This is a genomic window from Burkholderia sp. Bp9016 (assembly GCF_003857765.1).
Lineage (GTDB): Bacteria > Pseudomonadota > Gammaproteobacteria > Burkholderiales > Burkholderiaceae > Burkholderia.
In genome coordinates this window covers 1-112,024 of sequence record NZ_QTPY01000015.1, presented here as the reverse complement: position 1 = coordinate 112,024, position 112,024 = coordinate 1, and the positions used below count along the sequence as shown (strand labels likewise).

The following is a 112,024-nucleotide window of genomic DNA, read 5'->3' as shown; positions in this document are numbered from 1 at the left end:
ACCTGCTCAAGCGCCACGCGGTGCCGCTGCTGCCGAACACGGCCGGCTGCCAGACCGTCGCCGAGGCAGTGACGACCGCGCACATGGCGCGCGAGGTGTTCGACACCGACTGGATCAAGCTCGAGCTGATCGGCGACGACTACACGCTGCAGCCCGACCCGGTCGGGCTGATCGAGGCGGCCGCGCAACTGGTCAAGGACGGTTTCAAGGTGCTGCCGTACTGCACCGAGGATCTCGTGATCGGCCGGCGGCTGCTCGACGTCGGCTGTGAGGCGCTGATGCCGTGGGGCGCGCCGATAGGCACGGGTAAGGGCGTCGTGAACCCGTACGGGTTGCGCGTGCTGCGCGAGCGGCTGCCTGACGTGCCGCTGATCGTCGACGCGGGGCTCGGCGTGCCGTCGCACGCGTGCCAGGTGATGGAGTGGGGCTTCGACGGCGTACTGCTGAACACGGCCGTGTCGCAGGCCACGCACCCGGAAATCATGGCGCGCGCGTTCGCGCAGGGCGTCGAGGCCGGCCGTGCCGCTTACCTGGCCGGCCCGATGGATGCGCGCGAGACCGCGCACGCGAGCACGCCGGTCGTCGGGATGCCGTTCTGGCACCAGGACGGAGGCGGCGCATGAGCGCGCGATTCGCAGATGTCTTCTGGCCGCCGGCCGACGAGCTGGCCGAAGCGGCCGAGCGGATTCGCGCCCGGCTCGGCGAGTGGCCGAGCGCCGCGGCGCCGTGGCGGCTTTGCGTGGCCACGCCCGACGTGCCGACCGACGGCGACGTGCTGATCGTGTCGGCCGGCGACCGCGCCGCGCAGTCGCGCGCGTCGGCCGCGTCGCGCCCGGCGTCGCCGGACGCGGTCGCGATCGAATTCGATGAACACGGCGCGGCGCTGCATGCCTCGGGTGTGCGCCACGCGCTCGAAGCCGCGCATCCGCTCGCGGACGACTGGATCGCGGCGCTCGCCGCATTCCTCGATTGCGGTTTCGCGCCGATCGACGCGCTGGTGCTCGCGCTGGCGTGGCGCGACGGCGATGAGGCGCGCGGCGCGGACGCGTGGCCGGTCGACGCCGCGCGGTTTCCACGCGTCGCCGGCCTGGCTGCCGCGCCGGAGCCGGCGTTCCCGCCATGCCCGCCGCAACTCGGCCTCTATCCGGTCGTACCGGATGCAGAATGGGTCGAGCGCGTGCTCGATTGCGGCGCACGGACCGTACAACTGCGCGTGAAAGACGCGAATCCCGATGCGTTGCGCCGGGAGATCGCGCGTGCGGTCGCGGCGGGGCGCCGTTACCCCGATGCGCGCGTGTTCATCAACGATCACTGGCAGATCGCAGTAGAAGAGAGTGCGTACGGCGTACATCTGGGTCAGGAAGACCTCGAGACGGCCGACCTCGCCGCGATCGCGCGCGCCGGCCTGCGGCTCGGGCTGTCGAGCCACGGTTATTACGAAATGTTGCGGGCATTGCACGAGCGCCCGAGCTATCTCGCGCTCGGCCCGGTGTACGCGACCGCGACCAAGGCGGTCGCGGCACCGCCGCAGGGCCTGGCGCGGATTGCCCGCTATGCGCGCTTCGCGGGCGAGCGGGCGCCGCTCGTCGCAATCGGCGGCGTGGGACTCGACGCGTTGCCGGACGTACTCGCGACGGGCGTGGGCAGCGTGGCGGTGGTCAGTGCGGTGACGGGGGCTATCGATTATCGGGCGGCGATTGTTGCGTTGCAGCAATGTTTTGCCCGACAATTTGACAATCATTGACCGCGGGGCTCGGAACGGCGTCACGACATCATTCCAAGGCAGGCCCTATAATTCGGCGTTCTGCGTAAAAGGACTGTCAGCTCCGTGAGCCCCACTCCTACCGAGACACTGCTGGAACTTCGCGACGTCGACTTTGGCTACGGCGACCGCCTCGTCCTGTCGAACCTGAACATGCGCTTCGGGCGCGGCCAGGTCGTCGCTGTCATGGGCGGGTCGGGTTGCGGCAAGACGACCGTGCTGCGCCTGATCGGCGGCCTGGTGCGTGCGCGCCGCGGCCAGGTGCTGTTCGGCGGCGCCGACGTCGGCGCGCAGACCCGCGAGGGCCTGTATGCGCTGCGCCGCAAGATGGGCATGCTGTTCCAGTTCGGTGCACTGTTTACCGACATGTCGGTGTTCGAGAACGTTGCGTTCGCGCTGCGCGAACACACCGATCTTCCCGAAGACCTGATCCGCGACCTCGTGCTGATGAAGCTGAACGCGGTCGGCCTGCGCGGCGCGCGCGACCTGATGCCGTCCGAGGTGTCGGGCGGGATGGCGCGCCGCATCGCGCTCGCCCGCGCGATCGCGCTGGACCCGCAGCTCATCATGTACGACGAGCCGTTCGCCGGCCTCGACCCGATTTCGCTCGGCATCACCGCGAACCTGATCCGCACGCTGAACCAGGCGCTCGGCGCGACGTCGATCCTCGTCACGCACGACGTGCCGGAGTCGTTCGCGATCGCCGATTACGTGTACTTTCTCGCCAACGGCGGCGTGCTCGCGCAGGGCACGCCTGACGAGCTGCGCGCATCGACCGATCCGAGCGTGCGCCAGTTCATCGACGGCGCGCCGGACGGCCCGTTCAAATTTCACTACACGAGCCCGCCGCTGGCGGCGGATTTCGGGCTCGGCGGAGGGCGCGCATGATCAGCGCGATCGGACGTTACGTCATCGGCGGCCTCGAGCGTGCGGGCTACGGCACGCGCCTGTTCGTGCGCCTCGTGCTGGAATTCTTCCCGCTGCTGCGCCGGCCGCGGCTTGTCACGAAGCAGATCCACTTTCTCGGCAACTATTCGTTTGTGATCATCGCCGTGTCGGGCCTGTTCGTCGGCTTCGTGCTCGGCCTGCAGGGCTACTACACGCTGAATCGCTACGGATCCGAGCAGGCGCTCGGCCTGCTGGTCGCGCTGTCGCTCGTGCGCGAGCTCGGGCCCGTGGTCACGGCGCTGCTGTTCGCGGGGCGCGCGGGCACGTCGCTCACCGCGGAGATCGGCCTGATGAAAGCCGGCGAGCAACTCACCGCGCTCGAGATGATGGCGGTGGACCCGATCAAGACGGTGATCGCGCCGCGCATGTGGGCCGGGATCATCGCGATGCCGTTGCTCGCGGCGATCTTCAACGCGGTCGGCGTGCTCGGCGGCTATTTCGTCGGGGTCGTGCTGATCGGCGTCGATCCGGGCGCGTTCTGGTCGCAGATGCAGGGCGGGGTCCAGGTCTGGGCCGACGTCGGCAACGGCGTGCTCAAGAGCATCGTGTTCGGGTTCGCCGTGACCTTCGTTGCGCTGTATCAAGGGTATGAAGCGAAGCCCACGCCCGAAGGCGTGTCGCGCGCGACGACCAAGACGGTCGTGTTCGCGTCGCTCGCCGTACTCGGCCTCGATTTCCTGCTGACCGCGCTGATGTTCAGCTAAGCCTCAGCCAAGCCAAATTTTGGAATGACGATGAAAAAGACTGCTCTCGACTTCTGGGTCGGCCTGTTCGTGGTGGTGGGCTTCCTTGCGGTGCTGTTCCTGGCGCTGAAGGTCGGCAACATGAGCTCGCTGTCGTTTCAGCCGACCTATTCGGTGAAGATGAAATTCGACAACATCGGCGGGCTGAAGCCGCGCGCGGCCGTGAAGAGCGCGGGTGTCGTGGTCGGCCGCGTGAAGACGATCGGCTTCGACACCAATACCTATCAGGCGCTGGTGACGATCGATATCGACGGCCAGTACCCGTTCCCGAAGGATTCGTCGGCGAAGATCCTGACGTCGGGCCTGCTCGGTGAGCAGTACATCGGCCTCGAGCCGGGCGGCGACACCGAAATGCTGAAGACGGGCGATACGATCACGATGACGCAGTCTGCGATCGTGCTCGAGAACCTGATCGGCCAGTTCCTGTACAGCAAGGCAGCCGACGCGGGCGGCGCGAAGCCGGCGGCCGGTGCGCCGGCCGCGCCCGCACCGGTGGCGGTACCGGCGTCCGCGGTGTCCGCTTCGGGCGCCCAATAACCACACGAGAGAAAGACAAGAGGGTAATGACCATGCAGACGATCCGCATCAGGCACGCCGCGCTTGCGGTTGCGGCAGTCGCCGCGTTGAGCGGCTGCGCGACCGTGCAGACGCCGACCAAGGGTGATCCGCTCGAAGGCTTCAACCGGACGATGTACAAGTTCAACGATACGGTCGACACGTACGCGTTGAAGCCGGTCGCGAAGGGCTACCAATACGTGGTGCCGCAGCCGGTGCGCGAGAGCGTGACGAACTTCTTCTCGAACATCGGCGACGTCTACATTGCGGCGAACAACATCGTGCAGCTGCGGATCGCGGACGGCGTCGGCGACATCATGCGCGTCGTGATCAATACGGTGTTCGGCGTCGGCGGCCTGTTCGACGTCGCGACGATCGCGAAGCTGCCGAAGCACACGGCCGACTTCGGGATCACGATGGGCCGTTACGGCATGCCGTCGGGCCCGTATCTCGTGCTGCCGCTGCTTGGCCCGAGCACGCTGCGCGACACGGCGGGCCTCGGCGTCGACTACGTCGGCAACCCGCTTACCTACGTGAAGCCGGACGGCCTGAGCTGGGGCCTGTTCGGCGTGAACCTCGTCAACGCGCGGGCGAACCTGCTCGGTGCGGGCGATGTGCTGGATGCTGCGGCGCTCGACAAGTATTCGTTTGTGCGCAACGCGTACCTGCAGCGCCGCCAGATGCTGATCGACAACGCGCGCGGCGAGGCCGCCACGACATCGGGCAACGATGCGCTGCCGAAGTACGACCTGCCGGACGACGGCGCGGCACCGGCGCCGGCCGGCGCATCGGGCGCGGCGATTGCGGCGCCGGCTTCGGGTCCGGCCGCATCGCCGAATCCGGCCAGCGCGACGACCGTGCCGCCGATGCAGGTGGCGCCGCCGTCACCGGGCGGCCTGCATCTGCCGAACATCCGGTTCTGAGCGGATACATTCGTTACAGCCGGAAACGATTCAGTCGGTAGCGGGCGCGAACTTGCGCGTAAGCTACCGGCTCCAACCTCCGCATCGACTCATTCATGCAGGTCACTATGATGAAAAAACTGTTCCTGATCCCCGTTTTCGCGGCGCTGTTCTCGTTCGGCAGCGCAGCTCACGCGCAAGTCGACCAGTCGAACCCGCAGGCGTTGATCAAGACGGCGACGCAGCAGGTGCTCGACGAAGTCAAGCAGCAGACGATCAAGCAGGGCGATACGAACCGCATCATCACGATCGTCAACAAGGACATCCTGCCGTACACCGATTTCCGCCGCACCACGCAGCTCGCGATGGGCCGCAACTGGCGCACGGCGTCGGCCGAACAGCAGCAGCAGATTCAGGAGCAGTTCAAGCTGCTGCTGATCCGCACGTATTCGGGCGCGCTCGCGCAACTGAAGCCGGACCAGCAGATCCAGTACCCGCCGTTCCGTGCCGATCCGGCCGATACCGACGTCGTGGTCAAGACGGTTGCGATGAACAACGGCCAGCCGGTGCAGATCGACTACCGCCTGTACAAGTCGACCAACGGCTGGAAGGTCTATGACCTGAACGTGCTCGGCGCGTGGCTGATCCAGACGTACCAGCAGCAGTTCAACGAGAAGATCCAGCAAAGCGGTGTGGACGGCCTGATCAAGTTCCTGACGCAGCGCAACCAGGAACTTGCCGCCGGCAAGCAGGTGTCGTGAGCGGCTTCGCGGCCGGCTCCTCGCTGACCGTCGCGAGCGCGAAGTCCGCGCTCGCGGACGGTCTCGCGCGCATCGGCGCGGGCGCAACCGCTGTCGATTGCGCGGCGCTGACGCAGTTCGATTCGTCCGCGCTCGCCGTGCTGCTTGCATGGCAACGCGCCGCCAAAGCGCGCGGCGCGACCCTCGACATCCTCAATCTCCCCCCGAAGCTCGCCAGCCTCGCGCGCGCTTACGGCGTCGACGCGCTCATCGAAGGCACCGGGCGACATTGACCCTGTCCGACCGAAGCCTGCCGCGCCGCCCGGCGCGCAAGCTTCAGGCCGCGTGCCTCCGGCACCGGCTCCGCTAGCCGGTTTGCCCTATAATCAAGCGTTTTGCGGGGCAGCCAATCGGCGTCCGTCCCCCATTTTCTTTCGCAGCAAGCACCAGAATAGGCGTCGCGGCCATTGCGCCGCGCACAGTCATGTCAGCCATAGAAATCCGTCACGTCAAGAAGCGCTACAAATCGCTTCAGGCGCTCAAGGGCGTCAGTCTGTCGGTCGAGGAAGGCGAGTTTTTCGGTCTGCTCGGCCCGAACGGCGCAGGCAAGACCACGCTCATCAGTATCCTCGCCGGGCTCGCCCGGGCCGATGAAGGCAGCATCTCGGTGCGCGGCCACGATGTCGTCAAGGACTTCCGCGGCGCGCGCCGCGCGCTCGGCGTCGTGCCGCAGGAACTCGTCTTCGATCCGTTCTTCACCGTCCGCGAGACGCTGCGGATCCAGTCCGGCTATTTCGGACTGCGCCGCAACGACGACTGGATCGACGAAGTGATGGCCAATCTCGATCTCACCGAGAAGGCCGACGCGAACATGCGCGCGCTGTCGGGCGGGATGAAGCGCCGCGTGCTGGTCGCGCAGGCGCTCGTGCACCGGCCGCCCGTGATCGTGCTCGACGAGCCGACCGCCGGCGTCGACGTCGAACTGCGCCAGACGCTGTGGAAATTCATCTCGCGACTGAACCGCGAGGGCCACACGATCGTCCTGACCACCCATTATCTCGAGGAAGCCGAGGCGCTGTGCGACCGCATTGCGATGCTGCGTCGCGGTGAAGTCGTCGCGCTCGACCGCACCGACGCGCTGCTGCGTCGTTTCGCGGGGCTGCAGCTGTACCTGCGCCTGGCGGCGGGCGCGCTGCCCGCCGAGCTGCGCGGGCTGGAGACCGATCCGGCCGCACGCGCGCCGGGCGAGCACCTGCTGCGTCTCACGAGCTACGACGATGTCGAACGCATTCTCGCGCAGTGTCGTGCGGCGGGCTGCACGTTCGACGAGATCGAGGTCCGCAAGGCCGACCTCGAAGATGTGTTCGTCCAGGTGATGAACGGGGCCGAGGTGATCGAGGGATTGGCATGAATCAACAACCCCCACGCGAACTTCGTTCGCTGCCCCCCGAGGGGGCGCCCGCCACTCTTGGGGCGGCTCGGCGAGTAGCGGGAAGCGGTTTTCGCACGCTGTTCTACAAGGAACTCCTGCGTTTCTGGAAGGTGTCGTTCCAGACGGTGTGTGCGCCGATCGTGACGGCGCTGCTGTATCTGACGATCTTCGGTCACGCGCTGTCGGGCCGCGTCGAGGTGTATCCGGGCGTCGAGTACGTGAGCTTTCTCGTTCCCGGCCTCGTGATGATGAGCGTGCTGCAGAACGCGTTCGCGAACAGTTCGTCGTCGCTGATCCAGTCGAAGATCACCGGCAACCTCGTGTTCGTGCTCCTGCCGCCGCTGTCCTACAAGGACATCTTCGGCGCGTACGTGCTCGCGTCCGTGGTGCGCGGGCTGGCGGTCGGCACGGGCGTGTTCGTCGTGACGATCTGGTTTATCCCGATGCATTTCGCGGCGCCGTTGTTCATCATCGCGTTCGCGCTGCTCGGTTCGGCGATCCTTGGCACGCTCGGGCTGATCGCCGGGATCTGGGCCGAGAAGTTCGACCAGCTCGCCGCGTTCCAGAACTTCCTGATCATGCCGCTGACGTTCCTGTCCGGCGTGTTCTATTCGACGCACTCGCTGCCGCCCGTGTGGCGTGAGATTTCGCGTCTCAACCCGTTTTTCTACATGATCGACGGTTTCCGTTACGGGTTCTTCGGCGCGTCCGACATCAACCCGCTCGCGAGCCTCGCCATCGTCACCGGTTTCTTCGTGCTGCTCGCGATATTCGCGATGCGGCTGCTCGCGACCGGCTACAAACTGCGTCATTGATATCGACGGCAGCGGCCGCCACAGGCGGCGCGCGCCGACAGGAGCCCCTCATGTTGCCGACTCCCGAACAGGTCAAGCAATACATCGCCGGCGGTCTCGCCTGCACTCATCTGGAAGTCGAAGGCGACGGCCAGCATTTCTTCGCGACGATCGTGTCGGCGGCCTTCGAAGGCAAGCGGCCGATCCAGCGGCACCAACTCGTCTATGCGGCGCTCGGCGATCGCATGAAGCAGGAAATCCACGCGCTCAGCATGAAGACGCTGACGCCCGCCGAATGGCAGAACGCATAACCGGAACCACTGAGTGCAAGTCACCGTCAACGAGCGCGACGCCGTCCAGAGCGTCGCCACGGCACACCCGGCCGCCAACGGGGAATCGCAGGGACAGGGGATGGACAAGCTCGTGATCGAAGGCGGTCGCCGGCTGTCCGGCGAGATCGTCGTGTCCGGCGCGAAGAACGCCGCGCTGCCGATCCTGTGCGCGGGGCTGCTGAGCGCAGATCCGGTCGAGCTCGACAACGTGCCGAACCTGAAGGACGTGCGTACCACGCTGAAGGTGCTGAACCAGATGGGCGTGAAGAGCGAAACGGACGGCTGCCGCGTGCAGCTCGACGCGTCGCGCGTCGACAACCTCGTCGCACCGTACGAGCTCGTGAAGACGATGCGCGCATCGATCCTCGTGCTCGGGCCGCTGCTCGCGCGCTTCGGCGAAGCGAAGGTGTCGCTGCCGGGCGGCTGCGCGATCGGCGCGCGTCCGGTGGATCAGCACATCAAGGGCCTGCAGGCGATGGGCGCCGAGATCAGCATCGAGCACGGCTTCATCGAAGCGCGCGCGAAGCGTCTGAAGGGCGCGCGCATCGTGACCGACATGATCACGGTGACGGGCACCGAAAACCTGCTGATGGCCGCGACGCTGGCCGACGGCGAGACGGTGATCGAAAACGCGGCGCGCGAGCCGGAAGTGAGCGATCTCGCACACTTGCTGGTTGCGATGGGCGCGAAAATCGACGGCATCGGCACCGACCGCCTCGTGATCCAGGGCGTCGAGCGCCTGCATGGTGCGCACCATTCGGTGATTCCCGACCGTATCGAGGCCGGCACGTTCCTGTGCGCGGTCGCGGCGGCCGGCGGCGACGTGATGTTGACGGGCGTGCGCCCGCAGATCCTCGACGCGGTGGTCGACAAGCTGCGCGAAGCCGGCGTGTCGATCGAGGAAGGCGACAGCTGGCTGCGCGTGAAGATGGACCGCCGCCCGTCGGCGGTGACGATCCGCACGTCGGAATACCCGGCGTTCCCGACCGACATGCAGGCGCAGTTCATGGCCCTCAATTCGATCGCGACGGGCACCGCGCAGGTCGTCGAGACCATTTTCGAGAATCGCTTCATGCACGTGCAGGAGCTGAACCGGCTCGGCGCGAACATCACGGTCGACGGCAACACGGCGCTCGTGACCGGCGTCGACAAGCTGTCCGGCGCAACCGTGATGGCGACCGACCTGCGCGCGTCGGCGAGCCTCGTGATCGCCGGGCTGCGTGCCGAAGGCGAAACGCTCGTCGACCGCATCTACCATCTGGACCGCGGCTACGACCGCATGGAAGCCAAACTGACCGCTGTCGGCGCGAGCGTGCGCCGCCTTTCCGGGAGCCAAGCATGACCGCGCCGCTGACCCTCGCCCTGTCGAAGGGCCGGATTTTCGAGGAAACCCTGCCGCTGCTGGCGGCTGCCGGCGTGCAGGTGGCCGAGGATCCGGAAACGTCGCGCAAGCTGATCCTGCCGACGACCGATCCGAACCTGCGCGTGATTATCGTGCGCGCGAGCGACGTGCCGACCTATGTCGAATACGGCGCGGCCGATTTCGGCGTGGCCGGCAAGGACGTGCTGGTCGAGCACGGCGGCTCGGGCCTGTACCAGCCGATCGATCTGAACATTGCACGCTGCCGGATGTCGGTGGCCGTGCCGGCCGGTTTCGACTACGCGAACGCGGTGCGCCAGGGCGCGCGCCTGCGGGTCGCGACCAAGTACGTCGAAACGGCTCGCGAACACTTTGCCGCGAAGGGCGTGCACGTCGACCTGATCAAGCTGTACGGTTCGATGGAACTGGCGCCGCTGGTCGGGCTGGCCGACGCGATCGTCGACCTCGTTAGCTCGGGCGGCACGCTGAAGGCGAACAATCTGGTCGAGGTCGAGGAGATCATGGCGATCTCGTCGCGCCTCGTCGTGAACCAGGCTGCGCTGAAGTTGAAGCGCGCGGCGCTCAAGCCGATTCTCGACGCGTTCGAACGCGCGTCGCAGAATGGCAATTGAGCGCATCACCGTAACGGAACTCCCATGGCCATCACCATCCGCAAACTCGATTCGACGAGCGAAGGCTTCGATGCCGCGCTGCGTGCGGTGCTCGCATTCGAGGCGAGCGAGGACGAAGCGATCGAGCAATCGGTCGCGCAGATCCTCGCCGACGTGAAGTCGCGCGGCGACGCCGCGGTGCTCGAGTACACGAACCGCTTCGACCGGCTGAACGCCAACAGCGTCGCCGCGCTCGAACTGCCGCAGGACGCGCTGCAGACGGCGCTCGACGGCCTCGCGCCGAAGGCGCGCGCGGCACTGGAAGCCGCGGCTGCGCGCGTGCGTGCGTACCACGAGAAGCAGAAGATCGAGTGCGGCACCCATAGCTGGCAGTACACGGAAAGCGACGGCACGGTGCTCGGCCAGAAGGTCACGCCGCTCGACCGCGTCGGCCTGTACGTGCCGGGCGGCAAGGCGGCCTATCCGTCGTCGGTGCTGATGAACGCGATTCCCGCGCGAGTAGCGGGCGTCGGCGAGATCGTGATGGTCGTGCCGACCCCGGACGGCGTGAAGAATGACCTCGTGCTAGCCGCGGCGCTGCTCGGCGGCGTCGATCGCGTGTTCACGATCGGCGGCGCGCAGGCGGTCGGCGCGCTCGCGTACGGCACGGCCACGGTGCCGGCGGTCGACAAGATCTGCGGGCCGGGCAACGCATACGTCGCATCGGCGAAGCGCCGCGTGTTCGGCACGGTCGGCATCGACATGATCGCCGGGCCGTCGGAAATCCTCGTGCTGTGCGACGGCACGACCGATCCGAGTTGGGTCGCGATGGACCTGTTCTCGCAGGCCGAGCACGACGAGCTCGCGCAGTCGATCCTGCTGTGCCCGGACGCCGCGTTCCTCGAGCGCGTCGAGAAGGCAATCGACGAGCTGCTGCCGACGATGCCGCGCCAGGACGTGATCCGCGCATCGCTCGAAGGCCGTGGTGCGCTGATCAAGGTGCGCGACATGGCCGAAGCGTGCCGGATCGCGAACGAGATCGCGCCCGAGCACCTCGAGATTTCCGCGCTGGAGCCGCAGCAATGGGGCCAGCAGATCCGCCACGCGGGTGCGATCTTCCTCGGCCGCTACACGAGCGAGAGCCTCGGCGACTACTGCGCCGGCCCGAACCACGTGCTGCCGACGTCGCGCACCGCGCGCTTCTCGTCGCCGCTCGGCGTGTACGACTTCATCAAGCGCTCGAGCCTGATCGAAGTCAGCGCCGAAGGGGCGCATACGCTGGGCGAAATCGCCTCCGAGCTCGCGTACGGCGAGGGCCTGCAGGCGCACGCTCGCAGCGCCGAACTCCGGATGAAGGGGTGACACGCGCGCCGGAGCCGATGCCGAAGCATCGGTTCCGGTCGGTCTGGAGACCGGTGCAGGGCGGCAGCCGCCGCCTTGCCGACCATTTGACGCCGGTGCGACGCACGCCGGCTTGAGACCATGACGACGCCACAAGACATCATCCGCCGCGATGTGCTCGCGATGACGAGCTACCCGGTGCCGGACGCGAGCGGGTTCGTGAAGCTCGACGCGATGGAGAACCCGTATTCGCTGCCCGCGCCGCTCGCCGCGGCACTCGGCGAGCGCCTCGCGCAGGTCGCGCTGAACCGCTACCCGGCGCCGCGCCCGGGCGCGCTGCTCGACAAGCTGCGCCACGCGATGGGTGTGCCGGCCGCCTGCGACGTGCTGCTCGGCAACGGGTCGGACGAAATCATCAGCATGATGTCGGTGGCATGCGCGAAGCCGGGCGCGAAGGTGCTCGCGCCGGTGCCGGGCTTCGTGATGTACGAACTGTCCGCGAAATTCGCGCAGCTCGAATTCGTCGGCGTGCCGCTGAAGGCCGACCTGACGCTCGACGCCGACGCGATGATCGCGGCAATCGACGCGCACCGTCCCGCGCTCGTCTATCTCGCTTATCCGAACAACCCGACCGGCACGCTGTACGACGAAGCCGACGTCGAGCGCATCATCGCGGCCGCGCGTCACAGCCTGATCGTGATCGACGAGGCGTACCAGCCGTTCGCGGAGCGTTCGTGGCTGCCGCGCGCCGCTGAGTTCGACAACGTCGTCGTGATGCGCACGGTCTCGAAGCTCGGCCTCGCCGGCATCCGCCTCGGCTATCTCGCCGGGCAGCCCGCCTGGCTGAACGAGTTCGACAAGGTGCGCCCGCCGTACAACATCAACGTGCTGACCCAGGCGACCGCCGATTTCCTGCTCGATCACCTCGACGTGCTCGATGCGCAGGCGGCCGAACTGCGCACGGAACGCGCACGCCTCGCACAGGCCGTGGCCGCGCTGCCGGGCACGACGGTGTATCCGAGCGCCGGCAACTTCCTGCTGGTGCGCGTGCCGGACGCGGCGACCGTGTTCGATGCGCTGCTCACCGAGCGGGTGTTGATCAAAAACGTGAGTAAAATGCATCCGTTGCTGGCCGAATGCGTGCGGCTGACCGTCGGTTCTCCCGACGAAAATGCACGCTTGCTGGCTGCTTTGAAACTCGCGCTGCCCGGTTGAGCCCAGGGCGCGGTGGCGCGCGACGATCAATCCCCATTTAAATCAGACTCATTCAAGGAATTGCCATGCGTGTGGCGGAAGTCGTTCGCAATACCAGCGAAACGCAGATCCGTGTGAAGCTCGATCTCGACGGCACGGGCCAGCAGAAGCTGGCTACCGGCGTGCCGTTTCTCGACCATATGCTCGACCAGATCGCGCGACACGGTCTGGTCGACCTCGAGGTTGAAGCGCATGGCGACACGCACATCGACGATCACCATACGGTCGAGGACGTCGGCATCACGCTCGGTCAGGCCGTCGCGAAGGCGATCGGCGACAGGAAGGGCATCCGCCGTTACGGCCATTCGTACGTGCCGCTTGACGAGGCGCTGTCGCGCGTCGTGATCGACTTCTCGGGTCGCCCGGGCCTCGAATTCCACGTGCCGTTCACGCGCGCGCGGATCGGCACGTTCGACGTCGACCTGTCGATCGAATTCTTCCGCGGGTTCGTGAATCACGCGGGCGTCACGCTGCACATCGACAACCTGCGCGGGATCAATGCGCACCATCAGCTCGAAACGGTGTTCAAGGCCTTCGGCCGGGCGCTGCGCGCGGCGGTGGAGCTCGACGAGCGAGCGGCGGGGCAGATTCCGTCGACGAAGGGCAGCCTCTGATTTCGTGACGGACTGCGCCCGGGACAATCTCACGGCTTCGGCGCGCTGCGCCGGCTTGCGATGGATCTGCTCAAATCGTTCATTTCGCTGCTTGCGTTGATCAATCCGGTCGGCGCGGTGCCGTTCTTCCTGAGCCTGACGGCGCAGCAGACCGACGACGAGCGGCGCCGCACGATCCGGATCGCTTCGGTGTCGGTGTTCTGCGTGATGACGGTGACGGTGCTGCTCGGGCAGCAGATCATTAACTTCTTCGGCATTTCGGTCGGTTCGCTCGAAGTGGGCGGCGGGATCATCATGTTGCTGATGGCGATCAACATGCTGAACGCGCAGATCGGCAACACGCGATCGACGCCCGAGGAGCGCCACGAAGCCGAGATGAAGGACAACGTCGCGGTCGTGCCGCTGGCGATTCCGCTGCTTACGGGCCCCGGCTCGATCAGCACGGTGATCATCTACGCGGCGAACTCGCATCACTGGTATGAGCGAGCCGGGCTCGTCGCGATTGGCGCGGTCCTGGCTTTGCTGTGTTTTATCGCTATGCGGCTCGCCGAGCCGATCGCGAACTGGGTCGGCCGCACCGGCATCAACATCGCCACGCGGCTGATGGGTCTGATGCTGTCGGCGCTGGCGGTGGAATTCATCGTCAATGGACTGAGGGCGCTACTGCCTGCACTGAGATGAAAACTTCGATTGCGATTGTGGATTATGGGATGGGCAACCTGCGCTCGGTCGCGCAGGCGCTCAAGAAGGCCGAGCCGGCCGCCGACGTGGCGATCGTCGACACGCCGGCCGCGATTCGCGCGGCCGACCGCGTCGTGTTGCCAGGCCAGGGCGCGATGCCGGACTGCATGCGCTGCCTCGGCGAATCGGGGCTGCAGGAAGCGGTGATCGAGGCGTCGCGCACGAAGCCGCTGCTCGGCGTGTGCGTCGGCGAGCAGATGCTGTTCGACTGGAGCGCCGAAGGCGACACGAAGGGCCTCGGCCTGTTGCCCGGCAAGGTCGTGCGGTTCGAGCTCGACGGCCAGCTGCAGGACGACGGTTCGCGCTTCAAGGTGCCGCAGATGGGCTGGAACCGCGTGCATCAATCGCAGCCGCACCCGTTGTGGGACGGCGTGCCCGACGACGCCTATTTCTACTTCGTGCACAGCTATTACGTGAGCCCGGAGAACCCGGCGCACACGGTGGGCGAAACGGCGTACGGTGCGACGTTTACGTCCGCGGTCGCGCGGGACAACCTCTTCGCAACCCAATTCCACCCCGAGAAAAGCGCGGAGGTCGGGTTGCGTCTGTATCGCAACTTCGTACACTGGAAACCGTAAACGTCGCATGCGTGCCACAATTCGCGGGGCTGAAAGGCCCGTGTTGCGGCCGTCCCGCGCATGATTTGTTAGCTTGGGGAGTGTGTCTTTCCTGCTGCATTGCGGCGTCGATCGTTGCTGGTCCGGTTTGGTCAAACGGCGCTCCTCGCGCCTTGCAGTGGAACCGGAAATGCACGTTCGCGAGCCCGTTATCGGCGGGAGCAGGCCCTAAGCGCTGAAAGAGTTGTACTAAACTAGCGAGACGGCGCGGCACCGGTTTGGCCGGTGCGCGCCGGATTCTTTTCTTCTTCCACGACGACACCCGATTGCTATGTTGCTGATTCCGGCCATCGATCTCAAAGACGGTCAGTGTGTGCGCCTCAAACAGGGCGATATGGACCAGGCCACGATTTTCTCCGAGGACCCGGCGGCGATGGCCCGCAAGTGGGTCGATCTCGGCGCCCGGCGGCTGCATCTGGTCGACCTGAACGGCGCTTTTGCCGGCAAGCCGAAGAATCTCGAAGCGATCGAAGCGATCCTCGAAGAAGTCGGCGACGAAATCCCCGTGCAGCTCGGCGGTGGCATTCGCAGCCTCGAGACGATCGAGAAGTATCTCGACGCCGGCCTCTCCTACGTGATCATCGGCACCGCGGCCGTGAAGGATCCGGGCTTCCTGCAGGACGCATGCACCGCGTTCGCGGGCAACATCATCGTCGGCCTCGACGCGAAGGACGGCAAGGTCGCGACCGACGGCTGGAGCAAGCTTACCGGCCACGAAGTGATCGATCTCGCGCGCAAGTTCGAGGACTACGGCGTCGAATCGATCGTCTACACGGACATCGGCCGCGACGGGATGCTGCAGGGTATCAACATCGAGGCGACGGTGAAGCTCGCACAGGCGGTCGGCATTCCGGTCATCGCAAGCGGCGGCCTGTCGAACCTCACCGACATCGAGAACCTCTGCGAAGTGGAAGAACACGGCGTCGAAGGCGTGATCTGCGGCCGTGCGATCTACTCCGGTGATCTCGATTTCGCGGCCGCGCAAAAGCGCGCGGACGAACTGAACGGCGAACTCGACGACGCGTAAGCGCGGTCGTTCCGCTCGCCGGGGGCTGCCTGCCGGCAGCCCCGACCGGGCGCCTCGCGCGAGGCGTCCGAAACCGGCCGTCCGCAACCGGCCATCTCATCGCGGCATTTGGCGCAACATCATGGCTCTAGCTAAACGCATCATCCCCTGCCTGGACGTGACTGCCGGGCGTGTCGTCAAGGGCGTCAACTTCGTTGAATTGCGCGATGCCGGCGACCCCGTCGAAATCGCTCGCCGCTACGACGACCAGGGCGCCGACGAACTCACGTTCCTCGACATCACCGCGACCTCCGACCAGCGCGATCTGATCCTGCCGATCATCGAGGCCGTCGCATCGCAGGTCTTCATTCCGCTGACCGTCGGCGGCGGCGTGCGCGCCGTCGAAGACGTGCGGCGCCTCCTGAACGCGGGCGCGGACAAGGTCAGCATGAACTCGTCGGCGGTCGCGAACCCGCAGCTCGTGCGCGACGCGGCCGACAAGTACGGCTCGCAATGCATCGTCGTCGCGATCGACGCGAAGCGTGTGTCGGCCGACGGCGAGACGCCGCGCTGGGAAGTGTTCACGCATGGTGGCCGCAAGGGCACGGGCCTCGACGCGATCGAATGGGCGCGCAAGATGGCCGAACTCGGCGCGGGCGAGATCCTGCTCACGAGCATGGACCGCGACGGCACGAAGTCGGGCTTCGACCTCGCGCTCACGCGCGGCGTGTCGGACGCGGTGCCGGTGCCGGTGATCGCGTCGGGCGGCGTCGGTTCGCTGCAGCATCTCGCGGACGGCATCAAGGACGGCCGCGCCGACGCGGTGCTGGCCGCGAGCATCTTCCACTATGGCGAGCACACGGTCGGCGAGGCGAAACGCTTCATGTCCGACCAGGGCATCCCTGTGAGGCTGTGATGAATACGGAAACGAAATCCCTGCCAGCGTGGCTCGACAAGGTCCGCTGGGACGACAACGGCCTCGTGCCGGTGATCGCGCAGGAAGCGTCGACGAACGACGTGCTGATGTTCGCGTGGATGAACCGCGAGGCGCTGGCCAAGACGATCGAGACGCAGCGCGCGGTCTACTATTCGCGTTCGCGCAAGCGCCTGTGGTTCAAGGGCGAGGAGTCGGGCCACGTGCAGCACGTGCACGAGGTGCGGCTCGACTGCGACGAGGACGTCGTGCTGCTGAAGGTCGAGCAGGTGTCGGGCATCGCATGCCACACCGGCCGGCATTCGTGCTTCTTCCAGAAATTCGAAGGTACCGTGGACGGCGGCGACTGGGTCGCGGTCGATCCGGTGCTGAAAGATCCCGAACACATCTACAAATGACGCAATCGACCGAAGACACGCTGCTGCGCCTCGCAGCCGTGATCGATAGCCGCAAGGGCGGCGACCCCGAGCAATCGTATGTATCTCGCTTGTTCCACAAGGGCGACGACGCGGTGCTGAAGAAGATCGGCGAAGAGGCGACCGAAGTCGTGCTGGCCGCGAAGGACGTGCGCCAGGGCGGCGCTCCGACGGCACTGGTCGGCGAAGTGGCCGATCTGTGGTTCCACTGCCTCGTGATGCTGTCGCATTTCGACCTGAGTCCGGCCGACGTGATCGCCGAACTCGAGCGTCGCGAAGGGCTGTCGGGCATCGAGGAAAAGGCGCTGCGCAAGCGCCGCGAGCGCGAGGAAAACGGCGGGTGACGGCCGACGGCCTGCTGCACCGGCAACAGTGCGGTAAGCTGTAAGAATTGTCATCTTACGAGGGTAGCATCATGACCGATACGCCGAGCCAGTTTCCGACGCCGTCGGTGCAGGGCGCAGCGGAGGCCGAGCGGCTGAACGGGTTGCGCACGCTGACGCACGTGTTGTACGGCCTCTACGCGATTCATTGGCTGACGGGCGGCGTCACCGGCATCATCGCGATCATCATCAACTACGTGAAGCGCGGCGATGTGGCCGGCACGCCGTACGCCGACCATTTCGAGTGGCAGATCCGCACGTTCTGGCGCGCGCTGATCGCTTACGTGATCGGCTTCGCGCTGATGTTCGTGGTGGTCGGGTTCGTCATCATGTTTGTCACATGGATCTGGACGCTGTACCGTATCATCAAGGGTTGGCTGTACCTGAACGACAACAAGACGCTCGATCCGCAGGCCTGGTTCTGACCGGCGAGCGGGCGTTTCGCAGGAGCAACATGAGTCACGATCCGAATTGCCTGTTCTGCAAGATCGCGGCGGGCGAGATCCCGAGCACGAAGGTGCACGAGGACGACGAATTCGTCGCGTTCCGCGACATCCGCCCGGCGGCCGAGACGCATGTGCTCGTGATTCCGCGCCGGCACCTGCCGACGCTGTCGGCGGCGGGCGATGCCGATGCACCGATGCTCGGCCGGCTGATGCTGCTCGTCGCGCGTCTGGCCGAGCAGCTCGGCGTCGCGTACACGGGCGGCGAAACCGGGTTTCGCACGGTGATCAATACGGGCCCCGGTGGCGGGCAGGAGGTCTACCACCTGCACGCACACATCCTGGCCGGCCCGCGCCCGTGGCAGCGGATGGGTTGACGCAGCGGGGCGTTTCCCCGTATCGATAGTCGAAGCCGGCGCGCCGCCGGCGATTTACGCCGCGACGCGGCGCGGTTGAGGAGAGGTTTCATCATGGGTGGATTGAGCATTTGGCACTGGCTGATCGTGCTGCTGATCGTTGCGCTGGTTTTCGGTACGAAGAAGCTGCGCAACATCGGCAACGATCTCGGCAGCGCGGTGAAGGGTTTCAAGGACGGCATGAAGGAAGGCGAAACGCCGGCGGATGCGCAGCAACTGCCGCGCTCTGGCTCGGTCGACGTCGACGCGAAGGAAACGACGCGTTCCGACTCGAACAAGGCGTAAGCCGCCACGCTGACAGGCATTCGCGATGCTGGATCTCGGTCTTTCGAAGATGGCGCTGATCGGCGTCGTCGCGCTCGTGGTGCTCGGCCCCGAGCGCCTGCCGCGCGTCGCGCGTACGGCGGGTGCATTGTTCGGTCGCGCGCAGCGGTACATCAACGACGTCAAGGCCGAGGTCTCGCGTGAAATCGAGCTCGACGCGCTGCGCACGATGAAGACTGATTTCGAGGCGGCCGCACGCAATGTCGAAACGACGATTCACGACAACCTGCGCGAGCACGAGAAGGAACTGAACGACACGTGGCATTCCGCAGTCGGCGGCCTCAATGAGGGCTCGGTCGATGCCGGCGCGTACGGCTCCGACACGCCCGCAGCGCCGTCGTCGTGGCGTGGCAGCGCGGGTCCGCTCGCGCCGAAGCGTCGCAACTGGCGCGTGAAACAGGCGGCGACGCCTGTCTGGTACAAGCGCGCGACCACCCGCCGCACGCACGTGCAGTCGGGCGCCGCGCGTGTCGCGCGCCATCAGCCGGCCAGCCTGCGCCGGCCGACGCGCTTCTTCTGAGCCGAGCGCATGCTCGCTCGTCAATCCTACCGAGGGCCGGTGTGAGCGACCCCCAGCAGAACCCGGGCGACGCCCCGGAAGAAACCTTCATTTCCCATCTCGTCGAGCTTCGCGATCGCATCATTCGCGCGGGGTTGGCCGTGATCGTCGTGTTCCTGGGGCTCGTCTACTGGGCGCCCGAGATCTTCAGGCTGCTCGCGCGGCCGCTGATGGAGAACCTGCCGAAGGGCGGCAGGATGATCGTGACCGACGTCACCGGCTCGTTCTTCGTGCCCATGAAGGTCACGATGCTCGTCGCCCTCGTGATTGCGCTGCCGGTCGTGCTGTACCAGATCTGGGCGTTCGTCGCGCCAGGGCTGTATCAGCACGAGAAGAAGCTCGTTGCGCCGCTCGTCGGCAGCAGTTACTTCCTGTTCCTGTGCGGGATGGCGTTCGCGTATTTCCTCGTCTTCCCGACGATCTTCCGCGTGATGGCGCACTACAACGCGCCACTCGGTGCGGAGATGTCGACCGACATCGACAACTACCTGAGCTTCGTGCTCGGGATGTTCATCGCATTCGGGGTCACGTTCGAAGTGCCGATCATCGTCGTGCTGCTCGTGCGCATGGGCGTGCTGACGGTGAAGAAGCTGAAGGAGATCCGGCCGTACGTAATCGTCGGCGCCTTCATCGTCGCGGCAGTCGTCACACCGCCGGACGTATTCTCGCAACTGATGCTCGCGCTGCCGCTCATCGTGCTGTTCGAGGTCGGGCTGCTGGCCGCACGGTTCTTCGTGCCGAAGCCGACGGAAGAGAGCGAAGCGGAGAACGGCGCAGCGGGTTGACCAAGGCGCTTTGTGCGACGCCCCCTGGGCCATGTTTCAAAGCCGGGTGTGGCGCGGACGGTGCGCGGGCGGAGAGGTTCACCGCCGCCGGGAAAGACATGCGATGCAAAGCAACAGGGCAGCCGGATCGGCTGCCCTTTTTTCATGTCCGGCTACATCCGGCAGGCGACGCGGCCGCACCGCCCGGCGGGCGTCATTCGGAGTCGCTGTCCTGATCGTCGAGCGTCTGTTTCGGCGGCGGCGGGCGCTTGCCGATCACGACGTTCACGTCGAACTCCTTGCCCTTGCGCACGACGTGCACCTTGGTCGGCGTGCCCGGCTTGATCTGCGCGACGGTGTTCAGCAGCTTTGTCGTGTCGGTGATTTCCTCGCCGTTCACGCTGACGAGGATGTCGCCCGGCTTGATGCCGGCCTTGTCGGCCGGGCCGCCTTGCAGCACGCCCGCGACGATCGCGCCCGATTTCTGCGACAGCCCGAACGACTCGGCGATCTCCGGTGTGACGTCCTGCGGCTCGACGCCGATCCAGCCGCGCGTGACCGAGCCGCTCGTGATGATGCTTTCGAGCACGGTGCGTGCGGTCGAAACGGGGATCGCGAAGCCGATGCCGAGCGAGCCGCCTGAGCGCGAGTAGATCGCGGTGTTGATGCCGAGCAGGTTGCCGTTCACGTCGACCAGTGCGCCACCCGAGTTGCCGGGGTTGATCGGGGCATCGGTCTGGATGAAGTTCTCGAACGTGTTGATGCCGAGGTGATTGCGGCCGAGCGCGCTGATGATGCCCATCGTGACCGTCTGGCCGACGCCGAACGGGTTGCCGATCGCGAGCACGACGTCGCCGACGCGCGCCTGGTCGGAGCGGCCGAGCGTGATCGTCGGCAAGTTCGTCACGTTGATCTTCAGCACCGCGAGATCGGTTTCCGGGTCGCTGCCGATTACCTTCGCGGTGGCCGTGCGGCCGTCGGCGAGCGCGACTTCGATCTGGTCGGCGCCGTCCACGACGTGCTGGTTCGTTAGAATGTAACCTTCCGGGCTCACGATAACGCCCGAGCCGAGGTTGGCGGCCGGCTCGTCTTGCTGCTTGCGGGCATTGCGGTCGCCGAAGAAGTAGCGGAACAGCGGGTCTTTCGCGCGCGGATCGGGCGGCAAAGAGCCGTCCTTGCTGGAGAATACATTGACGACGGCCGGCATCGCCTTTTGCGCTGCCTCGGCGTACGACGTGGTCGCCGGTGCGCCGCCGATGCCCGGCGCGACCTCCCGCAGTGCAACGATCGGCGTGGCGAGCTGCTTGCCGAGCTGTCCTTGCCGTTGCAGCCATTGCGGCTTGAGCGTCACGACGATGAACATCAGCGCGAGCAGTACGGTTACCGCCTGCGCGAAGAACAGCCAGAAGCGTCTAAGCATCTGAATGGATTAGAGGTTTATATGGATCGGATCGAACTTGAATTGTACTTGAACAATACCCTTGAAACCGCGCGCTTCAAGGACTATTGCCCGAACGGCCTTCAGGTCGAGGGGCGCCGCAAGATCGAGAAGATCGCCACCGGCGTCACGGCGTCGGTCGCATTCCTCGAGGCGGCGCTCGAATGGGGAGCGGATGCGGTGCTCGTCCATCACGGCTATTTCTGGCGCAACGAGGCGCCGCAGATCACCGGCCGCAAGTACCAGCGCCTGAAGCTGCTGCTCGCGAACGACCTGAACCTGTTCGCGTACCACCTGCCGCTCGACGCGCACCCGGAATTCGGCAACAACGCGCAGCTCGGCGAGAAGCTCGGGCTGATCGGCGAGCAGCGTTTCGGCGACGGCGACCTCGGCTGGATGGCGACGCTGCCGATGCCCGTCTCGCTCGAGCACTTCGTCGCGAAAGTCGAGCACACGCTCGGTCGTACGCCGCTCGTGCTCGGCGACCGCGACATGCAGCTACGCCGGATCGCGTGGTGCACGGGTGCCGCGCAGAGCTATTTCGACGCGGCGATCGATGCCGGCGCCGATGTGTTCCTCACCGGCGAGGTATCCGAATCCATTACGCATGCGGCGGCCGAAAGCGGCGTCGCATTCGTTGCGGCAGGGCACCATGCGACCGAGCGCTACGGAATCCAGGCGCTCGGTGCGCACTTGTCCGAAGAATTCGATATCGAACACCTTTTTATCGATATTCATAATCCGGTCTGAAAGCCGGATTTGCGGCGGCGCATCGAAATTTTGCAATGTAGCGAATGCTTAAAAGTGAAATGATTTAATCGCTTCGGTAGTGGGGGAAAACCCTTGACTATCAACCACTTCGAACGGATTTTCATCTCCGGGCCTTGTAAATGGCGACTCCATTCGAGCAAACTAGCGACGGAATGGAAAGTCGTGACGGAAAATCCAACTCAGAAGTGGGGCGTGTGATGCGAGACAAGGAAGAGAAACGCGTCGACAGCGGCCGCCGTACCTGGCTGATTGCGACATCCGTAGCAGGTGGCGTAGGAGGCGTGGCCACCGTCATACCTTTCGCGGCGTCGCTGGCGCCGTCCGCAAAAGCAAAAGCGGCCGGCGCGCCGGTCGAGGTCGACATCAGCAGCCTGAAACCCGGCGAGATGGTTACCGTGCCGTGGCGCGGCAAGCCGGTCTGGATCCTGAATCGCACCGACGACATGCTGGCCGACGTGGTCAAGGCCGACAAGGAAGTGGCCGATCCGACCACGAAATCCCCGTATTCGATGCCGTTGCCCGCGTATTGCGCGAACGAATACCGTTCGCGCACCGATCGCAAGAACATTCTCGTCGTGATGGCCGTATGTACGCACCTCGGCTGCACGCCAAGCCAACGCTTCACGCCGGGTCCGCAGCCGAACCTGCCGGACGACTGGCCAGGCGGTTTCCTGTGCCCGTGTCACGGTTCGACCTACGACCTCGCCGGCCGTGTGTTCAAGAACAAGCCGGCGCCTCAGAATCTCGACATCCCGCCCTACATGTTCACGTCGGCGACGACCATCGTGATCGGCAAGGACGAGAAAGGAGAAGCGTGATGGGTGCCGACAATAAAGAAGTCTCCACGACAGGTCTCACAGGCTGGATCGACCAGCGCTTCCCGCTCACGTCTACCTGGAAAAAGCACGTTTCCGAGTACTACGCGCCGAAGAACTTCAACTTCTGGTACTTCTTCGGCTCCCTCGCACTGCTCGTGCTCGTCAACCAGATCGTCACGGGCATTTTCCTGACGATGAACTACAAGCCCGACTCGACGCTCGCGTTCTCGTCGGTCGAGTACATCATGCGTGAGGTGCCATGGGGTTGGCTGATCCGCTACATGCACTCGACCGGTGCGTCGATGTTCTTCGTCGTCGTATACTTGCACATGTTCCGCGGGCTGATGTACGGGTCGTACCGCAAGCCGCGCGAGCTCGTGTGGATCTTCGGCTGCGCGATCTTCCTTTGTCTGATGGCGGAGGCGTTCTTCGGCTACTTACTGCCGTGGGGCCAGATGTCGTTCTGGGGCGCGCAGGTGATCGTGAACCTGTTCTCGGCGATCCCGTTCGTCGGCCCGGACCTGTCGCTGTGGATTCGCGGTGACTACGTCGTGTCGGATGTCACGCTGAACCGGTTCTTCGCATTCCACGTGATCGCGATCCCGCTCGTGCTGGTCGGCCTCGTGATAGCGCATCTGGTCGCACTTCACGAAGTGGGGTCAAATAATCCGGACGGCATCGAGATCAAGGCGAAGAAGGACGAGAACGGCATTCCGCTCGACGGCATCCCGTTCCATCCGTACTACTCGGTGCACGATTTCTTCGGCGTCTGCGTGTTCCTGATGGTGTTCGCGCTGATCGTGTTCTTTGCGCCGGAGATGGGCGGCTACTTCCTGGAGTCGAACAACTTCGTGCCGGCGAACCCGCTGCAGACGCCGCCGGAGATTGCGCCGGTCTGGTATTTCACCGCGTTCTACGCGATGCTGCGCGCGACCACCGACCCGTTCAAGATCGTGCTGATGATCGTGATCGCGCTGCTCGGCGTGCTGGCGTTGATCCGTGCGCGCGGCAAATGGAAGGCCGGGCTGCCGGTGCTGGCCGCGGCGATCGTCGTGTTCATGTTCCTGACGGAGTCGAAGTTCTGGGGTGTCGTCGTGATGGGCTCGGCGGTGATCACGCTGTTCTTCCTGCCGTGGCTCGACCGCAGCCCGGTGAAGTCGATCCGCTACCGGCCGCTGTTCCACAAGGTGTTCCTCGGGATCTTCGTCGCGGCGTTCCTGACCCTCGCGTTCCTCGGCACACGGCCGCCATCGCCGGCTGCGACGCTGATTGCGCAGGGCTGCGCGCTGATCTACTTCGCGTTCTTCCTCGGCATGCCCGTCTGGACGCCGCTTGGCACGTTCAAGCAGCCGCCGGAGCGGGTGCGCTTCAAGCCCCATTAACGCGAGCGAGGAGAGAACGACATGAAGAAACTGCTTTCGACGCTCGCGCTGATCGGGGTGACGGCCGTTGCGCTGCTCGCGGCGCCGGCCGTACGCGCGGAAGGTAATTTTCCGCTCGACCGGGCGCCCGATAACACGGAAAATCTCGTTTCGCTTCAACACGGCGCGCAATTGTTTGTAAACTATTGCCTGAACTGCCACAGCGCGAACCTGATGCGCTACAACCGTCTGACGGATCTGGGCATATCCCAGAAGGAGATCGAAACGAATCTCCTGTTCACGACCGACAAGGTCGGGAACACGATGTCCGTTGCGATGCGGCCCGAAGACGCGAAGAACTGGCTCGGCACCACACCGCCCGACCTGTCGGTCGAGGAGCGGGCGCGCGGCCGCGACTGGCTGTATACGTATCTGCGCGGTTTCTACCGCGACGATACGCGGCCGACCGGCTGGAACAACGCGGTGTTCGAGAACGTCGGCATGCCCAACGTATTGTGGCAGCTGCAGGGGCAGCGGACGGCCAAATTCGAAGACAAGACGGACGAGGAGACGGGCGAGAAGGTCCACACGCTCGTCGGCTTCCAGCAGGTCACGCCGGGGACGTTGTCGCCGGCGGATTATGATGCTGCGGTTGCCGACCTGGTGGCCTATATGACATGGATGGCCGAGCCGGCACAGCAGACCCGCAAACGTCTCGGCGTGTGGGTGCTGATCTTTCTCGGTGTCCTGACTTTCCTGGCCTGGCGGCTCAATGCCGCGTACTGGAAAGATATCAAGTAAACACGCCTGACCGGCGTGGGGCCGGCGCAAGGCGAAACCCGTGAAAGGGGTTGCGCCGCGTGCCGGCCCTCGGCTTTTTTGAGGAAACGCAAATATGATGGTTCTGTATTCCGGCACAACTTGCCCGTTCTCCCAGCGTTGCCGGCTGGTGTTGTTCGAGAAGGGCATGGACTTCGAAATCCGTGACGTCGACCTGTTCAACAAGCCGGAAGACATTTCGGTGATGAACCCGTACGGTCAGGTGCCGATTCTGGTCGAGCGCGACCTGATCCTGTACGAATCGAACATCATCAACGAATACATCGACGAGCGCTTCCCGCATCCGCAGCTGATGCCGGCCGATCCGGTGCAGCGTGCGCGTGCGCGCCTGTTCCTGCTCAACTTCGAGAAGGAACTGTTCGTTCACGTCAGCACGCTCGAGAACGAGAAGGGCAAGGCTGCCGAGAAGAACCACGAGAAGGCACGCCTCGCAATCCGCGATCGCCTGACGCAGCTCGCGCCGATCTTCGTGAAGAACAAGTACATGCTCGGCGAAGAGTTCTCGATGCTCGACGTTGCGATCGCGCCGCTGCTGTGGCGTCTGGATCACTACGGTATCGAACTGTCGAAGAATGCCGCGCCGCTGATGAAGTACGCGGAACGGATCTTCAGCCGTCCGGCCTATATCGAAGCACTGACGCCGTCCGAAAAGGTCATGCGTCGTTGATGATGCAATGAGTGCATGACGGAGCGGGCGGCGCGGCGTGCCGCGTGCTCGCTCCGGGTTCGAGGATTGTGATGCAAGAGATTTCAACGAAGCCTTATCTGCTGCGCGCGCTGTACGAGTGGTGCACCGATAACGGTTACACGCCGCATATCGCGGTGAGGGTCGACAACTCGACGCGCGTGCCGCGTCAGTTCGTGCGTGACGGCGAGATCGTGCTCAACATCAGCTTCGAGGCGACGAGCCAGCTGCAGATGGGTAACGAGTGGATCGAGTTCACTGCCCGGTTCTCCGGGAAGGCGCACAAGATCGAGATTCCGGTGGCCAACGTGCTCGCGATCTATGCGCGGGAGAACGGTCAGGGGATGGCGTTCCAGGTCGATGCGGTGGCCGGCGAGGCCGAGGATTCGGGGGCATTCGAAGACGATGCCGCGCAGGCGGCCGACGATGGCGCGTCGCGCGACGCGTCTTCGTCCCCGTTGACACCCGTCGCCGACAGCGGCGCGAACGAGGAACCCTCCGAAGGCGCCGACGAACCGCCGAAATCCGATGGAGACGGGTCGAAAGGCAGCAGCAGACCTCGCCTCAAGATCGTGAAATGAGGTACAATCTTGGGCTTACGCCGGCTTAGCTCATCTGGTAGAGCAGTTGATTTGTAATCATCAGGTGGCGGGTTCGAGTCCTGCAGCCGGCACCAAATCCGAAAAGGGGTTACGCGATGTTTGCGTAACCCCTTTTTTCGTTTCTGCCCCAACTCTACGAGACGTCGAATTCGCGTTGGGTTGAAGGCAAATTGGCCGCGATGTGCGGTAAACGCTCAAGCTGGCGCGGCGAGAGCCGGAATCGACGCACGCGTTTCCCGATCTTCGGGATAGACGTCCGTCACATCTGCCTGAACAACCCCGCATACGCGCGACTGACCGGCAACATCTCCCGTTGCCCGCGCACGCGAATCCGCAGCCTTCCCAGCAAGTCGCGTTCGACGCGGTCGATCGCTGCGTATGCAACGATCACCCCGCGATGCACCTGCGCGAATCGTCCCGAATCGAGCCGCGGCATCAGTACCTTCAACGGCGTGCGAATCACGAGTCGCTCGTCGGCTGTCACCACTTCGGTGTATTTGTCCGACGCCTGAAAATACAGCACGTCGTCGACCGCAACGAGTCGCGTCGCATCCTTCACGCCCACCGTCAACCAGCGGATCGGCGCCGCGTCGCGCGATTGCGCTGCCTGCACGAGCGCATCGGCGTGTGCGGCTGCCGGCCCGCCGCGCTGCAGCTTCGCGATACAGCGCAACAGTCGCTCGTCCGTAACCGGCTTCAGCAGGTAATCGACCGCCGCACGATCGAACGCATCGACCGCATATTCTTCGTAGGCCGTGACGAACACGACATGCACGTCGGGCACCAGCGACGCAAGCTTCAACCCGTCGATGCCCGGCATCCGGATATCCAGAAACGCGATGTCCGGGCGCGGCGATGCATGCAACGCGGCAAGCGTTTCGACACCGTTGCACGGCATCGCGACGATCTCCAGTTCGGGCCAGAGTTGGCGCAGTCGCTGCGCAAGCAAGGCCAGCAGGTTCGGTTCGTCGTCGGCGATGAGGGCGGTCGGCATGTCAGTCGAGCGGAATCAGCAGGACGGCGGCGACGCCATGCGTGGCATCGGCGTTCGTTTCGATGGCTACGCGGGCGCGTTCGCCGTGCAGCGCCCTGAGGCGCGCGGCGACGTTGGCGAGTCCGACGCCGCCATGCAATTGCGACACGCCGCTCCCGAGGCCGACGCCGGTATCGAGCACGCTCAATTCGAGTTGCTCGCCGTGTCTGCGTGCGTGAATCGCGATCTCGCCGCCGGCGATCGACGGCTCGATCCCATGCAGCAACGCGTTTTCCACGAGCGGTTGCAGCAACAGCGGCGAGAACGGCAGCGCACGCAAATCCACCGGCACGTCGATGGCATACGAGAGGCGTTCGCCGAGCCGGATCGATGCGATCTTCAGCAGCGCCTCGACGAGTTCGAGTTCTTCGCCGAGCGTCGACGTCGCGTCGCGTGTGCGGCGCAGGCTCGCACGCAGGTAGCGGTTCAGGTTGTCGAGCATCGTCGACGCGCGGGCCGGGTCGCACTCGATGAGGCTCTGCACGTTCGCGAGCGTATTGAACAGGAAATGCGGTTCGATCTGCGCCTGCAGCAGCGCGAGGCGTGCAGTCGTTTCGGCCTGGCGGGCTTCGGCGGCCTGACGGCGCTCCGTTTCCAGCGTCGCGCGCATGCGCAGCGATTGCAGGAACAGCGACACGCAGACGAACAGGATTGCCGAGACGAGGAACGACGGGCCATAGTTGTCCCATGTGACGATGCGGTCCGATCCGAACACATGCGGCACCTTCCCGCCGACGATCGCGGCCGCGATCTCGAAACCGGCGAAGACGCTGACCGGTGCGATCACGATCGCCTTCAGCGCGAGCCCCGGCGTGCTCGGCAGCAACCGGTTCGCGGCGGTACTCAACAGCAGCGCACAGAACCCGATCACGTTCGAGACGACGAGATAGGGGACGACGGGTTCGTCAACGTGAATGATCCAGAAGCCCAGGCCAACTACCGAGTTGAAGCATGCAAACCCGAGCAGCGCTGCCGGATCGCGCAGCCAGCGCGGTGCGCCGACGGCTGGCATGGGCGGTATCGTCGAAGTAACCGGTCGGGTGGTTCGCATGGTGTCGAATGAAGGTGGACGCACGATACGCGCATGGCGTGACCTTACTGCCCCATGCATAGATCGAGGGCGAATTGCGACGAACGGGGCGCGGCTTCGACGAAGCGCTCCGGGTGCCGACGACTGGGCGATGGGCCGATTGCCGCCACGAGTGTAGAGGAAGGCGGGCGTAAGGGCATCATGCGTCGCGGCAATCGGCCGATGAAAGGTGCTGTCTTCGGGCATCGCTGGCTGTCGGCATCCGGAGCCGAGCGATCATCGCATCGAATCCCTGAGCAATCATCGCCGTCACGCGCGATTCGTCCGCGCATTCACGCGCCCTGTCGCAACTCCAGCCGCGCCGCGCACCCTCGCGGTACGGTGTTGCCGTGTTCAACCCGATCCGGTGATTCCGATCATGTCCACGCTCTTTCACCTGAAGCCATACGCGTACGTGCTGTTCTGCATGCTGCTCTATATCGGCATCAAGCGCTGTTTTCCGCGCGAAGTACCCGCGGCGCGACCGCTGGTCTCACCGGTTGTGTTCGGAATGGTCGGCCTCGTCAGCCTGAACGGGCTTTTTCCGTTTGCAGGAGCTGGAGCGAACGTGCTTGCGCTGGCGTCCGTCGCGGCGGGTGCCGCACTGGGCTGGCTGCATGCGATGCGCTGGCAGCTCCGGTACCGCGCGACGCAGTCGGGCTTGCGCGTGCGCCTGCCCGGTGATGCGAGCCTGCTGGTCACGCTGATGCTCACGTTTGTTGCAGAAACCTTTCTGCATTACGCGGCAGCAGTGCACGCGCCGTGGGCTGAGACGCCCTGCTTCGTGATGCTGGCGTTCGCGGTATGGGGCGTGCTCGTCGGGATGCCGCTCGGGCGCGCGGTCAACGTGGTCGTGCGCAGCATGCGCGAGGCCGGTGGGATGCATCGAAACGGCATGGCTTATCCGGTCGATTCGCGATGAGTAGGTGAGGCCGAAAATGGTCGGCGAGGGCCGCGAACAGGACGGTGTTGACGAACCAGAAACCAGGGCGGGATCGAGCAAACATGGGCGTGCAGCGCACGCCGTTGCGCCCCTGTTTTCCTGTCACGCCTGCGTCACGATGCGCCCCTAACGTTGCACGTTCCCGTCGCAGTGCCAACGCCGCGAACGGGTATGCGCTTGCCGCCCACGACGCCGTGCCCGCGTCGCGCGCGGTCCCCGGGATCTCGCTTCCGGTGACGCATCGACCATGTACCGCACCATTCCATTCGAAAACACGATCGACGTCGGTTCGAATCGAATCGCACCCGATCAGGAGACAGGGGCCATGTTGAGTCCGCATGAATTTTCGATGCTGCTGCGCATTGCGCGCTCGCCGGACGGCGTCGACCCGACGAACCCGGCCTTCGCCGTGCTCGTCGAAAAGCGGCTGGTCGACGATACGCAGGTGCGTGTGAATGCCGTCGCCGTGCGCCCGGCGCTGACGCCGATCGGACAACTGTTGCTTGCCCGCTTCGACGAAGCGGCTTGAGGGAGGGGAGCGGAACCGCAGACGAGCGTCACGCCTTCGCCGCAGCGAAGAACGTGACGCATTGAAAGCACGGGAAACCGCTTACTGCGCGACCGGCACGGTCACGTCGCTGCCGAACCAGTGCATCGAGATCTTCTTCAACGTGCCGTCCTTGCGCAGCGAATCCAGTGCATCGTTGATCGCCTTCTCGAACTTCGGATTGCCCTTGCGGAACGGGATCGCCATCTCCTGCTTGCCGCCGTTCAGTACCGCGCCAGCACGCAGCGGCAGGTTCGACGTCTTGATCATGTACGGCAGCATCAGGCGGTCGTCGAGCGTCGCCTCGATCCGGCCGGCGGCGAGGTCGCGCAGCTTTTCCGGCGCGCCCGGATACGTCTGCACCTCGATGCCCGGCACGCCGCGCGCCATCTGGTCGTAGTTGGTGCCGAGCGTCACGCCGAGCTTCTTGCCCTTGAAGTCCTCGAGCGACTTGAAGTTGCGCGTGTCGTCCTTGCGCTGGATCAACTGCGCGGCCGAGTACGTGTATGGCTCGCTGAAGTCGAGCGCTTCCTTGCGCTGCGGCGTGATCGTGACCTGGTTGACGATCACGTCGAACTTGCCGGCCTGCAGCCCGGCGATGATGCCGCTCCATTCGGTCGGGACGAACTGCGTCTTCACGCCGAGCTTGCCGGCGACCGCATTCGCGACGTCGACGTCGAAGCCCTCGAGTTGCCCCGACGTGCCGCGCGAGTTGAACGGCGGATACGTGCCTTCGAGGCCGACGCGCAGCACGCCGGCTTTCTTCACCGAGTCGAGCAAATCTTCCGCGTGTGCGGCGACGGCCGTGAAACCGAGTGCCGACGCGAGCAGCAGGCCCGACAGCAGAAGCTTCGAACGTTTCATCACAGATCTCCAGTTGTTCAGTGTGGTGTTGGGGCGCCGGGCATCAGCGTGCCCGGGCTGGGCCGGAATGCGGGCACGTAGACACTACTCGCAACCGCGCCGCGCCGGAAGTCGAATTGGCCCTGATTGCAGTCGATTCCCGGGGCGGGGGGCGGCAATGCCGTGTGACGACCCGGCCCTCGGGCAGCGAGCGATCGCTTGAACAGTCCTCCCGGCATGTTCGGAATACGCTTGAAAATACTCTCTTAAATCAGGTTGTTTTTCCGATTCGCGCAGTAATTTTTCTGTAAAAATTGCGCGAGCGAAATCGCTCAGCGCGCCATCCGAGGGCGCGTCAGAAGAAGAAAAGGCCGTTGCCATGAACATGCAGAACACTGTTGCCGCGTTGCGCGGCGGGTTGCTTCAGCAGGGCCGGCTGCTAACCTGCAGGCGTTCGCGCCGCTCTCGCCGGAAACCGTGCGCTTCTGCCGTAGCGGCGCGGCGAGTGAAGCCGATGCGTTCACGCAATGGTCGGGCTCGCGTACGTTGCAGGGCGTGACGCGGTCAACGCGAACGTTCGACTACAAGAATCCGGCGCAACCGTTGAACCCGAAGGGCAGTACGCTCCCGACGATGGGCGATCAGGGTGAATTGCCGGATCAGCTTGAAGTCTACGAGTACACTGGTGCGTACACGTATCTGGACCAGACGCGCGGCGACCATCTCACGAAAATCCGGATGGAGGAGTGGGAGTTGCAGGCGAAGCGCTTCCACGGCGCGGGCGGCGTGCGCGCGATCGATGCCGGCCGGCGCTTCACGCTCGCGGATCATCCGGAGCACGATCGCGATCCGGCCGATCAGCGCGAATTCGCCGCGATCGACATCGCATGGTGGATCGAGAACAACCTGCCCGCTGCGAGCAGTAGCGCGGATTTTCCGTACAGCCTGCGCGAAGCGTTGACGCAGGCGCAGGAAGGTTACGGTGCCGACTCCTCGTTTCGCGTGCCGCATGATGACGGTTCGGTCGGCTTCTATCTCGTCGAGGTCGAGGCGCAGTGCGTAAACGTGCCGTATCGCAGCCCGTTCGAGCATTACAAGCCGAAGATGCATCTCGAGACGGCGATCGTCGTCGGGCCTCAGGGCGAGGAAGTCTATACCGACGAGTTGAACCGGATCCGTGTGCAGTTCGTATGGGATCGGCTGAACCCGGGCAACGAGAATGCATCGTGCTGGGTGCGGGTCGCAGGGGCGGCCAACTACTAACACGAGCTCGCGGCTCATCGTATAGAAACGGCCTACCCATCCGAAGTGCTTCCCGGTGGGTGCCCCATGTCCCGGATGGTCACGCCATACGCTCAAACCACTCGGCGCGGGAACGCGAGGCACCGGCTATATCATGCCGGTTACGAACGCCATTGAGTCGCTGCACATGCAGCTTCGGAAGATCATCAAGGCGCCGCGGCCGCTTCCCGTCAGATGAGGCCGCGCTCAAGCTGATCTGGCTGGCGCTACGCAATGTGCTGGCCAAGACCGTACGGGCCGCCTTCGACTGGAAATCGGCGATGAACCAGTTTGCTATCCTGTTCGGAGACCGATTTATGCAGGCGCGTGGATAACGTGCTGCTCAACCGCCTCGCCCACAAAAATGCGGACAGGTTCTGGGGCCGTGCAAGAAAGGCCACCCCCGAGCCAACCCGCGTGCACGAAATTGGCATAATCACGGCTCGCTGACACGAGCGCTGTGACACCGGCACTTTCATGCACCTGCCATATCGCCGCTCCTGCGTATTGATTCCAGTCCAGTTAAAACCGCAATACCCATGTCGATCACCCCTGCGACCACCGCATCGCTGCAACACATTCTCGAGCACCCCGGCGACTTCTCCGGTTGGCTCTGCCTGCCGCCGATGCCATGGACGCTCGATACAGAGGGCGCATTCATCGAAGACGCCCGGCAAGCCGAAGCCGACACCGACACCGACACCCCTCCCACCACCGCCCCCCAACCCGGCTGGCGCGTCACGCTGAAAAGCGCGACGATCGAGGACATCGTGATCAACGCGCATGACCAGGTCGACGAACCGAGCGTCGCGCAACTCTTCGACGCATTCGTCTTCTACGTCGACAACGATGAGTTCATTCTGCTCTGACGCCGCGCGCCCTGAGCCACAGTAAAAAAGGACCGCCAAGCGGTCCTTTTTTCATGAAGTATCAGCAGCCCACCCCTCAAGGCAACGAAATCGTCAAATTAGCCGACTCCGGCCCGACCTTGATGATTTGCGAGTAAGGCGCCAAAGCCTGCAGCGTCTTGTCCTTCAGATACGTATTGAGCCCGAGATACCCGAGCAGTGCGACGAGCGCGAACACCGCTCCAATCGCCCAAACCGGCACCTCACGCTTCAACCGGTGCGCAATCTGATCCGGCAGCGGCCAATGCGGTGCAAACGGCGCCCGCTTGCCCTTCATATGCGCGATCTCGTCGCCCAGCCGCGCAGTGAGATAAGCCAGCTTCTCCGGCCCTTCGAGCAGATACTTGCCCTGGAACCCCAGCAGCAGGCACATATGAAACACTTCGAGCGACTGCAACCGCGCCGCGCCTTGCGCGCGACATTCCTCTAGATACTGAAAGAATTTCTCCCCGGCGAGCTGCTCGCCGAACAACACGAGTTGCAGCGGCCGGCGTTCCCAGTCGGTGCGGATCTTGAACTGCGACGACAGCACCATTTCATCGACGGCCGCGCAGTACGCGAACTTCGCGCCGTACACGTCCTCGGCGGGAATGTTCAGCTTCTTCGCCCCACGCTCGAAATCCGACAGGAATTCCTGGATCTTCGTGCTGAATTCGCTCGCGCTATCCGGCTCCCGCCCGTTCTTGAGCAGGAACAGCATGAAGAACCCGTCGTACAACAGATCGAGCAGCGAGCGAGCCTGGAACGCGGCGTCGGTCGATGCCGGGGTGTGCATGGGGGCCGGCGCATTGTCGCCGAACAGGGAAGGCGCGTAGCTCATGATGTGACCGCGATCAGTTCGAATTTCAGGTCATTGATGCCAGTCGGCGCGTAGATCATCGCGGACTGGGCCTGCAGCATGCGCTCGTACAGCGCGCCACGCGAATCGAGCGAGAAATAGCACGCGCCCGGCCGCACGGGAATCGCGGGCGGCACCTGCGGCGTGTACGACAGCCGCACGCCCGGCATCGCCGACAGCACGAGCTTATCGACGTCGTCCGGCGCGCCGACCTTGAAGCGGGCCGGCACCGCGTCGATGAGCTCGACGTTCGGCATGTCCGCGGATACCGCCAGATAGAACTCGGTCTTGTCGTCGATCTTGCCCGAATCGAGGCGCCCGAGATGGAACGACGGACGCACTTCGTCGAGCGTGATCGCGAAGTAGCGCGTGGAGATCACGGTGTCGAGCAGCTCGCGCAGCATCAGATCGAGACGTGCGAAGCCCGGGCCGGGATCGTCGTGCCGGTAGACGGGCAGATCCGCGAGCGTGTAGCCCTTCGAGAAGGTCATCAACTGGCCGGCGAGACGCAGCAGCTCCTGGAACAGGCGCTCCGGATGCAGCGCGGCGTGCTGATGCAGATGCGCGAGCGTCGCAAACGCGGCGTTCGCGGTGTGCAGCAGCCAGAACGACGCGATGTCGCCGGAGCGGAACTCGATGATGTTCTTCGACGGCTCACGATGAAAACCGTACAACGCATTGACCTTCGCCTGCAGCGCATCGACCAACTGGCGCAGCCGCTGGTGCAGGATCGGTGATGCCTCGATCGCGAGGCACGGCGGCACGAAGCTGTCGTCGATCTCGAAGCCGGATGTCGCGGTGCGGCGCACGCGCACGAGCGGCACTGACAGCAACTGGTCGCGCGGCTCGCTATGCGCGATCAGCTTGACCTGCGTCTTCAGGAACGTGATGTCGGCTTCGGCGGCGTCGGTGAAGTTGTCGGCGACGCTCGTCTGCTCGCTGACGAAGCGCGTCATGAAGCCGGCGGCCGGATCGTCGCTGTAGTTGGTGCCGTTCTCGCGCAGCGGATGCAGCGCGAGATAGAACACGAATTCGTTGATGCCGTCAGGCAGCGTGTCCAGCGCGATCGGCGGTGGCAGGTCGTCGGCCTGCGGCGCGGCATACAGCGCGCCGTCCGGGAACACGAGCGCGAGGTCGGCGACACGCAGCACGTTGCTGCCGAGCGCATCGCGGTCGATGCGCACCGAGCGCACGCCCCAGTTGTACGGCTGGATCGCCTGGATGGATTCGAACAGGCGCGCCTCATGGTAGGCGTCCTGCCGCTGAAAGTGTTGAGGCCGGAGGAACAGCCCTTCCCCCCAAAGCACCTTGGCCGAATAACTCATGTCAAATCCGGTTAATGTGGCGTTGCGATGTAATCGATTTGTTCGTGCCCGAATTAATCGCCAATTTGTTAACTCTTGTTAATTGACATTCGTGCGTCACGTTTAACCGCAGGTGACCGACGAAAGCAAATTCAGCGGTTGCGAAGGCGCACCCTGTTGCGGTGCGATGACCGAGCCGTCGGTGACCGTCATCGCGCAATTATGCAGGCCGATGATTATGCCGGATTTCTCCGACTTCGCCGGGTCGAACGTCAGTTTCCATCGCTGGAGTGCGGGATCCCGGAACAATGCGACGATGCCGAACGCCTGCGCTTCACGCGACACCTTTTCGGTTGCCGTATAGCGCTGGCCCGGAATCAGCGTGATTTCGCGCACGTTCAGCAGATCGGCGCCCAATGCGGCCTTTTCCTTGGTCGGATCGGTGAATGCGTCGAACGGCGCTTGCTGGAACGATGTCGGATCTTTCAGTGCGTAGAGTCTCACGACCAATGCTAGTGGCTTGTGGTCGTTCGCGGCGTTGAGGTTGGGCGCGGCCGCAAGCGTGAGGCCGATGTTGCGCGGGGGTTTCTGCGCGTCGGGCACGTCGGGCTTGCCGATGCCGGCCGCCTGCATGACGGCGCTCGCGGCCGAGCCGAGCAACGGAGCGGCCGCACATCCGGCCAGAAGTGCGCAGGCAATCAGTGGCAGCGCATAGCGAATCATGGACGATCTCATCGTATTTCCGGCGTGCCGCCTTTTGCTCCCTGTCAAAACTGCCGGGTATTTCCGCGTTGTTGCGAATGTCCCGCTTATCTGCCGTTCAACTATTAAGCGCGCATGCGCTGCGATGCGCTTCCGGAAAATTTTTCCGCAACCAGCTCGCGACGCCGTCAAATCAGTAAAACTTGCGCATTTCGATCGAAACGAAAGCCCGCGAGAGGCTGCTGCCACAAGCGTTTCGAGAGGGTAGCGCACGGATTTAAAAGGAATTACTCTGCACGCAGCGATTGAATTATGAAAAATTGATCGGTACTATACCCGCGCGCTTCTTGCAAAGCAAAAGAACCAGATTCTCAACGATTTTAATACTCACGCGCCGGTGGATATAACGATGAAAGACCGTCTCTTCGCAAAAATGTCTGGGGTAGTGCTGGCCTGCGGCGTGATCGCCGGTTGTGCAAGCCAGCCGCCGGCGCCGCCGACTGCCGAGGTGTTCAACAAGTCGCTGGCCGATGCGGACGCCGTTGCGAAGTCGGGGGACCAGGACAAGGCGCTCGGCCTGTACCAGCAGCTCGCGAAGTCGGATCCGACGCGCGAGGAGCCGTGGTCGCGCATCGCGCAGATCCAGTTTGCCCAGAACCACTATGGCCAGGCGATCGTCGCGGCACAGGAAGCGCTGCAGCGCGATGCGACCGACCGCCAGGCGAAGAGCGTGCTCGCCGTCGCGGGTCTGCGGATCGCGACGCAGTCGCTCGGCGAACTGCGCCAGGATTCGTCGCTGGCGGGCGACGCGAAGTCGGATGCGCAGGCGCTCGCCAAGCAGTTGCGCGACACGCTGGGCGAATCGGCGCTGTTCCCGCCGGAGCAACGGGTTGCGAAGACGCGCCCGCCGCGTCGTGTGATTCATCGTCCAAAGGCCGGTGCCGCAGCGGCAACCGAGGCAGCCGCCGCTGCAACCACCGCGCCGACGCCGCCCGTCGCACCGCAGAAGGGTGGCGCCGACCCGTTCAGCGCGCTTCGCTGATCGATTGACGCGACAAAACCACAACTAACCTGGGAGCCGTCGAGATGGCCAAGAAAGAAAGCATTCAGAAAAGCTTGCAGAAAATACGGCCGCCGCGCGTCCAGCTGACCTACGAGGTCGAGAAGGGCGACGCGATCGAGGTGAAGGAACTGCCGTTCGTCGTCGGGGTCGTCGGCGATCTGGCGGGCCAGTCGGAAGTCGAGCAGCCGAAGCTGCGCGATCGCAAGTTCGTCAACATCGACCGTGACAACTTCGACGACGTGATGAAGGCGATCGAGCCGCGCGCGGCGTTTCAGGTGGAAAACCGCCTGAGCCCGGAAGGCGGCAAGTTCGCGGTTGACCTGAAGTTCCGTTCGCTGTCGGATTTCAGCCCGGACGAAGTCGTCGAACAGGTCGAGCCGCTGCGCCGCCTGCTCGAGGCGCGCTCGAAGCTGGCCGACCTGCGCAACAAGCTCGCCGGCAACGACAAGCTCGAGGATCTGCTGTCCGAGGTGCTGAAGAACACGCAGCAGCTGCAGGAGCTCGCGAAGGGCACGGGCGGCGACAAAGACGGCGAATGACGACGGAGTGTTGAGATGAACCAGCAAACGGCTGCGGCCCAAGCGAGCGGCGCGGAATATGCCGCCGGGACTTCGCTGCTCGACGACATCGTCGAGAAGAGCAAGGTCGCGAAATCCGATTCCGAACATGCACGCGCGAAAGACCTGATCGGCGAACTCGTGCATCAGGTGCTCGACGGCACGGTGATCGTGTCGGACAACCTGTCGGCGACGATCGACGCGCGCGTCGCGGAGCTCGACCGCCTGATCTCCACGCAGCTGTCCGCGGTGATGCACGCGCCGGAATTCCAGCGCCTCGAAAGCACGTGGCGCGGGATGGACTACCTGGTCAAGGAAAGCAACACCGGCCAGACGATCAAGATCAAGGCGCTGCACGCGCCGAAGCGCGACCTCGTGCGCGACTTCAAGGGCGCAAGCGAGTTCGACCAGAGCGCGCTGTTCAAGAAGGTCTACGAAGAGGAATTCGGCACGTTCGGCGGCTCGCCGTTCGGTGCGCTGATCGGCGATTACGAGATCTCGCGCCAGCCGGAAGACATGTACTTCATCGAGCAGATGTCGCACGTCGCGGCAGCCGCGCACGCGCCGTTCATCGCGTCGGCGTCGCCGGAGCTGCTCGGCCTCGAGTCGTTCTCCGACCTCGGCAAGCCGCGCGACCTCGGCAAGGTGTTCGACACGGTCGAATACGCGAAGTGGAAGTCGTTCCGCGATTCGGAAGACTCGCGCTATGTCGGCCTCACGCTGCCGCGCTTCCTCGGTCGCCTGCCGTTCAATCCGAAGGACGGCCAGACCGCGGAGAACTTCAACTTCGTCGAGGACGTCGACGGCACCGAGCACGACAAGTACCTGTGGTGCAACGCGGCGTGGGCATTCGCGGCACGCCTGACGGCGGCGTTCGACGACTTCGGCTGGTGCGCGGCGATCCGCGGCGTCGAAGGCGGCGGCCTCGTCGAGGACCTGCCGACCCACACGTTCAAGACGGACGACGGTGAAGTCGCGCTGAAGTGCCCGACCGAAATCGCGATCACCGATCGCCGCGAGAAGGAACTGAGCGACCTCGGCTTCATCCCGCTCGTTCATTGCAAGAACTCGGATTACGCCGCGTTTTTCGCCGCGCAATCGGTGCAGAAGCCGAAGAAATACAGCACCGACAGCGCGAATGCAAATGCCGTCCTGTCCGCTCAGCTTCAGTACATCTTCTCGGTATCGCGCGTTGCGCACTACCTGAAGGCGATGATGCGGGACAAGATCGGTAGCTTCGCATCGGCGCAAAACGTGGAGACTTTCCTCAACCGGTGGATTTCGCAGTACGTCCTGCTCGACGACAACGCATCGCAGGAACAGAAGGCGCAATTCCCGCTGCGCGAGGCATCCATACAAGTGTCGGAGATTCCGGGCAAGCCGGGCTCGTATCGTTCGGTCGCGTTCCTGCGCCCGCACTTTCAGCTCGACGAACTCTCGATTTCTCTGCGACTTGTCGCTGATCTGCCCAAACCGGCAAATTCATAAGCGAGTAAATCGCCCGGGCGGGCCGCCTGGGTAGGACGTTAAAACCACCTCTTTGGGGAGTCGAAGGGCCATGTTACATATGCACTTGCAGTTTGGTAGTCCGGCGGTGAAGGGCGAATCCGCGGACAAGGACCATCAGGGCTGGATCGAACTGAAATCGTGGGATCACTCGATCGTTCAGCCGCGTTCGGCAACGGCATCGACCGCAGGCGGTCACACGATGACCCGCTGCGAGCACGGCGACATGATTTTCACGAAGGAAATCGATTCGTCGAGCCCGCTGCTGTACCAGCACGCATCGGGCGGCACCACGTTCGATGAAGTCACGGTTCATTTCTCGCGCGCGGACGGCGAGGGCAAGCGCGTCCAGTATCTGGAAGTGAAGCTCAAGTACGTGATCATCTCGAGCATCGCGCCGAGCGTTCGCGAAGAAGGTCTGCCGCTCGAGACGTTCTCGCTGAAGTACGCGGCCGTGCAGTGGAAGCAGACCCAGCAGAAGATCGGCGGCAACCAGGGCGGCAACACGCAAGGCGCCTGGAGCCTGACGAAGAACGACAAGACCTACGCGGTCTAAGGTCGGTTGCGGCAACGGGGCGCTCGGCGTCCCGTTGCCGTTTTCGCTGTGCGCACCGGCCGATGAAACGATTCGAACCTAGTTTTCTCGACAAGCTGTTCGACGACGAACCGCACCTGCCGGCCTCGGCAGCGATGCGGCAATTGTCGCTGGACGAGCTCAAGAACACGGTCGCCCGCGACGTCGAGGCGATTCTCAACACCCGTATCGCCCACACCGAAATCGAGCTGGCCGCGCTGCCGGAATGCCAGAAATCGGTGCTGACCTACGGGTTGAACGATTTCGCGGGGTTGAGCCTCGCGAGTCACTACGACCGGGCGTTCATCTGCAAGTCGATCCAGCAGGCCATCGCGCGCCACGAGCCGCGGCTGCAGCAGGTGCAGGTGACGTTCGAGCTGAACGAGCAGTCGACCAACGCGCTTTACTTCGCGATCCAGGCGCTGCTCGTCGTGCACCCGGCCGAAGAGCCGGTGAATTTCGATGCGATGCTGCAGCCATCGACGCTGCAGTATTCGGTCACACGCGCACGCGCAGCAAGAATGCAGTAAATCAAACCGCCGAGCGGGCCGGACCGCCCGGTGGTGGATCAGGGTCCGGCAGGAAATATTGAGGTTCGGGGTCGTCGATGGAAGAATTGCTGCCGTATTACGAGCGCGAATTATCGTTTTTGCGGCGCTATTCGCGAGATTTCGCCGAACGTTACCCGAAGATCGCGGCGCGGCTCGCGTTGTCCGGCGAGCATTGCGAGGATCCGCACGTCGAGCGGATGATCGAATCGTTCGCGCTGCTTGGCGCACGGATCAACAAGAAGCTCGACGACGATTACCCGGAATTCACCGAAGCGCTGCTCGAAGTGCTGTATCCGCACTACCTGCGGCCGTTCCCGTCGTGCTCGATCGCGCAGTTCACGCCGGCGTCGCCCGGCCAGCAGACCGAACCGGTCGTGATCGCACGCGGCACCGAGCTGAAGAGCCGCCCGATCCGTGGCGTGCAGTGCCGGTTCCGCACCGCGTACGACGTGACGCTCGCGCCGATCCGCATCTCGGAGGCGCGCTACACGCCGGTCGCGCTCGCGCCGAGCGCGACGGTGCTGCCTTCCAACGCGACGGGCGTGATCTCGATCACGTTCGAATCGCTCGCCGCGCAACTCGATCTCGGCGCGCTGAAGCTGCCCACGCTGCGTGCACACCTGCACGGCGAACAGTCGTTCGTCGCGGCGCTGACCGACTGCCTGTTCGTCAACGTGCTCGGCGCGTACGTCGAGCCGGAGCGGAACGGCCGCTGGACCGCGCTGCGCAAGCTGCCGATCGCGCACGCCGGCTTCGACGAGGACGACGCGCTGATCGACTACCCGGCGAAATCGCACCCGGCGTATCGGCTGCTCACCGAATACTTCGCGTTCCCCGACAAGTTCGATTTCGTCGATTTCGATCTGGCGGCGATCGCACGCGCGTCGGGCCGTTGCCAGCGCGCGACGCTGCATCTCGTGCTGCAGGACGTGCGCAGCGACTCGCACGTCGCGCGGCTGCTCGACCTGCTGACGCCAAGCCATTTCCGGCTGTTCTGCACGCCGATCGTGAACTTGTTCCGCCAGCACGGCGAGCCGATCCGCATCACGCACCGCGCGGTGTCCTATCCGGTGATCGCCGAGGCGCGGCGCGCGTTCGCGTACGAGGTGTACTCGATCGATTCGGTGAAGCTCGTCCGGCAGCAGGCGCACGATGAATCGGTGATCGAGTTCCGGCCGTTCTATTCGCTGCATCATGGCGAATCGGCGCGGATCGGCCATTACTGGTTCGCGCGCCGCAACGACTGGGTCGCGCAGAAGAGCCCCGGCTACGAGACCGAGATCTCGATCGTCGACATCGACTTCGAGCCGACGTCGCCGCAGACCGACACGCTGAGCCTCGACCTCACCTGCACGAACCGCGACCTGCCGTCGATGCTCGCGTTCGGCCTCGAAGGCGGCGACCTGTTCCAGGAAGGCGGCGCCCAGACGAGCGGGATCTCGCTGCTGCGGCGGCCGACTCAGAGCGTGCGCTTCGAGCGCGGCCGCGCCGCGCACTGGCGGCTCGTGTCGCACCTCGCGCTGAACCACGTGTCGCTGGTCGCGCACGGGCTCGCGCCGCTCAAGGAAATGCTGACGCTGTATGACCTGCGGCGCACCGCCGTGTCGATGCGCCAGATCGACGGACTGGCGGGAATCGAGCAGCGCAGTGCCGTGCAATGGCTGCCGGGCAAGCCGTTCGCGACTTTCGTGCGCGGCATCGAAGTGCGCCTGACGATCGACGAGGAGCACTTCGTCGGCGCGAGCCTCGCGTCGTTCGTGCGCGTGCTCGACAGCTTCTTCGGGCTCTACGTTCACCTCAACAGTTTTGTTCAATTGGTCGTCGTGTCGAAGCGCACCGGCGAGGAGATCATCCGATGCAAGCCCCGAACCGGCGAATCGATCCTGGCGTAGTCGACGCGCTACTCGACGAGCCGCACCGCTTCGAGTTCTTCCAGGCGGTGCGCGTGCTCGAAGGGCTGTTCGCGCGGCAGGCGTCCGATGCGCCCGGCGCGTGGCGGCACGGCGACGTCGTCGCGCAGCGCATCGAATTCCGCAACACGCTGTCGCTCGGCTTTCCGCCGAGCGAGATCGAAGGCGCGCGCTCGTTCGACCACGACGGCACGCTGCTCGATTCGGGCGACGCGCGCGGCGCGGCGCTCGCGGCCGGCGAACTCGGCCACGTCGAGCTGACGCCTGCGTTCTTCGGGCTGCTCGGCGGGCAGGGCGCGCTGCCGCTGCACTACACCGAGCAGATCGTCGCGCGCGAGCACCTGAAGCGCGACCATGCGGCACGCGCATTCTTCGACGTGTTCTCGAACCGCGCGACCGCGATGTTCTACGCGGCGTGGAAGAAATACCGGCTGCCGTTCCACTACGAACTCGATCGCGACGAGCGCTACCTGCCGCTGTTGCTCGCGATCGCGGGCGTGCCGAGCGACGAGGTGCGCGACAGCCTCGCGGCCGGCGTGGGCGGCGTGCTCGACGAGGCGGTCGCCGGCTACGCGCTTGCCGCACGGCACCGGCCGATGTCGGCCGCGTACCTGCAGCGCACGCTGTCCGACTATTTCCGCGTGCCGGTGAAGATCGACCAGTTCGTCGGCAAGTGGTACGACGTGCCGCCCGACCAGTTGAGCGTGCTGGGCGAGGTCAACGCGGTGCTCGGTGCGACGGCGCTCGTCGGCGAACGCGTGTGGCAGCGCGACATGCGCGCGCGCATCGTCGTCGGCCCGCTGTCCAAGCGCGACTACGAGGCGTTCCTGCCCGGCGGCGCGCACGCCGTCGCGCTCGAACGGATGCTGACGCTGCTTGCCGGCGTCACGCTCGAATACGAGGTCAAGCTCGTGCTCAAGCGCACCGAAGTCGGTGCAAGCGTGCTCGGCGAGGGCTCGCGACTTGGCTGGGACGCGTTCCTCTGCACGCGCGACGCGGCCGAGGACCGCTCGGATGCTCGCTACGAACTGCACGTGATTCACTGATTCCGAACGACAACAAACACGCAATCGAACCTGAGATCGACGCCATGAGCACGCCTCTGAAGACCCTCATCACGAAACTGAACCCGCTGTGCCGGCACGCGACCGAGCGCGCGGCGAGCGCGTGCCTGGCGCGCGGCCACTACGAGGTCGATCTGGAGCACCTGTTCCTCGCGCTGCTCGACGAAGCGACCGGCGACCTGCCGCTCGCGCTGCGCGCGAGCCGCGTCGATCCGCATGCGCTGCACGCCGATCTCGAGCGCGAACTCACGCGCCTGAAGACGGGCAACACGCGCACGCCGGTGTTCTCGGTGCACCTGATTGCATTGTTCGAGCAGGCCTGGCTGATCGCGTCGCTCGATTCGCAACTCGGCCGCATCCGTTCCGGCCACCTGCTGCTCGCGCTGCTGACTGCGCCCGATCTCGCGCAGTTCGCGCAGCGGATGTCGTCGCAGTTCGCCGAAATGAACGTGACGGACCTGAAGCACAAGTTCGACGAGATCATGACCGGCTCGAGCGAAGCCGAGCCGCGTCAGCCGGACGAGGACGGCAGCGACATCCCAGCAGCCGAGGGCGCCGCGCACGTGGCCGGCCCGTCGAAGACGCCCGCGCTCGACACGTACACGACCAACCTCACGCAGCGTGCGCGCGACGGCAAGATCGACCCGGTGATCGGCCGCGAAGCCGAGATTCGCCAGGCGATCGACATCCTGATGCGCCGCCGCCAGAACAACCCGATCATGACCGGCGAGGCCGGCGTCGGCAAAACGGCCGTCGTCGAAGGCCTCGCGCTGCGGATCGCCGCCGATGACGTGCCCCCGCCGCTGCGCGGGGTTGCGCTGCACGTGCTCGACATGGGGCTACTGCAGGCCGGGGCCAGTGTAAAGGGTGAGTTCGAGAACCGTCTGAAGAGCGTGATCGACGAGGTGAAGAAGAGTGCGCACCCGATCATCCTGTTCATCGACGAGGCGCACACGATCATCGGCGCGGGCGGCCAGGCCGGCCAGAACGACGCGGCGAACCTGCTGAAGCCGGCGCTCGCGCGCGGCGAGTTGCGCACGATCGCCGCGACGACGTGGAGCGAATACAAGAAGTACTTCGAGAAGGATGCGGCGCTTGCGCGGCGCTTCCAGGTCGTGAAGGTCGAGGAACCGAGCGAGCCGCTTGCGGCTGCGATGCTGCGCGGGATGTCCGGGTTGATGGAGAAGCACTTCAACGTGCGCATCCTCGACGATGCGATCACCGAGGCCGTGCGCCTGTCGCATCGCTACATCAGCGGCCGCCAGTTGCCGGACAAGGCGATCAGCGTGCTCGACACCGCGTGTGCGAAGGTTGCGCTCGCACACAGCGCGACGCCGGCGGCGATCGACGACACGAAGAAGCGCATCGAACGCATCGACGCGGAAATTGCGTCGCTGGAGCGCGAAGCGACCGGCGGCGCCTCGCACGACGAGCGGCTCGGCGTGCTGCGCGGCGTGCGCGACACAGCCCTCGAACAGCTCGCGAAGGACGAGGCGCGCTATGAAGCCGAGCGCGCGATCGTCGCCGAAATCAGCGAACTGCGCGAAGCGCTCGACAAGGCGCGCGGCCCGTCAGAAGACGGCGAGCCGGTGGACGTGCCGGCCACCCGCGAGAAGCTCGCTGAACGCGTCGCGGCGTTGCACGCGCTGCAGGGCGGCGAGCCGATGGTGCCGTTGCAGGTCGACGGCCATGTCGTCGCCGAGATCGTCGCGGCGTGGACAGGCATTCCGCTTGGCCGGATGGTGAAGGATGAGATCGGCACCGTGCTGAACCTGCAGCCGCTGCTGACCGCGCGCGTGATCGGGCAGGACCATGCGCTCGAAGCGATCGCGCAGCGCGTGCGCACCGCGACCGCGAACCTCGAGGATCCGAACAAGCCGCGCGGCGTGTTCATGTTCGTCGGGCCGTCGGGCGTCGGCAAGACCGAGACGGCGCTCGCGCTGGCCGACATCCTGTACGGCGGCGAGCGCAAGATGGTCACGATCAACATGAGCGAGTACCAGGAAGCGCACAGCGTGTCGGGCCTGAAGGGCTCGCCGCCTGGCTACGTCGGCTACGGCGAGGGCGGCGTGCTGACCGAGGCCGTGCGTCGCAATCCGTATTCCGTCGTGCTGCTCGACGAAGTCGAGAAAGCGCACCCGGACGTGCTCGAGATGTTTTTCCAGGTGTTCGACAAGGGCACGATGGACGACGCCGAAGGGCGCGAGATCGACTTCCGCAACACGCTGATCATCCTGACGTCGAACGTCGGTTCGGCTGCGGTGATGCAGGCGTGCCTGAACAAGCCGGCCGAGGAGCTGCCCGATCCGGACGCGCTCGCCGAAGCGCTGCGCCCGCAGCTGTACAAGACGTTCAAGCCGGCGTTCCTCGGCCGGATGAAGGTCGTGCCGTACTATCCGATTTCCGACGACGTGCTGGCCGAGATCATCGAGCTGAAGCTCGACCGGATCCGCCGCCGCATCGAAGCGAACCACAAGGCCGCGTTCGAGTGGGACGAATCGCTCGTCGATGCGGTGCTCGCGCGCTGCACCGAGGTCGATTCGGGCGCCCGCAACGTCGACCATATCCTGAACGGCACGCTGCTGCCGGAGATCGCGGGCCACGTGCTCGGCCGGATCGCCGACGGCGAGGCCATCGCGCGCATCGCGGTGCGCGCGGACGAGGCCGGCGAATTCGCGTACACCGTCGAATGAGCGCGGCCGCGCAACACGCATTGATGAACTGACCGAACCATGCCGATCAATCTCCCCGAGCTGCTGACGCCGATCAGCGATGCGTCGCCCAGCGGCGACGACCTGCTGTTCTCGAACGAATTCGACGCGATCCAGGATGCGCGGCGCTACGACGATCCGACGCTCGACCAGGGCGAGTGGGTGACCGAGATCAAGGAGGCCGACTGGGGCTTCGTCGTCGACCATGCGGGCGAGTTGCTGCGCACGCGCACGAAGGACCTGCGGCTCGCCGTATGGCTGACCGAGGCGCTTGCGCTGGAAGACGGCATCACCGGCCTCACCGAAGGCTATGTGCTGCTGGAAGGGCTGTGCCGCGACTACTGGGACACCGTGCATCCGCTGCCGGAGGGCGACGACGTCGAATACCGGCTCGGCAACGTCGCGTGGCTGTCCGGCCGCACGGCCGAGCTGTTGCGCGGTATTCCGGTGACGGACGGCGCGTCGAACGCATTCACCACGCTCGACTGGGACGTCGCGCAGCACGTTGCGCAGGCCGTGAAGCGCGACCCCGAGCATGCGGACGACATCGCGCGCGGCAAGCCGTCGGTCGATCAGGTCGATGCGTCGCGGCGCGTGACGCCGATCGCGTTCTACACCACGCTGCTCGCGAACCTGAAGGCGTTCGAATTCGCGCTCGATGCATTCGAGGACCGGCTCGTCGAACGCGCTGGCGATTCGGCGCCGAGCTTCCGGCAGACGCGCGACGCGTTCGAGACCGTCTACCGGCTCGCCGAGCGTTTTGCACGCGAGCAGGGCTATACGGGCAGCGCATCGCATGCGCCGTCGGCGCCACACGCGCAGCCCGAGCGCATCGAGCCGAGCTTCGGCGACCCCATTCATACCGAGGAGACCCATGTGCAGCCGCAGACCGCTCCCCGTTCTCCGGTGACGCAGATGATTGCCGGCATCCAGAACCGTGCGCAGGCTGTCGACCAACTGCGGGCGGTCGCGCGCTACTTCCGCCAGACCGAACCGCACAGCCCGGTCGCGTATCTCGCGGACAAGGCCGCCGAATGGGCCGACATGCCGCTGCACAAGTGGCTCGAGAGCGTCGTGAAGGATGACGGCTCGCTGTCGCATATTCGCGAACTGCTCGGGGTGAGGCCCGACGAGCAGTCGTGAGGACGGAATTCAGACATTGACCGGCGTTACGGGCTGGAGCGGTGCGCTGAAAAGCGTCGGCGCACGGTTGCTCGGCATCGAGCCGGGGCGGTCCGCAAGCAACTGCCGGCGTACTGGAGGGCGATTCGGACCGCGGCCTGAGTCCGGGTACGCAGTCCGTTTCGATTCGGCGTGCGTGGTTTGTCTATCGGCCGCCGTGCGGAAACGAGCACGATACGACGTGTGATCCGAAGCTGGCCTGCCGGTGCGGATCACGAAGTGTCGGCACGGTTCTGCGTGTGCCGAGCCTTTTGCCTGGCCGACTGTTTCTTCCGGTCCTCGATCCACGGCAACATCGAAATGCTTCCGGCGCTCAACATCAGGCCGCCGAGCAGCGCAAACGTGCCGAATCCCAGCTCGCTGGTCCACGCGCCGTGCACGACCGCATCATTGCGGCGTGCAATGCCCGGGAACAGCGGCGAAACGCGTAGCCCGTCGCTGGCCGCGGCCGCGCAGTAAGTGTGGGTCAGCGTGGCGATCTGCTCGCGGCTGATTGCCGGGTCCGGTCCGCGTGAATACACCGGCGACCCGGCCGGTTGCCAGGTCGTGTCGTATTCCATCGACCGGCCAGTGCCATAGCGGAATACCGCGTGGGCTTCCCATGTCACGTCGCGCTTGCCGTACCGCAGAGTGAGCTCGCACTGCTCGACCGCGACAGGGACACGGGGCCACGCCCGTGCACGCAGGAGGACGGCCGAGTTGACGATGGAGACGGCGCCCATCAGCAGGAAGAGGGCGCCGAAGAACAGGATGAAGGCCGATCGCAGGCAGCGCAGCGCGAGTGTCATGTGAGATTCCGGGACTCATCGGCGGGTATGCCCGAGCAATCCGGCTGCTGGCGGCACACGCGCAGTCCGCGTGCCGGCGCCGCCCCAGCCTGGTACTACCGGGCGCGCCGCGTCACTCGGCATTGAATCTCCGCCTACTGCCCCACCCGGAACTCGATCCGCCGATTCCTTGCCCGCCCATCCGCCGTATCGTTCGGCGCGATCGGCTGATCCGGCCCGACGCCCGTCGTCGTCATCTGCTGCGGCTGGATGTTCTTCGTGATCAGATAGCCCTTCACCGCATCCGCGCGCGCCTGACTCAGCGCGATGTTCGACGTCCGGTTCCCCGAGTTGTCGGTGTGGCCGATGATGTCGACCGTGCGGTTCGGCATCTTCGACAGCACGGCCGCCATCTGGTCGAGGATCTGCTTGCCCTGCGGCGTCAGCGTCGCGCTGCCGGTTTCGAACTCGATCGTGCGGTTCGCGAGCGTCTGGTCGAGCAGCCCCTGCTCCGACGCCGACACGCGCAGCCCGTTCTTGATCGTGTACGTCGGGTTCAGCGCGTTCGCCATGTCGCTCGCGAGCTGCTGGCGCTGCGCCTCGTTGTGCACCTCGCCCTTCATCTCGATCTGGGTGCCGTTGATCTTCAACTGCCCCTTGCTGATCTGCTTGAGCTGCGCGCCGAGCAGCTTCTGCACGTTCGCGCTCCAGTTCGGCGGCGTTGCGACGTCGCCAACCTCGATCTGGTCGACCACGTTCGCAGCGCCGTAGGTGTCGCGCAACTTCTGCAGCACGGCGGCCTTGGTCGCTTCGTCGGGCACCTTGCCGCCGACGACCACCTGGCCGGGCGTCGCGTTCGCGGGCGGCGGCACGATGGTGCCGGCCGTGCCGCGGATCACCGTGCCGGACGCCGTGGCCGGCGCGGCGCCGGCGTTCGTGTTCGCGGGCAGGGCGGCGGTTGTGACCGTGCCGTTGCCGACCGGTGTGACGGTCGCGCCGCCCGTGTTCTGTGCGTAGGCCGTGCCGCTGCCGACGAGGCCGGCGGCGACGAGGGCGGCAACGAAGGGCGAAAAGCGTGCGCGCCGGACGTGAATCGTGCGTTGCATCCCGTCAGCCTCCGATGAACGCTTCGCGAAACGCGTCGATGGCGACGCGCAGCGAGAGTTGCGGTTGGTCGAGGTAGCTGACGAGCTTGCTGATCTGGTGATCGTTTTGCGCATGGGCGTCGATCCACTCGGGATCGTCGATGTCGATGTTGTGGGCGGCGTAGGTCTGCGGATCGACGACGCTCAGCAGTGTCTTCGACGACGCGCCGTTGAAGCCGATGATCAGCCGTTCGCGCTCGGCGATCGTGCCGATGAAGATGGCGAGTTCGAAGTCGGCCTGCGCGACGAACGGTGCGATCAGCTCGAGCCAGAACGCGGCGACGAGGCTGCGATAGAACGGGTCGACGGGTAGCGGCAGCGTGAGGCCGCGTTCGATGTGCGACGAGCCGCTCTGCATCACGGGCCGCAGCAGCGAGCCGAGCGCGAGCATCGCGCCGCGCAGCCGCACGGGATGACCGCTCTCGAGCAGCATCTGTTGCAGGCCGTACAGCGACTGGTGTTCGACGAAGTCGTTGAAGGTGCCGTCATGCGACGTGCCGGGGCCGCCGACGTCGATCGGCACCTGCGTGTCGCCGAGCGCCTGCAGTGCGCCGGGCGGCTCGTCCTTCGCGAGCAGCGGCGGGATCTGCGCGGCGACGCGCGACCACAGCCGCGCGAACGCGAGCGGGCTGCGCGCGAGGAACGCGAGCGGGCGGTCGACCTCGAGCGCGGTCGCGCCGAGGAACGGGAAGCGGCGCATCGACACGTCGTGGCTCGCGACCATGTGGCCCGCGATCGCGAGCTTGCTGCGCGAGCCGAGGAACGCGAAATGCATCGGCTTCGCATCCTCGTAGACGATCTTCCAGCGCGGATCTTCCGCGAGCAGTTCGAGCGCTTGCGCGATCCAGCGGTCGAGCGTCTGCAGCAGTTGCGGATTGTGCGCGCTCTTCACGAAGTCGCCGCGCGACGGAATCTTGCCGAAGTAGGCGATTTGCGCCTGAACGGTTTGCGTCATTGCGCCCCCTGTGCATTGTTTGCGGTGGCGGCCGTGACGGCCGGTGCTGCGGCCGGCGTGCCCGTGCCGGCCTGCGTCGCGTTCTGTGCGGCGCCCGCGCTCGCATCGGCGACCGACGATGGCAGTTGCAGGCCGCGCAGGCTCTGCTGCTGCGGCTGGTCGCCTCCGCCGCTCGTCGGTTGCGACGTGCTGATGATGCGCATCGTCACCGACACGTTCACGCTGCCCTGGACCCACGTGAGGTCGAAGGTGCCGTCCGGACGCCGCTTGCGCTGCGCCGAGTTGATCAGCTTCTCGAGACCGTAGCGGCCCGGCTCGTTGACGAGCTGCACCGTGCGGCCGTCGAAGGTCGTCGCGGACAGCGTCGCGCCCGGCGAGCCCTGCGGGTTCGGCCACACGAAGTTGGTCCACTGCGGCGGCGTGTTGCGGTAGCGCAGTTGCTGGCCGTCGATCGCGATCGTGTATTCCGTCGTGCCGGTGCTCGGCTGCGGCAGGATCTGGAACACGGTCTGCGGCTCGGAGGTCGCGGCCGCGCCACCTGCGGCGCCGCCGGAGAGCGGGGCGACCCAGCGCGCGAAGCCGTTCGTGAAGTCCGGCGTGAGGCCGATGCCCATGTCGCCCCACGTGCGGGCGGCGAGCGTGTCGCCGCGGCGCACCGCGAGCGGGCCCAGCGTGGTGCCGACGAATTTCGCGATCGCACCGTCCGGACCGAACACCTGCGCGATTTCACCGGCGCCTGCCTCGACCTTCGCGCTCGGCGCGAACGGGTACTTCGTTGCGAGCGAGCTCTGGAACGGCTGGTAGACCTGCGCATTCCACACCTTGTTGACTTCGGCGCTGGCCGGCTGGATCACTACCGAGAACGCCTGCATCAGCGGCCGCACCAGCAGCGGGCGTAGCGACTTGCGTTGCGAATCGGTGAGGCCCGTCAGCATCTGCTCGTCGACGAATTTCAGGGAATCGGCGAGTTCCGACCCGTTGCCGTCGAGCGTTTGCTGCATCAACTGGCGCGCGCCGGGGCCGGGGTCGCCCTGGTTCTTGATCAGATTGAAGCGCGTGCGGACCTTCGACAGCGAATCCATGTAGCCCTTGAGCATCGACGTGCCGTCATGCGTCGCGACGATCCGCGCGAGCCCGATGAACTCCTGGCCGATCGGACCCATCGGCACCTCGGCCGGATTGCCGTTGATGTCGATGTTCGCGGCCGCGACCTGGCCGGCCTGCGAGCGCGAGAACAGCTGCTTGACCCAGTTCACGACACCCGTTTGCGCCTTCTTGATCGTCACGTTGGCGAGCGACGGGTTGTCCCACGACGTCTGGTCGTACGCGGTCTCGAGGATCTTTCGGATCGGCGAATCCTGCGGGTCGCCGAGGCGGTTCATCCCGTCGACGGCCTGACCGAAGCTGCTGAAGCCCTGTACCGCGATGCCCTGCATGAACTTCTGCCAGTGCTGTGCGTACTCGGTCTTGTACATGCCGACGAGCGTTTTCTGGATCTGCTCGGGACTGCCTTCCAGCGTCAGGTCGTCCTGCGTCGACGTGTTCAGCACCCAGTCCTTCGCCTGCAGTTCCTTGGTCGCCGCGTCGCGGATCGCCGGCTGCACATAGTCGAACCACGCTTCGCGCGTGAACGTGCCCGGAATCGCGTAGCTGCCGGCGATCAAACCCTGGTTGCCGTCACCGACGATGCGCGCGACGGTCATCGGGGCGAAGCGGGTCGATGCGCGTGCCTTGATTTCCTCGTAGACGCGCTGGCGGGCCGGCATCCCGCGCACGACGCGGCGCAGGTTCTCGCGGGTCTGGTCGACGAGCGCGAGGTTCGCGTCGATCATCGGCCAGTCGTCGTCGTTCACGCGCGACAGATAGAACGAGATCATGCGCTCGGCGCTCTTGATCATCTCGTCGCGCGGCATGTTGCCGCGATTCGTCTCGAGCCAGCCGCGCCAGAAGCGCGCGAGCTGGTCGGTCAGGTGCGCCTGTTCGACGTGACGCTTGTCGGACAGCATCAGGTACGTCTTCAGCGCGTTGTACGCATCCTGCACGTTGGTCGGCGATGCATCGCTGTACAGCCCGCCCTGCGGTGCCGCGGGCTGTTGCTGTGCGGTGTCCGTCGCGGACGCGCCAGGGGCGGCGCCGGCCAGCGGCGCAGCCCCTGGCGGGTTCGTCGAAACAGGCAGCGCGCCGCCCTGCACGGCACCCGATTCGGGCGGGCGCGTCATCGGCACGAGCTGTTCGGGGTGTGCGTTCACGTCCTTCATGAACGACGCGAGATTCTGCGAGACCGGCGCCAGCAGGATCTGGCGCACACCGTTGTAGTACTCGGTCAGCAGATGCTGTTCGAGACGGTCGCCCTGGTACAGGCCGAGCGACACCGACAGTGGCTTGTCGCGGCGGAACTGCTCGAGCTGTTCGATCCGGTCTTCGAGGATGTCCATCGCCTGCAGGCGCGACTGCAGGTCGTTGCGGCCCTGCTGCAGGCGCGTGACGTTGTCGAGGTCGGCCTGCACGTTCGTGACGAGCTGCTGGTTGCCGATCGTCGACCAGGTCCAGCCGCCGAGCGCGAGCGCGAGTGCGGCGACGAAGCCGAAGAAGGTCGCGTAGCGTAGCCGCGTCTTGGTCGGGCTCGCGAACTGGCGCACGGTCTGGCGGTCCGCGAAGATCACCTTCGAGAACAGGTCGCGCAGGAAGAAGCCGTTCTTCGAGAATGCGCTGTGCGGCTTCGGCAGCGCGTTCGCATCGAGGCCGAAGCGGCTCGCGATGCGCTGCGCGGCGGCGCTGTTGGTTTCGCCTTCCTGCAGTGCGCTCGTGAAATAGAAGCCGCGGAAGATCGGCTTGTACTGGAACGGGTTGTTTTCGAACAGCGTCGCGAGGAACGCACGCAGCGACGGCTTGATCGTCGAGAATTCGAGCGGGAAGCTCAGCTGGCCCGGCGACAACTGGTTGCCGCGCGACAGCGACAGCTGCGCGACGCTGATCTCCTTGAGCCCTTCGTACAGTTCCTCGAAGCGCTCGTCGAACAGCGTGACGACGTCGCGTTTCTCGTCCGGCTCGTAGGGCAGGGTAGCGCCCCACACGCGGTCGTACTCGTGCTTGTCGCTGCTGCTGAAGAATTCGGTGAAACCAGTGATCAGGTCGGCCTTCGTGAACATCACGTAGACCGGTGCGAACACTTCGAGCTTTTCCGTCAGTTCCTGGACGCGCTGGCGGAGGTTTTTCGCGAGGTTGATCGCAAATTCGGGGCGGTTGCCGGTGAGTTCCGCGATGCTGGCGGTGACGATGATGCCGTTGATCGGCGCCTTCGGACGGTAGCGTTTCAGCAGGCCGAGAAAGCCGAGCCATTCGCTACGGTCTTCCTCGTGTACCGAATAGCGACCGGCCGTGTCGAGCAGGATCCCTTCGGTCGTGAAGAACCAGTCGCAGTTACGCGTGCCGCCGATACCGTGGATCACGGCGCTGTTCTTGTCCGCGAACGGGAACTGCAGGCCCGAGTTCAGCACGGCGCTGCTCTTGCCTGCGGCCGGATTGCCGATCACGATGTACCACGGCAGTTCGTACAGCGCGGAGCCGCCCGATACCTGGCCGATCTTCGACGTCTTGATCGTCTTCACCGCGTCGGACAGGCGCGTGCGCAGCACGTCGAGGTCTGCCGTCTTCGCATCGGCTGCGATCGCGGCGGCGGCCGGTGCGGCGATCTTGCCGGTTTCCGCCTGCTCTTCCAGCACCTGGCCGAGCTGCTGGTTCGCGCGCTTCACACGCCAGCGGCGCCACAACGCGACGCCGAGCCACAGCACGAGGATCGCCGCGAAGGCGATCGCCGCCCACAGGAGAGGCAGCTGCAGCATGTCGGCGGCGATGAAGAGAATCGCCGCTAGCGCGACGATCCCGACGATCGAGAGCGTACGCGGATGAGTCAGCACGTTGAGGATGCGTTGCATAGGACGTTCAGGTTCCGGTGCGATTCGGTGAGGCGACGCAGGCGCGTCGAGCGGCAAGGGTGGCGCCGCGATGTGTCGCCATGCTGTCAGGCAGGATGAAGGGGGCTGGCATCAATGCGCTCGCGGCATCGGAGAAGGCGCGCGCATTAATGAAAGGACGCTGTGAGAATTAAAACGGAAGCGGCGGCCTGAAAAAATCGTGCAACGGAATGCCCGATCGATTGCGCCGCCCAAATAGTTTCCTGCCGGGTGATTAAAAAGCCCCATGCCGCCCTCATTATTTCTTGTACGGTAGCCCTGACTAGCTGCCGCGTCCCAGTTTAAAACCGGGTTTATGGTATTCCACGTGCCCGAGATCCATCATCTTCCAGCGGCCCCCCCAGGTCAGGCCGACCTGCTCGGCAACTTGTCCGTACAACTGGTAGCCGCGCATCGCCCAGGGATCTTTCTCGGAAATGACCAGCTTGCCGTCGCGCAGGAATGCGTTGTCGGCCGCCAGCCCGAATTGGTGATAACTCTGGAAGGCCGCCGCGTTGGTCACGTTGGTGCCCATCTGCGCGAGCCGGTTCTGGCGTTCCGGACTCCGATAACCTTCAAGCAGCGCCATTTCATAACCATATTGTTCGTGCATGATCTTGTAGACCAGCAGCAAACGCGTGCGGAAGTCGGGATCCAGCAGGTTCCAGTCGCGGCTCGCGTCCTTCAGCGCCGGCCGCACCTGTTCGACTTCCTTCGTGGCAAAGACTTCCGGCGGCAGCGGCGGAGGCGGGACGAGTTGCTCGCCCTGCAGCAGCGCGGCGATCTTCTCGTCGGGCACGCGCGCCGTGTCGTCGTACTGAAACAATTGCCGACCGCGTAACGCAATGGCCACCAATGGCGGCGTCGCAAGAATACCTGCCGATACCATAATCATCAAGCGCCGCCGAATCAGTAAATTTTGCACATCACTTAATGCGCCGCGGGTAATGCTTGCCGATTTAACAATTTGACTTCGTGTACGCGCGGCGCGATCGTTCGCACGGCGCGTTAGACGGCCATGAAACTGGGCGACGGATTCGAAAACAGTCGCGCGGATACCCGGTAAAAGCAACAGTGCCGCGACCGCGACGGCAAGGGCGAAATAGGCGACGAGTGCGACGGCAATCAACGAAATCCCCGGAAATTGGAATTGATTGTGTTTTGCAATGCTTGCTCTTAGAATCAGGCTGCTTTGAGAGGCCGGGCTATATTATCGCGGTGAATTAAACCAGGATTCAATGAGACGCTGAATGAGTGCGCCGGAAAATTCAAATTCGAAAACCCCGCCTAGCCTGCTGTCCGACAGCAAGCCGGCAGGCGAGGGGGGACCGCAGCAATCGCGCATTCTCGCGAATCTGGAAGGACGTGTCACGCCGCCGGCCGAATCGTCGCGCCGTTCGCTGAAGGGGCCCGTCGCGGCTGTGGTCGCGCTCGTGGTCGCCGTGGGCGGCTGGGGCGCATGGCGTTGGCAGCAGCAATCCGGTGAGACGGCCGTCGTGGCCGCTGCGCCCGCGCAGGCAACCGCGAAGGCCGAACCGGCCAGCGGCGCCGCGCAGGTCGCGCAGAATGCCGCGTCGGCGGCGTCCGCCGTTCAACCGGCGACGATCGTCAACGAGGATGCCGCATCCTCGACCGTTGCGTCCGCATCGTCCGTGTCCGGCACGGACAACAGCCGTCTGTCGCGTGCGCTCGCGGACGGGGCGGACGATACCCCGGGCGCCGCCACCGCAGGCGCAGCCGCCGCGGCGACGGCAGCCGCGGTTGCTACGACGAAAACCGCGAAAGCCGATGCAGCGAAGAACGACAAGGTCGCGGCACGCAGCAAGGCAGAGGCCAGGGCCGACGCGAAGGCGGAGGCCCGCAAGCATCACAAGGAACAGGTAGAGCTCGCACAGGCGAAGAAGCGTCGCGAAACGGCGGCCCGTACCGGCGGCGCGCGATCGTCCGGGAAGGACGATCCGGATGCCGATTTGCTGGCGGCGCTCGTCGCACGCACGAAGCCGGCCGACAAGAAGGCCGCCGCGCAGAAGGCGCAGGCCGGGCCGACGAAGACGGCGGCCGCGACGGGCGGCTCGCTCGCATCGCGCGTGAAGGACTGCTCGGAGCGTGGTTTCTTCGAGGATCAGCTGTGCCGTTGGCGCGTTTGCGAGGGCCACTGGGGCAAGGATCCGGCATGCCCGACCGCCGCGCAGTCCGAGACGCGGCAGTAAGCGGCGTCACTCCACCCGTTCATCGCACACGCGCCGCCATCGAGCGGCGCGTTGCTTTTGGGGCCGCAGGCCGCGTGCGCACCGTCGTGTGTGACGGTGTCACGCGAGTGTCACGCGCGTCGTGCATACGTTTCCTTTCTTTTCCCGGCGTGGCGCCGCGATGCGCGAAGCGCGGCGCGCGCCGCATGACCTTCGACACGATGGATCTGATCGTACAGACTTACGGCGCCGATACGTCCGGCATGGTGTGCGGATTCCGCTTCGTCCCGGGCGGGTCGGGCGCAATGCTCGATGCCGACGCGGCCGCCGCGTGGCTGCATGCGTGCCGCGAGCATGAGGCGGTGCCATCGGACGATTTCGTCTGGCTGCACTTCAATCTCGCGCACGGCGCGAGCGAGCGCTGGATGCGCACGCACCTCGGGCTGCCCGACAGCTTCTTCGAATTCCTGCACGAAGGATCGCGTTCGACGCGCATCGAGCAGGAGGACGGCGCGCTGCGCGCGATCGTCAATGACGTGATGTTCAATCTCGAACTGACGCCGTCGGAAATCGCGACGCTGTTCGTCCATGTCGAGCGGCGCATCATGGTCACCGCGCGGCTCAAGCCGCTGCGCTCGGTCGACACGCTGCGCGCATGCGTGCGCGACGGCGAGCAGTTCCGGTCGCCGGCAGAACTGCTCGTGCACCTGCTGCACGACCAGGCCGACCTTCTGATCCAGATCATGCGACGCACGAGCGTCGACGTCGATCGCATCGAGGATCGCTTCCTGTCGCAGCGGCTCACGTCGAATCGCGTCGAGCTGGGGGCGATGCGCCGCACGCTGACGCGCCTGCAACGCATGCTGGCGCCCGAGCCCGGATCGATCTTCCGGCTGCTCGCGAAGCCGCCCGCGTGGCTGCACGCTGAAGACGTGCAGGAGTTGCGCGAGTCGACCGAGGAGTTCTCGCTCGTGCTCGCCGATCTGTCGGGGCTCAACGAGCGGATCAAGCTGCTGCAGGAAGAGATCGGCTCGCGGCTCGACGAGCAGAACAACCGGACGCTCTTCACGCTGACGCTCGTGACCGTGATCGCGCTGCCGATCAACATCGTCGCGGGCTTCTTCGGGATGAACGTCGGCGGCGTGCCGTTCTCGGAGAACAAGCACGGGTTCTGGCTGATGGTGCTGCTGGTGGCGGGCTTTACCGGGCTCGCCGCATGGTGGGCGTTTCGCCGGCGCGACGATCGCTAGCGGCGGCGGCATCACGCAGGCCGCAGCACGCGGGCAATGCGTCAGCGCAGCAGCGTGATCGCGTGCTCGCCGATCACCATCCCGAGCAGGCCGACGAGCGCGACGAGCGGCGGGGCCGGCGAGCGCACGTGCAGCAGTGCGTACAGCACGCCCACGCCGAGGCCCACCGCAAGCGAAAGCAGGTAATTCATCATGGCGGTCTCCGTGCCGGGCGGCGTCACGGTTTGAGGATCACGCGCTCGCGCGCGCCGGCCAGCACGGTGCGATACGCATCGTGCGCGCGCTCGAGCGGGTACGTGTACGCATCCTCGATCGGGAACGCGCGCAGCGTGCCGTTGCCGAAGCCGGGCGCGAGCGTATCGAGGATGTTCGCGACCGCGGTGCCGCCGAGCTGCAGCGAATCCACGCCGACGTACGTGTGCTGGCCGCGATAGAACGAGAAGATGTCGAACGGCACGCTGCGGTCGATCGTCGAGATGAAGATCTGGCGCCCACCGATCGCCATCGATGCGTTCGCCGCCTCGAAATACGGGCTGCCCACCGTGTTGTAGACGATGTCCGCGCCGTGCCCGCCGGTCGCGGCGCGCACCGCGTCGGCCACCGCTGCGCGCGAAGCGTCGATTACGCGCACGTCGCCCGAAGCGTGGCCGCGATATTCTCCGGGGCCGCGCTCGACGCCGATCACCGTTGCGCCGCGCGCGGTCGCAAGCTGGATCGCGGCCTGGCCGACCTTGCCGTTTGCGCCGAACACGAGCACGACGTCGCCGGCCTCGGGCATGCCGGCGCGCCGCAGCCCTTCGTACGCGGTGACGAACGGCACGCCGATGCCGGCCGCTTCGTCGAGCGTCAGCACGGCCGGCTTGCGGCGTACTTGCGCAGCATCGAGCACCAGCCATTGCGCATGCGAGCCGTCGCGCCCGACGCCTAGGTCGCCGCCCGAGCCCCACACCGGCGCACCGATCCAGCCGTCGGGGCCGACGCGCACGATGCCGGCCCAGTCGCGGCCGGGCGTGCGCGGCCACACCGCATGCGGCATGCGCCCGAGCGCGGCCTTCACGTCGCTCGGATTGACGCCGGCCGCGCGAACCTCGATCAGCATCTGACCGTCGCCCGGCACGAGCGGGTCGATTTCCCTGACGCGTGCGTCGAGCGACTCGATGTCGGGAGCGGGGGCGTCGAAGCGGATGCTACGCATGATGATCTCCGTGAAGAGCGGCTGGCGCGCTGCCCGGCGGGTCGGCGCATGCAGCGGTGGAAGAGGATGACTGGAGTCTAGTCGGCCGGATTTGACATGGAAATGCGCAAAGGCGGATGATTGTTTTGCATTTATTGCATAGCGACCTCGAGAGCCGGTATGGACGACTTTCTTTCTCCGCATCTGGCCCTGTTCGTCGACGTGGTCGACCAGCAGAGCTTTTCGGCAGCCGCGCGCCGGCAGGGCGTCGCTGCATCGTCGGTCACGCGGCGCATCGACCGGCTCGAGGCGCAGCTCGGTATCCGCCTTCTGCATCGCACCACGCACGCGCTTCGGCCGACCGAGGCCGGTCTGCTGCTGTATGGGCGCGCGACGCGGATGCTCGCCGAACTGCGCGGGCTGCAGGAGGACCTGCACAGCCAGCACGACGAGCCGAGCGGGCTGCTGCGCGTCGACTGTCCGGCACCGTTCGGCCGAAGGCACCTGATGGCCGCGCTGGCTGCGTTCATGCAGCGTCATCCGGCGCTGCAGGTCGACCTGTTGCTGACGGACAGCATGGTCGATCCCCAGGGCACGCGGCTCGGCTCCGACGTCGATCTCGCGGTGCGCATCGGTCCATTGGAAGACACGCGCTTCGTTGCGACCGTGCTCGCACCGCAACGCCGCGTGCTGTGCGCCAGCCCCGACTACGTCGCGCGGCGCGGCGAACCCGAATCGCCCGACTCGCTCGCCGGGCACGATTGCCTCGCATGGCACGGGGCGCCGCCGCCGGGCGCATGGCGCTTCGACGGCCGCCGCCACGTGCCGTCGCAGCCGCGGTTTCGCAGCAACCATTCCGAGGCGCTGCTCGAAGCGGCGATCGACGGGCTCGGCATCGCGCACCTGCCGACCTGGCTCGCGGGGGACGCGCTGCGCGACGGTCGGCTGCGTGCATTGCTGCCGCGTTATGCGGCAGCGCCCGAGCCGGCGACGATCCACGTGCTGCGCCAGCAGGCGCGCGGCAGCGCACGCGCGTCGCGGCTGGTTGCGTTTCTCGCCACGTGGTTCGCGCAGCCGGCGTGGGATGCCGCGTGGACGTGACGACGTGATCGACGACGTGCAATGAGAAACGGGCCCCGCATGCGGGGCCCATCGAACGGCGGGAAGTGCCGGCCGGCACCGCATGCGCGGCGCGGCCGGTCGAACGACAAGGTTACTGAGCCACCGTCTTGCGCGGCTTGAACATGCCCTGGTAGCGCAGCGTCGGGCGCTCCTTCTCCACCGGCGCGATACCGCCGAAGCTCGGCGTCTGGCGCAGCTTCATCGCGGCCGGCGAAGCGACCGAGCCGATCGACGTCGAACGCGAAGCCGGCGCGAGGTTGTTCGCGACGAGCAGCGCGGCCTCGCTCTTCAGGTTCGCGAGCAGCACCGGATCGGTCGAGGTGTTGATCTGCGTGAGCAGGCCGCTCCATGCTGCGTCGCTGTAGTTCACGACGTAGTAGTCGAGGCCGCTTGGATCCGCGACCACGCCCGTGCAGCCTTCGATCCGCGTCTGCGTCTGCGTGCCCTTCAGCGCGAGCGTCGTGTGTTTCGCGAGACCCTGGCCGTATGCGAGCGTGAGCGGCACCGTCCATTGCAGGCCCGGATACGCGTTCTTGTTCGGGAACGGCTGCTGTTTCAGCGTGACGACCGTCTGGTTCTTCGTCAGGTCGCACTGCGTGTCGAGCGAGATCAGCGGCACGCCCGTCTGGCGCACGTAGCTGTCGCCGATCGGGCCGACCGGCTGGCCGCTCGCCTTCGACAGCGCATCCCACAGACGCTTCGGCGTGCCGTTGCCGAACGAGTAGTCGACCAGGTACTGCTGCAGGCCGTGGCGCAATGTCTGCTCGCCGAGATAGTTCTCGAGCATCTTCAGCACGTGGCCGCCCTTGTCGTACGTGAACGCACTCGCGCTCAGCACGAAGTCGTTTGACGCCCAGTCGTTGAAGTTCGGTGCGACCGGGAATGCGTTCGGGCCGATGTCGCGGTTGATCACGCGGTACTTGTTCTTCACCTGGTCGAGCCAGCTGAACTGGTCGGGGAAGAACTGGATCGTCGTCTTCGTTTCGAAGAACGTCGCGAACGACTCGTTGAGCCACACGTCGTCCCACCAGTCGGTCGTGACCAGATCGCCGAACCACTGGTGCGCGACTTCGTGCGTCAGCACTTCATTGCCGTACTGCGACATCGGCTGGCCCGGCTGCGGCAGGATGTCGTCGGCGAACTCGAGGATCGAGCCCCAGTTCTCCATCCCGCCGAAGTTCAGGTCCTTCTGTTCCTTGAACGCGTCGTTCGCGGCGACCGTGTCGAACTTCGTCAGCGGCAGCGGGATACCCGTGTAGCGGTAGTAGAAGTCGAGTGCCTGCTTGGTGCGGTCCATTGCCGGCTTCGCCCAGTCGCTCATGCCTGGCGGCGTGAACACGCGCAGGTGCAGGCCGCCCTTGCCGCCCGGCAGCGGGCTCGTGAAATTGTCCTCGTAGGTGTCGAACATGCCGCCGCCGAAGAACAGCAGGTACGACGGCATCGGCGGCGTCTTCTCGAACTGCACGAGCTTGTAGCCGCCGCCGACGTTGGTCGACGGCTTCTCGGCCGCATTCGACACGACGCGCCAGCTTTGCGGCACTTCGGCCGTCACTTCATAGGTCGGACGGAACGCGGGTTCGTCCCAGCCAGGGAACCACTGGCGCGCGAGGTTGGTTTCGCCCTGCGTGAGAATCGCGCCGCTCGTCTTGCCGTCGGTGCCCTTCAGGTCGACGCGGAAGACGCCTTCCGCGGCCGAGCAGCCCGGATACGGGTCGTCGCCGCAGCTGCCACCGGTCTTCGTGACCGGATCGTCATACGACTTGAAGTTGATGATGCCCGACCACTCCATGTGCAGCGAATAGTTGCCCGCCGCGATCGTGCCGCTGACCGGGCGCAACTGGTAGTAGTCGCCCTTGTCCTGCGGCGTCGCGATCAGCTGGATGTTGCCCGGCTGCAGCGTGACGCGGCCGTTCGCGAACTTGATCCGGTGGCCGGCGATCACGATGTTGTTGACCGGCTTCAACACCTTGATCTCGACGTCGGCGCGCCCGTCGAAGGCGTTCAGCGCGTCGTTCGGGCGGAACCATAGCCGGTAGTTGACCGGGACGACGGTGTCCGGAAGTTCGACAGGCGGCACGCTCTTGTCGACGTTGGCGGTGGCCGGCGGAGGTGCGCTCGGCGGCGTGGTGACGGTGGGCGTCGAGCCCGGCTGCGGTGCGCCGGCGGAGCTGAGCGCCGAAGCCGAGCCCATGCCGCCGTCGTCTCCGCCGCAACCGGCAAGTGCCAGTGCGGCGACGAGCGGCAGATAACGCATCTTGTGAATGTTGATCGACATGACTGAAACCTCGATTGTTGAAAGAATCGTTCAGTGCTGCGAAAACTCCGGCAAAAGCAATCCCCCGCCGTTAATCAACGGCGACGCGAAATGCCAGTGGCGGATTATTCGAAAAAGACGGTCGACCGACTACGTGAAGGTAATCATGGTTTACTGCCCCCTCTGTGTTTTCCGGATATCGGTTAACTTGCCGGTTAAAAATGGCCGGGCGCGTGTTGTACTGAATTGATTTCGCGCGCACGACACAGGGCTGCACGCCTGCTGCGGGCGCGCATTCCCTTTGAGCCGACGACCCACGGGGCTGGCCGCACCAGGCCGCGCGACGGAAGGACGGCGTGTCGCCGTTTCGTAAAATCGCCGTCATGCGGTTTCAAGGTTTGTCGGCCTGCTCGAAGGATGCGTAAATATACTTGATGGTATTGAGTAAAGGAAACGAAAAAATTAGAAGGTGTGTCTATTGGTTTTTTTGTGCGTGATTGAATGGCGAAAGGCATTAATCGGCTTTCTGTTTGGCTGTCGTTTTCGTAGTTTTAATCTATTAATGATCTCGCCGATAACCGAAAACTACGAATCATGGTGCGGCCCGGCGCGCTCGGTACAATGCATCGATGATTCGTCGATCGATTCTGTCGAGGAGGTCTGCCGTGCCACGAGCCCTGTTCCGTATCGCGCCGCTGCGCGCCGCGCTGCTGTTGTTCGCCGCCGTCCTCATGCTCGGCGGTTGTGCGGGGCTCACGCGCGAGCCCGTGAGCGTGACCGTCGTCGGACTCGACCCGCTCGTCGGGCAGGGCCTCGAGATGCGATTCAGCCTGAAGCTGCGCGTGCAGAACCCGAACGACGCGCCGATCGAATATGACGGCATTGCGGTCGCGCTCGACCTGAACGGTACGCCGTTCGCGAGCGGGGTCAGCGACCGGACGGGCAGCGTGCCGCGCTTTGGCGAAACCGTGATCGACGTGCCCGTCTCGGTATCGGCCTTCGCCGCCGCGCGGCAGGCGTGGAATCTCCCCGGCGCGGCCGCGAACGGCGAGTTGCCATATGCGCTGCGCGGCCGGCTCGCCGGCGGCGTGCTCGGCACCGTGCACTTCAACGACGCTGGTACGTTGCGCATGCCCGCGATGCCGGCCTGGGGCGGGTAGGTGGCGCACCGGCCGAACCCGCTGAAAGGGGCGGGAACGCGCGCTTTGCCGCGCGGGCAAAGCGCGGTATGGTGTGGTCCGTGCGGCGCCATCCCGCCGCCTATCTGAAGCCAACCGTAGCAGAGCTCGCGTGACCGATTTCCCCGTTTTCCACTGGACCGACGCCGACGGCGCCGAACATGCCGTGCGCTGGCGCTCCGAGGCCGGCGTGCAGCCGCCCAAACGCGCAGTGTCCGCCGACGACCGCATGACCGCCGATGCGGCGTACCGCCTCGCATGCGAGGGCACCGCGCTCGTCTGGCAGGGCGACTTCCAGAATGCGCGCCAGCTCGTGCAGGCGATGGCGCGCCGCGTCGAACGCAAGCCGAAGAAGGCGAAGGCCGCGGCCGGCGTCGACGCCTTCAATCTGCACCGTCTCGCGCAATCGCAGCGAGCCCGCACGCTCGGGATGCTGCTGATCCCGCTCGACGCCGATTACACGATTGCGCTGCGCCGCGCGCCCGACGTGCGCGCGGCGTGCGAGGAAGCATACGGGCCGGGCGGTGCGCCGTCGGTCGTGTCGCTGCGCGAACTGCTCGGTCTCGTCGGCGCGCACGAATGGCGCAAGAAGGGCGTGCCGATTCCGGCGCTTGGCGGCGCGCCGATCCATCCGCATTACGGCGTGTTCTCGCCGGTGCGCGGCGAATACGTCGAACTGGTCGCGCGCACGCCGCTGCCGGCGACGTCGCTCGCGTTCGACATCGGTACGGGCACCGGCGTGCTCGCGGCCGTGCTGGCATCGCGCGGCGTCGCGCGCATCGTCGCGACCGACCAGGATCCGCGCGCGCTCGCGTGCGCGAGAGAGAACGTCGCGCGGCTCGGCCATGCCGATCGCGTCGAGGTGATTGAAGCCGACCTGTTTCCGGCCGGCCGCGCGCCGCTCGTCGTCTGTAACCCGCCGTGGGTGCCAGCCCGTCCGAGCGCACCGATCGAATACGCGGTCTACGATCCCGACAGCCGGATGCTGCGCGGTTTCCTCGCCGGGCTTGTCGACCATCTCGAACCGGGGGGCGAAGGCTGGCTGATCCTGTCCGATTTTGCCGAGCATCTCGGCCTGCGGCCGCGCGACACGCTGCTGCAATGGATCGACGAAGCGGGCCTCGCCGTGCTCGGCCGCGAAGACATTCGACCCGCGCACCCGAAGGCGGCCGACGCAGACGATCCGCTGCACGCGGCGCGCCGCGCCGAGGTCACGTCGCTCTGGCGGCTCGGCACGCGGGCCTGATCGCCCATTTTCGGTAAACTGTCGCCATTCCTCACGAATTCCCGCCGCCGGGCCGTGGTCGACCGACCGTGGCCGGCGCCGCATCACGATGTCGAACAAGACCTACGAAATCCGTCCGGAGCAGTCCGTCGAGCTGCTGAAGGAACTGCACATCCTGACCCGCGACGGCAAACTGAACCAGGACAGCCGCCGCAAGCTGAAGCAGGTCTATCACCTGTTCCAGTTCATCGAGCCGCTGCTCGCGAGCGTGCAGGCCGACAAGGGCAGCGTGACACTCGTCGATCACGGCGCCGGCAAGTCGTATCTCGGCTTCATCCTGTACGACCTGTTCTTCAAGCAGCAGCCGGGGCACGGCACGCCGGCGTTCGCGTCGCACGTGTACGGGATCGAGACGCGCGAAGAGCTCGTCACGCGTTCCACCGAACTCGCCGCACGGCTCGGGTTCGGCGGCATGTCGTTCCTGAACCTGTCCGTCGCCGATTCGATCACGTCGCCGAAACTGCCCGAAACGGTCGATGTCGTCACCGCGCTGCATGCGTGCGACACCGCGACCGACGACGCGATCCGCTTCGCGCTCGCGAAGCGCGCGCAGCACATCGTGCTGGTGCCGTGCTGCCAGGCGGAAGTCGCCGGCGTGCTGCGCAAGAACAAGGGCAAGTCGCTCGCGAACGCGCTGACGGAAGTGTGGCGGCATCCGCTGCACACGCGCGAATTCGGCAGCCAGATCACCAACGTGCTGCGCTGCCTGCAGCTCGAGGCACACGGCTATCAGGTCAGCGTGACCGAACTGGTCGGCTGGGAGCATTCGATGAAGAACGAGCTGATCATCGCGCAGTACAAGAACCTGCCGCGCCGCAAGCCTGGCGAGCGGCTGAACGAGATCCTCGGGATGTTCGGGCTGGCCGAACTGAACGAGCGCTTCTTCGCGCCGTCCTTGGACTGACTCGAGCCGACGCGCGGCACGTCCGCCGCGCACGAGCCGGCCTTCGCGCGACGCTTCAGACGTCGTCGCCCGGTCGGCGCATCCATTCCTGCCAGCCGTCGTGACCGAGGCGGCGCAGCGTTTCCTGGTTTTTTTCGTAGATCGCGGACGCATCCGGAAACGCGTCGACCGCGCGCGCGATGCTGTCCTCGCGCAGCAGATGCAGGATCGGGTACGGTGCGCGGTTCGTGTAGTTCTCGATGTCGTCGGGTTCGCTGCCTTCGAACCGGTACTCGGGGTGGAAGCTCGCGATCTGCAGCACGCCGTCGAGCCGCAGTTGCCGCACCAGCCGGTCGGCGAAGAACAGCGCATCGTTGTAGTCGACGAAATCCGCGAACGTGCGCGGATAGATCACGAGCGTCGTGTCGACCCGCTGCGGATCCGTCGCTTCGAGCGCGCGCAATTCGGCTTCGAGGTCGGCCAGGGCGTCCTCGAGTGTCGTCGCTTCGCTGATCGCATAACGCACCTGCTCCTTCACGTAGACGCTTTTCGCGAATGGACACAGATTGAGTCCGATCACCGCACGCGCGAGCCAGTGCCGCGTGGCGGCGAGGATGTCGTCGTGCGAGTCGGGGCGGGTGTCGGTCATGGCGAAGGTAGTGGGGCAGAGAAGCGCGGCGAGGGCCGCATTGTAGCGGGCACGCCGGGCTCGGGCGTGTGCCGCCCGTCACGCGCACGCGGCTTCGATCAACTGCGTGACCAGCGCGGGCGCGGTGCCGATCGGCGTTTCGCCGTGCCGGTAGGTCTGGCTGGCGGCGTAGATGCCTTCGATCACGAGCGCGAGCGCGTCGGCCAGCGCCTTCGGCTGCCGCGCGCCGGCGCCTTCGCAGAGCTCGACGAGCCGCCTCATCAATTGTTCCTTGTTCTGTGCGACGCGCTCGCGCGCCGGATGCGACGTATCCGGAAATTCGGTCGCGATGTTGACGAACGGGCAGCCGCGATAGTCCTTCTGCGTCGCGCGCTCGGCGAGATCGATGAAATACTGGATTAACTGCGCTTTCGGCTGGCCCGGATGCTTCGCGACGCTCGAATCGAGACGCTCGAAGAAGCACGCATCCATCCGCTCCAGATACGCGAGGATCAACTCGTCCTTCGACGAGAACTGCCGGTACAGGCTCATCTTGTTGACGCCCGCGAGCTCCACGACCGCTTCGACGCCGACCGCGCGCACGCCTTCCTTGTAAAACAGCTCCTCGGCGGCGCGCAGCAGGTGTTCGTGCGCGGTGGCGGCAGCAATCGGCCGGCGCGTGCGGCGTGCCGGCGGCTTGTTGGCGGCCTCGATGCCCGACATGATGACCCTCGACTGCATGATGAATTGCTTGACATGTTACCGACTGGTAACTACGATCGCAACACACTTGTGACCGAGCGGTAACAATGCCGCCCGGATCGACAGACAAATGCCAGGTGTCGGCCCCGGGTCAGCCGATGCAGCGTGCGGCGGAGGTGGCCTGGTGGAGGGGTGAGGCCGGCACATGCGCGCCGGGCGCGCCAACTGGAGAATGAGAGCATGAACTGGGCAGTGACACGATGCAGAGGGCGCTTCCACTACGGATGGCTCGCGGCGGCGGTGGTTTTCCTGATCCTGCTGGCGGCGGCCGGCACGCGCGCGACGCCGAGCGTGCTGATGGTGCCGCTCGAGCGCGAGCTCGGCTGGAGCCGCGCGACGATCTCGCTGGCGATTTCGGTGAACATCGCGCTGTATGGCCTGACGGGCCCGTTCGCGGCCGCGGCGATGCAGCGTTTCGGGCTGCGTCCGACGATCCTGACCGCGCTGGTGACGATGAGCGCGGGCGTCGCGCTGTCGTCGCTGATGACGCAGAGCTGGCAGATGGTGCTGATCTGGGGTCTGATGGTCGGCTGCTCGACGGGTGTCGTCGCGCTGACGCTGTCCGCGACCTTCGTCACGCGCTGGTTCCATGCGCGGCGCGGCCTCGTGATGGGGATCCTGACCGCGAGTACGGCCACCGGCCAGCTCGTGTTCCTGCCGATGCTCGCGGCGATCGCGCAGCACCACGGCTGGCGGCCGGTCGTGCTGGTCGTCGCGGTGGCGGCCGCGATCGTGATTCCGCTGGTGGCGTTCCTGCTGCCGGAGCGGCCGGCCGACGTGCAGTTGCGCCCGTACGGCGAGTCGGCCGACGCGCCTCCCGCACCCGATGCGACGAAGGAAAACCCGCTGGCGGTCGCGTTCCGCACGCTGCTGACGGCAAGCCGCTCGCGCGATTTCTGGCTGCTGTTCTTCAGCTTCTTCATCTGCGGCGCGAGCACCAACGGCTATGTCGGCACGCACCTGATCGCGATGTGCAGCGACTACGGGATGACCGAAGTGCAGGGCGCATCGCTGCTGGCCGCGATGGGCGTGTTCGACCTGTTCGGGACGACGCTGTCGGGCTGGCTGTCCGATCGCTACGACAACCGCGTGCTGCTGTTCTGGTACTACGGGCTGCGCGGGTTGTCGCTGATCTACCTGCCGCATGCGTTCGGCATCGATTTTTTCGGGCTGCCGCTGTTCGCGATGTTCTACGGGCTCGACTGGATCGCGACCGTGCCGCCGACCGTGCGGCTCGCCACCGACGTGTTCGGCAAGGCCGCCGCGCCGGTCGTGTTCGGCTGGATCGTCGCCGGCCACCAGCTCGGCGCGGCGTTCGCGGCGCTCGGCGCGGGGCTGCTGCGCGCGAGCCTCGGCACCTACACGGTCGCGTCGATGATCTCGGGCGGGCTGTGCATCGTCGGTGCGCTGATCGTGCTGCGAATCAATCGCGGCTCGTCCCGCGCGGCGGCGCAGGCCGCCTGAACGCAGCCGCACGGCCGGCCGCGTGCGGGGCGTGGCCGGTCAATGCAGGATCGGTGATTTGCATTGCGGGGGATCGGTGGGCGCGTGGCGGCTCAAGCGGTTATGCTTGCGGTTCGCCGGGCGTTCGCGCCCCTTCATCGATGTCAGCGAGGAACCGCATGTCCGTCAAACCTGCACCCACCACTGTTTCGATCCACGACCTGATCGCGGGCCGCTGGAGTCCGCGCGCGTATTCGGACGAGCCGGTCGGCGCCGCCGATCTGCATGCGGTGCTCGAAGCCGCGCGCTGGGCGCCGTCCGCCTACAACGCGCAGCCGTGGCGCTTCATCGTGTTCGATCGCACCCAGGACGAAGCTGCATTCAAGCGCGCCTTCGCGACGCTGGTGCCGTTCAACCAGGGCTGGAACGCACCGGCGCCGGTGTTGATCGCGGTGACCGCGCATACGCTCACGTCGAAGGGCGAGCCGGCGCCGACGGCACTGTACGACGCGGGCGCGGCTGCGATGTCGCTGGTGCTGCAGGCGTACGCGCTGGGCCTCGCCGCGCACCAGATGAGCGGCTTCGACCCGAAGGCGTTCCGCGATGCATTCGAGATTCCGGCCGATGTCGCGATTCCGGCGCTCATCTCGCTCGGCCATTACGGCAACGTCGACAAGCTCGATCCGGTGCTGCGCGACCGCGAAAAGGCGCCGCGCACGCGGCATGCGCTCGGCGAAGTCGTCTACGCGGGTGCATGGAAGAAGGGCTTCGACGCCGCAGCCTGATTCCGCAAGCGGGCGGACCCGCACCTCGCACCCGTCCGCGCCTGCCGCGGCCGCGCGTTACCCGTGCGCGATCGCGGTGTCCGCGAGCCGGTCGCGCGGCACCGGCGGTCGTCCCCGGTTGTGATCCGGCGGGCTTCATGATAAAAAGCCCGTCCTTTCCGTTTTCGCGCCGGCCATGCTGCGGCACCTTCCCATGACTTACTGCGCGATCGATTTCGGCACGTCCAATTCCGCCGTGGCGCTGCCCGATGGCGATGGCATGCGCCTCGCGCCCGTCGAGGGCGACCACCTGACCCTGCCCACCGCGATCTTCTTCAACAACGACGAGCAGACGGTCGAGTATGGCCGTGCGGCGCTGGCGTCCTATATCGACGGCTTCGACGGCCGCCTGATGCGTTCGATGAAGAGCATCCTCGGGTCGCCGCTCGCGGAGACCACGACCGATCTCGGCGACGGCAGCGCGATGGCGTACACGGAGATCATCGCGCGCTTCCTGACGCACCTGAAGCGCAAGGCCGAGACACGCACGGGCGCGCCGATCGGCCGTGCGGTGCTCGGCCGGCCGGTGTTCTTCGTCGACGACGATCCGCGCGCCGACAGCCTCGCGCAGAATCAGCTCGAAGCGGCCGCGCAGTCGGTCGGTTTCAAGGACGTGCATTTTCAGTACGAACCGATCGCGGCCGCGTTCGACTACGAGTCGCGCCAGCAGGCCGAGCGGCTCGTGCTGGTGGCTGACATCGGCGGCGGTACCTCGGACTTCTCGCTGGTCCGGGTCGGCCCGGAGCGGATGGCGCGCCTCGAGCGCAAGGACGACGTGCTCGCGCACCACGGCGTGCACGTCGCGGGCACCGATTACGACCGGCGCGTCGAGCTCGCGGCAATCCTGCCCGCGTTCGGCTATCGCTCGCTCGATCCCGAAGGGCGCGAACTGCCGAACCGGATCTACTTCGATCTGGCAACCTGGCACCTGATCAACACGGTCTACACGCCGAAGCGGCTGGGCGAGCTGAAGCTGATGAAGCACCTGTACCGTGAGGTCCGGCAGTACGACCGGCTCACGCGTGTGGTCGAGCAGCGGCTCGGGCATGCGTTGATGGCGCGCGCGGAAGAGGCGAAGATCGGCGTTGCGGCGGGCGGGGAGACGATGATCGACCTGAACGACGTGGAAGAGGATCTGCAGATTGCGTTCGATGCGGATCGACTCGTCGATGCGAGCGTCGACGACACCGCGCGCATCGTCGAGGCCGCGCGCGAGACGGTGCGGCTCGCGGGCGTCGCGCCGCGCGACGTCGGCGCGCTGTATTTTACCGGTGGCTCGACCGGCCTCGCGTTCCTGTCGGGCGCGCTGGCGGGCGCGTTCCCGGACGCGCAGCCGGTGTTCGGCGACCGTCTCGCGAGTGTCGCGACGGGGCTCGGCATTCACGCGCAACGGCTGTTCGGCTGAACGTGTGCAAAAATCCAACACGGCCGACGGCCGTTCGGATTATCGGCGGCGCCATGATTGGCGCGCCGGAAAACAAAAAGCCCCGCCGAAGCGGGGCTTTTTTACACGAAATATCGCGCCGAACTTAGACCGGACGGATGTTCGCAGCTTGCAGACCCTTCGGGCCCGTCTTCACTTCGAATTCAACCTTCTGGTTTTCTTGCAGCGTCTTGAAGCCTTCGACGCGGATTTCCGAGAAGTGCGCGAACAGATCGTCGCCGCCGCCTTCCGGGGTGATGAAGCCGAAGCCCTTTGCGTCATTGAACCACTTGACGGTACCGGTTGCCATGTTACTTGTTCCTAAAAAAATAAAACGGGGCCGAGGCCCATGGGTGCGGAAAATCAAGGAAGGGGGTAATAGGACCAACCGGAGTACCGTTGATGGGCGAACTACGAAAGAACCAATTCACTCGCCGCTTGAAATCCTGCAAAGTCATTTATACGGCTTATTGGATCGGCGGTCAACCGTATTTCCATACTGTCAGGGTTATTGCGGAGCTCAGGTTTACAAATCTTGCACGCGATGCGGATTTTTTGTAGGGGCCGAACGATTTTGCCGCCAACTTGCAGGTGCAACCGTTAAACTACGCGCCGCGCGGACCCGGTTGCCCCGATCGGATGACGGGTCCCCCCAAGAATGCGTGCGCGGTGCTGTCCGAGCCGATCCCGGACAGCGGGCCGACCATGCTTTTTGAGACACAGGAGAGGATGTGAAGAGTTCTATTCAACGGAACATCGGCCCGTTTGCATTGATGCTGACGGGGCTGGGTTCGATTATCGGCTCGGGCTGGCTGTTCGGCGCCTGGAAGGCCGCCAAGATTGCCGGTCCGGCGGCGATCTGCGCATGGATCATCGGCGCGGTCGTGATTCTCGCGATTGCATTGACGTACGCCGAACTGGGCGCGATGTTCCCGGAGTCGGGCGGCATGGTGCGCTACGCGCGCTACTCGCACGGCTCGCTGGTGGGGTTCATCAGCGCGTGGGCAAACTGGATTGCGATCGTATCCGTGATCCCGATCGAGGCCGAGGCGTCGATCCAGTACATGAGCACGTGGCCGTATCCATGGGCGCATGCGCTGTTCGTGAACGGCGAGTTGACGGTACCAGGGCTGCTGCTGTCGGCCGTGCTCGTAGTCATCTACTTCATGCTCAACTACTGGGGCGTGAAGGCCTTCGCGCGAGCGAACACGACGATCACGATCTTCAAGTTCCTGATCCCCGGCCTCACGATCCTCGGCCTGATGCTGACGAGCTTCCATTCGGAGAACCTCGGCACCACATCGAATGCGACCTTCGCGCCGTACGGCTGGTCGGCCGTGCTGACTGCGGTCGCGACGAGCGGTATCGTGTTCGCGTTCAACGGCTTCCAGAGTCCGGTGAACCTGGCCGGTGAAGCGCGCAATCCGTCGCGCAGCGTGCCGTTCGCGGTGATCTCGTCGATCCTGATCGCGCTCGTGATCTACGTGCTGCTGCAGATGGCGTACATCGGCTCGGTGAATCCGCTCGACGTCGCGCAGGGCTGGTCGCACTTCAACTTCAAGTCGCCGTTCGCCGAGCTGGCGATCGCGCTGAACCTGAACTGGCTCGCGATCCTGCTCTACGTCGACGCGTTCGTCAGCCCGAGCGGCACCGGCACGACCTATATGGCGACGACCACCCGGATGATCTACGCGATGGAGCGCAACAACACGATGCCGAAGATGTTCGGCAACGTGCATCCGCTCTACGGCGTGCCGCGTCAGGCGATGTGGTTCAACCTGCTGGTGTCGTTCATCTTCCTGTTCTTCTTCCGCGGCTGGAGCTCGCTCGCGGCGGTGATTTCGGTCGCAACGGTCATCTCGTACCTGACCGGCCCGATCAGCCTGATGGCGCTGCGCCGTTCGGCAACCGACATCGAGCGTCCGCTGTCGATCCCGCTGATGACGCTGATCGCGCCGTTCGCATTCGTCTGCGCGTCGCTGATCCTGTACTGGGCCAAGTGGCCGCTGACGGGCGAAATCATCCTGCTGATGGTCGTTGCGCTGCCGGTGTACTTCTTCTTCCAGGCGCGCTCGGGCTGGACCGGCTGGGGTGCCGACCTGAAGGCCGCATGGTGGCTGGTCGCCTACCTGCCGACGATGGCCGTGCTGTCGGTGATCGGCAGCAAGGAATTCGGCGGCCTCGGCTATCTGCCGTACGGCTGGGACATGCTGGTCGTCGCGGCGATCGCGCTGGTGTTCTACTTCTGGGGCGTGAACACGGGCTACCGGACCCAGTATCTCGACGAGCGCGAGTCGCACGACGAGATCCTCGAAGGTGTCGGTGCCTGACGACACCCGACCTGCCGCTGGAATCGGCAGCGGCAGGAAGCGCCAAAAAAGCCCGCCTGAGCATTGCTCAGGCGGGCTTTTTGTTTGGGTGCGCTTGGGCGCGCCGACGGTGCGGCGGGACTCAGGCGGCCGCGCTGGCGAACACGTAGTTCGTCATCGCGAGCACGCGCTGGTACGTGCCGAGCGACTGGATTCCGAGCCGGTAATCGTCGTCGGCCGCGCCGAGCGCGGTGAACACCGGCAGCAGGTGCTCGTCGGTCGGGTGCATCAGCGCCGCATGCGGCGCCTGCCGGCGATAGTCGAGCAGCGCGTCGACATCGTGCACGGCAAGCCTCGCCTCGAACCAGTCGGTGAATTCGGCGACACGCGGATCCGCATCTTCCGGCGCCGCGCCGAAATCGGCCGCGCGCAGGTTGTGGGTGATCTGGCCGGAGCCGATCACCATCACGCCTTCGTCGCGCAGCGGTCGCAGCGCACGGCCGAGCGCGAAGTGATGGGCCGCGTCCGCACGCGGCTGGATCGACAACTGCGCGACGGGCACGTCGGCTTCCGGGAACATCAGCAGCATCGGCACCCATGCGCCGTGGTCGAGGCCGTGCTCGGTCGTCGCGGTCGCGATGCCCGCCGTGTTCAGCAGTGCGGCTGCCCGCTCGGCCACATCGGGTGCGCCAGGGGCCGGATAGCGGATCTCGTACAGCGCTTGCGGAAAGCCGTAGAAGTCGTGGATCGTTTCCGGGTGCGCAGTGACGCTCGCGACCGGCTGCTGCGTGCCCCAGTGCGCGGACAGCATCAGCACCGCGCGCGGGCGCGGCAGCTCGGCGCCGAGGTGCGTGAATGCGCCGGACGGCAGCGTCGGGTCGATCGGCAGCGTGGGGGCGCCGTGAGACAGGTAGAGCGAGGGCAAGCGGTTCATCAGGGAAGCCTGCGAGAACGAGTTGCCTGTGACTATAGGCGTGTATCGAGCATTGATAAACGCGTTCGGAGGAATTTGATTGAATCGTATGTGTTGATAATTGAGGAGATTCCGGGCGCACGGAAGCCCGAGTGGCCTCGTGGCTGAGGGTTCGAGCCGATAGACGGTTGAATCGACGAAGATGCGCGCGCGATGGCGCCCATAGGGTGCGTGCGGCGGCTTACTGCGCGGGGCGGATGCCGGCCCACGGCGTCGTCATCGGCGTGTTGGGTGCGAACAGGTCGAGCACGCGCGTGACGGTCTGGTCGACGAGTTCCTCGATCGTCTTCGGCATTGCGTAGAACGCCGGCAGCGGCGGAAACACGATGCCGCCCATTTCGGTCACGGCCGTCATGTTGCGCAGATGGGCGAGGTTGAACGGCGTTTCGCGCACCATCAGGACGAGACGGCGACGTTCCTTCAGGGTGACGTCGGCCGCGCGCGTGATCAGGTTGTCCGACAGCCCGTGCGCGACGCTCGCGAGCGTCTTCATCGAGCAGGGCGCGATCACCATTCCGTCGGTTGCGAACGAACCGGACGCAATTGTCGCGCCGACATCGCGCACGGAATGCACGACATCCGCACGGCTTTCGACGTCGGCCTTCGACAACTTCAGTTCATGCTGGATGTTGAGCCAGCCGGCGTTCGAAACCAGCAGATGCGTTTCGACGCCGCCGGCGGCGCGCAGCAGTTCGAGCAGCCGGACGCCGTAGACCGCGCCGGTGGCGCCGGTGATCGCGACGATCAGCCGACGTGGCGGCGCGCTGGGAGATGCCATCGGAAAGATGGGTATTACGCGGCGGCGAACAGTTGCTGCAGTTCGCCCGACTGGTACATCTCCATCATGATGTCCGAGCCGCCGACGAATTCCCCCTTCACGTACAGCTGCGGGATGGTCGGCCAGTTCGAGAATTCCTTGATGCCCTGGCGGATTTCGTCGTCCTCGAGCACGTTGACCGTCTTGAACTGGTCGACGCCGCAGGCTTTCAGCACCTGCACGGCGCGGCCCGAAAAGCCGCACATCGGGAATTGCGCGTTGCCCTTCATGAAGAGCACGACCTGGTTTTCGTCGACGATTTGCTTGATACGTTGTTGGGTGTCCATGACTGACCTTGCGTTTGCGGGGCGTTAGAACGAAATGATAGCGGATTTCAACCGCACGGGCCGACCATCAGCCGGGCAGGCGGCCACCTGTCGTGCGTTCGATCGCGGCCAGGTCGGCGAGCGATTCGACCGCGACGAAGCCGCGCGACACGAGCAGCGCGCGTACGGCTTCGGCCTGGTCGTAGCCGTGCTCGATCCAGAGCGTGCCGCCCGGTTTCAAGTAGGCGCCGGCGCCCGCGACGATCGTGCGGATCGCGCTGAGGCCGTCGGCGTCATCGGTGAGCGCGCCGCGCGGCTCGAAACGCAGGTCGCCCTGCGCGAGATGCGGGTCGTGCTGTGCAATGTAAGGCGGGTTGCTGACGATCGTGTCGAACGCGAGCACCGGGTCGAGCGCTGCGTACCAGTCGCTTTGCAGCCAGTGCAGCGGGCCGCCGGGGCGGTGCGCGTCGAGCAGCTTGTCCGCATTGCGCTGCGCGACGTCGAGCGCGGCCGGCGAACGATCGAGCGCCCACACGCGCGCGTCGGGGCGTTCGGCCGCGATCGACACGGCGATCGCGCCGCTGCCGGTGCCGAGATCGAGCACGGCCGGATGCGGCCGTCCGTCGATCGCATCGAGCGCGGCTTCGACGAGCAGTTCGGTTTCGGGGCGCGGGATCAGCACGTCGGGCGTCACGTCGAACGGCCGGCCGAAGAATTCGCGCATGCCGACGAGCTGCGCGACCGGCTCACCGGCTATGCGACGTGCTTCGAGCGTGCGATAGCGTTCGATCGCGGCGGGCTCGAGCGGGGCGTCGCCGCGCGTGATCAGCTGCGTGCGCGTCCAGCCGAGCGCGTACGCGAGCAGCACGCGCGCATCGACCGCGTCGAGCGGCGAAGCCCGCAGCAGTTGGTCGGCGGTAACGTCGGACATCGCGGCCTCAGTCGGCGTCGCCGAGCGACGCAAGCAGTTCGGCCTGGTGTTCGGTGACGAGCGCGCCGATCAGTTCGTCGAGATCGCCGTCCATGAGTGCCTCGAGGCGATACAGCGTCAGATTGATCCGGTGATCGGTCATCCGGCCCTGCGGGAAGTTGTACGTGCGGATCCGTTCCGAGCGGTCGCCCGAGCCGATCAGGCTCTTGCGTGTCGCGGCTTCCTTCGCGTGCTGCTCGTGATACTGCTTGTCCTTGATCCGCGCGGCGAGCACCTTCAGCGCGCGATCCTTGTTCTTGTGCTGCGAGCGGTCGTCCTGGCACTCGACGACGATGCCGGTCGGGATGTGCGTGACGCGCACCGCCGAGTCGGTCTTGTTGATGTGCTGGCCGCCTGCGCCCGACGCGCGGAACGTATCGATGCGCAAGTCCGCCGGATTGATTTCGATCTCGCCGATCTCGTCGGCTTCCGGCATCACCGCGACCGTACACGCGGACGTGTGGATGCGCCCCTGCGTCTCGGTCGCCGGCACGCGCTGCACGCGATGGCCGCCCGATTCGAACTTCAGGCGCGAATACGCGCCCTGGCCGGCGATCCGCACGATCACTTCCTTGTAGCCGCCGAGGTCCGACGCGCTTTCCGACATCATCTCGACCTGCCAGCGCTGGCGCTCCGCGAAGCGCAGGTACATGCGCAACAGGTCGCCCGCGAACAGCGCCGATTCGTCGCCGCCGGTGCCCGCGCGGATTTCAAGGAAGATGTTGCGGTCGTCGTTCGGGTCCTTCGGCAGCAGCATTTTCTGCAACTCGCCTTCGAGGCGGACCATGCGCTCGCGCGCGCTGCGAATCTCGTCTTCGGCGAAATCGCGCATCGACGCATCGGTGAGCAGCTCCTGCGCGGCTGTCTCGTCGCTGCGCGACTGGCGCCACAGCGCGTACTGCTCGACGACCGGGCCGAGTTCCGCGTGTTCGCGCGTCAGCTTGCGGTATTGGTCGAGGTCGGCCGTTACGTTTTCGCGGCTCAGCAGGTCGTTCAGTTCGGCCAGCCGGGTGGACAGCTGGTCGAGCTTGCGTTGCATGCTCGTCTTCATGGTGTGGAGCGACGCTCCCGGGCAAGGATATTCGGAAAGGATAGGCCGGCTCGCGGCCGGCGGCAGGGCAACCGGCCGGCGCTAGTGGCCGGACTGGTCGTTCGAGCGCGGCGCGTGCTGGTAGAAGCCGCGCATCAGGTCGATCAGCGAATCGCGATCGGCGCCGTTCACGCGATTGAGCGCGCTCGTCGGGCCGTGGATCAGCTTGTTGGTCAGCGCCTGCGACAGCGCTTCGAGGACGGCGGCCGGATCGTCGCCGCGCGCGAGCAGCTTCTGCGCTTTCTCGACTTCCGCGCGGCGCAGCGCGTCGGCCTGCGTATGCATGTGACGGATCACCGGCACGACGCTGCGCGTATCGAGCCATTGCATGAAATTCTGGACGCGCGTCTCGATGATCGTCTCGGCTTGCGCGACCGCGGCCTGGCGTGATGCGTTGCCTTCACGCACGATCGCGCCGAGATCGTCGACGGTATAGAGGAATACGTCCTTCAACTCGCCGACTTCCGGCTCGATGTCGCGCGGCACCGCAAGGTCGACCATGAAGATCGGCCGGTGGCGGCGCGCCTTCACCGCGCGCTCGACCGCGCCCAGGCCGATGATCGGCAGCGTCGACGCGGTACACGACACGATGATGTCGAATTCGTGCATGCGGGTCGGCAGATCCGACAGCGGCATCGCGCGGCCGTTGAAGCGTTCGGCAAGCCGCTGCCCGCGTTCGGCGGTGCGGTTCGCGATCACGAGTTCACGCGGGCCTTGCGCGGCGAAATGCGTGGCGCACAGTTCGATCATCTCCCCGGCGCCGATGAACAGCACGCGCTGATCCGACACCTTTTCGAAAATACGCTGCGCAAGACGGACCGCTGCGGCGGCCATCGACACCGACTGCGCGCCGATCTCGGTCGTACCGCGCACTTCCTTCGCGACGGCGAACGTGCGCTGGAACAACTGGTTCAGATAGGTGCCGAGCGCGCCGGCTTCCGTCGCGGTGCGCACCGCGTCCTTCATCTGGCCCAGAATCTGCGTTTCGCCGAGCACCATCGAATCGAGGCCCGATGCGACGCGGAACGCGTGCCGGACCGCTTCCGACTGCGGCAACGCATACACGTGCGGCGCGAGCTCGTCGACGGGAATCTGGTGATACTCGGATAGCCAGCGAATCGCGCCTTCGCGCGCGGCCCGGTCGTCGGTCGCGCAATAGAGCTCGGTGCGGTTGCAGGTCGACAGGATCGCCGCTTCAGGCGCGTTGGGCGCCTGGGGGCCGAGGAACACGTTCTTGAACGTGACGAGAGCCGGCTTGATTTGCTCGAGCGGAAACGCCACGCGTTCGCGCAGGGCGACAGGCGCAGTGTGGTGATTGATTCCGATCGTGAGGAGTTGCATATCGAGGGCTATCGTTTAGCCCCATATTATAGCGTTTCGGCGATTTCCTCACCCGCGGCATACTGAGCATCAGCGTGGCGTGGCCTCGAATTTGGGGGCTCGATCGGCACGCGATCGAGCTGATAGCCATAGCCGTAGAGCGGCAGGAGCCGGTAGCCGTGTTCGGGAAGCAGTTGCAGTTTGCTGCGCAGCCGGGACGCATGCGTGTCGAGCGTACGCGACTTCATGTCGCGGCGGCGGCCCCAGACCGTCTCGAGGATATGGGCGCGCGACACGGGCCGCGACAGGTTCGCGAACAACAATTGCGCGAAGCGGAATTCCTTCGGCGTGAGCGCGACGGCTGCGTCGCCGAAGCGCACGATGCCGTGGGTCGCATCGAACGCGTATTCTCCATACATTTCGCGCGAACGGTTCGGCGGCCGCCGCACCCCGGCGCGGCGGCTCAGCGCATTGACCCGCGCGAGCAGCTCGGGCCCGCTCACCGGGCGCACCAGGCAATCGTCGGCACCCGCGTGCAGGCAGGACACGATTTCGCTTTCGCGCGGCAGTTGCATCACGGCGATGGCCGGCAGCCCGGGCAGGACCATCTGCGCCCGTGGAATGACTTCCTCGGCCGGTTGATCGCCGGCCCAGCTGCCGGTGATCAGCATGTCGCAGGTATCGTTGGCGAGCCACGCGAAAAACGCCGCGCTGGACGAAAACGCATGACACACGTGACCGCCGGCGAAGAGCAGGCGGTTCAGGAGCGCAGCATGACGTACCTCGGGATCGATCAGGGCGATTCGCATGTGGATTTCTTCAGTACGGCTGCCGGTGCGCGCTTGCCATAATGTCGGCTCGGCCCCTACACTCGAATGTTCGCGGCGCCCGGCTGGTCCAGGGTTCGATGGATGAATCGATGCTAGCCGCTGGCAACGTTCACGCCTATGGGACGAATCTGAATTTATAGAAGGCGTCGAATGAACTGGTTTGGAATCCTTGTCCTGGGAGCGGCCGTCGGGCTGTTCGGCCGATGGCTGCATCCGATGCGGCGCACGGGGCGGCCGGCATGGTGGATCGCGGTGCTGGTCGGCATCGCGGGCGCGGTCATCGCGCGCATCGCCGGCAATCTCTCGGGACTGTTTTACGATGGCGAGACGCTCGAATGGCCGGTCTGCACCGGCGTCGCGTTCCTTGCCGTAGCCGTGACGGTCGCACTGTCGGCCCGTCGCTGAATGCCCTCAGGTGAAATCATGAATGCCCGTCTCCCCGAAGTCTCGTCGGTGCCGGCTCGCATCGCGCTGCTGCGCGGCGCGATGGTCCGCGAGGACCTGGCCGCCTATCTCGTGCCGTCCGCCGATCCTCACCTGTCCGAGTACCTGCCCGAACGCTGGCAGGCACGCCGCTGGCTGTCCGGTTTCACGGGCTCGGTCGGCACGCTGGTCGTGACTGCGGATTTCGCGGGCCTGTGGGTCGACAGCCGTTACTGGGTGCAGGCCGAGGCGCAGCTCGCGGGCACCGGCGTCCAGCTGATGAAGATGATGGGCGGCCAGCAGAGCGCGCCGCACGTCGACTGGCTCGCGCAGAATGTGCCGGCCGGTGCGACGGTCGGCGTCGACGGCGCCGTGCTCGGCGTCGCCGCGGCCCGCGCGCTGACGGCCGCGTTGAGTGCGCGCGGCATCGCGTTGCGTACCGATTGCGATCTGCTCGACGCGATCTGGCCCGAGCGGCCGGGGCTGCCCGGCGACGCCGTGTTCGAGCACGTGGCACCGCAGGCCGATGCGACGCGCGCAACCAAGCTCGCCGAAGTGCGCCGCGCGATGCACGCGCAGGGGGCGCAATGGCATTTCGTGTCGACGCTCGACGATCTCGCATGGCTGTTCAACCTGCGCGGCGCCGACGTCAACTTCAACCCCGTGTTCGTCGCGCACGCGATGATCGGTCCCGATTGCGCGACGCTGTTCGTCGCCGACGGCAAGGTGTCGCCGGCGCTCGCCGCGTCGCTCGCGCAGGACGGCGTCGAGGTCCGTGCATACGACGCGGCTCGCGCGTCGCTCGCGGCGCTGCCCGACGGTGCAACGCTGCTGATCGATCCGCGCCGCGTGACGTTCGGCACGCTCGAGGCAGTGCCGGCCGGTGTGAAGCTGGTCGAGGCCGTGAATCCGTCGACGTTCGCGAAGTCGCGCAAGACATCCGCCGAGATCGAGCACGTGCGCGTGACGATGGAGCACGACGGTGCTGCGCTCGCCGAATTCTTCGCGTGGTTCGAGCAGGCCGTGAACCGCGAGACGATCACCGAGCTGACGATCGACGAGCAACTCACGGCCGCGCGCGCCCGCCGCCCCGGCTATGTATCGCCGAGCTTTGCGACGATCGCCGGCTTCAACGCGAACGGCGCGATGCCGCACTACCGCGCAACGGCCGAGTCGCATGCAACGATCGCCGGCGACGGCCTGCTGCTCGTCGATTCGGGCGGCCAGTACACGACCGGCACGACTGACATCACGCGCGTGGTGCCGGTCGGCACGGTCAGCGACCTGCAGCGCCGCGATTTCACGATCGTGCTGAAGTCGATGATGGCGCTGTCGCGTGCACGGTTTCCGCGCGGCATCCGCTCGCCGATGCTCGACGCGATCGCGCGTGCGCCGATGTGGGCGGCCGGGCTCGACTACGGCCACGGCACCGGGCACGGCGTCGGCTATTTCCTGAACGTGCACGAAGGTCCGCAGGTCATCTCGCACTATGCGCCGGCCGAACCGTACACGGCCATGGAAGAGGGGATGATCACGTCGATCGAGCCGGGCGTGTACCGGCCCGGCAAGTGGGGCATCCGGATCGAGAACCTGGTCGTGAACCGCGCGGGCGGGCAGACCGAGTTCGGCGACTTCCTCGCGTTCGAGACGCTGACGCTGTGCCCGATCGACACGCGCTGCGTGCTGGTCGAGATGCTGCATGAGGAAGAGCGCGCGTGGCTGAACGCGTACCACGCGACGGTGCGCGAGCGCGTCGGCCGGCACGTGAGCGGCGACGCGAAGGCGTGGCTCGACGCACGCACGCAACCGATCTGACGCAACGCGCAATGCGCAACGCCGGCCGGACGACGGCCGGCACTGCTCGGCTACCGGGCGACCGTCGTGTCCGAGATCTGTATACGACGAACGAGCATGCGCATCTGTCGGCCGCGCAGATCGTCGCGCATAGTCACTTCATCTGGGAAAACAACTCGCTGTCGGGCAACGCAGTGACGCCGCGCCCGCTCGCCGACGTGCTTGCCACGGAGTTCGCATGACAATCAAGGCGGTAGTGTTCGATTTCGGTGGCGTGCTGATCGACTGGAGCCCCGAGTACCTGTACCGGCAACTGATTCCGGACGAGGTCGAGCGTCGCTGGTTTCTGACGCACGTTTGCGCGATGGAGTGGGTCGTCCGTCAGGACGGCGGCCAGACGATCGACGAAGGGACGAGCGAACTCGTCGCGAAGTTTCCCGGGCACGAGGCACTGATTCGCGCGTTCTACGCGCGCTGGCACGAGATGATCGGCGGGGTGCTCGACGACGGTGCGGCACTCGTCGAGCGGCTCGACGGGCAGGGGATGCCGCTCTTCGGGTTGACGAACTGGTCCGCGCAGACCTTCCCGTATGCATGGGACAACTTCCCGATCCTGCGGCGCTTCAAGGACATCGTCGTGTCGGGGCGCGTGAAGCTCGTGAAACCCGATCCGGCGATCTATCGCGCGATGCATGCGCGGATCGATCCGTACCTGCCGGGCATCGCGCCGCACGAACTCGTGTTCATCGACGACAACGCGAAGAACGCCGCGGCTGCGACAGCGCTCGGCTGGCACGGCATTCATCACACGAGCGCGGCGACGACCGCGGCGCGGTTGCGCGAACTGGGCGCGCTCGCATAGGGGCGGCCGCTTTCGGCATCCGGCCCGCGTTGTCGCGCGGCCGGATGTCGGGCCCACGCCGCTTAACGGCTGATCGGCTTGTAGCGCAGGCGCTTCGGCTTCGCGGCTTCCTCGCCGAGGCGCGCACGCTTGTCGGCTTCATATTCCTGGTAGTTGCCGTCGAAGAACGTGACCTGCGAATCGCCTTCGAACGCGAGGATATGCGTCGCGATCCGGTCGAGGAACCAGCGATCGTGCGAGATCACCATTACCGAGCCCGCGAATTCGAGCAGCGCATCTTCCAGCGCGCGCAGCGTTTCGACGTCGAGGTCGTTCGACGGTTCGTCGAGCAGCAGCACGTTGCCGCCGGAGATCAGCGTCTTCGCGAGGTGCAGACGGCCGCGTTCGCCGCCGGACAGGTTGCCGACGATCTTCTGCTGGTCGCCGCCCTTGAAGTTGAAGCGGCCGATGTACGCACGCGACGGCGTTTCGTACTTGCCGACCGTCAGCACGTCGGCGCCGCCCGAGATTTCCTCGAACACCGTCTTCGAGCCGTCGAGTGCGTCGCGGCTCTGGTCGACATACGCGAGCTTCACGGTCGGGCCCATCACGACCTCACCCGAATCCGGTTGTTCCTTGCCGGTCAGCATCCGGAACAGCGTCGACTTGCCGGCGCCGTTCGGGCCGATGATGCCGACGATCGCGCCGGCTGGAATCTTCAGGTTCAGGTTGTCGATCAGCAGGCGGTCGCCGAACGCCTTGCTGACGTTCTTGAACTCGATCACCTCATTGCCGAGGCGGTCGCCGACCGGAATGAAGATTTCCTGCGTTTCGTTGCGCTTCTGGTATTCCTGGCTGCTCAGCTCCTCGAAGCGGGCGATGCGCGCCTTCGACTTCGCCTGGCGGCCCTTCGGGTTCTGGCGCACCCACTCCAGTTCCTTCTTGATCGCCTTCTGGCGTGCCGATTCCGACGCTTCTTCCTGCTTCAGGCGCTCTTCCTTCTGGTCGAGCCAGCTGCTGTAGTTGCCCTTCCACGGAATGCCGTGGCCGCGGTCGAGTTCGAGAATCCACTCGGCTGCGTTGTCGAGGAAGTAGCGATCGTGGGTGACGGCGACGACGGTGCCCGGGAAGCGCACCAGGAACTGCTCGAGCCAGTCGACGGATTCGGCGTCGAGGTGGTTGGTCGGTTCGTCGAGCAGCAGCATGTCAGGCTTCTCGAGCAGCAGCTTGCACAGCGCGACGCGGCGCTTTTCGCCTCCCGACAGATGCTCGATCTTCGCGTCCCACGCCGGCAGGCGCAGTGCGTCGGCCGCCACTTCGAGCTGCTGCTCGGGGCTGCCGCCGTCGCTCGATGCGAGGATCGCTTCGTATTTCGCCTGCTCGGCCGCGAGCGCGTCGAAATCGGCGTCCGGTTCCGCATATGCGGCGTAGATCTCTTCGAGCTTCTTGTTGGCCTGGAACAGGTCGCCGAGGCCTTCCTCGACGGCTTCGCGCACCGTCTTCGTCGGGTCGAGCTGCGGCTCCTGCGGCAGGTAGCCGATGTTCAGGTTCGGCATCGGCGTCGCTTCGCCTTCGATGTCCTTGTCGACGCCCGCCATGATGCGGATCAGCGTCGACTTGCCCGAGCCGTTCAGGCCGAGCACGCCGATCTTCGCGCCGGGAAAGAACGATAGCGAGATGTCCTTCAGGATCTGGCGCTTGGGCGGCACGATCTTGCCGACCCGGTTCATCGTGAAAACGTATTGGGCCATTTGGATGTGAAAGTCAGAAATGGTTGAGACTGCCGCGCAGCGCGCGCGGGCGTGGCGGCATCGGGTGATTCGGTACGGAGCGTGCCGCGCAGGGCGCGGCGGTGTCGCCGCGTGCGGCGACGCGAGCGCGTATTGTACTTCGCCGCCGGCTGTCGCTGACACCGCACTGGCCATTCGGCCGACCCGCGTTCACAGCCACGCGGCGACGCCGCCGTGCCCCGAGCAGGTGCCGCGCCGATGGCGGCTGAAGCTGTACGCGCCGTCGCGGCAGCGCGCGCTCGCGCCGTCGGGCGCGCGTCCCGATTTCGAATGGGCCGGCGCATGCACGGTGTCGCCGTCGCGATTGCGGTACGTGTCGTGACGGTCGAGGTCGGCTTCGTTGCCGTAGCCGGGTGATGCGCGGTACGCGTGTGCCGGAGTCGGCAGTGCGGCGCATGCGACGAACAGCGCGGCCGACAGGGTCGCGATGTGCGTTGCGCGGCGCAGCAGGGCAGGCATGGTCTCTCTCCGCATGTTCTTGTCGATCGCGGGCTGGCGGCCCGCGCCGCATGTTAGCCGATCGGCAGCCTGTCGTTGTTGCCGCTACGCCGCGCCCGTCATCGATGCGGCGCCGTCGGCCCGCGCGGCGTCGAGAATCCATCTGCGGAACGCAGCGCCCTTCGTGCGTTCCGCGTGATGTGGCGGATAGACGAGGTAGTAAGCGAAATCGTCGAGCCATGCGATATCGGCAAGCTGCACGAGCCGGCCGCTCGCGAGCTCGTTGCGCACCATCGCCGCCGGCAGCAGCCCGGCGCCCTGGCCGGCGAGGATCGCCTGCAGCAACAGGCCCGAATCGTCGAACGCGGGGCCGCGCGGCGGACCGAAGTCGTCGATCCGCTGCGCGTCGAACCAGATGTGCCAGCCTTTGCGCTCGGCGTCGTGCAGGTGCGGCCAGCCGGTCAGGTCGGCGGGCGTCGCCGGCATGCCCAGCCGCGCGACGAGATCGGGCGCCGCGAGCGCGACGATCTCCACCGTCAGCAGACGTTCGCTGCACAGCCCGAGGTAGCGGCCGAGGCCGTGGCGAATTGCGACGTCGACGCCGTCGCGCGAGAAATCCGCGAGTGCGTGGCTCGTGACGATCTGCAGATCGACGTCCGGGCATGCGTCGCGGAACTGCGCGAGGCGCGGCACGAGCCACGCGGACGCGAAAAACGGCGTGACGCTCACCGTCAGCACGCCGCTGTCGGCGGCGCCCGATACGCGTTGCGAGGCGTCGGCGATCTGCCGGAACGCGTTGCGCACAGGCGGCAGGTAGTCGCGGCCCGCGGCCGTCAGCAGGATGCCGCGGTTCACGCGCTCGAACAGCTCCACGCCGAGATGCGTCTCGAGCGTGCGGATCAGCTGGCTCACCGCGCCGGGCGTGACCGACAACTCCTCGGCCGCGGATTTCACCGACAGATGACGGGCGGCCGCTTCGAATGCACGCAGCGCATTCAGCGGCGGCAAGCGGGAACGTTTCATTAAGTTTTTCTAAATTGAAAGACCGACGAAATATCGTTTGAGACGATGAGCAGGCGCGAGTACCGTTGTTGCAGAAGATCGTATTGCCATGGCGAGGCTTCTCGCAGCCTGTGCGATCAACATAGTTCAACTATATCCACGACGCAAATGGACGCCGCCCGGCGGCCGGTGCGTCACCGACAGGAGCAATGTCATGAACCGCCCGCGCGCATCGCGCGTCTTCTACGGCTGGTATGTGGTGGCAGCCGCGTTCGCCGTCACGTTCGTCGGATTTGGCTGCGCGTACTCGTTCAGTGCGTTCGTCGAGTCGCTGCAGCGGGATTTCGCCGCGTCGCGCGGGCGGATCTCGCTCGTGTTTTCGCTGGCGGGCTTCCTGTATTTCGGTTTCGGCATCGTCAGCGGCCCGCTCGCCGATCGCTTCGGCTCGCGGCGGCTTGCCGTCGTCGGGATGCTGCTGACGGCCGCTGGGCTTGCGGCCGCCGGTGCCGCGCATACGCTGCTGCAGGTCTATGTCGCGTACGGGCTGGGTGTCGGCCTCGGTGTCGGCTGCGCGTACGTGCCGGCCGTCGGCGCGGTGCAACGCTGGTTCGTGCGCCGGCGTGGCTTCGCGTCGGGGCTCGCGGTCGCAGGGATCGGTGTCGGTACGCTCGTGATGCCACCGCTCGCATCCGCGCTGATTGCGCACGTCGGCTGGCGTGGCGCGTATGTCGCGCTGGCCGTGATCGCCGTTGTGGTGGGCGCGGGCATGTCGCTGTTGATCGAGAACGACCCGCGCGGGCGCGGTTTGTCGCCCGATGGCGATGCGGCGCGTGCGCCGGCGGGCGAGGATCGGCGCGGTGCCGCCGCGGCGACCGTGCGCGAGGCCGTCACGTCGCGGCCGTTCGCGAGCCTCTACGCGGCGTGCCTCGTCTGTTCGTTCGGCGTCTTCGTGCCGTTCGTGCACCTCGTGCCGTACGCGCTCGATCACGGCGTCGCGCCGTCCACGGCGGTATTGCTGCTCGGTGCGATCGGCGTGGGCAGCACGGCAGGACGCTTTTTCCTCGGCGGCCTCGCCGATCGCTTCGGTCGTCGCGCATCGCTGCTCGCGATGTTCGCCGGCATGGCCGTCGCCCTTGTCGCATGGGCCGGCGCCGGCACCGTAGCGACGCTTGCCGCGTTCGCCCTTGTATTCGGCGTGTTCTACGGCGGCTGGGTTGCCGTGCTGCCCGCCGTCGTGATGGACTACTTCGGCGGGCGCAACGTCAGCGCGATCATCGGCATTCTCTACACGAGCGTCGCGTTCGGTACGCTGATCGGGCCGGCCGCGGCCGGTTTCATCTACGACGCAGGCGGCGGCTACCTCGTGCCGATCCTTGCGAGCGCCGCCGCGAATGCGATTGCGTTCGCGATCGTTGCCGCCACCGGGCGCGCATCGGTGGCCGCGCGCGCGGCCGGTCGCTAGACGAATCAGGCGCGGCCGTCGGCTAGGCGCTGCCGGTGATTTCCGCTACGGTGGCCGGGACGTCGATCATCGACGCACGGAGGCGCATCGTGACATTCGACGAAGTCCGGCGGATCGTGCTCGCGTGGCGGGGTGTCGAGGAAGGCACGTCGTACGGCACGCCCGCACTCAGGGTGAAGGGCAAGATGCTCGCGCGCCTGCGCGAGGACGGCGACACGCTCGTCGTGAAGGGCGTCGGCCCCGATGAGCGCGCGTGGCTGATCGAATCGGAGCCCGACGTGTATTACATGACCGATCACTATGCAGGCTGGCCGATCGTGCTGGTGCGCCTGTCGGCGGCGCATCCCGACGCCGTGAAAAACCTGCTTCTGCGAGAATGGCGTGCAATCGTGCCGGCCAAGTGGCAGGACGAAGGGGCGGGCGGCGCGAACTGAGTGCGTGGTGCGGCGCGCGCTGCGGGACACGCGAACGTCACTGGTGCTACGCGATCGCGGCGATGCCGGCCGACGGCAATCGGTCGCTCCAGCGGCCCACAATCAGGGGCCAGACTGGACCAGGCGTTGCATCGTTTCGCATCGATGCAACAAGTGGTTCTATCGAAATTCTTCAATTGGTTCTTAGTGAAGAACCGTTTGATGCTTACACTCCTTCGCTTCGAAGGCGGCTGACCGACACAGCCGACGAAAAGGGCGCACGCGATGCGTCGGCGCCCCGTGCGCCGCATCGCACCCGCAGCTTCGCAGACTGCGTCGCGCACCCACCGGAACAGGCTTGATCTGGCTCCATGCCCGTATGCCGCGCACGCGCGGCGGGCAGCCGGATTCGACAACGATAACTCCCCGCGCCGCCTTCAGCGACTACCGGTCGTACCGGAACCGTTTTTTGGAGAGAGACACATGAGTGGAAGCAAGACAGGCCTCGGCACCGGTCTGAAGCAGCGTCACGTGACGATGATGTCGATTGCCGGCGTCATCGGCGCGGGCTTGTTCGTCGGCTCCGGCCATGCGATCGCGGAAGCCGGCCCGGCTTCGATCCTCGCGTATGCGATCGCGGGCGTACTGGTCGTGCTGGTGATGCGCATGCTCGGCGAGATGGCCGTTGCGCATCCGGACAGCGGTTCGTTCTCGACCTATGCCGATCGCGCGATCGGCCACTGGGCCGGCTTCTCGATCGGCTGGCTGTACTGGTGGTTCTGGGTGCTCGTGATCCCAATCGAGGCGACGGCCGCCGCTACCATTCTCAACGCGTGGTTCCCGAGCATCGCGACCTGGATCTTCGCGCTCGGCATCACGCTGCTGCTGACGATCACCAACCTTTTCTCGGTCAAGAACTACGGCGAATTCGAATTCTGGTTCGCGCTGATCAAGGTCGTCGCGATCGTCGTGTTCCTGTGCATCGGCGGAGCGGCGATCGTCGGCATCGTGCCGGCACCGGCCGTGTCGGGCGTGTCGAACCTTTTTGCGCACCACGGCTTCATGCCGAACGGAGCGAGCGCCGTGCTTGCGGCGATGCTGACGACGATGTTCTCGTTCCTCGGCACCGAGATCGTGACAATCGCGGCCGCCGAATCGGATAATCCGCAACGCCAGATCGTGCGCGCGACGAATTCGGTCATCTGGCGTATCACGCTGTTCTATCTCGGCTCGATTCTGGTCGTTGCGGCCATCGTGCCGTGGAACGATCCGCTGCTGCCGCAGCACGGCTCGTATCAGCGCGCGATGGAGCTGATCGGCATTCCGAACGCGAAGGCGATCATCGACGTGATCGTGCTCGTGTCGGTCGCGAGCTGCCTGAATTCGGCGCTGTACACCGCGTCGCGGATGCTGTTCTCGCTGTCCAAGCGCAAGGACGCGCCGGCCTTCCTGCATCGCACCGATGCGACCGGCACGCCGCGTGCGGCCGTGCTGGCATCGACCGCATTCGGTTTCCTGACCGTGATCGCGAACTACCTGATGCCGGAGCAGGTGTTCGGCTTCCTGCTGGCGACGTCGGGTGCGATTGCGCTGCTCGTGTATCTCGTGATCGCGATCTCGCAGTTGCGGATGCGCAAGACGCTCGAATCGAGCGGCGCGGACCTGACGCTGCGGATGTGGCTGTTCCCGTGGCTCACGTGGGCTGTAATCCTGTTCATCTGCGGCACGCTGACCGTGATGTTCGTCAGCGAGGAGCACCGGATGGAAGTCGGTGCGACGGCCGTGCTCGCGCTGATCGTGCTGTTTGCTTCGTGGCTGAACAAACGCGGCCGCGACGCGCAAGCGGGTGCGGGGCGGGGGGTGTCGGCGATGTAACGACGACGTGACGGAGCGGCGGCTGCTCTGAGCGTTCGCTGCCGGTCGGCGCGGGGGTTCCCGCCGTGAAATGGCCCGATCGGCATGTGCCGGTCGGGCCATTTGTCTTTCGCGAGTAAGCAGATGTGCTTGCCCCTGGCGATGCAGGCCGTTCCGCAACATGGTGTGTCATCGACATCTGGACTTACAAAAATCGAACTCGTCTGATTTCATCGGCACGGCAACGGCAACTTCATACATTGTTTGCTTCGACAACCGAAGTGAATGATGAAGTCGACTCGCGATTAGCGGTCGTGCCGGGAGGGTGACCGATGGCGAATGAGAGCATGCGCTTGAGTGAAGCGGGCTGGTCCGCGCTGCGTTCGGCGAATCAGAGCGATGATGCTGGCGTGGTGTTCACACATGGGTCAGCTCGTCTGGATTCAGCCGCGAGACGAGAACGGGCGTTTCCTGGCACCCGTCCGTTCGAACGGCCTTGCCAATCGGCATCGGCTCGAATCGGCGCCGTTTCAGCCACAACAGAGGGCGCAGTGGGACGGGCCATGATCGGTTTGTTCGTGCTGGTGTCGACGAATGCATTTGCCGGTCCGGCGCCAGCCGACAATTTTAAAGCCAGGCGGTAGTTCCGCTGGCCCGCTTGATCCCTTGCTCCACTTGGTACCTCTTCGCTTCGGCGAAAAAGTGTCAACCTATTTCAGGACGGGTTAGCGGAATGAAAAAAGACCCGCTACTTCAGCGGGCCTTTCCTGGGTGCGGCGACACTGCGAGAAGCAGTGTCTGTCGATGCATCAGACGTTGAACAGGAAGTTCATCACATCCCCGTCGTGCACGACGTATTCCTTCCCTTCGGCGCGCATCTTGCCGGCTTCCTTCGCACCCTGTTCGCCCTTGTACGTGACGAAGTCGTCGAACGCGATCGTCTGCGCGCGAATGAAGCCGCGCTCGAAGTCGGTGTGGATCACGCCTGCCGCTTGCGGTGCGGTGTCGCCGATATGGATCGTCCACGCGCGCACTTCCTTCACGCCGGCGGTGAAGTAGGTTTGCAGGCCGAGCAGCTTGAAGCCCGCGCGGATCACGCGGTCGAGGCCCGGCTCTTCCATGCCCATGTCGGCGAGGAATGCTTCCTTGTCGGCATCGTCGAGATCGGCGATTTCCGCTTCGATGGCCGCGCATACCGCGACGACCGGCGAATTCTCGCTTTCCGCGTACTTGCGCACCACGTCGAGGTGCGGGTTGTTCTCGAAGCCGTCATCCTTCACGTTCGCGACGTACATCGCCGGCTTCGCGGTGATCAGGCAGAACGGCTTGAGCAGCGCCTGCTCGTCGTCCGACAGATCGAGGCCGCGCACGGCCTTGCCCTGGTCGAGGTGCGCGCGCACCCTCTCGAGCACCGCGGCGAGCTTCACCGCTTCCTTGTCGTTGCCCGACTTCGCAGCCTTCGAGTAGCGCGTGAGCGCCTTCTCGACGGTGCCGAGGTCGGCGAGCGCGAGTTCGGTGTTGATCACTTCGATGTCGTCGATCGGGCTGACCTTGCCGGCGACGTGGATGACGTTGTCGTCCTCGAAGCAGCGCACGACGTGCGTGATCGCATCGGTTTCACGGATGTTCGCGAGGAACTGGTTGCCGAGGCCTTCACCCTTGCTCGCGCCCGCGACGAGGCCCGCGATGTCGACGAATTCGACGACGGCCGGCACGACGCGCTCGGGCTTCACGATTTCGGACAGCGCCTTCAGGCGCGTGTCGGGCACCTCGACGATGCCGACGTTCGGCTCGATCGTGCAGAACGGGTAGTTCTCGGCGGCGATGCCGGCCTTGGTCAGCGCATTGAACAGGGTGGACTTGCCGACGTTGGGCAAGCCGACGATGCCGCATTTGAGGCTCATGGAATCCTTCGAACGGGTGAGGCGGCGCGGCCGGACAATGCACGGCGGCGCGGGAAAATAGGGACGGCCGGCGCTTGGGGCGCGGCGAGCCGACGTTCAGAGGCGCTATTGTACCGTGCCGGCGCACCGGTTTCCGGGCTCGACCCGAACGGCCGATGCGACGGGCCGCCGCGCTGCCGGCCGCGCCCGCGATTCTGCTGATTTCCCGCAAAGTCCGGCCGCGTAAGGGATTGGCCCCGCAGCTATAATGCCCGCCATGACTGCCCACCCTATCTTCGACGTCGCCGTGGTCGGCGGCGGGCTCGTCGGCAAGACAGCCGCGCTCGCGCTGACCCAGTCCGGCTACAAGACCGCGTTGCTGGCACAGCCGGCCGCGCCGCGCCCCGCCGATCTCGCGTTCGACACGCGCATCTATGCCCTGTCGTCCAGCTCGCAGGCATTGCTGGAGCGGCTGCGGGTCTGGCAGGCGCTGGACCACGGCCGGCTTGCGCCGGTGTACGACATGCGCGTGTACGGCGATGCGCACGCGGAACTGCATTTCTCCGCGTACCAGGCGTCCGTGCCGCAACTCGCGTGGATTGCCGAATCGTCGCTGATCGAGGCGTCCCTCGATGCCGCGCTGCGGTTCCAGCCGAATCTCACGTGGTTCGATGCGCGTGCGCAAGGCTTCGACGTGCGCAACGACGCGGCCGTGCTCACGCTGTCGTCGGGGCAGGTGCTCGAAGCGGACCTCGTGGTCGGCGCGGACGGTGCCCATTCGTGGGTGCGTTCCCAAATGGGGGCCAAGATCGAGCGGCGCGATTACCGGCAGACGGGCATCGTCGCGAACTTCAAGGCGTCGCTGCCGCACCGCGAGACGGCCTGCCAGTGGTTTCATGAAGGCGAGATCATTGCGCTGTTGCCGTTGCCGGACGGCCATGTGTCGCTCGTGTGGTCCGCGCACACCGCGCACGCGGATGAACTGCTCGCGCTCGATCCCGCGCAACTCGCTGCCGAAGTCGAGCGCGTGTCGCACGGCCAGGTCGGCACGCTCGAATGCGTGACGCCGGCCGCCGGCTTCCCGCTCGCGCTGCAGACCGTCGACAAGCTGATCGCCCCGCGCGTCGCGCTCGTCGGCGATGCCGCGCACCTGATCCACCCGCTCGCCGGGCAAGGGATGAACCTCGGGCTGCGGGACGTCGCGGCGCTCGCCGATGCGATCGCAAACAAGGAAAGCTTCCGCAACCTCGGCGATACCGTGCTGCTGCGCCGCTACGAGCGTTCGCGCCGCGAGGACATCCGCGCGCTGATGGTCGCGACCGACGGGCTGCAGCGGCTGTTCGCGGTGCCGGGTTCGTTCGCGAAGGCGGTGCGCAACGCGGGCATGGCGTTCGTCGGCGCGCAACCGCTCGTGAAGCGCTGGCTCGTGTCGGCCGCGCTCGGTTGAGCGAACCTTCACGCACGGTGCCGGTCGGACAGGGTTCCGTTACGGCGTACACTGTGCCGTGCACTCCGATTGAGCTGAAGGAACGACTGGATGAAAAAAACTATCCGCATCGCGTCGCTGGCGCTGGCCGTCACGATGGCGACGCTTGGCTGCACCGCGCAGGCCGACCAAACCACCGACAAGCTGAAAGCGACGCTGCAAGCGCGTCTGGGCAGCGACGCACCGGTCAAGAGCGTGTCGAAATCGCCGGTCGCGGGGCTGTACGAAGTGAACCTCGGCTCGCAGATCATCTATAGCGATGCAGCCGGCGACTACGTGCTGCTCGGCGATCTCGTCGACACCAGGACGCACAAGAACCTGACCGACGCGCGCCTGTCCGATCTCAACAGGATCGACTTCACGAGCCTGCCGTTCGCGAACGCGATCAAGGTCGTCAAGGGCAATGGCGCGCGCAAGATCGCGGTGTTCTCCGATCCGAACTGCCCGTACTGCAAGCGGCTCGAGACGACGCTGCAGTCGATCGACAACGTGACCGTCTACACGTTCCTGTACCCGGTGCTGTCGCCGGATTCGACCTTGAAGTCGAAGGCGATCTGGTGCGCGACCGATCGCGCGAAAACCTGGCAGAGCTGGATGCTCGACCATCGCACGCCGTCCGGTGCCGGCAACTGCGATACCAGCGCGCTCGACAAGAATCTCGCGCTCGGCCGCGGGATGAACGTCACGGGCACGCCGACGATTTTCTTGCCCGACGGCCGCCGCCTGCCGGGCGCGGTGTCGGCCGAGCAGCTCAACCAGGCGCTCGCGTCGAGCAAGTAACCGACCGACAAGCCGGGCCGCATGGTCTGGCCAGCGAGGGGCGCCCGCGGTACCTGCCGGCGCCTCTCTTCGTTTCCGCCGCCGTATTCCGTTCGATTTTCGACCGATTGCCACGATGACCCAGCCGATCCGCTATTCGATTGTCCCGAAAGATCTCGCCGCGCACCTGTTCGAAGTGTCGGTGACGGTTGCCGAGCCCGATCCCGAGGGCCAGTGCTTCTCGCTGCCGGTGTGGATTCCGGGCAGCTATCTCGTGCGCGAGTTCGCGCGCAACATCGTGACGCTCGCCGCGTTCAACGACGCCGGTCGCAAGGTGCGGATCGCGAAGACCGACAAGAACACGTGGCAGGCCGCGCCGGTGAACGGCACGCTGACGCTGCGCTACGACGTGTACGCGTGGGACCTGTCGGTGCGCTCCGCCTATCTCGACGAATCGGGAGGCTTCTTCAACGCGACGGCCGTGTTCCTGAGCGTCGCCGGCCGCGAGGATGCGCCGTGCGAAGTCGACATCGCGAAGCCGGCCGGCCCGGCATTCCGCACGTGGCGCGTCGGCACCTCGCTGCCCGAGGCGCGCGGCACCAAACGCTACGGTTTCGGCGCGTATCGCGCATCGAACTACGACGAGCTCACCGACCATCCGGTGACGATCGGCGAATTTGCGCTGGCGACGTTCGATGCGCACGGCGTGCCGCACGACATCGTGATCGCCGGGCGCGTGACGCAACTCGACATGGAGCGGCTGCGCGCCGACCTGAAGCGCGTATGCGAAGCGCAGATCGCACTGTTCGAGCCGAAATCGAAGCAAGCGCCGATGGAGCGCTACGTGTTCATGACGCTCGCGGTCAGCGACGGTTACGGCGGCCTCGAGCATCGCGCATCGACCGCGCTGATCTGCAATCGCACCGATCTGCCGGTGAAGGGGCGGCCCGAAACGACGGAAGGCTATCGCACGTATCTCGGCCTCTGCAGCCACGAGTACTTCCATACGTGGAACGTGAAGCGCATCAAGCCGGCCGCGTTCGTACCGTACGACCTCGCGCGGGAAAACTACACGTCGCTGCTGTGGCTGTTCGAGGGCTTCACGTCGTATTACGACGACCTGATGCTCGTGCGCAGCGGGCTGATGTCGCAGGACGAATATTTCGCGGCGCTCGGCCGCACGGTCGGCGGCGTGCTGCGCGGCACCGGGCGCCTGAAGCAGAGCGTCGCGGACAGCTCGTTCGACGCGTGGATCAAGTACTACCGCCAGGACGAAAACGCGACCAACGCGATCGTCAGCTACTACACGAAGGGTTCGCTGGTCGCGCTCGCGTTCGATCTCGCGATTCGCGCACAGACCCGCAACCGCAAGTCGCTCGACGACGTGATGCGTCTGCTGTGGCAACGTTACGGCCGCGATTTCTATCGCGGCAAGCAGGCGGGCGTCGAGGAAAACGAGGTCGAGACGCTGATCGAGGAAGCGACGGGCGTCACGCTCGGCCGCCTGTTCGCCGACGCCGTGCACGGCACGCGCGACCTGCCGCTTGGCGAACTGCTCGCGCCGTTCGGCGTGACGCTCACGCCCGAACTCGCGCACGGTGCGGCCGCAAAGCCGACCATCGGCGCACGCCTGCGCGGCGGCGCGGACTGCACGCTGGCGGCCGTCTACGAAGGCGGCGCAGCGCATCGCGCCGGACTGTCGGCGGGCGATACGCTGATCGCGCTCGACGGGCTGCGCGTCACGGGCACGAACCTCGACACGCTGCTTGCGCGCTACCGGCCGGGCGACAAGGTCGAGATCCACGCATTCCGTCGCGACGAGCTGCGGACCGCCAAACTGAAGCTGGACGGGCCGGAAGTCACACGCTACCGGCTGACGGCGGCGGCGAAACCGGCCGCCGCATACAAGGCCCGGGAAGCCTGGCTGAAGGGCTGAGCGCGGAGGGCGGGTTTCGGGGCGCGACCACGGATTGTTCTGCTGCTGCAACAATCCGTCGCCCGCAACCCGCTTTTTCGCGGCCATGCGGACACGCACAATGGCTTCACTCGCGCTACCGAAGCGCAACCTAACTGGAGCCTGACATGACGACCATTCTGCAAATCAATTCCGCCGCGCGCTCGCAAGGTGCGCAGTCCACGCTGCTGTCCAACGAACTGACGGCAAAGCTGCAACAATCGAACCCCGGTTCGAAGGTCGTGGTTCGCGACCTGCTGACTGACGCGCTGCCGCACCTTGACGAATCGGTGCTCGGCGCGTTCTTCACGCCGGCCGACAAGCGTAGCGCGGAACAGAATGCGATCGTCGCGAAGAGCGATGCGCTGATCGCCGAACTGCAAGCCGCCGACATCATCGTGATTGGCGCACCGATGTACAACTTCGGCGTGTCGTCGCAGCTGAAGACGTATTTCGACTGGATCGCACGTGCCGGCGTCACGTTCCGCTACACCGAGAACGGTCCGGAAGGCCTGATCAAGGGCAAGAAGGTTCACGTGGTGACGGCACGCGGCGGCAAGTACCTGGGTACGCCGAACGACAGCCAGACGCCGTACCTGCGCTCGTTCCTCGGCTTCATCGGCCTGACCGACGTGAACTTCATCCACGCAGAAGGCCTGAACCTCGGGCCGGATGCGCAGAGCGCCGCGCTTGCCAGCGCACGCGAAGCCATCGCTGCAGCGTAAGGTCGATGCGGGTGCGTCGCACCCGTTGAGTCGCCCGGTGAAAAAAACGCCGCGTCCCGAAAGGGGCGCGGCGTTTTTGCGTGGTGCGGCGAAAGCCGAATGCTGAAAAGCGGGGAGACCGCTACGCGAGCGTTTCGGCCACTTCCGGCAGGCGCCAGTCGATCGGCGAGCGGCCAGCTTTGACGAGATAGTCGTTCGCAAGCGCGAAGTGGCGGCATCCGAGGAAGCCGCGGTGCGCGGACAGCGGTGACGGATGCGGTGCCTCGAGCACGCAATGCGCGCTCGCATCGAACAGTGCGCGTTTCGCCTGCGCATGCGCACCCCACAGCATGAACACGAGCCCGCGATGACGGCCGGCGAGTTCGCGGATCAGCGTGTCCGTGCATTGTTCCCAGCCGCGCTTCGCATGGCTCGCGGCCGCGCCGCGCTCGACCGTCAGCACGGTGTTGAGCAGCAGCACGCCCTGGCGCGCCCAAGTGTCGAGGCAACCGTGACGCGGCGTGTCGTGGCCGAAATTCGCGGCGATTTCCTTGAAGATGTTGCGCAGCGACGGCGGCGTGCGGACTGCCGGCGGCACCGAGAACGCAAGGCCATGCGCCTGCGGCGTGCCGCGGTCGTCGCCGTGGTAAGGGTCCTGGCCGAGGATCACGATCTTCACGTCGTCCGGGCTCGTCAGGCGCAGCGCGCGGAACACGTCGGTCGGGTAGACCGTTTTGCCGGCCGCGCGCTCGTCGTCGACGAAGCGGCACAGCGGCGCGTATGCGTCGCTGTCGGTGAAGGGTTTCAGCACGTCGCGCCAGACGGCCGGCAGCGCGTCGAATTGGGTGGCGAGGTGCGGGACGTCCACGGCGGCAGGGCGCGCAGCGGGAGTCGGGGCGGCTGCCGCGGCTTTCTTCGCCGGCTTGCGCGCAGTTGACAGCGGCTCGGACGGCGGAGCGGGAACATCGTCGCGTGCCGTTTCCGGCACGAGATCGTCGAACAGCGACGCCTGCTGCGGCGTGCGGAGAGTCTTGCGGGTTGCCATGCGTGATGCGTGTTTATTGCGCGCGCAGCCGGTAGCCGCGCTGCGCCTTGCTGATGTTTTCGGGGGTGAGGCCCGGCAGCGCTTGCTGCAGTTCGGCGGCGAGCGTCGCGAGCGCCGCTTCCGGGCCGTCGATCAGTTCGAGTTCGATTTCACTGATCGGTTCGCGGCGCGTGTCGTTGTCTGTCTGGACGACGATCTCGCCGACGTCCACCGCGGCTTCGACGGTTGCGCCGGCGATTGCGATACGCCACAGCGTACGCGAAAAATCCGTCCGGAACAGCGCGTGCAGCGCGGTTGCCGCGTCGCGCAGCGCGATGGCGGCCTCCGGCACGTCACATGCGGCGACGAGCGCGTCGATTTCGAGCGCGTCGCCGGCGACCGGCAGTTCCCATTCATGGCGGCGATGCAGGCCGGCTTGCGCGCTGCCGACCGTCTTGAACGTCTGCAGCCAGCCGTGCGGCGTGCGGCGCACGCGCACCGCGCTCTTCGAACGGGCGAGCGCGAGATCGGGCGTGTCGTAGTAGACGTTCGCGAGTGCGATGACGTCGCCCGGTTCGCCGGTCAGCGTCTCGAAAAAGCGTCGCGCCGCGTCGGCCTGGCCGGCCGGCAGCGCGAGCTTGATTTCCTTTTCGATCGCCATCAGAAAAACATCCGCGCGAGCTCTTCGCCCGGTTGCTCGGCACGCATGAACGCTTCGCCGACGAGGAACGCGTTGACGTTCGCCGCGCGCATCGTGTCGACGTCGGTCCGCGACAGGATGCCCGACTCGGTCACGACCATCCGGTCTGCCGGAATCATGTCGAGCATGTCGAGCGTGGTCTGGATCGTCGTCTCGAACGTACGCAGGTTGCGGTTGTTGATGCCGAGCAGCGGCGTCTTCAGCGTCAGCGCCTGTTCCATCTCGTTGCGATCGTGTACTTCCACGAGCACCGCGAGGCCGAGCGAGTGGGCATACGCTTCGAGTTCCTGCATCAGCGGCGTGTCGAGCGCGGCCGCGATCAGCAGGATCGCGTCGGCGCCCATCGCGCGCGCTTCGAGGATCTGGTACGCATCGACGATGAAGTCCTTGCGCAGCACCGGCAGCATACAGGCCGCACGTGCTTCCTGCAGATAGCGGACGCTGCCCTGGAAGAACTGTTCGTCGGTCAGCACCGACAGGCACGCGGCGCCGTGCGTCGCATACGAGCGTGCGATGTCGGCCGGCACGAAATGCTCGCGCAGCACGCCTTTCGACGGGCTCGCCTTCTTGACTTCCGCGATCACTGCCGCGTTGCCGGCCGCGTTCTTCGCGCGCAGTGCGCCGACGAAATCGCGCAGATCGCGCGCGGATGCTTCCAGTTTCAGTGCCTCGAGCGGCGTGCTGCGCATGGCCGCCGCGACTTCTTCGCGCTTGACGGCAATGATTCGGTCGAGAATGTCGCTCATGTGGGTTCCTGCCTGATTCGTAAGGGGAGTCAACGCTTGAACTGCTGCGTGAAGCGCACGAGTTCGTCGACCTTCGCGCGAGCCTTGCCGCTCGCGATTGCTTCGCGGGCGAGCTGGATGCCGTCTGCGATCGATTCCGCGATATTGGCCGCATAGAGCGCGGTGCCCGCGTTCAGCGTGACGATCTCGCGTGCGACGCCCGGCTGGTTGTCCAGCGCGCCGAGCAGCATCGTGCGCGATTCCTCGGCATTTTCGACCTTCAGCGTGCGGTTCGACACCATCTGCAGGCCGAAGTCCTCCGGATGGATCTCGTATTCGTGCACCTTGCCGTCGCGCAATTCGCCGACGAGCGTCGCGGCGCCGAGCGACACTTCGTCCATTCCGTCCTTGCCGTACACGACGAGCACGTGCTGCGCGCCCAGACGCTGCATCACGCGGACCTGAATGCCGACGAGGTCGGGGTGGAACACGCCCATCAGCTGGTTCGGCGCGCCGGCCGGGTTGGTCAGTGGGCCGAGGATGTTGAAGATCGTCCGCACGCCGAGTTCGCGGCGCACGGCCGCGATGTTCTTCATCGCCGGATGATGGTTGGGCGCGAACATGAAGCCCATGCCGGTTTCGGCGATCGACGCGGCCACCTGGTCGGGCTGCAGGTCGATGTTCACGCCGAGCGCCTCGAGCACGTCGGCGCTGCCGGACTTGCTCGATACGCCGCGGTTGCCGTGCTTCGCGACCTTCGCGCCGGCCGCTGCAGTGATGAACATCGACGCGGTCGAGATGTTGAACGTGTGCGCGCCGTCGCCGCCCGTGCCGACGATGTCGACGAAGTTCGAGTTGTCCTGCACTTCGACGTGATGCGCGAATTCGCGCATCACGGTCGCGGCGGCGGCGATCTCGCCGATCGTCTCCTTCTTCACGCGCAATCCGGTGATGATCGCGGCCGCCATCACGGGTGACATGTCGCCGCGCATGATGAGCCGCATCAGGTGCAGCATCTCGTCGTGGAAGATTTCGCGGTGTTCGATCGTGCGTTGCAGCGCTTCCTGCGGGGTAATCGTCATCGTGCGTCTCCCGTCAGGCGGCCGGCGCGGCCGCACGGGACGCTGCGCGATGCTGCTTCAGGAAATTCTCGAGCAGCGCATGGCCGTGCTCGGAGAGAATCGATTCCGGGTGGAACTGCACGCCTTCGATAGGCAGCGCCTTGTGACGCACGCCCATGATTTCGCCGTCTTCGGTCCATGCGGATACCTCGAGGCAGTCGGGCAGCGATTCGCGTTCGATCGCGAGCGAGTGATAGCGCGTGACGTCGAAATGCTTCGGCAAATCCGCGAACACGCCACGGCAATCCGTTTCGATCCGGCTTACCTTGCCGTGCATGATGGTCTTCGCGCGCACGACGCGGCCGCCGAATGCTTCGCCGATCGCCTGATGGCCGAGGCAGACGCCGAGGATCGGCTTCTTGCCCGCGAATTCGCGCAGCACATCGAGCGTGATGCCCGCATGCTGCGGGTTGCTCGGGCCCGGCGACAGGCAGATGGTGTCGGGATTCAGGCGCGCGATGTCGTCGAGCGTGATTTCGTCGTTGCGGTACGTATGCACGTCCTCGCCCAGTTCGCCGAAGTACTGGACCAGGTTGTAGGTGAACGAGTCGTAGTTGTCGATCATGAGCAGCATGGTCAGTCTCCGTCAGAAGTCGCTATCGAGGCCGTCCTGGACCTGTTCGGCCGCACGCAGCACCGCGCGCGCCTTGTTCTCGGTCTCTTGCCATTCGGATTCGGGCACCGAGTCGGCGACGACGCCGGCTGCCGCTTGCACGTACAGGTTGCCGTTGTGGATCAGGCCCGTGCGGATCGCGATCGCGAGATCCATTTCGCCGGAGAACGACAGGTAGCCGACGGCACCGCCGTACAGCCCGCGCTTGATCGGCTCGAGCTCGTCGATCAGCTCCATCGCGCGCACCTTCGGCGCGCCGGACAGCGTGCCGGCCGGGAACGTTGCGCGCAGCACGTCGTAGTTTGTCATGCCGGGCTTCAGCTTGCCTTCCACCGAGCTGACGATGTGCTGCACGTGCGAGTACTTCTCGATCACCATCTTGTCGGTTACCTGCACCGAGCCGATTTCGGCGATGCGGCCGACATCGTTGCGCGCGAGGTCGATCAGCATCACGTGCTCGGCGATTTCCTTCGGATCGTTGAGCAACTCGGTCGCGAGTTCCGCATCGCGCTCGGGCGTGTTGCCGCGCGGACGCGTGCCGGCGAGCGGGCGGATCGTGACGATCTGGTCGTCGCCGCGCTTTTCCTGGCGTACCAGGATTTCCGGCGACGCGCCAACCACGTGGAAGTCGCCGAAGTTGTAGTAGTACATGTACGGCGACGGGTTCAGCGAACGCAGCGCGCGATACAGCGACAGCGGATTGTCGCGGTACGGTTTCGTCAGTCGCTGGCCGACCTGGATCTGCATCAGCTCGCCGGCCGCGACGTATTCCTTCGCCTGACGCACGGCGGCCAGATAGTCTTCCTTCTTGAACTCCCGGAACGTCTCGGTGCGCACGCTTGCCGACGTCACGGGCGGCTGCACGGTCGTGCGCAGGCGCTGCTTGAGCTCGCGCAGGCGCTGCTTCGCTTTCGTATAGGCTTCAGGCTGGGCCGGGTCTGCGTAGATGATCAGATAGAGCTTGCCGGCGAGGTTGTCGATCACCGCGACTTCCTCGGTCAGCAGCAGCTGGATGTCGGGCAGGCCGAGATCGTCGCGCGGCGCGGTGTTCGCGAGCTTCTTTTCGATGTAGCGCACCGCGTCGTAGCCGAAATAGCCGGCGAGGCCGCCGCAAAAACGCGGCAGGCCAGGACGCTGCGCTACCTTGAAGCGCGCCTGGAACGACTCGATGAATTCGAACGGATCACCGTCGTGGGTTTCCACGACCTGACCGTCGCGCACCACTTCCGACACGCCGTTGCGGGTGCGCAGGAGCGTGCGTGCGGGCAGGCCGATGAACGAATAGCGGCCGAAGCGTTCGCCGCCGACCACCGATTCGAGCAGGAACGAGTTGGCGCCCGCGCGTTCGGGCTGGGCCAGCTTCAGGTAGAGGGACAGCGGCGTTTCGAGGTCGGCGAGCGCTTCCGCGATCAGCGGGATGCGGTTGTAGCCTTCGTTCGCAAGCGATTGGAATTCGAGTTCGGTCATGTTCCGGTCCTGTTCGGGACGAGCGGCGGAGTGCGCCAGGGATCACTTGACGCTGCGCGGGCTGCCGTCGGCGAAAGGGCGGTCGATCGAGAAGTGCCTGTTGCCGGCCGGCACTCCGGGCGTGAACGTCGCGAGCCTGCGGCCGATCCTGAACGCAAGCGTTCGGGCGCGGTAGAACTCGAGGTAGTGCGACGGTCGAAGCGCGGATGCGCAGCGAGATAAAAAACGGCGCTGAAGACGTGCTTCAGCGTACCTCATCGAAGAGGTTAGCGCGACCAGCGACGCCAGGGCCAGGCTCCCCGGTCGATGCTGCTCAGACTCCGTTTTTTATTCAGAAACATGCGGATGGAAGAAATAATCAGATGGTTGGCCGGCCGGCGTTGTGCGCGGTGATCGCGCGAGCTGCGACCAGCAACGAATCGACTATACCATCCGAATTTATCGTTTGTATAGCTTTGCCGTGGTTGTAGCCGTACGGCACCGTCAGTGTCGCCATGCCGGCCGCTCGGCCCGCCAGCGCATCGTTTTCCGAGTCGCCGATCGCGACCGCTGCGTCGGGCGCGACGCCGAGTGCATCGCACGCCGTGAGCATCGGCAGCGGATCGGGCTTCTTGCGCGCGACGCTGTCGCCGCCGAGCACGATCCCGAAGCGATCGATCAGTCCGTATTGCTCGAGGAGCTCGACTGCGAACCGGTGCGGCTTGTTCGTCACGCACGCGAGCCGGATGCCTGCCGCGCGCAATGCGTCGAGGCCGGCGGCAACCTCGGGGTAGAGGCGCGTGTGGCGGCCGTTGATCTTCGCGTATTCGGTCTGGTAGATCGCGAACGCGTCGTCGAAGCGCGCGTGCGCTTCGTCGGGCGTGAAGCGCGGCTTCAGCACGCTCTGGATCAGGTGCTCGGAGCCCTTGCCGATGTAGCCGATCACCTCGTCGCGCGACGTGGCCGGTGCGCCGAGCTGCGCGAGCATCCCGTTCAGCCCTGCCGTGAAATCGTCGACCGTGTCGACCATCGTGCCGTCGAGGTCGATCAGCGCCGCGTCGATGCGCGGCGCCGCGAAACGGATCGGGCCGTCGGCTTCGACCGGTGCGTGACCGGCCAGCGAGGAATCGGCCACGGCGTCAGCTCCGCTCGACGGTCGCGAGCGCGGCGCGCATCTCGTCGATTACCTTGCGGTAATCGGGCTTGCCGAAGATCGCAGAACCTGCGACGAACGTGTCCGCGCCGGCCGCTGCGATTTCCGCGATGTTGTCGGTCTTCACGCCACCGTCCACTTCGAGCAGGATCTCGCGGCCGGTACGCTCGGTGTACGCGTCGATGCGGGCGCGCGCTTCGCGCAGCTTGTTCAGCGTTTCCGGAATGAACGACTGGCCGCCGAAGCCCGGGTTCACCGACATCAGCAGCACGAAGTCGAGGCGGTCCATCACGTGGTCGAGGTAGTTCAGCGGCGTGGCCGGATTGAACACGAGCCCGGCCTTGCAACCGTGATCGCGAATCAGCGACAGCGTACGGTCGATGTGATCGGAGCCTTCCGGGTGGAAGCTGATCAGGTTGGCGCCGGCCTTCGCGAAATCGGGCACGATCCGGTCGACCGGGCGCACCATCAGGTGCACGTCGATCGGCACCTGCACGTGCGGGCGGATCGCCTCGCAGACGAGCGGGCCGATCGTGAGGTTCGGCACATAATGGTTGTCCATCACGTCGAAATGAATCCAGTCGGCGCCGGCGGCGACCACGTTGCGGACTTCTTCGCCGAGCCGTGCAAAGTCGGCCGACAGGATGCTGGGAGCGATGCGGAATTGAGTCATGACAGGGGAGCGGGGACGCTGCGGCGCAAAACCGCCATTCTACCGTCCGGCGACCCGGTGCGCGGCGACAGGCCGTGCGGTTGCGGCCCGATTCCGCATAGAATGCCGAACCAGTGCGGCGCGCCCGCGGCCCCGCCGCTCGAGTCGGCGCGGGCGGTTACCTACAGCGGAAACACCATGAGTCAGTATCAATTCACCGTTTCGGTGAAAACCAGCTACTTGCCGGAACAATCCGACCCCGATCGACGTCAATACGCATTCGCGTACACGTTGACGATCCGCAACACGGGACAGGTCGCGGCGCAACTGATCGCGCGTCACTGGATCATCACGGACAGCGACAACCACGTGCAGGAAGTGAAAGGGCTCGGCGTCGTCGGGCATCAGCCGCTGCTGCAGCCGGGGGAACAGTTCGAATACACGAGCTGGGCCGTGATCGCGACGCCGGTCGGCACGATGCGTGGCGCGTACTTCTGCGTGGCGGAGGATGGCGAGCGGTTCGACGCGCCGGTCGACGAGTTCGCGCTGCACATGCCGCGCACGCTGCATTGAGCGTGCGGGCGCGGGTCAGCGCGGCTGGCGGTCGTTGTTGCGGGCGTGCTTCTTCCTGCCCGACGACGTCCACACGACGATGAAGATCAGCAGAGCAAGCGCTACGAAAGCTTCGAGCGCGAAGATGAGCATCGGATATTGGTCGAGAAAATCTGACATGGCGGTTTCCATCAAGAACGGACATTGTATGTGGTTTGGGCCCCGGGTGGCCGGCTGGATGGCGGCAGCCGCAGCGGCGGTACTGCTTGCCGCATGTGGCGTCGCGCCGACACGGACGTCCGCGCTGAAGCCGCCGACTGGCGCGGCGATCGTGCCGGGGCAGATCGCCGCGAAGCGGCTCACGCCGGTTGCCTGGCAGCAGGTGCCGGGCTGGCAGGACGATTCGCTGATCGGCGCTACGGCCGCGTTGCGGCAGAACTGCGTGCGGCTCGCGCGCCAGCCGGCGTGGCAGCGCGCTTGCGCGGCCGTCGACCGCCTCGACGAGCTCGACGTCAGCAGCGCGCGCGCTTTCTTCGAAACGTATTTCACGCCGTTTCAACTGGCGAATACCGACGGCACGCTCGACGGGCTCGTGACCGGTTATTACGAACCGTTGCTGCACGGTTCCCGCGTGCGTCGCGGTCCGTATCAGTACGCGCTCTACCGCTGGCCTGCCGGCTATCGTGCCGGCGCCGCGCTGCCGCCTCGCGCACAGCTCGAGCGCGCCGGCATCCTGAACGGCAACGAACTCGTGTGGGTCGACGATCCGATCGAAGCGTTCTTCCTGCAGGTGCAGGGCTCTGGGCGCGTGCTGCTCGACGACGGCTCGGTGATGCGGGTCGGTTTTGGCGGCACCAACAACCAGCCATACCGTTCGATCGGCAGGTGGCTGCTCGATCGCGGCGAGCTGACGCCTGCGCAGGCGACGATGCAGGGCATCAAGGCCTGGGCGAAGGCGAACCCGACCCGCGTCGACGCGTTGCTCGACACCAATCCGCGATTCGTGTTCTTCCGCGACATGCCGACCAAGGAGGATGCGCCGCACGGCGGCGCGGACGGTCCGATCGGCGCGCTCGGCGTGCCGCTCACGCCCGAGCGCTCGATCGCGGTCGATCCGTCGTCGATTCCGCTCGGTACGCCCGTGTTCCTGCAGACCACGCGTCCGCTCACGAATACGCCGATGAACCGGCTCGTGTTCGCGCAGGACACGGGATCTGCGATCAAGGGCGGCGTGCGGGCCGACTATTTCTGGGGGCTCGGCGACGACGCTGGCGATCTGGCCGGGCGGATGAAGCAGATCGGCCGGATGTGGCTGCTGTTCCCGAACTCGTGATGCGCGGTGGTGCCGGCCGATACGACGTATGGTAGGCACGTCAAAACGAAACAGCCCGATCGGCCTGCCCGATCGGGCTGTTTTTTCTTGGGGTGCGGAATATTGCGCCGTGCGATCGGCGTGCCGCGGCGTGCGTCAGCCCTTGCGCTTGTCGACGACGCGACGCGCCTTGCCGACCGAGCGCTCGATCCCGTTGACGGGCAGCACGTTGATCACGGCCGTCACGCCGATCAGCGACTTGACGTCGTACGCGAGCGCCTGCCTGGCCGCGTCGATCGCCGCCGTGTCCGGGGCCGTTTCGGGGCACGGTTCGACGTTGAGCGTCAGCACGTCGAGCGGGCCTTCCTTCGTCAGTACGATCTGATAGTGCGGGGCGAGTGCGCGCTGCTTCAGCAGTTGCTCCTCGATCTGCGTCGGGAAGACGTTGACCCCCCGCACGATCATCATGTCGTCCGAGCGGCCGGTGATCTTTTCCATCCGGCGCATCGTGCGCGCGGTGCCGGGCAGCAGCCGCGTCAGGTCGCGGGTGCGGTAGCGGATGATCGGCAGTGCTTCCTTCGTCAGCGACGTGAAGACCAGTTCACCGAGTTCGCCGTCCGGAAGCACTTCGCCGGTTTCGGGGTCGATGATTTCCGGGTAGAAGTAGTCTTCCCAGATGGTCGGGCCATCCTTGGTCTCGACGCATTCCGAAGCGACGCCGGGGCCCATCACTTCGGACAGCCCGTAGATGTCGACCGCGTCGATTCCCATCCGCTGCTCGATCGCGACGCGCATGTCGTTCGTCCACGGCTCCGCGCCGAAAATACCGATGCGCAGAGAGCTTTGCGCGGGATCGAGGCCCTGCCGCTCGATCTCGTCGGCGATCGACAGCATGTAGCTCGGCGTCACCATGATGATGTCGGGACGGAAATCCTGGATCAGTTGCACCTGCTTCTCGGTCTGGCCGCCTCCGAACGGAATCACCGTCAACCCCGCGCGTTCGGCGCCGTAGTGTGCGCCGAGCCCGCCGGTGAACAGCCCGTAGCCGTAGCTGACGTGGACCTTGTCGCCGCGGCGCGCGCCGGCCGCGCGGATCGAGCGCGCGACGAGATTCGCCCACGTGTCGATGTCGCGCGCCGTATAGCCGACGACGGTCGGCTTGCCGGTCGTGCCCGACGACGCATGAATGCGCGAGATCTGGTCCTGCGGCACCGCGAACATTCCGAATGGATAGCTGTCGCGCAGGTCGCTCTTGGTCGTGAACGGGAAGCGTGACAGGTCGGAGAGTGTCTTCAGGTCGTCGGGGTGCACGCCCGCTTCGTCGAATTTGCGGCGATAGACGGGGGAATGTTCATACGCATGCCGGAGCGACCACTTCAGGCGTTCGAGCTGCAGCGCGGTCAGCTCGTCGCGTGAGGCGGTCTCGATCGGCTCGAGCGGTAGCGGGGTTGTCATGCGTGTCTCCAGTGTTTGTTGTGAGCGAGCCGTGGACGTCAGCGATCTTCCGGAAGAACCGTGCCCTTGATCTGGGCCGATTTGCCGCGAAACATCGCGACGGTTTCGCCGGCCTGGTTCGTGACGCGGATGTCGTAGATCCCGTGCCGGCCGCTGCGCGTCTGCTCGATCGCCTCGGCCGTCAGCAAGTCGTTGCCGTGTACGGGGCGCAGGTATTCGATCGAGCAGCCGGCCGCAACGGTATTCAGGTTGTACGAATTGCATGCGAACGCGAAGGTCGAATCGGCGAGCGTGAAGATGATTCCGCCGTGGCAGGTCTGATGCCCGTTCAGGAACTCCGGCCGCACGCGCATCTGCAGGCGGGCGTACCCGGCACGCACCTCGGCGATTTCCATCCCGAAAGCGCGGCTGCAGGCGTCCGCGTCGTACATGGCCTGCGCCGTGGCGAGGGCGAGCGAATCGGGGTCGAGCGTGTTGGTGGCGTTTGTCATGTCAACGCCCCTCGAAGCGCGGTGCACGCTTCTCGATGAATGCCTGGACGCCTTCCGCGTAGTCGTGCGACTGGCCGAGCTTGCGTTGCAGGTCGCGTTCCAGGTCGAGCTGCTGGTCGAGCGTGTTCGTGACGCTGTCGCGCATCGACTGCTTGATCGATGCAATCGCGAGCGTCGGCTGCTGCGCGAGCTGGGTCGCGACCTGACGGGCCGACGCGGCGAGCGCGTCGTCGTCGACCGCGCGCCAGATCAAGCCCCATTTCTCGGCCTGTTCGGCGCCGAGCTTGTCGCCGGTGAGAGCAAGCCCGAGTGCGCGCGCCATGCCGACGCGTTGCGGCAGAAACCATGTGCCGCCCGAATCGGGCACGAGCCCGATCTTGACGAAGGCCTGGATGAAGCTGCTCGAGCGCGCGGCGAACACTAGATCGCATGCGAGCGCGAGATTCGCGCCGGCGCCGGCCGCCGTGCCGTTGACCGCGGCGATTACCGGAATCGGCATGCGCTGCAGGCGGCGGATCAGCGGATTGAAGTGCTCTTCGATCAGCGTACCGAGGTCGGTGGCGGCTCCCGGCGTGAAGTCGAGGTCGGCCAGATCCTGGCCCGCGCAGAAGCCGCGCCCTGCACCCGTCAGGATCAGCGCATGCGCGCCGGCTGCTTCGACTTCATCGAGTGCCGACTGCAGTTCGCGGTGCATCGCCCGCGTGAAGCTGTTCAGCTTGTCCGGACGGTTGAGCGTGATCGTGGCCACGCGGGCAGCCTGATCGATATCCAACTGGATCGCCTGATATGACATGCAGTGTCTCCTTCATGACTTCGTTATAGGCGCGCGGCGCGACGGTTACACGCGTTCGATCGCGATCGCGATGCCCTGGCCGACGCCGATACACATCGTACAGAGCGCAAAGCGGCCGCCCGTACGCTCGAGCTGGTGAAGCGCCGTAGTTACGAGCCGGGCGCCCGATGCGCCGAGCGGATGGCCCAGCGCGATCGCACCGCCGTTCGGGTTCACGCGCGGATCGTCGTCGTCGATGCCGAGCATGCGCAGCACCGCGAGACCTTGCGACGCGAATGCTTCGTTCAGCTCGATCACGTCGAACTGGTCGATCGTCATACCGAGCTGGCGTAGCAGTTTCTGCGTGGCCGGCGCGGGGCCGATGCCCATCACGCGCGGTTCGACACCGGCGGTCGCCATGCCGGCGACGCGTGCGCGGCGGCGCAGCCCGTACTGTTCGGCGGCTTCCGCGTTGGCGAGGAGCAGCGCGCACGCGCCGTCGTTGACGCCCGACGCATTGCCGGCCGTCACCGAGCCGTCCGGGCGCACGACGCCTTTCAGTTTCGCGAGCGCTTCGAGCGACGTTTCGCGCGGATGCTCGTCGAGGGACACGACGAGCGCGTCACCTTTCTTCTGCGCAATCGTGACCGGCACGATTTCCGCGGCGAGCGTGCCGTCCTGCTGGGCGCGGGCGGCCTTCTGCTGACTGCGCAGCGCGAACAGATCCTGGTCGGCGCGGCTGATGTTGTAGTCGAGCGCGACGTTTTCGGCCGTTTCGGGCATCGAATCGACGCCGTATTGCTGTTTCATCAGTGGATTGACGAAGCGCCAACCGATCGTCGTGTCGAAAATGGCGGCCTGGCGCGCGAACGCGCTCGCGGCCTTGCCCATCACGAACGGCGCACGCGTCATGCTTTCGACGCCGCCCGCGATCATCAGGCGTGCCTCGCCTGCCTTGATTGCGCGCGCGGCCGTGCCGACCGCGTCCATGCCCGAGCCGCACAGGCGGTTCAGCGTCGTGCCGGGCACGGCAGTCGGCAGACCCGCGAGCAGTGCGGACATGCGCGCGACGTTGCGGTTGTCCTCGCCGGCCTGGTTCGCGCAGCCATAGATCACGTCGTCGATCGCCGACCAGTCGACGTTGCTGTTGCGTTCGATCAGCGCCTTGAGCGGCACCGCGCCGAGATCGTCGGCTCGAACGTCTTTCAGGGCGCCGCCGTAGCGGCCGATGGGGGTGCGAATCGCGTCGCAGATGTAGGCGTCAGTCATGGGCGTATCGATGGGCAACGAACTCGCCGGTTGGCGGATTCGTTCATGGTAGAGAACGTGGCGGCGTTTGCACGTCGGCCATTCGGGTTATGCCGTTTGGCCGGCTTCCGCAGGCGCTGCCTTCGGCGCAACATGGACGCGGCTTTGAACCACACGGAACCGGTTGGCGACGAATGCCGGATCGGCCAGCGCCGCGTTGGCGGCCGGGTTCGCGCCGGTGCCGTGGAAGTCGGAGAACGCGGCCGACTGGTTCACGAACACACCGCCCGTCAGGTTGATCGACAGCGCAACGCCGCCGCGTACTGCTGCATCGTGCGCGGCGTCGAGAATCCTGTCGTCGGTGCTGTAGACGGAGAGCGTCAGTGCGCCGTGCTCGGCGGCGATCTCGCCGGCGAGATCGAGCGACTGTGCGGTCGAGTCGGTCGCGATCACGAACGAGATCGGGCCGAACCACTCCTGCGTGAATTTTTCGCGGTCGGCCACGTCGAGCTGCAGCACGAGCGGTGTGCGCACGCGGGCGTCAGGGAACGAGGGGTGCTGAAGCGCCTGGCTGTCGGCGAGCACACGGCCGAGCTTGCGGGCGTCGTCGATGCGCGCAGTCACGCCGTCGTTCTGGATCGCGCCGATCAGTTCGACCGAGCGTGCCGGGTCGCCGGTGAGCTTTTGTACGGAGAGGGCGATTGCCTGGGCGACTTCGTCGAAGCTCGCGTGGCCGTCCGCAGTGCGGATGCCGTCGCGCGGCACGTAGATGTTCTGCGGCGCAGTGCACATCTGACCGGAGTACAGCGCAAGTGAGAACGCGATGTTCTTGGCCGCGGCCTTCAGGTCGTCGGTCGAGTCGATCACGATCTGGTTGACGCCTGCCTTTTCCGTATACACCAGCGCCTGATGAGCGTTGCGTTCGAGCCACGTGCCGTTTTGCGTACTGCCCGTGAAGTCGATCAGCTTGATTTCCGGGCGCAGTGCGAGATCCTGCACGAGTGCGCCGTCGTTCGGCTCGGTCGCGAGGAGCGTGACGACGTTCGGATCGAAGCCGGCTTCGCGCAGTACGTCGCGCGCGATGCGGACCGTGATCGCGAGCGGCAGGATCGCGCCCGGATGCGGTTTGACGATCACCGTGTTGCCGGTCGCCAGGTCCGCGAACAGGCCGGGGTAGCCGTTCCACGTCGGGAACGTGCAGCAGCCGAGCACGAGACCGGTGCCGCGCGGCACGATCGTGTAGCGCTTGTGCATCGCGAGCGGCGGGTTCTTTCCTTGCGGCTTTTCCCAATGCGCGTCGGCCGGGATACGGCGCAGCTCGTCCCATGCGTAGGCCACTGCTTCGAGCGCACGATCCTGCGCGTGCGGGCCGCCGGCTTGGAACGCCATCATGAATGCCTGGCCGGTGGTGTGCATCACGCTATAGGCAATTTCGAAGCTCGCGCGATTCAGGCGGGCGAGGATTTCGAGGCTGACACCGATCCAGGCCGTGGGGCCGGCTTCGCGCCACACGCGTTGAGCGGCGGTTGCCGCGGCAATGAGCTCGTCGGGCGTCGATTTCGGATAGCGGATGCCCAGCTTGATCCCGTACGGCGATTGCTCCGCGCCGACCGTCTCGCCGGACGCCGGCTGGTCGAGTGCGAACGTGTTGTCGAGATGCGCCTTGAATGCGGCCTCACCATCGGCGTTGGCGCTTTCCCCGTACACTTTGGGACTCGGCATTTCGGCGAACGGGCTCCAGTACCCGCGGCTCTCGATGGCGGCGAGGGCGTGTTTCAGCGTGTCTTCGTGCTTCGTGAACAGTGCATGGGTCATGACGGCGGCCTGATGGACGTTGAGAGGAATTGGATCGATTAATTAACCGACCGGTTGGTCGGAGAATGGTAGCATCAAACTATTCGCATGTGCGAGGCGTTTCTCATTTCATTGATCGAGGAGAAATAGATGTCTTACGAGAACATCCTGGTGGAGACCCGGGGGCGAGTCGGGCTGGTCACGCTGAATCGTCCGAAGGCGCTGAATGCGCTGAACGATGCGCTAATGGATGAGTTGGGCGCCGCACTGCGGGCGTTCGATGCGGACGACGGCATCGGTGCGATCGTCGTGACGGGGAGCGAGAAGGCATTCGCAGCCGGTGCCGACATCGGCATGATGGCGACCTATTCCTATATGGACGTCTACCGCGGCGACTACATCACCCGCAACTGGGAGGCCATCCGCGAGATCCGCAAGCCGATCATTGCTGCCGTGTCGGGTTTCGCGCTCGGCGGCGGCTGCGAGCTTGCGATGATGTGCGACATCATCTTCGCGGCGGATACCGCCAAGTTCGGCCAACCAGAGATCAAGCTGGGCGTGATGCCGGGTGCCGGTGGTACGCAGCGTCTGCCGCGCGCGGTGTCGAAGGCGAAGGCGATGGACATGTGTCTGACCGCGCGCTTCATGGATGCAGCCGAGGCGGAGCGCGCGGGGCTCGTGTCGCGTGTGCTGCCGGCCGACAGGCTGCTCGACGAGGCGATTGCTGCTGCGACGACGATCGCCGAGTTTTCGCTGCCGGCAGTCATGATGGTCAAGGAGTCGGTGAACCGCGCGTACGAAACGACGTTGGCCGAAGGCGTCCATTTCGAGCGGCGGTTGTTCCATTCGCTGTTTGCGACGGAAGATCAGAAGGAAGGGATGGCCGCATTCGTCGAGAAGCGCAAGCCGGAGTTCAAGAACCGCTGATTCGGCTGCGGCGGGGCGTTGCAGCGCGAGCGGCGGGCAGCAGTCGCCGGCGCGATCTCGCGATGCTGAGATCCCCAAGCCTCCGTGCGCGGCAGCGCACGGAGGCTTTTTCAAAATATTTTCACAAAGGGCTTGCGGAGATGGGGGCGGGTGCATAGAATCACGCCTCTTTCGCGCTAATGGAAACACGGCGCGGGGGAAGAAGGGAAGCGGTGCGGTCGAGGTTGTTGCAAAGCCTTGGCGCACACGGAGTTGAACCCCAGCCGTCGCGACGAAGCAGTTAAAAAAGTTGTTGACGATCTGGAAAAAGCGGTTCATAATCTCGCTTCTCTGC

At 65.6% G+C, this 112,024-nt stretch carries 111 protein-coding genes, 1 tRNA gene and 3 pseudogenes (1 of these 115 cut by a window edge); 72 read left to right on the top strand and 43 right to left on the bottom strand.

Annotated elements, in window-relative coordinates; all coding sequences use genetic code 11:
- The 27 genes from DIE13_RS19605 to tatC form a co-directional block, all read left to right on the top strand.
- Positions 1-623, top strand: partial view of a thiazole synthase gene (locus DIE13_RS19605; protein ID WP_096504231.1) — the 3' portion only. Its footprint begins 193 nt before the window's first position; only the last 623 of its 816 coding nucleotides appear in the window; its start codon lies beyond the left edge, outside the window; its stop codon occupies positions 621-623.
- Positions 620-1,744 carry a thiamine phosphate synthase gene (gene thiE, locus DIE13_RS19600; RefSeq protein ID WP_124828670.1) on the top strand — a complete coding sequence of 375 codons (1,125 nt, stop codon included), beginning with the start codon at positions 620-622 and terminating at the stop codon, positions 1,742-1,744. Before DIE13_RS19605 ends, thiE begins: the two co-directional genes overlap by 4 nt.
- Positions 1,745-1,828: 84 nt before the next feature.
- Positions 1,829-2,650, top strand: a complete 822-nt coding sequence (locus DIE13_RS19595) for an ABC transporter ATP-binding protein (RefSeq protein ID WP_124828669.1) — start codon at positions 1,829-1,831, stop codon at positions 2,648-2,650.
- Complete coding sequence (mlaE, locus tag DIE13_RS19590) at positions 2,647-3,414, top strand: lipid asymmetry maintenance ABC transporter permease subunit MlaE (protein WP_096504237.1); 768 nt, start codon at positions 2,647-2,649, stop codon at positions 3,412-3,414. The genes DIE13_RS19595 and mlaE overlap by 4 nt, the downstream gene beginning before the upstream one ends.
- Positions 3,415-3,438: 24 nt before the next feature.
- On the top strand, positions 3,439-3,990 hold the full coding sequence (mlaD, locus tag DIE13_RS19585) for an outer membrane lipid asymmetry maintenance protein MlaD (protein WP_124828668.1): 552 nt from the start codon (positions 3,439-3,441) through the stop codon (positions 3,988-3,990).
- A gap of 32 nt (positions 3,991-4,022) precedes the next feature.
- Positions 4,023-4,931 (top strand): VacJ family lipoprotein, encoded by a 909-nt coding sequence (locus DIE13_RS19580; protein ID WP_124828713.1) that lies wholly within the window; start codon positions 4,023-4,025, stop codon positions 4,929-4,931.
- Between the two features lie 110 nt (positions 4,932-5,041).
- Entirely contained in the window at positions 5,042-5,671 is a 630-nt protein-coding gene (locus tag DIE13_RS19575) for a phospholipid-binding protein MlaC (protein ID WP_124828667.1), read from the top strand.
- A complete protein-coding gene (locus DIE13_RS19570; protein WP_124828666.1) occupies positions 5,668-5,943 on the top strand; it encodes a lipid asymmetry maintenance protein MlaB in 276 nt (91 codons plus the stop codon). Before DIE13_RS19575 ends, DIE13_RS19570 begins: the two co-directional genes overlap by 4 nt.
- A 191-nt stretch (positions 5,944-6,134) precedes the next feature.
- The gene (locus DIE13_RS19565) at positions 6,135-7,061 is read left to right on the top strand and encodes an ABC transporter ATP-binding protein (RefSeq protein ID WP_124828665.1); all 927 of its coding nucleotides are present in this window, start codon (positions 6,135-6,137) and stop codon (positions 7,059-7,061) included.
- Positions 7,058-7,897: an ABC transporter permease gene (locus DIE13_RS19560; protein ID WP_233409937.1), complete on the top strand. Its 840-nt coding sequence runs from the start codon at positions 7,058-7,060 to the stop codon at positions 7,895-7,897. The genes DIE13_RS19565 and DIE13_RS19560 overlap by 4 nt, the downstream gene beginning before the upstream one ends.
- A gap of 50 nt (positions 7,898-7,947) precedes the next feature.
- Positions 7,948-8,187 (top strand): BolA family protein, encoded by a 240-nt coding sequence (locus DIE13_RS19555; RefSeq protein WP_006477131.1) that lies wholly within the window; start codon positions 7,948-7,950, stop codon positions 8,185-8,187.
- Positions 8,188-8,200: 13 nt separating this feature from the next.
- Positions 8,201-9,550 carry a UDP-N-acetylglucosamine 1-carboxyvinyltransferase gene (gene murA / locus DIE13_RS19550; RefSeq protein WP_124828664.1) on the top strand — a complete coding sequence of 450 codons (1,350 nt, stop codon included), beginning with the start codon at positions 8,201-8,203 and terminating at the stop codon, positions 9,548-9,550.
- Complete coding sequence (hisG, locus tag DIE13_RS19545; protein ID WP_006751807.1) at positions 9,547-10,200, top strand: ATP phosphoribosyltransferase; 654 nt, start codon at positions 9,547-9,549, stop codon at positions 10,198-10,200. Before murA ends, hisG begins: the two co-directional genes overlap by 4 nt.
- 24 nt (positions 10,201-10,224) lie before the next feature.
- Positions 10,225-11,541, top strand: a complete 1,317-nt coding sequence (hisD, locus tag DIE13_RS19540; protein ID WP_124828663.1) for a histidinol dehydrogenase — start codon at positions 10,225-10,227, stop codon at positions 11,539-11,541.
- A 120-nt stretch (positions 11,542-11,661) separates the two neighbouring features.
- Positions 11,662-12,735, top strand: coding sequence for a histidinol-phosphate transaminase (hisC, locus tag DIE13_RS19535; protein ID WP_124828662.1), 1,074 nt, complete (start codon positions 11,662-11,664; stop codon positions 12,733-12,735).
- Between the two features lie 65 nt (positions 12,736-12,800).
- Positions 12,801-13,388, top strand: coding sequence for an imidazoleglycerol-phosphate dehydratase HisB (gene hisB, locus DIE13_RS19530; RefSeq protein WP_006477126.1), 588 nt, complete (start codon positions 12,801-12,803; stop codon positions 13,386-13,388).
- A 60-nt stretch (positions 13,389-13,448) separates the two neighbouring features.
- Positions 13,449-14,069 carry a YchE family NAAT transporter gene (locus DIE13_RS19525; RefSeq protein ID WP_124828661.1) on the top strand — a complete coding sequence of 207 codons (621 nt, stop codon included), beginning with the start codon at positions 13,449-13,451 and terminating at the stop codon, positions 14,067-14,069.
- Positions 14,066-14,707, top strand: a complete 642-nt coding sequence (gene hisH, locus DIE13_RS19520) for an imidazole glycerol phosphate synthase subunit HisH (protein WP_124828660.1) — start codon at positions 14,066-14,068, stop codon at positions 14,705-14,707. The genes DIE13_RS19525 and hisH overlap by 4 nt, the downstream gene beginning before the upstream one ends.
- Before the next feature lie 310 nt (positions 14,708-15,017).
- Positions 15,018-15,773 (top strand): 1-(5-phosphoribosyl)-5-[(5-phosphoribosylamino)methylideneamino]imidazole-4-carboxamide isomerase, encoded by a 756-nt coding sequence (hisA, locus tag DIE13_RS19515; protein ID WP_124828659.1) that lies wholly within the window; start codon positions 15,018-15,020, stop codon positions 15,771-15,773.
- A 121-nt stretch (positions 15,774-15,894) separates the two neighbouring features.
- Positions 15,895-16,668 (top strand): imidazole glycerol phosphate synthase subunit HisF, encoded by a 774-nt coding sequence (gene hisF / locus DIE13_RS19510; RefSeq protein ID WP_096504259.1) that lies wholly within the window; start codon positions 15,895-15,897, stop codon positions 16,666-16,668.
- Complete coding sequence (hisI, locus tag DIE13_RS19505) at positions 16,668-17,084, top strand: phosphoribosyl-AMP cyclohydrolase (RefSeq protein ID WP_124828658.1); 417 nt, start codon at positions 16,668-16,670, stop codon at positions 17,082-17,084. The genes hisF and hisI overlap by 1 nt, the downstream gene beginning before the upstream one ends.
- A complete protein-coding gene (locus DIE13_RS19500) occupies positions 17,081-17,446 on the top strand; it encodes a phosphoribosyl-ATP diphosphatase (RefSeq protein WP_044845953.1) in 366 nt (121 codons plus the stop codon). The genes hisI and DIE13_RS19500 overlap by 4 nt, the downstream gene beginning before the upstream one ends.
- Before the next feature lie 71 nt (positions 17,447-17,517).
- Positions 17,518-17,910 carry a DUF4870 family protein gene (locus DIE13_RS19495; protein WP_096504261.1) on the top strand — a complete coding sequence of 131 codons (393 nt, stop codon included), beginning with the start codon at positions 17,518-17,520 and terminating at the stop codon, positions 17,908-17,910.
- A 29-nt stretch (positions 17,911-17,939) separates the two neighbouring features.
- Positions 17,940-18,305: a histidine triad nucleotide-binding protein gene (locus DIE13_RS19490; protein ID WP_124828657.1), complete on the top strand. Its 366-nt coding sequence runs from the start codon at positions 17,940-17,942 to the stop codon at positions 18,303-18,305.
- Between the two features lie 93 nt (positions 18,306-18,398).
- Positions 18,399-18,629, top strand: coding sequence for a Sec-independent protein translocase subunit TatA (gene tatA, locus DIE13_RS19485; protein WP_124828656.1), 231 nt, complete (start codon positions 18,399-18,401; stop codon positions 18,627-18,629).
- Between the two features lie 25 nt (positions 18,630-18,654).
- Positions 18,655-19,188 carry a Sec-independent protein translocase protein TatB gene (gene tatB / locus DIE13_RS19480; protein WP_124828655.1) on the top strand — a complete coding sequence of 178 codons (534 nt, stop codon included), beginning with the start codon at positions 18,655-18,657 and terminating at the stop codon, positions 19,186-19,188.
- Positions 19,189-19,229: 41 nt separating this feature from the next.
- Complete coding sequence (tatC, locus tag DIE13_RS19475) at positions 19,230-20,012, top strand: twin-arginine translocase subunit TatC (RefSeq protein WP_124828654.1); 783 nt, start codon at positions 19,230-19,232, stop codon at positions 20,010-20,012.
- A 193-nt stretch (positions 20,013-20,205) separates the two neighbouring features.
- Here tatC and DIE13_RS19470 read toward each other — a convergent pair whose 3' ends face one another.
- Positions 20,206-21,411: a S1C family serine protease gene (locus DIE13_RS19470; protein ID WP_124828653.1), complete on the bottom strand. Its 1,206-nt coding sequence runs from the start codon at positions 21,409-21,411 to the stop codon at positions 20,206-20,208.
- Positions 21,412-21,432: 21 nt separating this feature from the next.
- On the opposite strand from DIE13_RS19470, the gene DIE13_RS19465 reads away from it, so the two are divergent.
- The 7 genes from DIE13_RS19465 to DIE13_RS19435 all read left to right on the top strand — a co-directional run bounded on the left by DIE13_RS19465 (position 21,433) and on the right by DIE13_RS19435 (position 26,580).
- The gene (locus tag DIE13_RS19465) at positions 21,433-22,179 is read left to right on the top strand and encodes a Nif3-like dinuclear metal center hexameric protein (protein WP_124828652.1); all 747 of its coding nucleotides are present in this window, start codon (positions 21,433-21,435) and stop codon (positions 22,177-22,179) included.
- 218 nt (positions 22,180-22,397) lie between these two features.
- On the top strand, positions 22,398-23,018 hold the full coding sequence (gene petA / locus DIE13_RS19460; protein ID WP_124828651.1) for a ubiquinol-cytochrome c reductase iron-sulfur subunit: 621 nt from the start codon (positions 22,398-22,400) through the stop codon (positions 23,016-23,018).
- On the top strand, positions 23,018-24,400 hold the full coding sequence (locus tag DIE13_RS19455; protein WP_124828650.1) for a cytochrome bc complex cytochrome b subunit: 1,383 nt from the start codon (positions 23,018-23,020) through the stop codon (positions 24,398-24,400). Before petA ends, DIE13_RS19455 begins: the two co-directional genes overlap by 1 nt.
- Positions 24,401-24,421: 21 nt before the next feature.
- Positions 24,422-25,180, top strand: coding sequence for a cytochrome c1 (locus DIE13_RS19450; RefSeq protein ID WP_124828649.1), 759 nt, complete (start codon positions 24,422-24,424; stop codon positions 25,178-25,180).
- Positions 25,181-25,274: 94 nt separating this feature from the next.
- A complete protein-coding gene (locus DIE13_RS19445; RefSeq protein WP_006400565.1) occupies positions 25,275-25,886 on the top strand; it encodes a glutathione S-transferase N-terminal domain-containing protein in 612 nt (203 codons plus the stop codon).
- A 71-nt stretch (positions 25,887-25,957) separates the two neighbouring features.
- Positions 25,958-26,485: a ClpXP protease specificity-enhancing factor gene (locus tag DIE13_RS19440; protein WP_124828648.1), complete on the top strand. Its 528-nt coding sequence runs from the start codon at positions 25,958-25,960 to the stop codon at positions 26,483-26,485.
- Between the two features lie 19 nt (positions 26,486-26,504).
- Positions 26,505-26,580 (top strand) — tRNA-Thr (locus DIE13_RS19435).
- Positions 26,581-26,765: 185 nt separating this feature from the next.
- Here the strand turns inward: DIE13_RS19435 and DIE13_RS19430 are convergent.
- On the bottom strand, positions 26,766-27,500 hold the full coding sequence (locus DIE13_RS19430) for a LytTR family DNA-binding domain-containing protein (protein WP_124828647.1): 735 nt from the start codon (positions 27,498-27,500) through the stop codon (positions 26,766-26,768).
- 1 nt (position 27,501) lies between these two features.
- Entirely contained in the window at positions 27,502-28,524 is a 1,023-nt protein-coding gene (locus DIE13_RS19425) for a sensor histidine kinase (protein ID WP_390678825.1), read from the bottom strand.
- Positions 28,525-28,987: 463 nt separating this feature from the next.
- On the opposite strand from DIE13_RS19425, the gene DIE13_RS19420 reads away from it, so the two are divergent.
- On the top strand, positions 28,988-29,530 hold the full coding sequence (locus DIE13_RS19420; protein WP_124828645.1) for a hypothetical protein: 543 nt from the start codon (positions 28,988-28,990) through the stop codon (positions 29,528-29,530).
- Positions 29,531-29,876: 346 nt separating this feature from the next.
- Entirely contained in the window at positions 29,877-30,080 is a 204-nt protein-coding gene (locus tag DIE13_RS19415; RefSeq protein WP_124828644.1) for a hypothetical protein, read from the top strand.
- A gap of 81 nt (positions 30,081-30,161) precedes the next feature.
- On the opposite strand, the gene DIE13_RS19410 is transcribed toward DIE13_RS19415, so the two are convergent.
- The gene (locus tag DIE13_RS19410) at positions 30,162-30,962 is read right to left on the bottom strand and encodes a transporter substrate-binding domain-containing protein (protein WP_124828643.1); all 801 of its coding nucleotides are present in this window, start codon (positions 30,960-30,962) and stop codon (positions 30,162-30,164) included.
- Positions 30,963-31,382: 420 nt separating this feature from the next.
- On the opposite strand from DIE13_RS19410, the pseudogene DIE13_RS19400 reads away from it, so the two are divergent.
- The 3 genes and pseudogenes from DIE13_RS19400 to DIE13_RS19390 all read left to right on the top strand — a co-directional run.
- Positions 31,383-32,183, top strand: a pseudogene (locus tag DIE13_RS19400) (type VI secretion system Vgr family protein); the annotation flags it as partial.
- Positions 32,184-32,334: 151 nt separating this feature from the next.
- Positions 32,335-32,557, top strand: a pseudogene (locus tag DIE13_RS19395) (transposase); the annotation flags it as partial.
- A 204-nt stretch (positions 32,558-32,761) separates the two neighbouring features.
- Positions 32,762-33,091, top strand: coding sequence for a hypothetical protein (locus DIE13_RS19390; RefSeq protein WP_124828641.1), 330 nt, complete (start codon positions 32,762-32,764; stop codon positions 33,089-33,091).
- A gap of 76 nt (positions 33,092-33,167) precedes the next feature.
- Here the strand turns inward: DIE13_RS19390 and icmH are convergent, their stop codons facing one another.
- The 3 genes from icmH to tssJ form a co-directional block, all read right to left on the bottom strand.
- Complete coding sequence (gene icmH / locus DIE13_RS19385) at positions 33,168-33,950, bottom strand: type IVB secretion system protein IcmH/DotU (RefSeq protein ID WP_096504317.1); 783 nt, start codon at positions 33,948-33,950, stop codon at positions 33,168-33,170.
- Positions 33,947-35,293, bottom strand: a complete 1,347-nt coding sequence (tssK, locus tag DIE13_RS19380; RefSeq protein WP_124828640.1) for a type VI secretion system baseplate subunit TssK — start codon at positions 35,291-35,293, stop codon at positions 33,947-33,949. The genes icmH and tssK overlap by 4 nt, the downstream gene beginning before the upstream one ends.
- A gap of 102 nt (positions 35,294-35,395) precedes the next feature.
- Positions 35,396-36,007, bottom strand: coding sequence for a type VI secretion system lipoprotein TssJ (tssJ, locus tag DIE13_RS19375; protein WP_124828711.1), 612 nt, complete (start codon positions 36,005-36,007; stop codon positions 35,396-35,398).
- Positions 36,008-36,383: 376 nt separating this feature from the next.
- Here tssJ and DIE13_RS19370 point away from each other — a divergent pair, with 376 nt between their 5' ends.
- The 9 genes from DIE13_RS19370 (at position 36,384) to tssA (ending at position 47,053) form a co-directional block, all read left to right on the top strand.
- Positions 36,384-37,016, top strand: a complete 633-nt coding sequence (locus DIE13_RS19370) for a tetratricopeptide repeat protein (protein ID WP_124828639.1) — start codon at positions 36,384-36,386, stop codon at positions 37,014-37,016.
- Positions 37,017-37,060: 44 nt separating this feature from the next.
- Entirely contained in the window at positions 37,061-37,576 is a 516-nt protein-coding gene (gene tssB / locus DIE13_RS19365) for a type VI secretion system contractile sheath small subunit (protein ID WP_044845930.1), read from the top strand.
- A gap of 15 nt (positions 37,577-37,591) precedes the next feature.
- On the top strand, positions 37,592-39,082 hold the full coding sequence (gene tssC, locus DIE13_RS19360) for a type VI secretion system contractile sheath large subunit (protein ID WP_006751237.1): 1,491 nt from the start codon (positions 37,592-37,594) through the stop codon (positions 39,080-39,082).
- 70 nt (positions 39,083-39,152) lie between these two features.
- Entirely contained in the window at positions 39,153-39,656 is a 504-nt protein-coding gene (locus DIE13_RS19355; protein ID WP_006477093.1) for an Hcp family type VI secretion system effector, read from the top strand.
- A 62-nt stretch (positions 39,657-39,718) separates the two neighbouring features.
- Positions 39,719-40,204: a type VI secretion system baseplate subunit TssE gene (gene tssE, locus DIE13_RS19350; protein WP_124828638.1), complete on the top strand. Its 486-nt coding sequence runs from the start codon at positions 39,719-39,721 to the stop codon at positions 40,202-40,204.
- A 77-nt stretch (positions 40,205-40,281) separates the two neighbouring features.
- Complete coding sequence (tssF, locus tag DIE13_RS19345; RefSeq protein WP_124828637.1) at positions 40,282-42,117, top strand: type VI secretion system baseplate subunit TssF; 1,836 nt, start codon at positions 40,282-40,284, stop codon at positions 42,115-42,117.
- Entirely contained in the window at positions 42,081-43,181 is a 1,101-nt protein-coding gene (gene tssG / locus DIE13_RS19340) for a type VI secretion system baseplate subunit TssG (RefSeq protein ID WP_124828636.1), read from the top strand. The genes tssF and tssG overlap by 37 nt, the downstream gene beginning before the upstream one ends.
- A gap of 44 nt (positions 43,182-43,225) precedes the next feature.
- Complete coding sequence (gene tssH, locus DIE13_RS19335) at positions 43,226-45,892, top strand: type VI secretion system ATPase TssH (protein WP_124828635.1); 2,667 nt, start codon at positions 43,226-43,228, stop codon at positions 45,890-45,892.
- Between the two features lie 39 nt (positions 45,893-45,931).
- Positions 45,932-47,053, top strand: coding sequence for a type VI secretion system protein TssA (tssA, locus tag DIE13_RS19330; RefSeq protein ID WP_124828634.1), 1,122 nt, complete (start codon positions 45,932-45,934; stop codon positions 47,051-47,053).
- A 251-nt stretch (positions 47,054-47,304) separates the two neighbouring features.
- Here tssA and DIE13_RS19325 read toward each other — a convergent pair whose 3' ends face one another.
- The 5 genes from DIE13_RS19325 to DIE13_RS19305 all read right to left on the bottom strand — a co-directional run bounded on the left by DIE13_RS19325 (position 47,305) and on the right by DIE13_RS19305 (position 55,041).
- Entirely contained in the window at positions 47,305-47,880 is a 576-nt protein-coding gene (locus DIE13_RS19325; protein WP_124828633.1) for a DUF3592 domain-containing protein, read from the bottom strand.
- A 134-nt stretch (positions 47,881-48,014) separates the two neighbouring features.
- Positions 48,015-48,965 (bottom strand): OmpA family protein, encoded by a 951-nt coding sequence (locus DIE13_RS19320; RefSeq protein ID WP_124828632.1) that lies wholly within the window; start codon positions 48,963-48,965, stop codon positions 48,015-48,017.
- A gap of 4 nt (positions 48,966-48,969) precedes the next feature.
- Positions 48,970-49,959 (bottom strand): type VI secretion system-associated protein TagF, encoded by a 990-nt coding sequence (gene tagF, locus DIE13_RS19315; protein ID WP_124828631.1) that lies wholly within the window; start codon positions 49,957-49,959, stop codon positions 48,970-48,972.
- Positions 49,956-53,894 (bottom strand): type VI secretion system membrane subunit TssM, encoded by a 3,939-nt coding sequence (gene tssM, locus DIE13_RS19310; RefSeq protein ID WP_124828630.1) that lies wholly within the window; start codon positions 53,892-53,894, stop codon positions 49,956-49,958. The genes tagF and tssM overlap by 4 nt, the downstream gene beginning before the upstream one ends.
- Before the next feature lie 301 nt (positions 53,895-54,195).
- The gene (locus DIE13_RS19305; protein ID WP_124828629.1) at positions 54,196-55,041 is read right to left on the bottom strand and encodes a M15 family metallopeptidase; all 846 of its coding nucleotides are present in this window, start codon (positions 55,039-55,041) and stop codon (positions 54,196-54,198) included.
- A gap of 121 nt (positions 55,042-55,162) precedes the next feature.
- Here DIE13_RS19305 and DIE13_RS19300 point away from each other — a divergent pair, with 121 nt between their 5' ends.
- Positions 55,163-56,122: a phage tail protein gene (locus tag DIE13_RS19300; protein ID WP_124828628.1), complete on the top strand. Its 960-nt coding sequence runs from the start codon at positions 55,163-55,165 to the stop codon at positions 56,120-56,122.
- Positions 56,123-56,322: 200 nt separating this feature from the next.
- Positions 56,323-57,351 carry a transporter gene (locus tag DIE13_RS19295; protein ID WP_124828710.1) on the top strand — a complete coding sequence of 343 codons (1,029 nt, stop codon included), beginning with the start codon at positions 56,323-56,325 and terminating at the stop codon, positions 57,349-57,351.
- Between the two features lie 41 nt (positions 57,352-57,392).
- Here DIE13_RS19295 and DIE13_RS19290 read toward each other — a convergent pair whose 3' ends face one another.
- Together DIE13_RS19290 and DIE13_RS19285 are read right to left on the bottom strand one after the other, a co-directional pair.
- Positions 57,393-57,545, bottom strand: a complete 153-nt coding sequence (locus tag DIE13_RS19290) for a DUF1427 family protein (protein WP_096504356.1) — start codon at positions 57,543-57,545, stop codon at positions 57,393-57,395.
- Between the two features lie 23 nt (positions 57,546-57,568).
- Positions 57,569-58,546: a zinc-binding alcohol dehydrogenase family protein gene (locus DIE13_RS19285; RefSeq protein ID WP_124828627.1), complete on the bottom strand. Its 978-nt coding sequence runs from the start codon at positions 58,544-58,546 to the stop codon at positions 57,569-57,571.
- Positions 58,547-58,705: 159 nt separating this feature from the next.
- On the opposite strand from DIE13_RS19285, the gene DIE13_RS19280 reads away from it, so the two are divergent.
- Complete coding sequence (locus DIE13_RS19280) at positions 58,706-59,626, top strand: LysR family transcriptional regulator (protein WP_124828626.1); 921 nt, start codon at positions 58,706-58,708, stop codon at positions 59,624-59,626.
- Positions 59,627-59,738: 112 nt separating this feature from the next.
- Here DIE13_RS19280 and DIE13_RS19275 read toward each other — a convergent pair whose 3' ends face one another.
- Complete coding sequence (locus tag DIE13_RS19275; RefSeq protein ID WP_124828625.1) at positions 59,739-61,922, bottom strand: M1 family metallopeptidase; 2,184 nt, start codon at positions 61,920-61,922, stop codon at positions 59,739-59,741.
- A gap of 644 nt (positions 61,923-62,566) precedes the next feature.
- Between DIE13_RS19275 and DIE13_RS19265 the strand changes: the two genes are divergently transcribed.
- The 3 genes from DIE13_RS19265 (at position 62,567) to DIE13_RS19255 (ending at position 65,268) form a co-directional block, all read left to right on the top strand.
- Positions 62,567-63,061 (top strand): LEA type 2 family protein, encoded by a 495-nt coding sequence (locus tag DIE13_RS19265; RefSeq protein WP_098549904.1) that lies wholly within the window; start codon positions 62,567-62,569, stop codon positions 63,059-63,061.
- Between the two features lie 130 nt (positions 63,062-63,191).
- The gene (locus DIE13_RS19260; protein ID WP_124828623.1) at positions 63,192-64,325 is read left to right on the top strand and encodes a class I SAM-dependent methyltransferase; all 1,134 of its coding nucleotides are present in this window, start codon (positions 63,192-63,194) and stop codon (positions 64,323-64,325) included.
- 88 nt (positions 64,326-64,413) lie between these two features.
- Positions 64,414-65,268, top strand: coding sequence for an SAM-dependent methyltransferase (locus DIE13_RS19255; RefSeq protein WP_124828622.1), 855 nt, complete (start codon positions 64,414-64,416; stop codon positions 65,266-65,268).
- A 55-nt stretch (positions 65,269-65,323) separates the two neighbouring features.
- Here the strand turns inward: DIE13_RS19255 and DIE13_RS19250 are convergent, their stop codons facing one another.
- Complete coding sequence (locus DIE13_RS19250) at positions 65,324-65,896, bottom strand: DUF1415 domain-containing protein (RefSeq protein ID WP_124828621.1); 573 nt, start codon at positions 65,894-65,896, stop codon at positions 65,324-65,326.
- A 78-nt stretch (positions 65,897-65,974) separates the two neighbouring features.
- Positions 65,975-66,598, bottom strand: a complete 624-nt coding sequence (locus tag DIE13_RS19245; protein WP_124828709.1) for a TetR/AcrR family transcriptional regulator — start codon at positions 66,596-66,598, stop codon at positions 65,975-65,977.
- Between the two features lie 219 nt (positions 66,599-66,817).
- On the opposite strand from DIE13_RS19245, the gene DIE13_RS19240 reads away from it, so the two are divergent.
- From DIE13_RS19240 to DIE13_RS19230, 3 genes are all read left to right on the top strand, one after another.
- Positions 66,818-68,101: an MFS transporter gene (locus DIE13_RS19240; protein ID WP_124828620.1), complete on the top strand. Its 1,284-nt coding sequence runs from the start codon at positions 66,818-66,820 to the stop codon at positions 68,099-68,101.
- A 158-nt stretch (positions 68,102-68,259) separates the two neighbouring features.
- Entirely contained in the window at positions 68,260-68,865 is a 606-nt protein-coding gene (locus DIE13_RS19235) for a nitroreductase family protein (protein WP_124828619.1), read from the top strand.
- Between the two features lie 193 nt (positions 68,866-69,058).
- On the top strand, positions 69,059-70,309 hold the full coding sequence (locus DIE13_RS19230) for an Hsp70 family protein (RefSeq protein WP_124828618.1): 1,251 nt from the start codon (positions 69,059-69,061) through the stop codon (positions 70,307-70,309).
- Positions 70,310-70,433: 124 nt separating this feature from the next.
- On the opposite strand, the gene DIE13_RS19225 is transcribed toward DIE13_RS19230, so the two are convergent.
- Positions 70,434-70,637, bottom strand: coding sequence for a cold-shock protein (locus DIE13_RS19225; protein ID WP_006477070.1), 204 nt, complete (start codon positions 70,635-70,637; stop codon positions 70,434-70,436).
- A 421-nt stretch (positions 70,638-71,058) separates the two neighbouring features.
- Between DIE13_RS19225 and DIE13_RS19220 the strand changes: the two genes are divergently transcribed.
- Positions 71,059-72,657 carry an APC family permease gene (locus DIE13_RS19220; RefSeq protein WP_124828617.1) on the top strand — a complete coding sequence of 533 codons (1,599 nt, stop codon included), beginning with the start codon at positions 71,059-71,061 and terminating at the stop codon, positions 72,655-72,657.
- 121 nt (positions 72,658-72,778) lie between these two features.
- On the opposite strand, the gene DIE13_RS19215 is transcribed toward DIE13_RS19220, so the two are convergent.
- From DIE13_RS19215 to DIE13_RS19185, 7 genes are all read right to left on the bottom strand, one after another.
- A complete protein-coding gene (locus DIE13_RS19215; protein ID WP_124828616.1) occupies positions 72,779-73,570 on the bottom strand; it encodes a DODA-type extradiol aromatic ring-opening family dioxygenase in 792 nt (263 codons plus the stop codon).
- A 220-nt stretch (positions 73,571-73,790) separates the two neighbouring features.
- Positions 73,791-74,387 (bottom strand): UbiX family flavin prenyltransferase, encoded by a 597-nt coding sequence (locus tag DIE13_RS19210; RefSeq protein ID WP_124828615.1) that lies wholly within the window; start codon positions 74,385-74,387, stop codon positions 73,791-73,793.
- 14 nt (positions 74,388-74,401) lie between these two features.
- Positions 74,402-74,713, bottom strand: coding sequence for a Grx4 family monothiol glutaredoxin (gene grxD, locus DIE13_RS19205; RefSeq protein ID WP_006753626.1), 312 nt, complete (start codon positions 74,711-74,713; stop codon positions 74,402-74,404).
- A gap of 67 nt (positions 74,714-74,780) precedes the next feature.
- Complete coding sequence (gene prmC, locus DIE13_RS19200) at positions 74,781-75,623, bottom strand: peptide chain release factor N(5)-glutamine methyltransferase (RefSeq protein WP_124828614.1); 843 nt, start codon at positions 75,621-75,623, stop codon at positions 74,781-74,783.
- Between the two features lie 7 nt (positions 75,624-75,630).
- Positions 75,631-76,713: a peptide chain release factor 1 gene (prfA, locus tag DIE13_RS19195; protein ID WP_124828613.1), complete on the bottom strand. Its 1,083-nt coding sequence runs from the start codon at positions 76,711-76,713 to the stop codon at positions 75,631-75,633.
- An 81-nt stretch (positions 76,714-76,794) separates the two neighbouring features.
- A complete protein-coding gene (gene hemA / locus DIE13_RS19190) occupies positions 76,795-78,093 on the bottom strand; it encodes a glutamyl-tRNA reductase (protein WP_124828612.1) in 1,299 nt (432 codons plus the stop codon).
- Positions 78,094-78,119: 26 nt separating this feature from the next.
- Complete coding sequence (locus tag DIE13_RS19185; protein WP_124828611.1) at positions 78,120-78,881, bottom strand: response regulator transcription factor; 762 nt, start codon at positions 78,879-78,881, stop codon at positions 78,120-78,122.
- 171 nt (positions 78,882-79,052) lie between these two features.
- On the opposite strand from DIE13_RS19185, the gene DIE13_RS19180 reads away from it, so the two are divergent.
- The 4 genes and pseudogenes from DIE13_RS19180 to DIE13_RS19165 all read left to right on the top strand — a co-directional run bounded on the left by DIE13_RS19180 (position 79,053) and on the right by DIE13_RS19165 (position 81,981).
- Complete coding sequence (locus tag DIE13_RS19180) at positions 79,053-79,307, top strand: hypothetical protein (RefSeq protein WP_096504391.1); 255 nt, start codon at positions 79,053-79,055, stop codon at positions 79,305-79,307.
- A gap of 18 nt (positions 79,308-79,325) precedes the next feature.
- Entirely contained in the window at positions 79,326-81,140 is a 1,815-nt protein-coding gene (locus DIE13_RS19175; RefSeq protein WP_124828610.1) for an aminopeptidase P family protein, read from the top strand.
- A gap of 12 nt (positions 81,141-81,152) precedes the next feature.
- A pseudogene (locus DIE13_RS19170) lies at positions 81,153-81,361 on the top strand (cysteine hydrolase); the annotation flags it as partial.
- Entirely contained in the window at positions 81,358-81,981 is a 624-nt protein-coding gene (locus tag DIE13_RS19165) for an HAD family hydrolase (protein ID WP_124828609.1), read from the top strand. The pseudogene DIE13_RS19170 and the gene DIE13_RS19165, both read left to right, overlap by 4 nt.
- A gap of 62 nt (positions 81,982-82,043) precedes the next feature.
- Here the strand turns inward: DIE13_RS19165 and ettA are convergent, their stop codons facing one another.
- The 3 genes from ettA to gcvA all read right to left on the bottom strand — a co-directional run bounded on the left by ettA (position 82,044) and on the right by gcvA (position 85,211).
- Positions 82,044-83,711, bottom strand: coding sequence for an energy-dependent translational throttle protein EttA (ettA, locus tag DIE13_RS19160; RefSeq protein ID WP_059236395.1), 1,668 nt, complete (start codon positions 83,709-83,711; stop codon positions 82,044-82,046).
- A 189-nt stretch (positions 83,712-83,900) separates the two neighbouring features.
- Positions 83,901-84,209 (bottom strand): DUF3761 domain-containing protein, encoded by a 309-nt coding sequence (locus DIE13_RS19155; protein ID WP_124828608.1) that lies wholly within the window; start codon positions 84,207-84,209, stop codon positions 83,901-83,903.
- Between the two features lie 84 nt (positions 84,210-84,293).
- Entirely contained in the window at positions 84,294-85,211 is a 918-nt protein-coding gene (gcvA, locus tag DIE13_RS19150; RefSeq protein WP_124828607.1) for a transcriptional regulator GcvA, read from the bottom strand.
- A gap of 193 nt (positions 85,212-85,404) precedes the next feature.
- On the opposite strand from gcvA, the gene DIE13_RS19145 reads away from it, so the two are divergent.
- The 3 genes from DIE13_RS19145 to gabP all read left to right on the top strand — a co-directional run bounded on the left by DIE13_RS19145 (position 85,405) and on the right by gabP (position 88,940).
- Positions 85,405-86,652, top strand: a complete 1,248-nt coding sequence (locus DIE13_RS19145) for an MFS transporter (protein WP_124828606.1) — start codon at positions 85,405-85,407, stop codon at positions 86,650-86,652.
- 89 nt (positions 86,653-86,741) lie between these two features.
- Positions 86,742-87,086, top strand: a complete 345-nt coding sequence (locus DIE13_RS19140) for an MmcQ/YjbR family DNA-binding protein (protein ID WP_124828605.1) — start codon at positions 86,742-86,744, stop codon at positions 87,084-87,086.
- Between the two features lie 462 nt (positions 87,087-87,548).
- Positions 87,549-88,940 (top strand): GABA permease, encoded by a 1,392-nt coding sequence (gene gabP / locus DIE13_RS19135; protein WP_124828604.1) that lies wholly within the window; start codon positions 87,549-87,551, stop codon positions 88,938-88,940.
- A 788-nt stretch (positions 88,941-89,728) separates the two neighbouring features.
- Here gabP and ychF read toward each other — a convergent pair.
- A complete protein-coding gene (ychF, locus tag DIE13_RS19125; protein WP_124828603.1) occupies positions 89,729-90,823 on the bottom strand; it encodes a redox-regulated ATPase YchF in 1,095 nt (364 codons plus the stop codon).
- Between the two features lie 247 nt (positions 90,824-91,070).
- Between ychF and DIE13_RS19120 the strand changes: the two genes are divergently transcribed.
- From DIE13_RS19120 to DIE13_RS19105, 4 genes are all read left to right on the top strand, one after another.
- A complete protein-coding gene (locus DIE13_RS19120) occupies positions 91,071-92,249 on the top strand; it encodes a UbiH/UbiF family hydroxylase (RefSeq protein WP_124828602.1) in 1,179 nt (392 codons plus the stop codon).
- A gap of 90 nt (positions 92,250-92,339) precedes the next feature.
- Positions 92,340-93,068 (top strand): DsbC family protein, encoded by a 729-nt coding sequence (locus tag DIE13_RS19115; RefSeq protein WP_124828601.1) that lies wholly within the window; start codon positions 92,340-92,342, stop codon positions 93,066-93,068.
- 115 nt (positions 93,069-93,183) lie between these two features.
- Positions 93,184-94,983, top strand: a complete 1,800-nt coding sequence (locus DIE13_RS19110) for a M61 family metallopeptidase (RefSeq protein WP_124828600.1) — start codon at positions 93,184-93,186, stop codon at positions 94,981-94,983.
- A 146-nt stretch (positions 94,984-95,129) separates the two neighbouring features.
- A complete protein-coding gene (locus tag DIE13_RS19105; RefSeq protein WP_124828599.1) occupies positions 95,130-95,726 on the top strand; it encodes an FMN-dependent NADH-azoreductase in 597 nt (198 codons plus the stop codon).
- Between the two features lie 121 nt (positions 95,727-95,847).
- Here the strand turns inward: DIE13_RS19105 and DIE13_RS19100 are convergent, their stop codons facing one another.
- The 8 genes from DIE13_RS19100 to rpe form a co-directional block, all read right to left on the bottom strand.
- Positions 95,848-96,750, bottom strand: coding sequence for a uracil-DNA glycosylase (locus DIE13_RS19100; RefSeq protein WP_124828598.1), 903 nt, complete (start codon positions 96,748-96,750; stop codon positions 95,848-95,850).
- Between the two features lie 13 nt (positions 96,751-96,763).
- Complete coding sequence (locus DIE13_RS19095) at positions 96,764-97,390, bottom strand: CYTH domain-containing protein (protein WP_124828597.1); 627 nt, start codon at positions 97,388-97,390, stop codon at positions 96,764-96,766.
- On the bottom strand, positions 97,390-98,175 hold the full coding sequence (gene trpC / locus DIE13_RS19090) for an indole-3-glycerol phosphate synthase TrpC (RefSeq protein WP_124828596.1): 786 nt from the start codon (positions 98,173-98,175) through the stop codon (positions 97,390-97,392). The genes DIE13_RS19095 and trpC overlap by 1 nt, the downstream gene beginning before the upstream one ends.
- A gap of 29 nt (positions 98,176-98,204) precedes the next feature.
- On the bottom strand, positions 98,205-99,236 hold the full coding sequence (trpD, locus tag DIE13_RS19085) for an anthranilate phosphoribosyltransferase (RefSeq protein WP_124828595.1): 1,032 nt from the start codon (positions 99,234-99,236) through the stop codon (positions 98,205-98,207).
- 13 nt (positions 99,237-99,249) lie between these two features.
- Complete coding sequence (locus DIE13_RS19080; RefSeq protein ID WP_124828594.1) at positions 99,250-99,849, bottom strand: aminodeoxychorismate/anthranilate synthase component II; 600 nt, start codon at positions 99,847-99,849, stop codon at positions 99,250-99,252.
- A gap of 12 nt (positions 99,850-99,861) precedes the next feature.
- The gene (trpE, locus tag DIE13_RS19075) at positions 99,862-101,355 is read right to left on the bottom strand and encodes an anthranilate synthase component I (protein WP_124828593.1); all 1,494 of its coding nucleotides are present in this window, start codon (positions 101,353-101,355) and stop codon (positions 99,862-99,864) included.
- 358 nt (positions 101,356-101,713) lie between these two features.
- The gene (locus tag DIE13_RS19070) at positions 101,714-102,469 is read right to left on the bottom strand and encodes a phosphoglycolate phosphatase (RefSeq protein WP_124828592.1); all 756 of its coding nucleotides are present in this window, start codon (positions 102,467-102,469) and stop codon (positions 101,714-101,716) included.
- A gap of 4 nt (positions 102,470-102,473) precedes the next feature.
- Positions 102,474-103,160, bottom strand: a complete 687-nt coding sequence (gene rpe / locus DIE13_RS19065) for a ribulose-phosphate 3-epimerase (RefSeq protein ID WP_011883156.1) — start codon at positions 103,158-103,160, stop codon at positions 102,474-102,476.
- 177 nt (positions 103,161-103,337) lie between these two features.
- Between rpe and apaG the strand changes: the two genes are divergently transcribed.
- Positions 103,338-103,712, top strand: a complete 375-nt coding sequence (gene apaG, locus DIE13_RS19060) for a Co2+/Mg2+ efflux protein ApaG (RefSeq protein WP_014898204.1) — start codon at positions 103,338-103,340, stop codon at positions 103,710-103,712.
- Between the two features lie 15 nt (positions 103,713-103,727).
- On the opposite strand, the gene DIE13_RS33455 is transcribed toward apaG, so the two are convergent.
- A complete protein-coding gene (locus DIE13_RS33455) occupies positions 103,728-103,871 on the bottom strand; it encodes a hypothetical protein (RefSeq protein WP_014898203.1) in 144 nt (47 codons plus the stop codon).
- A 28-nt stretch (positions 103,872-103,899) separates the two neighbouring features.
- On the opposite strand from DIE13_RS33455, the gene DIE13_RS19055 reads away from it, so the two are divergent.
- Positions 103,900-105,024: a murein transglycosylase A gene (locus DIE13_RS19055; protein WP_233409941.1), complete on the top strand. Its 1,125-nt coding sequence runs from the start codon at positions 103,900-103,902 to the stop codon at positions 105,022-105,024.
- A gap of 135 nt (positions 105,025-105,159) precedes the next feature.
- On the opposite strand, the gene paaK is transcribed toward DIE13_RS19055, so the two are convergent.
- The 5 genes from paaK to paaN form a co-directional block, all read right to left on the bottom strand.
- Complete coding sequence (paaK, locus tag DIE13_RS19050; protein WP_124828590.1) at positions 105,160-106,458, bottom strand: phenylacetate--CoA ligase PaaK; 1,299 nt, start codon at positions 106,456-106,458, stop codon at positions 105,160-105,162.
- A gap of 38 nt (positions 106,459-106,496) precedes the next feature.
- Positions 106,497-106,949: a hydroxyphenylacetyl-CoA thioesterase PaaI gene (gene paaI / locus DIE13_RS19045; protein ID WP_124828589.1), complete on the bottom strand. Its 453-nt coding sequence runs from the start codon at positions 106,947-106,949 to the stop codon at positions 106,497-106,499.
- A gap of 1 nt (position 106,950) precedes the next feature.
- Entirely contained in the window at positions 106,951-107,742 is a 792-nt protein-coding gene (paaG, locus tag DIE13_RS19040) for a 2-(1,2-epoxy-1,2-dihydrophenyl)acetyl-CoA isomerase PaaG (protein WP_124828588.1), read from the bottom strand.
- 45 nt (positions 107,743-107,787) lie between these two features.
- Entirely contained in the window at positions 107,788-108,990 is a 1,203-nt protein-coding gene (pcaF, locus tag DIE13_RS19035) for a 3-oxoadipyl-CoA thiolase (protein ID WP_124828587.1), read from the bottom strand.
- 87 nt (positions 108,991-109,077) lie between these two features.
- Positions 109,078-110,784 (bottom strand): phenylacetic acid degradation protein PaaN, encoded by a 1,707-nt coding sequence (paaN, locus tag DIE13_RS19030; protein WP_124828586.1) that lies wholly within the window; start codon positions 110,782-110,784, stop codon positions 109,078-109,080.
- 129 nt (positions 110,785-110,913) lie between these two features.
- Between paaN and DIE13_RS19025 the strand changes: the two genes are divergently transcribed.
- A complete protein-coding gene (locus tag DIE13_RS19025; protein WP_124828585.1) occupies positions 110,914-111,690 on the top strand; it encodes an enoyl-CoA hydratase in 777 nt (258 codons plus the stop codon).
- Positions 111,691-112,024: the final 334 nt, after the last annotated feature.

What these genes read in the sequence shown, in the direction of transcription:
- DIE13_RS19240 (WP_124828620.1), top strand. Translation starts at nt 66,818, where the DNA reads ATGAACTGGGCAGTGACACGATGCAGAGGGCGCTTCCACTACGGATGG.
- DIE13_RS19410 (WP_124828643.1), bottom strand. Translation starts at nt 30,962, where the DNA reads ATGAAACGTTCGAAGCTTCTGCTGTCGGGCCTGCTGCTCGCGTCGGCA.
- ychF (WP_124828603.1), bottom strand. Translation starts at nt 90,823, where the DNA reads ATGAGCCTCAAATGCGGCATCGTCGGCTTGCCCAACGTCGGCAAGTCC.
- DIE13_RS19575 (WP_124828667.1), top strand. Translation starts at nt 5,042, where the DNA reads ATGAAAAAACTGTTCCTGATCCCCGTTTTCGCGGCGCTGTTCTCGTTC.
- grxD (WP_006753626.1), bottom strand. Translation starts at nt 74,713, where the DNA reads ATGGACACCCAACAACGTATCAAGCAAATCGTCGACGAAAACCAGGTC.
- DIE13_RS19470 (WP_124828653.1), bottom strand. Translation starts at nt 21,411, where the DNA reads ATGCTTAGACGCTTCTGGCTGTTCTTCGCGCAGGCGGTAACCGTACTG.
- DIE13_RS19490 (WP_124828657.1), top strand. Translation starts at nt 17,940, where the DNA reads ATGAGTCACGATCCGAATTGCCTGTTCTGCAAGATCGCGGCGGGCGAG.
- DIE13_RS19055 (WP_233409941.1), top strand. Translation starts at nt 103,900, where the DNA reads ATGTGGTTTGGGCCCCGGGTGGCCGGCTGGATGGCGGCAGCCGCAGCG.
- rpe (WP_011883156.1), bottom strand. Translation starts at nt 103,160, where the DNA reads ATGACTCAATTCCGCATCGCTCCCAGCATCCTGTCGGCCGACTTTGCA.
- prmC (WP_124828614.1), bottom strand. Translation starts at nt 75,623, where the DNA reads ATGTCCGACGTTACCGCCGACCAACTGCTGCGGGCTTCGCCGCTCGAC.
- DIE13_RS19155 (WP_124828608.1), bottom strand. Translation starts at nt 84,209, where the DNA reads ATGCCTGCCCTGCTGCGCCGCGCAACGCACATCGCGACCCTGTCGGCC.
- DIE13_RS19185 (WP_124828611.1), bottom strand. Translation starts at nt 78,881, where the DNA reads ATGCGAATCGCCCTGATCGATCCCGAGGTACGTCATGCTGCGCTCCTG.
- DIE13_RS19290 (WP_096504356.1), bottom strand. Translation starts at nt 57,545, where the DNA reads ATGATGAATTACCTGCTTTCGCTTGCGGTGGGCCTCGGCGTGGGCGTG.
- DIE13_RS19445 (WP_006400565.1), top strand. Translation starts at nt 25,275, where the DNA reads ATGATGGTTCTGTATTCCGGCACAACTTGCCCGTTCTCCCAGCGTTGC.
- DIE13_RS19025 (WP_124828585.1), top strand. Translation starts at nt 110,914, where the DNA reads ATGTCTTACGAGAACATCCTGGTGGAGACCCGGGGGCGAGTCGGGCTG.
- DIE13_RS19390 (WP_124828641.1), top strand. Translation starts at nt 32,762, where the DNA reads ATGTCGATCACCCCTGCGACCACCGCATCGCTGCAACACATTCTCGAG.
- tssK (WP_124828640.1), bottom strand. Translation starts at nt 35,293, where the DNA reads ATGAGTTATTCGGCCAAGGTGCTTTGGGGGGAAGGGCTGTTCCTCCGG.
- paaI (WP_124828589.1), bottom strand. Translation starts at nt 106,949, where the DNA reads ATGACAAACGCCACCAACACGCTCGACCCCGATTCGCTCGCCCTCGCC.
- hisC (WP_124828662.1), top strand. Translation starts at nt 11,662, where the DNA reads ATGACGACGCCACAAGACATCATCCGCCGCGATGTGCTCGCGATGACG.
- DIE13_RS33455 (WP_014898203.1), bottom strand. Translation starts at nt 103,871, where the DNA reads ATGTCAGATTTTCTCGACCAATATCCGATGCTCATCTTCGCGCTCGAA.
- tssE (WP_124828638.1), top strand. Translation starts at nt 39,719, where the DNA reads ATGAAACGATTCGAACCTAGTTTTCTCGACAAGCTGTTCGACGACGAA.
- DIE13_RS19420 (WP_124828645.1), top strand. Translation starts at nt 28,988, where the DNA reads ATGTCCACGCTCTTTCACCTGAAGCCATACGCGTACGTGCTGTTCTGC.
- trpE (WP_124828593.1), bottom strand. Translation starts at nt 101,355, where the DNA reads ATGACCGAACTCGAATTCCAATCGCTTGCGAACGAAGGCTACAACCGC.
- DIE13_RS19355 (WP_006477093.1), top strand. Translation starts at nt 39,153, where the DNA reads ATGTTACATATGCACTTGCAGTTTGGTAGTCCGGCGGTGAAGGGCGAA.
- gabP (WP_124828604.1), top strand. Translation starts at nt 87,549, where the DNA reads ATGAGTGGAAGCAAGACAGGCCTCGGCACCGGTCTGAAGCAGCGTCAC.
- DIE13_RS19215 (WP_124828616.1), bottom strand. Translation starts at nt 73,570, where the DNA reads ATGAACCGCTTGCCCTCGCTCTACCTGTCTCACGGCGCCCCCACGCTG.
- DIE13_RS19110 (WP_124828600.1), top strand. Translation starts at nt 93,184, where the DNA reads ATGACCCAGCCGATCCGCTATTCGATTGTCCCGAAAGATCTCGCCGCG.
- paaG (WP_124828588.1), bottom strand. Translation starts at nt 107,742, where the DNA reads ATGTCATATCAGGCGATCCAGTTGGATATCGATCAGGCTGCCCGCGTG.
- DIE13_RS19580 (WP_124828713.1), top strand. Translation starts at nt 4,023, where the DNA reads ATGCAGACGATCCGCATCAGGCACGCCGCGCTTGCGGTTGCGGCAGTC.
- DIE13_RS19285 (WP_124828627.1), bottom strand. Translation starts at nt 58,546, where the DNA reads ATGCGTAGCATCCGCTTCGACGCCCCCGCTCCCGACATCGAGTCGCTC.
- apaG (WP_014898204.1), top strand. Translation starts at nt 103,338, where the DNA reads ATGAGTCAGTATCAATTCACCGTTTCGGTGAAAACCAGCTACTTGCCG.
- petA (WP_124828651.1), top strand. Translation starts at nt 22,398, where the DNA reads ATGCGAGACAAGGAAGAGAAACGCGTCGACAGCGGCCGCCGTACCTGG.
- DIE13_RS19500 (WP_044845953.1), top strand. Translation starts at nt 17,081, where the DNA reads ATGACGCAATCGACCGAAGACACGCTGCTGCGCCTCGCAGCCGTGATC.
- tssF (WP_124828637.1), top strand. Translation starts at nt 40,282, where the DNA reads ATGGAAGAATTGCTGCCGTATTACGAGCGCGAATTATCGTTTTTGCGG.
- DIE13_RS19565 (WP_124828665.1), top strand. Translation starts at nt 6,135, where the DNA reads ATGTCAGCCATAGAAATCCGTCACGTCAAGAAGCGCTACAAATCGCTT.
- DIE13_RS19100 (WP_124828598.1), bottom strand. Translation starts at nt 96,750, where the DNA reads ATGGCAACCCGCAAGACTCTCCGCACGCCGCAGCAGGCGTCGCTGTTC.
- DIE13_RS19235 (WP_124828619.1), top strand. Translation starts at nt 68,260, where the DNA reads ATGTCCGTCAAACCTGCACCCACCACTGTTTCGATCCACGACCTGATC.
- DIE13_RS19175 (WP_124828610.1), top strand. Translation starts at nt 79,326, where the DNA reads ATGAATGCCCGTCTCCCCGAAGTCTCGTCGGTGCCGGCTCGCATCGCG.
- mlaE (WP_096504237.1), top strand. Translation starts at nt 2,647, where the DNA reads ATGATCAGCGCGATCGGACGTTACGTCATCGGCGGCCTCGAGCGTGCG.
- DIE13_RS19280 (WP_124828626.1), top strand. Translation starts at nt 58,706, where the DNA reads ATGGACGACTTTCTTTCTCCGCATCTGGCCCTGTTCGTCGACGTGGTC.
- DIE13_RS19120 (WP_124828602.1), top strand. Translation starts at nt 91,071, where the DNA reads ATGCCCGCCATGACTGCCCACCCTATCTTCGACGTCGCCGTGGTCGGC.
- DIE13_RS19255 (WP_124828622.1), top strand. Translation starts at nt 64,414, where the DNA reads ATGTCGAACAAGACCTACGAAATCCGTCCGGAGCAGTCCGTCGAGCTG.
- DIE13_RS19105 (WP_124828599.1), top strand. Translation starts at nt 95,130, where the DNA reads ATGACGACCATTCTGCAAATCAATTCCGCCGCGCGCTCGCAAGGTGCG.
- DIE13_RS19525 (WP_124828661.1), top strand. Translation starts at nt 13,449, where the DNA reads ATGGATCTGCTCAAATCGTTCATTTCGCTGCTTGCGTTGATCAATCCG.
- DIE13_RS19210 (WP_124828615.1), bottom strand. Translation starts at nt 74,387, where the DNA reads ATGGCATCTCCCAGCGCGCCGCCACGTCGGCTGATCGTCGCGATCACC.
- hisG (WP_006751807.1), top strand. Translation starts at nt 9,547, where the DNA reads ATGACCGCGCCGCTGACCCTCGCCCTGTCGAAGGGCCGGATTTTCGAG.
- icmH (WP_096504317.1), bottom strand. Translation starts at nt 33,950, where the DNA reads ATGAGCTACGCGCCTTCCCTGTTCGGCGACAATGCGCCGGCCCCCATG.
- mlaD (WP_124828668.1), top strand. Translation starts at nt 3,439, where the DNA reads ATGACGATGAAAAAGACTGCTCTCGACTTCTGGGTCGGCCTGTTCGTG.
- DIE13_RS19415 (WP_124828644.1), top strand. Translation starts at nt 29,877, where the DNA reads ATGTTGAGTCCGCATGAATTTTCGATGCTGCTGCGCATTGCGCGCTCG.
- hisI (WP_124828658.1), top strand. Translation starts at nt 16,668, where the DNA reads ATGAATACGGAAACGAAATCCCTGCCAGCGTGGCTCGACAAGGTCCGC.
- pcaF (WP_124828587.1), bottom strand. Translation starts at nt 108,990, where the DNA reads ATGACTGACGCCTACATCTGCGACGCGATTCGCACCCCCATCGGCCGC.
- hisH (WP_124828660.1), top strand. Translation starts at nt 14,066, where the DNA reads ATGAAAACTTCGATTGCGATTGTGGATTATGGGATGGGCAACCTGCGC.
- DIE13_RS19180 (WP_096504391.1), top strand. Translation starts at nt 79,053, where the DNA reads ATGAACTGGTTTGGAATCCTTGTCCTGGGAGCGGCCGTCGGGCTGTTC.
- DIE13_RS19245 (WP_124828709.1), bottom strand. Translation starts at nt 66,598, where the DNA reads ATGTCGGGCATCGAGGCCGCCAACAAGCCGCCGGCACGCCGCACGCGC.
- DIE13_RS19320 (WP_124828632.1), bottom strand. Translation starts at nt 48,965, where the DNA reads ATGCAACGCACGATTCACGTCCGGCGCGCACGCTTTTCGCCCTTCGTT.
- DIE13_RS19430 (WP_124828647.1), bottom strand. Translation starts at nt 27,500, where the DNA reads ATGCCGACCGCCCTCATCGCCGACGACGAACCGAACCTGCTGGCCTTG.
- tssB (WP_044845930.1), top strand. Translation starts at nt 37,061, where the DNA reads ATGGCCAAGAAAGAAAGCATTCAGAAAAGCTTGCAGAAAATACGGCCG.
- DIE13_RS19300 (WP_124828628.1), top strand. Translation starts at nt 55,163, where the DNA reads ATGAGTGCGCCGGAAAATTCAAATTCGAAAACCCCGCCTAGCCTGCTG.
- DIE13_RS19555 (WP_006477131.1), top strand. Translation starts at nt 7,948, where the DNA reads ATGTTGCCGACTCCCGAACAGGTCAAGCAATACATCGCCGGCGGTCTC.
- gcvA (WP_124828607.1), bottom strand. Translation starts at nt 85,211, where the DNA reads ATGAAACGTTCCCGCTTGCCGCCGCTGAATGCGCTGCGTGCATTCGAA.
- DIE13_RS19145 (WP_124828606.1), top strand. Translation starts at nt 85,405, where the DNA reads ATGAACCGCCCGCGCGCATCGCGCGTCTTCTACGGCTGGTATGTGGTG.
- paaN (WP_124828586.1), bottom strand. Translation starts at nt 110,784, where the DNA reads ATGACCCATGCACTGTTCACGAAGCACGAAGACACGCTGAAACACGCC.
- tssM (WP_124828630.1), bottom strand. Translation starts at nt 53,894, where the DNA reads ATGCAACGCATCCTCAACGTGCTGACTCATCCGCGTACGCTCTCGATC.
- DIE13_RS19440 (WP_124828648.1), top strand. Translation starts at nt 25,958, where the DNA reads ATGCAAGAGATTTCAACGAAGCCTTATCTGCTGCGCGCGCTGTACGAG.
- prfA (WP_124828613.1), bottom strand. Translation starts at nt 76,713, where the DNA reads ATGAAGACGAGCATGCAACGCAAGCTCGACCAGCTGTCCACCCGGCTG.
- DIE13_RS19275 (WP_124828625.1), bottom strand. Translation starts at nt 61,922, where the DNA reads ATGTCGATCAACATTCACAAGATGCGTTATCTGCCGCTCGTCGCCGCA.
- DIE13_RS19095 (WP_124828597.1), bottom strand. Translation starts at nt 97,390, where the DNA reads ATGGCGATCGAAAAGGAAATCAAGCTCGCGCTGCCGGCCGGCCAGGCC.
- tssA (WP_124828634.1), top strand. Translation starts at nt 45,932, where the DNA reads ATGCCGATCAATCTCCCCGAGCTGCTGACGCCGATCAGCGATGCGTCG.
- trpC (WP_124828596.1), bottom strand. Translation starts at nt 98,175, where the DNA reads ATGAGCGACATTCTCGACCGAATCATTGCCGTCAAGCGCGAAGAAGTC.
- tssG (WP_124828636.1), top strand. Translation starts at nt 42,081, where the DNA reads ATGCAAGCCCCGAACCGGCGAATCGATCCTGGCGTAGTCGACGCGCTA.
- DIE13_RS19450 (WP_124828649.1), top strand. Translation starts at nt 24,422, where the DNA reads ATGAAGAAACTGCTTTCGACGCTCGCGCTGATCGGGGTGACGGCCGTT.
- tatA (WP_124828656.1), top strand. Translation starts at nt 18,399, where the DNA reads ATGGGTGGATTGAGCATTTGGCACTGGCTGATCGTGCTGCTGATCGTT.
- tssH (WP_124828635.1), top strand. Translation starts at nt 43,226, where the DNA reads ATGAGCACGCCTCTGAAGACCCTCATCACGAAACTGAACCCGCTGTGC.
- DIE13_RS19465 (WP_124828652.1), top strand. Translation starts at nt 21,433, where the DNA reads ATGGATCGGATCGAACTTGAATTGTACTTGAACAATACCCTTGAAACC.
- DIE13_RS19165 (WP_124828609.1), top strand. Translation starts at nt 81,358, where the DNA reads ATGACAATCAAGGCGGTAGTGTTCGATTTCGGTGGCGTGCTGATCGAC.
- thiE (WP_124828670.1), top strand. Translation starts at nt 620, where the DNA reads ATGAGCGCGCGATTCGCAGATGTCTTCTGGCCGCCGGCCGACGAGCTG.
- hisB (WP_006477126.1), top strand. Translation starts at nt 12,801, where the DNA reads ATGCGTGTGGCGGAAGTCGTTCGCAATACCAGCGAAACGCAGATCCGT.
- DIE13_RS19250 (WP_124828621.1), bottom strand. Translation starts at nt 65,896, where the DNA reads ATGACCGACACCCGCCCCGACTCGCACGACGACATCCTCGCCGCCACG.
- hisA (WP_124828659.1), top strand. Translation starts at nt 15,018, where the DNA reads ATGTTGCTGATTCCGGCCATCGATCTCAAAGACGGTCAGTGTGTGCGC.
- hisF (WP_096504259.1), top strand. Translation starts at nt 15,895, where the DNA reads ATGGCTCTAGCTAAACGCATCATCCCCTGCCTGGACGTGACTGCCGGG.
- DIE13_RS19115 (WP_124828601.1), top strand. Translation starts at nt 92,340, where the DNA reads ATGAAAAAAACTATCCGCATCGCGTCGCTGGCGCTGGCCGTCACGATG.
- DIE13_RS19370 (WP_124828639.1), top strand. Translation starts at nt 36,384, where the DNA reads ATGAAAGACCGTCTCTTCGCAAAAATGTCTGGGGTAGTGCTGGCCTGC.
- DIE13_RS19560 (WP_233409937.1), top strand. Translation starts at nt 7,058, where the DNA reads ATGAATCAACAACCCCCACGCGAACTTCGTTCGCTGCCCCCCGAGGGG.
- tatB (WP_124828655.1), top strand. Translation starts at nt 18,655, where the DNA reads ATGCTGGATCTCGGTCTTTCGAAGATGGCGCTGATCGGCGTCGTCGCG.
- DIE13_RS19230 (WP_124828618.1), top strand. Translation starts at nt 69,059, where the DNA reads ATGACTTACTGCGCGATCGATTTCGGCACGTCCAATTCCGCCGTGGCG.
- DIE13_RS19225 (WP_006477070.1), bottom strand. Translation starts at nt 70,637, where the DNA reads ATGGCAACCGGTACCGTCAAGTGGTTCAATGACGCAAAGGGCTTCGGC.
- ettA (WP_059236395.1), bottom strand. Translation starts at nt 83,711, where the DNA reads ATGGCCCAATACGTTTTCACGATGAACCGGGTCGGCAAGATCGTGCCG.
- DIE13_RS19325 (WP_124828633.1), bottom strand. Translation starts at nt 47,880, where the DNA reads ATGACACTCGCGCTGCGCTGCCTGCGATCGGCCTTCATCCTGTTCTTC.
- trpD (WP_124828595.1), bottom strand. Translation starts at nt 99,236, where the DNA reads ATGACGATTACCCCGCAGGAAGCGCTGCAACGCACGATCGAACACCGC.
- hemA (WP_124828612.1), bottom strand. Translation starts at nt 78,093, where the DNA reads ATGCAACTCCTCACGATCGGAATCAATCACCACACTGCGCCTGTCGCC.
- DIE13_RS19080 (WP_124828594.1), bottom strand. Translation starts at nt 99,849, where the DNA reads ATGCTGCTCATGATCGACAACTACGACTCGTTCACCTACAACCTGGTC.
- paaK (WP_124828590.1), bottom strand. Translation starts at nt 106,458, where the DNA reads ATGACAACCCCGCTACCGCTCGAGCCGATCGAGACCGCCTCACGCGAC.
- tssJ (WP_124828711.1), bottom strand. Translation starts at nt 36,007, where the DNA reads ATGAGATCGTCCATGATTCGCTATGCGCTGCCACTGATTGCCTGCGCA.
- DIE13_RS19495 (WP_096504261.1), top strand. Translation starts at nt 17,518, where the DNA reads ATGACCGATACGCCGAGCCAGTTTCCGACGCCGTCGGTGCAGGGCGCA.
- DIE13_RS19455 (WP_124828650.1), top strand. Translation starts at nt 23,018, where the DNA reads ATGGGTGCCGACAATAAAGAAGTCTCCACGACAGGTCTCACAGGCTGG.
- tagF (WP_124828631.1), bottom strand. Translation starts at nt 49,959, where the DNA reads ATGACGCAAACCGTTCAGGCGCAAATCGCCTACTTCGGCAAGATTCCG.
- hisD (WP_124828663.1), top strand. Translation starts at nt 10,225, where the DNA reads ATGGCCATCACCATCCGCAAACTCGATTCGACGAGCGAAGGCTTCGAT.
- DIE13_RS19295 (WP_124828710.1), top strand. Translation starts at nt 56,323, where the DNA reads ATGGATCTGATCGTACAGACTTACGGCGCCGATACGTCCGGCATGGTG.
- tssC (WP_006751237.1), top strand. Translation starts at nt 37,592, where the DNA reads ATGAACCAGCAAACGGCTGCGGCCCAAGCGAGCGGCGCGGAATATGCC.